Annotated in this window: 95 protein-coding genes, 1 riboswitch and 2 other annotated features (1 of these 98 running past the window's edge); of the genes, 60 read left to right on the forward strand and 35 right to left on the reverse strand. The window is 60.0% G+C overall.

The window, feature by feature from the left end; all coding sequences use genetic code 11:
* The 20 genes from lspA to lepA all read left to right on the forward strand — a co-directional run.
* A protein-coding gene (gene lspA, locus JQM68_RS03500) for a signal peptidase II (protein ID WP_235221531.1) crosses the window boundary here: on the forward strand, positions 1 to 334 show its 3' portion. 167 nt of this gene lie to the left of the window's left edge; the window shows 334 of its 501 coding nt (coding positions 168-501); the start codon falls outside the window, past its left edge; the stop codon is at positions 332 to 334.
* The gene (locus JQM68_RS03505) at positions 306 to 1,223 is read left to right on the forward strand and encodes an RluA family pseudouridine synthase (RefSeq protein WP_235221532.1); all 918 of its coding nucleotides are present in this window, start codon (positions 306 to 308) and stop codon (positions 1,221 to 1,223) included. The genes lspA and JQM68_RS03505 overlap by 29 nt, the downstream gene beginning before the upstream one ends.
* Positions 1,220 to 1,915: a coiled-coil domain-containing protein gene (locus JQM68_RS03510; RefSeq protein WP_235221533.1), complete on the forward strand. Its 696-nt coding sequence runs from the start codon at positions 1,220 to 1,222 to the stop codon at positions 1,913 to 1,915. The genes JQM68_RS03505 and JQM68_RS03510 overlap by 4 nt, the downstream gene beginning before the upstream one ends.
* A 260-nt stretch (positions 1,916 to 2,175) precedes the next feature.
* Positions 2,176 to 2,397, forward strand: a complete 222-nt coding sequence (locus tag JQM68_RS03515; protein WP_235221534.1) for an HPr family phosphocarrier protein — start codon at positions 2,176 to 2,178, stop codon at positions 2,395 to 2,397.
* A gap of 129 nt (positions 2,398 to 2,526) precedes the next feature.
* A complete protein-coding gene (miaB, locus tag JQM68_RS03520) occupies positions 2,527 to 3,939 on the forward strand; it encodes a tRNA (N6-isopentenyl adenosine(37)-C2)-methylthiotransferase MiaB (protein ID WP_235221535.1) in 1,413 nt (470 codons plus the stop codon).
* A gap of 28 nt (positions 3,940 to 3,967) precedes the next feature.
* Complete coding sequence (locus JQM68_RS03525; protein ID WP_235221536.1) at positions 3,968 to 4,795, forward strand: MBL fold metallo-hydrolase; 828 nt, start codon at positions 3,968 to 3,970, stop codon at positions 4,793 to 4,795.
* A 20-nt stretch (positions 4,796 to 4,815) separates the two neighbouring features.
* Entirely contained in the window at positions 4,816 to 7,419 is a 2,604-nt protein-coding gene (gene mutS, locus JQM68_RS03530) for a DNA mismatch repair protein MutS (protein ID WP_235221537.1), read from the forward strand.
* A 40-nt stretch (positions 7,420 to 7,459) separates the two neighbouring features.
* Entirely contained in the window at positions 7,460 to 8,167 is a 708-nt protein-coding gene (locus JQM68_RS03535) for a CPBP family intramembrane glutamic endopeptidase (protein ID WP_235221538.1), read from the forward strand.
* A gap of 31 nt (positions 8,168 to 8,198) precedes the next feature.
* The gene (locus JQM68_RS03540; RefSeq protein ID WP_235221539.1) at positions 8,199 to 9,113 is read left to right on the forward strand and encodes an AEC family transporter; all 915 of its coding nucleotides are present in this window, start codon (positions 8,199 to 8,201) and stop codon (positions 9,111 to 9,113) included.
* A gap of 28 nt (positions 9,114 to 9,141) precedes the next feature.
* A complete protein-coding gene (mutL, locus tag JQM68_RS03545) occupies positions 9,142 to 11,133 on the forward strand; it encodes a DNA mismatch repair endonuclease MutL (RefSeq protein WP_235221540.1) in 1,992 nt (663 codons plus the stop codon).
* A gap of 23 nt (positions 11,134 to 11,156) precedes the next feature.
* A complete protein-coding gene (locus JQM68_RS03550; RefSeq protein WP_235221541.1) occupies positions 11,157 to 11,750 on the forward strand; it encodes an NAD(P)H-dependent oxidoreductase in 594 nt (197 codons plus the stop codon).
* Between the two features lie 28 nt (positions 11,751 to 11,778).
* The gene (miaA, locus tag JQM68_RS03555) at positions 11,779 to 12,723 is read left to right on the forward strand and encodes a tRNA (adenosine(37)-N6)-dimethylallyltransferase MiaA (protein WP_235221542.1); all 945 of its coding nucleotides are present in this window, start codon (positions 11,779 to 11,781) and stop codon (positions 12,721 to 12,723) included.
* A 62-nt stretch (positions 12,724 to 12,785) separates the two neighbouring features.
* A complete protein-coding gene (gene hfq, locus JQM68_RS03560; protein ID WP_235221543.1) occupies positions 12,786 to 13,016 on the forward strand; it encodes an RNA chaperone Hfq in 231 nt (76 codons plus the stop codon).
* A gap of 51 nt (positions 13,017 to 13,067) precedes the next feature.
* Positions 13,068 to 14,357, forward strand: coding sequence for an HlyD family efflux transporter periplasmic adaptor subunit (locus tag JQM68_RS03565; RefSeq protein WP_235221544.1), 1,290 nt, complete (start codon positions 13,068 to 13,070; stop codon positions 14,355 to 14,357).
* Positions 14,358 to 14,389: 32 nt separating this feature from the next.
* Positions 14,390 to 15,082, forward strand: coding sequence for a YggS family pyridoxal phosphate-dependent enzyme (locus JQM68_RS03570; protein WP_235221545.1), 693 nt, complete (start codon positions 14,390 to 14,392; stop codon positions 15,080 to 15,082).
* A 29-nt stretch (positions 15,083 to 15,111) separates the two neighbouring features.
* Positions 15,112 to 15,552, forward strand: coding sequence for a cell division protein SepF (locus tag JQM68_RS03575; RefSeq protein WP_235221546.1), 441 nt, complete (start codon positions 15,112 to 15,114; stop codon positions 15,550 to 15,552).
* 32 nt (positions 15,553 to 15,584) lie between these two features.
* The gene (locus tag JQM68_RS03580) at positions 15,585 to 16,274 is read left to right on the forward strand and encodes a DivIVA domain-containing protein (RefSeq protein ID WP_235221547.1); all 690 of its coding nucleotides are present in this window, start codon (positions 15,585 to 15,587) and stop codon (positions 16,272 to 16,274) included.
* 46 nt (positions 16,275 to 16,320) lie between these two features.
* Entirely contained in the window at positions 16,321 to 17,196 is an 876-nt protein-coding gene (locus JQM68_RS03585; RefSeq protein WP_235221548.1) for an HAD family hydrolase, read from the forward strand.
* Positions 17,197 to 17,317: 121 nt separating this feature from the next.
* Positions 17,318 to 18,001: a helix-turn-helix domain-containing protein gene (locus JQM68_RS03590; protein ID WP_235221549.1), complete on the forward strand. Its 684-nt coding sequence runs from the start codon at positions 17,318 to 17,320 to the stop codon at positions 17,999 to 18,001.
* 27 nt (positions 18,002 to 18,028) lie between these two features.
* Positions 18,029 to 19,834, forward strand: coding sequence for a translation elongation factor 4 (gene lepA, locus JQM68_RS03595; RefSeq protein WP_235221550.1), 1,806 nt, complete (start codon positions 18,029 to 18,031; stop codon positions 19,832 to 19,834).
* 70 nt (positions 19,835 to 19,904) lie between these two features.
* On the opposite strand, the gene JQM68_RS03600 is transcribed toward lepA, so the two are convergent.
* Complete coding sequence (locus JQM68_RS03600; protein WP_235221551.1) at positions 19,905 to 20,117, reverse strand: hypothetical protein; 213 nt, start codon at positions 20,115 to 20,117, stop codon at positions 19,905 to 19,907.
* Positions 20,118 to 20,280: 163 nt separating this feature from the next.
* Between JQM68_RS03600 and JQM68_RS03605 the strand changes: the two genes are divergently transcribed.
* The 13 genes from JQM68_RS03605 to JQM68_RS03665 all read left to right on the forward strand — a co-directional run bounded on the left by JQM68_RS03605 (position 20,281) and on the right by JQM68_RS03665 (position 37,383).
* A complete protein-coding gene (locus tag JQM68_RS03605; RefSeq protein ID WP_235221552.1) occupies positions 20,281 to 20,718 on the forward strand; it encodes an Lrp/AsnC family transcriptional regulator in 438 nt (145 codons plus the stop codon).
* Between the two features lie 231 nt (positions 20,719 to 20,949).
* Positions 20,950 to 22,014 carry a carbamoyl phosphate synthase small subunit gene (locus tag JQM68_RS03610; RefSeq protein ID WP_235221553.1) on the forward strand — a complete coding sequence of 355 codons (1,065 nt, stop codon included), beginning with the start codon at positions 20,950 to 20,952 and terminating at the stop codon, positions 22,012 to 22,014.
* On the forward strand, positions 22,014 to 26,051 hold the full coding sequence (gene carB / locus JQM68_RS03615; RefSeq protein WP_235221554.1) for a carbamoyl-phosphate synthase large subunit: 4,038 nt from the start codon (positions 22,014 to 22,016) through the stop codon (positions 26,049 to 26,051). The genes JQM68_RS03610 and carB overlap by 1 nt, the downstream gene beginning before the upstream one ends.
* A gap of 61 nt (positions 26,052 to 26,112) precedes the next feature.
* The gene (locus JQM68_RS03620; protein WP_235221555.1) at positions 26,113 to 26,793 is read left to right on the forward strand and encodes a YoaK family protein; all 681 of its coding nucleotides are present in this window, start codon (positions 26,113 to 26,115) and stop codon (positions 26,791 to 26,793) included.
* Between the two features lie 233 nt (positions 26,794 to 27,026).
* Positions 27,027 to 27,584 carry an FUSC family protein gene (locus JQM68_RS03625; RefSeq protein WP_235221556.1) on the forward strand — a complete coding sequence of 186 codons (558 nt, stop codon included), beginning with the start codon at positions 27,027 to 27,029 and terminating at the stop codon, positions 27,582 to 27,584.
* 101 nt (positions 27,585 to 27,685) lie between these two features.
* Positions 27,686 to 27,942 (forward strand) — a binding site (T-box leader).
* A 70-nt stretch (positions 27,943 to 28,012) separates the two neighbouring features.
* Entirely contained in the window at positions 28,013 to 29,524 is a 1,512-nt protein-coding gene (locus tag JQM68_RS03630) for a 2-isopropylmalate synthase (RefSeq protein ID WP_235221557.1), read from the forward strand.
* A gap of 15 nt (positions 29,525 to 29,539) precedes the next feature.
* Entirely contained in the window at positions 29,540 to 30,808 is a 1,269-nt protein-coding gene (gene leuC, locus JQM68_RS03635) for a 3-isopropylmalate dehydratase large subunit (protein ID WP_235221558.1), read from the forward strand.
* The gene (gene leuD / locus JQM68_RS03640; RefSeq protein ID WP_235221559.1) at positions 30,805 to 31,296 is read left to right on the forward strand and encodes a 3-isopropylmalate dehydratase small subunit; all 492 of its coding nucleotides are present in this window, start codon (positions 30,805 to 30,807) and stop codon (positions 31,294 to 31,296) included. The genes leuC and leuD overlap by 4 nt, the downstream gene beginning before the upstream one ends.
* Before the next feature lie 2 nt (positions 31,297 to 31,298).
* On the forward strand, positions 31,299 to 32,369 hold the full coding sequence (gene leuB, locus JQM68_RS03645; RefSeq protein WP_235221560.1) for a 3-isopropylmalate dehydrogenase: 1,071 nt from the start codon (positions 31,299 to 31,301) through the stop codon (positions 32,367 to 32,369).
* A 68-nt stretch (positions 32,370 to 32,437) separates the two neighbouring features.
* Positions 32,438 to 32,685 (forward strand) — a binding site (T-box leader).
* Positions 32,686 to 32,807: 122 nt separating this feature from the next.
* Positions 32,808 to 33,827: a ketol-acid reductoisomerase gene (gene ilvC / locus JQM68_RS03650; protein WP_235221561.1), complete on the forward strand. Its 1,020-nt coding sequence runs from the start codon at positions 32,808 to 32,810 to the stop codon at positions 33,825 to 33,827.
* A gap of 73 nt (positions 33,828 to 33,900) precedes the next feature.
* The gene (ilvD, locus tag JQM68_RS03655) at positions 33,901 to 35,559 is read left to right on the forward strand and encodes a dihydroxy-acid dehydratase (RefSeq protein ID WP_235221562.1); all 1,659 of its coding nucleotides are present in this window, start codon (positions 33,901 to 33,903) and stop codon (positions 35,557 to 35,559) included.
* Complete coding sequence (locus tag JQM68_RS03660) at positions 35,559 to 36,764, forward strand: ATP-binding protein (RefSeq protein ID WP_235221563.1); 1,206 nt, start codon at positions 35,559 to 35,561, stop codon at positions 36,762 to 36,764. The genes ilvD and JQM68_RS03660 overlap by 1 nt, the downstream gene beginning before the upstream one ends.
* Before the next feature lie 25 nt (positions 36,765 to 36,789).
* Positions 36,790 to 37,383, forward strand: a complete 594-nt coding sequence (locus JQM68_RS03665; protein ID WP_235221564.1) for a LysE family transporter — start codon at positions 36,790 to 36,792, stop codon at positions 37,381 to 37,383.
* Positions 37,384 to 37,446: 63 nt separating this feature from the next.
* On the opposite strand, the gene JQM68_RS03670 is transcribed toward JQM68_RS03665, so the two are convergent.
* Genes JQM68_RS03670 through JQM68_RS03695 form a run of 6 tightly spaced genes read right to left on the reverse strand, consistent with a single transcriptional unit; the run spans position 37,447 to position 42,555 of the window.
* Positions 37,447 to 38,565, reverse strand: coding sequence for a Coenzyme F420 hydrogenase/dehydrogenase, beta subunit C-terminal domain (locus JQM68_RS03670; RefSeq protein WP_235221565.1), 1,119 nt, complete (start codon positions 38,563 to 38,565; stop codon positions 37,447 to 37,449).
* Between the two features lie 12 nt (positions 38,566 to 38,577).
* Positions 38,578 to 38,829: a hypothetical protein gene (locus JQM68_RS03675; RefSeq protein ID WP_235221566.1), complete on the reverse strand. Its 252-nt coding sequence runs from the start codon at positions 38,827 to 38,829 to the stop codon at positions 38,578 to 38,580.
* A gap of 4 nt (positions 38,830 to 38,833) precedes the next feature.
* On the reverse strand, positions 38,834 to 39,457 hold the full coding sequence (locus tag JQM68_RS03680) for an indolepyruvate oxidoreductase subunit beta (protein WP_235221567.1): 624 nt from the start codon (positions 39,455 to 39,457) through the stop codon (positions 38,834 to 38,836).
* Positions 39,454 to 41,337 (reverse strand): thiamine pyrophosphate-dependent enzyme, encoded by a 1,884-nt coding sequence (locus tag JQM68_RS03685; protein ID WP_235221568.1) that lies wholly within the window; start codon positions 41,335 to 41,337, stop codon positions 39,454 to 39,456. Before JQM68_RS03685 ends, JQM68_RS03680 begins: the two co-directional genes overlap by 4 nt.
* Before the next feature lie 8 nt (positions 41,338 to 41,345).
* Entirely contained in the window at positions 41,346 to 41,816 is a 471-nt protein-coding gene (locus tag JQM68_RS03690; RefSeq protein ID WP_235221569.1) for a hypothetical protein, read from the reverse strand.
* Entirely contained in the window at positions 41,809 to 42,555 is a 747-nt protein-coding gene (locus JQM68_RS03695) for a sporulation initiation factor Spo0A C-terminal domain-containing protein (RefSeq protein ID WP_235221570.1), read from the reverse strand. The genes JQM68_RS03690 and JQM68_RS03695 overlap by 8 nt, the downstream gene beginning before the upstream one ends.
* A 255-nt stretch (positions 42,556 to 42,810) precedes the next feature.
* On the opposite strand from JQM68_RS03695, the gene JQM68_RS03700 reads away from it, so the two are divergent.
* Positions 42,811 to 43,968 carry a helix-turn-helix domain-containing protein gene (locus JQM68_RS03700; RefSeq protein ID WP_235221571.1) on the forward strand — a complete coding sequence of 386 codons (1,158 nt, stop codon included), beginning with the start codon at positions 42,811 to 42,813 and terminating at the stop codon, positions 43,966 to 43,968.
* 112 nt (positions 43,969 to 44,080) lie between these two features.
* On the opposite strand, the gene ppdK is transcribed toward JQM68_RS03700, so the two are convergent.
* Positions 44,081 to 46,708 (reverse strand): pyruvate, phosphate dikinase, encoded by a 2,628-nt coding sequence (gene ppdK, locus JQM68_RS03705; protein ID WP_235221572.1) that lies wholly within the window; start codon positions 46,706 to 46,708, stop codon positions 44,081 to 44,083.
* Positions 46,709 to 47,043: 335 nt separating this feature from the next.
* On the reverse strand, positions 47,044 to 48,387 hold the full coding sequence (locus JQM68_RS03710) for a sodium-dependent transporter (RefSeq protein ID WP_235221573.1): 1,344 nt from the start codon (positions 48,385 to 48,387) through the stop codon (positions 47,044 to 47,046).
* A gap of 249 nt (positions 48,388 to 48,636) precedes the next feature.
* Between JQM68_RS03710 and JQM68_RS03715 the strand changes: the two genes are divergently transcribed.
* The 7 genes from JQM68_RS03715 to JQM68_RS03745 all read left to right on the forward strand — a co-directional run bounded on the left by JQM68_RS03715 (position 48,637) and on the right by JQM68_RS03745 (position 54,258).
* Positions 48,637 to 49,491 (forward strand): DNA polymerase III subunit delta', encoded by an 855-nt coding sequence (locus JQM68_RS03715; RefSeq protein WP_235221574.1) that lies wholly within the window; start codon positions 48,637 to 48,639, stop codon positions 49,489 to 49,491.
* 5 nt (positions 49,492 to 49,496) lie between these two features.
* On the forward strand, positions 49,497 to 50,744 hold the full coding sequence (locus JQM68_RS03720; protein WP_328283714.1) for a stage 0 sporulation family protein: 1,248 nt from the start codon (positions 49,497 to 49,499) through the stop codon (positions 50,742 to 50,744).
* A 62-nt stretch (positions 50,745 to 50,806) separates the two neighbouring features.
* Positions 50,807 to 51,655 carry an HAD-IIB family hydrolase gene (locus tag JQM68_RS03725; RefSeq protein WP_235221576.1) on the forward strand — a complete coding sequence of 283 codons (849 nt, stop codon included), beginning with the start codon at positions 50,807 to 50,809 and terminating at the stop codon, positions 51,653 to 51,655.
* A gap of 191 nt (positions 51,656 to 51,846) precedes the next feature.
* Positions 51,847 to 52,239, forward strand: coding sequence for a GntR family transcriptional regulator (locus tag JQM68_RS03730; protein WP_235221577.1), 393 nt, complete (start codon positions 51,847 to 51,849; stop codon positions 52,237 to 52,239).
* Positions 52,220 to 52,915, forward strand: a complete 696-nt coding sequence (locus JQM68_RS03735; RefSeq protein ID WP_235221578.1) for an ABC transporter ATP-binding protein — start codon at positions 52,220 to 52,222, stop codon at positions 52,913 to 52,915. The genes JQM68_RS03730 and JQM68_RS03735 overlap by 20 nt, the downstream gene beginning before the upstream one ends.
* Positions 52,909 to 53,721: a hypothetical protein gene (locus JQM68_RS03740; protein WP_235221579.1), complete on the forward strand. Its 813-nt coding sequence runs from the start codon at positions 52,909 to 52,911 to the stop codon at positions 53,719 to 53,721. Before JQM68_RS03735 ends, JQM68_RS03740 begins: the two co-directional genes overlap by 7 nt.
* A gap of 66 nt (positions 53,722 to 53,787) precedes the next feature.
* Positions 53,788 to 54,258: a COG2426 family protein gene (locus JQM68_RS03745; RefSeq protein WP_235221580.1), complete on the forward strand. Its 471-nt coding sequence runs from the start codon at positions 53,788 to 53,790 to the stop codon at positions 54,256 to 54,258.
* Positions 54,259 to 54,294: 36 nt separating this feature from the next.
* Here JQM68_RS03745 and JQM68_RS03750 read toward each other — a convergent pair whose 3' ends face one another.
* Positions 54,295 to 54,510 (reverse strand): hypothetical protein, encoded by a 216-nt coding sequence (locus tag JQM68_RS03750; protein WP_235221581.1) that lies wholly within the window; start codon positions 54,508 to 54,510, stop codon positions 54,295 to 54,297.
* Positions 54,511 to 54,582: 72 nt separating this feature from the next.
* Here JQM68_RS03750 and JQM68_RS03755 point away from each other — a divergent pair, with 72 nt between their 5' ends.
* Positions 54,583 to 54,825 (forward strand): helix-turn-helix domain-containing protein, encoded by a 243-nt coding sequence (locus tag JQM68_RS03755; protein WP_268821404.1) that lies wholly within the window; start codon positions 54,583 to 54,585, stop codon positions 54,823 to 54,825.
* Between the two features lie 31 nt (positions 54,826 to 54,856).
* On the opposite strand, the gene JQM68_RS03760 is transcribed toward JQM68_RS03755, so the two are convergent.
* Positions 54,857 to 56,128, reverse strand: a complete 1,272-nt coding sequence (locus JQM68_RS03760) for an amidohydrolase family protein (protein WP_235221583.1) — start codon at positions 56,126 to 56,128, stop codon at positions 54,857 to 54,859.
* A gap of 55 nt (positions 56,129 to 56,183) precedes the next feature.
* Positions 56,184 to 56,285: riboswitch (purine riboswitch) on the reverse strand.
* A gap of 254 nt (positions 56,286 to 56,539) precedes the next feature.
* On the opposite strand from JQM68_RS03760, the gene JQM68_RS03765 reads away from it, so the two are divergent.
* The 3 genes from JQM68_RS03765 to JQM68_RS03775 all read left to right on the forward strand — a co-directional run bounded on the left by JQM68_RS03765 (position 56,540) and on the right by JQM68_RS03775 (position 59,023).
* Complete coding sequence (locus JQM68_RS03765) at positions 56,540 to 57,718, forward strand: HD-GYP domain-containing protein (protein ID WP_235221584.1); 1,179 nt, start codon at positions 56,540 to 56,542, stop codon at positions 57,716 to 57,718.
* A gap of 31 nt (positions 57,719 to 57,749) precedes the next feature.
* On the forward strand, positions 57,750 to 58,151 hold the full coding sequence (locus tag JQM68_RS03770) for a hypothetical protein (protein ID WP_235221585.1): 402 nt from the start codon (positions 57,750 to 57,752) through the stop codon (positions 58,149 to 58,151).
* Between the two features lie 113 nt (positions 58,152 to 58,264).
* Complete coding sequence (locus tag JQM68_RS03775; protein WP_235221586.1) at positions 58,265 to 59,023, forward strand: ZIP family metal transporter; 759 nt, start codon at positions 58,265 to 58,267, stop codon at positions 59,021 to 59,023.
* Positions 59,024 to 59,063: 40 nt separating this feature from the next.
* Here the strand turns inward: JQM68_RS03775 and JQM68_RS03780 are convergent, their stop codons facing one another.
* From JQM68_RS03780 to JQM68_RS03795, 4 genes are all read right to left on the reverse strand, one after another.
* The gene (locus tag JQM68_RS03780; protein WP_235221587.1) at positions 59,064 to 59,747 is read right to left on the reverse strand and encodes a PHP domain-containing protein; all 684 of its coding nucleotides are present in this window, start codon (positions 59,745 to 59,747) and stop codon (positions 59,064 to 59,066) included.
* 315 nt (positions 59,748 to 60,062) lie between these two features.
* A complete protein-coding gene (locus JQM68_RS03785; protein ID WP_235221588.1) occupies positions 60,063 to 61,328 on the reverse strand; it encodes a competence/damage-inducible protein A in 1,266 nt (421 codons plus the stop codon).
* Positions 61,329 to 61,361: 33 nt separating this feature from the next.
* On the reverse strand, positions 61,362 to 62,543 hold the full coding sequence (gene thiI, locus JQM68_RS03790; RefSeq protein WP_235221589.1) for a tRNA uracil 4-sulfurtransferase ThiI: 1,182 nt from the start codon (positions 62,541 to 62,543) through the stop codon (positions 61,362 to 61,364).
* A 128-nt stretch (positions 62,544 to 62,671) separates the two neighbouring features.
* The gene (locus JQM68_RS03795) at positions 62,672 to 63,304 is read right to left on the reverse strand and encodes a flavodoxin family protein (RefSeq protein ID WP_235221590.1); all 633 of its coding nucleotides are present in this window, start codon (positions 63,302 to 63,304) and stop codon (positions 62,672 to 62,674) included.
* Between the two features lie 223 nt (positions 63,305 to 63,527).
* Here JQM68_RS03795 and JQM68_RS03800 point away from each other — a divergent pair, with 223 nt between their 5' ends.
* From JQM68_RS03800 to JQM68_RS03810, 3 genes are read left to right on the forward strand one after another with little or no spacing between them, the layout of a single operon-like run.
* Positions 63,528 to 64,013 carry an RNA polymerase sigma factor gene (locus JQM68_RS03800; RefSeq protein ID WP_235221591.1) on the forward strand — a complete coding sequence of 162 codons (486 nt, stop codon included), beginning with the start codon at positions 63,528 to 63,530 and terminating at the stop codon, positions 64,011 to 64,013.
* 19 nt (positions 64,014 to 64,032) lie between these two features.
* Positions 64,033 to 64,866, forward strand: coding sequence for an anti-sigma-V factor RsiV (rsiV, locus tag JQM68_RS03805; protein WP_235221592.1), 834 nt, complete (start codon positions 64,033 to 64,035; stop codon positions 64,864 to 64,866).
* A gap of 14 nt (positions 64,867 to 64,880) precedes the next feature.
* Positions 64,881 to 65,189, forward strand: a complete 309-nt coding sequence (locus tag JQM68_RS03810) for a hypothetical protein (RefSeq protein ID WP_235221593.1) — start codon at positions 64,881 to 64,883, stop codon at positions 65,187 to 65,189.
* 35 nt (positions 65,190 to 65,224) lie between these two features.
* Here JQM68_RS03810 and JQM68_RS03815 read toward each other — a convergent pair whose 3' ends face one another.
* A complete protein-coding gene (locus tag JQM68_RS03815) occupies positions 65,225 to 66,742 on the reverse strand; it encodes a YifB family Mg chelatase-like AAA ATPase (protein ID WP_235221594.1) in 1,518 nt (505 codons plus the stop codon).
* A gap of 308 nt (positions 66,743 to 67,050) precedes the next feature.
* Here JQM68_RS03815 and nifJ point away from each other — a divergent pair, with 308 nt between their 5' ends.
* The gene (gene nifJ / locus JQM68_RS03820; protein WP_235221595.1) at positions 67,051 to 70,587 is read left to right on the forward strand and encodes a pyruvate:ferredoxin (flavodoxin) oxidoreductase; all 3,537 of its coding nucleotides are present in this window, start codon (positions 67,051 to 67,053) and stop codon (positions 70,585 to 70,587) included.
* A 351-nt stretch (positions 70,588 to 70,938) separates the two neighbouring features.
* Positions 70,939 to 72,933 carry a sulfatase-like hydrolase/transferase gene (locus JQM68_RS13850; RefSeq protein WP_235221596.1) on the forward strand — a complete coding sequence of 665 codons (1,995 nt, stop codon included), beginning with the start codon at positions 70,939 to 70,941 and terminating at the stop codon, positions 72,931 to 72,933.
* 34 nt (positions 72,934 to 72,967) lie between these two features.
* Here JQM68_RS13850 and JQM68_RS03830 read toward each other — a convergent pair whose 3' ends face one another.
* The 5 genes from JQM68_RS03830 to JQM68_RS03850 are packed head-to-tail and all read right to left on the reverse strand — an operon-like array spanning position 72,968 to position 78,444.
* Entirely contained in the window at positions 72,968 to 73,702 is a 735-nt protein-coding gene (locus tag JQM68_RS03830; protein WP_235221597.1) for a type 1 glutamine amidotransferase, read from the reverse strand.
* A 3-nt stretch (positions 73,703 to 73,705) separates the two neighbouring features.
* Positions 73,706 to 75,028: a Mur ligase family protein gene (locus tag JQM68_RS03835; protein ID WP_235221598.1), complete on the reverse strand. Its 1,323-nt coding sequence runs from the start codon at positions 75,026 to 75,028 to the stop codon at positions 73,706 to 73,708.
* Positions 75,025 to 75,708 carry an alpha/beta fold hydrolase gene (locus tag JQM68_RS03840; RefSeq protein ID WP_235221599.1) on the reverse strand — a complete coding sequence of 228 codons (684 nt, stop codon included), beginning with the start codon at positions 75,706 to 75,708 and terminating at the stop codon, positions 75,025 to 75,027. The genes JQM68_RS03835 and JQM68_RS03840 overlap by 4 nt, the downstream gene beginning before the upstream one ends.
* Before the next feature lie 3 nt (positions 75,709 to 75,711).
* Complete coding sequence (gene mnmG / locus JQM68_RS03845; RefSeq protein WP_235221600.1) at positions 75,712 to 77,580, reverse strand: tRNA uridine-5-carboxymethylaminomethyl(34) synthesis enzyme MnmG; 1,869 nt, start codon at positions 77,578 to 77,580, stop codon at positions 75,712 to 75,714.
* A gap of 6 nt (positions 77,581 to 77,586) precedes the next feature.
* Positions 77,587 to 78,444, reverse strand: a complete 858-nt coding sequence (locus tag JQM68_RS03850; RefSeq protein WP_235221601.1) for a metallophosphoesterase — start codon at positions 78,442 to 78,444, stop codon at positions 77,587 to 77,589.
* 576 nt (positions 78,445 to 79,020) lie between these two features.
* Between JQM68_RS03850 and JQM68_RS03855 the strand changes: the two genes are divergently transcribed.
* The 4 genes from JQM68_RS03855 to JQM68_RS03870 all read left to right on the forward strand — a co-directional run bounded on the left by JQM68_RS03855 (position 79,021) and on the right by JQM68_RS03870 (position 84,003).
* Complete coding sequence (locus JQM68_RS03855; protein ID WP_235221602.1) at positions 79,021 to 79,674, forward strand: hypothetical protein; 654 nt, start codon at positions 79,021 to 79,023, stop codon at positions 79,672 to 79,674.
* Positions 79,675 to 79,975: 301 nt separating this feature from the next.
* Positions 79,976 to 82,063: a sodium-translocating pyrophosphatase gene (locus JQM68_RS03860; protein ID WP_235221603.1), complete on the forward strand. Its 2,088-nt coding sequence runs from the start codon at positions 79,976 to 79,978 to the stop codon at positions 82,061 to 82,063.
* Between the two features lie 230 nt (positions 82,064 to 82,293).
* Entirely contained in the window at positions 82,294 to 82,986 is a 693-nt protein-coding gene (locus tag JQM68_RS03865) for an iron-sulfur cluster assembly scaffold protein (protein WP_235221604.1), read from the forward strand.
* A gap of 18 nt (positions 82,987 to 83,004) precedes the next feature.
* Positions 83,005 to 84,003, forward strand: coding sequence for a GGGtGRT protein (locus JQM68_RS03870; RefSeq protein ID WP_235221605.1), 999 nt, complete (start codon positions 83,005 to 83,007; stop codon positions 84,001 to 84,003).
* A gap of 115 nt (positions 84,004 to 84,118) precedes the next feature.
* On the opposite strand, the gene JQM68_RS03875 is transcribed toward JQM68_RS03870, so the two are convergent.
* From JQM68_RS03875 to JQM68_RS03890, 4 genes are all read right to left on the reverse strand, one after another.
* Complete coding sequence (locus JQM68_RS03875; RefSeq protein ID WP_235221606.1) at positions 84,119 to 85,189, reverse strand: tyrosine-type recombinase/integrase; 1,071 nt, start codon at positions 85,187 to 85,189, stop codon at positions 84,119 to 84,121.
* A 200-nt stretch (positions 85,190 to 85,389) separates the two neighbouring features.
* Complete coding sequence (locus JQM68_RS03880; RefSeq protein ID WP_235221607.1) at positions 85,390 to 85,632, reverse strand: helix-turn-helix domain-containing protein; 243 nt, start codon at positions 85,630 to 85,632, stop codon at positions 85,390 to 85,392.
* A gap of 33 nt (positions 85,633 to 85,665) precedes the next feature.
* Positions 85,666 to 86,436 (reverse strand): MobA/MobL family protein, encoded by a 771-nt coding sequence (locus JQM68_RS03885; RefSeq protein WP_235221608.1) that lies wholly within the window; start codon positions 86,434 to 86,436, stop codon positions 85,666 to 85,668.
* Positions 86,437 to 88,242: a type IV secretory system conjugative DNA transfer family protein gene (locus JQM68_RS03890; protein ID WP_235221609.1), complete on the reverse strand. Its 1,806-nt coding sequence runs from the start codon at positions 88,240 to 88,242 to the stop codon at positions 86,437 to 86,439. It lies immediately after the preceding gene.
* A gap of 184 nt (positions 88,243 to 88,426) precedes the next feature.
* Here JQM68_RS03890 and JQM68_RS03895 point away from each other — a divergent pair, with 184 nt between their 5' ends.
* On the forward strand, positions 88,427 to 89,677 hold the full coding sequence (locus JQM68_RS03895) for a CGNR zinc finger domain-containing protein (RefSeq protein WP_235221610.1): 1,251 nt from the start codon (positions 88,427 to 88,429) through the stop codon (positions 89,675 to 89,677).
* A 169-nt stretch (positions 89,678 to 89,846) separates the two neighbouring features.
* On the opposite strand, the gene JQM68_RS03900 is transcribed toward JQM68_RS03895, so the two are convergent.
* The 8 genes from JQM68_RS03900 to JQM68_RS03935 all read right to left on the reverse strand — a co-directional run bounded on the left by JQM68_RS03900 (position 89,847) and on the right by JQM68_RS03935 (position 96,061).
* The gene (locus tag JQM68_RS03900; protein ID WP_235221611.1) at positions 89,847 to 90,611 is read right to left on the reverse strand and encodes a hypothetical protein; all 765 of its coding nucleotides are present in this window, start codon (positions 90,609 to 90,611) and stop codon (positions 89,847 to 89,849) included.
* A 15-nt stretch (positions 90,612 to 90,626) separates the two neighbouring features.
* Positions 90,627 to 91,571 (reverse strand): YqaJ viral recombinase family nuclease, encoded by a 945-nt coding sequence (locus tag JQM68_RS03905; protein WP_235221612.1) that lies wholly within the window; start codon positions 91,569 to 91,571, stop codon positions 90,627 to 90,629.
* Positions 91,572 to 91,608: 37 nt separating this feature from the next.
* Positions 91,609 to 92,544, reverse strand: coding sequence for a DUF932 domain-containing protein (locus JQM68_RS03910; protein WP_235221613.1), 936 nt, complete (start codon positions 92,542 to 92,544; stop codon positions 91,609 to 91,611).
* A 396-nt stretch (positions 92,545 to 92,940) separates the two neighbouring features.
* Entirely contained in the window at positions 92,941 to 93,231 is a 291-nt protein-coding gene (locus tag JQM68_RS03915) for a hypothetical protein (protein WP_235221614.1), read from the reverse strand.
* Entirely contained in the window at positions 93,221 to 93,601 is a 381-nt protein-coding gene (locus JQM68_RS03920; protein ID WP_235221615.1) for a DUF3846 domain-containing protein, read from the reverse strand. The genes JQM68_RS03915 and JQM68_RS03920 overlap by 11 nt, the downstream gene beginning before the upstream one ends.
* Before the next feature lie 4 nt (positions 93,602 to 93,605).
* Complete coding sequence (locus JQM68_RS03925) at positions 93,606 to 94,541, reverse strand: class II glutamine amidotransferase (RefSeq protein WP_235221616.1); 936 nt, start codon at positions 94,539 to 94,541, stop codon at positions 93,606 to 93,608.
* A 1-nt stretch (position 94,542) separates the two neighbouring features.
* The gene (locus JQM68_RS03930) at positions 94,543 to 95,658 is read right to left on the reverse strand and encodes an amidoligase family protein (protein WP_235221617.1); all 1,116 of its coding nucleotides are present in this window, start codon (positions 95,656 to 95,658) and stop codon (positions 94,543 to 94,545) included.
* Positions 95,659 to 95,758: 100 nt separating this feature from the next.
* Positions 95,759 to 96,061 (reverse strand): hypothetical protein, encoded by a 303-nt coding sequence (locus JQM68_RS03935; protein ID WP_235221618.1) that lies wholly within the window; start codon positions 96,059 to 96,061, stop codon positions 95,759 to 95,761.
* A 143-nt stretch (positions 96,062 to 96,204) separates the two neighbouring features.
* On the opposite strand from JQM68_RS03935, the gene JQM68_RS03940 reads away from it, so the two are divergent.
* On the forward strand, positions 96,205 to 97,077 hold the full coding sequence (locus JQM68_RS03940; protein WP_235221619.1) for a hypothetical protein: 873 nt from the start codon (positions 96,205 to 96,207) through the stop codon (positions 97,075 to 97,077).
* Between the two features lie 180 nt (positions 97,078 to 97,257).
* Here JQM68_RS03940 and JQM68_RS03945 read toward each other — a convergent pair whose 3' ends face one another.
* Positions 97,258 to 97,425: a helix-turn-helix domain-containing protein gene (locus tag JQM68_RS03945; RefSeq protein ID WP_328283713.1), complete on the reverse strand. Its 168-nt coding sequence runs from the start codon at positions 97,423 to 97,425 to the stop codon at positions 97,258 to 97,260.
* Positions 97,416 to 97,673: a hypothetical protein gene (locus tag JQM68_RS03950; RefSeq protein ID WP_235221621.1), complete on the reverse strand. Its 258-nt coding sequence runs from the start codon at positions 97,671 to 97,673 to the stop codon at positions 97,416 to 97,418. The genes JQM68_RS03945 and JQM68_RS03950 overlap by 10 nt, the downstream gene beginning before the upstream one ends.
* Positions 97,674 to 98,191: 518 nt before the next feature.
* Here JQM68_RS03950 and JQM68_RS03955 point away from each other — a divergent pair.
* The 4 genes from JQM68_RS03955 to JQM68_RS13920 all read left to right on the forward strand — a co-directional run bounded on the left by JQM68_RS03955 (position 98,192) and on the right by JQM68_RS13920 (position 101,317).
* The gene (locus tag JQM68_RS03955; RefSeq protein ID WP_235221622.1) at positions 98,192 to 99,040 is read left to right on the forward strand and encodes a tyrosine-type recombinase/integrase; all 849 of its coding nucleotides are present in this window, start codon (positions 98,192 to 98,194) and stop codon (positions 99,038 to 99,040) included.
* Between the two features lie 280 nt (positions 99,041 to 99,320).
* Complete coding sequence (locus JQM68_RS03960; protein WP_235221623.1) at positions 99,321 to 99,641, forward strand: hypothetical protein; 321 nt, start codon at positions 99,321 to 99,323, stop codon at positions 99,639 to 99,641.
* Positions 99,577 to 99,993 carry an ATP-binding protein gene (locus tag JQM68_RS03965; protein ID WP_235221624.1) on the forward strand — a complete coding sequence of 139 codons (417 nt, stop codon included), beginning with the start codon at positions 99,577 to 99,579 and terminating at the stop codon, positions 99,991 to 99,993. The genes JQM68_RS03960 and JQM68_RS03965 overlap by 65 nt, the downstream gene beginning before the upstream one ends.
* Before the next feature lie 238 nt (positions 99,994 to 100,231).
* Positions 100,232 to 101,317 (forward strand): hypothetical protein, encoded by a 1,086-nt coding sequence (locus tag JQM68_RS13920; RefSeq protein WP_412758449.1) that lies wholly within the window; start codon positions 100,232 to 100,234, stop codon positions 101,315 to 101,317.
* The last annotated feature ends 90 nt before the right edge of the window (positions 101,318 to 101,407 follow it).

Consider the following 101,407-nt stretch of genomic DNA (forward strand, 5'->3'; position numbering starts at 1 on the left):
TTCCGGGATGCGGTGGCTGCTGGTGGCCGTCACCTGCTGCATCGTGGCGGTAGTGGCCGCGGCGCTGGTGCGGCGCGTTGTGCGGCATCCCTTCGGCGTGGCCGCCGGGTTTCTCATCATCTCCGGCGGGCTGGGGAATATCATCGACCGGGTGCGGCTGGGCTATGTGGTGGATATGTTCGACTTCCAGTTCATCAATTACCCGGTGTTCAACATCGCCGACTGCTGCATTGTCTGCGGCTGCATCATGGGGGCCATCTACTACTTATGGCTCTATGAAAAATACGACAAAAAGGACAAGACCCATGGAGAAGCTGACGCTCCAACCGAATAAGGAGGACGCGGGCCGGCGGGTGGACGCCTGGCTGGCGGCGAATCTGGAGGACGTGACCCGCTCCGCCGCCCAGCGGCTGCTGGAGGAGGGCCGGGTGACCTGCGGCGGGAAGCCCCTGGCGAAGAACTACAAGCTGACAGGGTCGGAGACGCTGGAAGTCGCTCTGCCCGAGCCGGAGCCGGTGGACGTGACGCCTCAGGACATCCCACTGAACGTGGTGTACGAGGACGACGACGTCATCGTGGTGAACAAGCCCAAGGGGTTAGTCGTCCATCCGGCGCCCGGACACCCCGATGGGACGCTGGTGAATGCCCTGCTGTACCACTGCGGGGACAGCCTGTCCGGTGTCGGCGGAGAGCTGCGGCCCGGCATCGTCCACCGCATCGACCGGGACACCTCCGGGCTGATCATCGCGGCGAAGAACGATTTTGCCCACCAAAGATTGGCGGCGCAATTGCAGGACCACACCCTGGCTCGCATCTACCACTGCATCGTGGTGGGAAACCTGCGGGAGGACGCGGGGACTGTGGACGCGCCCATCGGGCGGCATCCCGTGGACCGGAAAAAGATGGCGGTTGCGGCGAACGGCCGCCCCGCCGTCACCCACTGGCGGGTGCTGGAGCGGTTCCAGGGCTTTTGCTACGTGGAGTGCCGCCTGGAGACCGGGCGGACCCACCAGATCCGGGTGCATATGGCCCATATCGGCCACCCCATTCTGGGAGACACGGTGTACGGGAACAAAAAGCCCGTGCCGGGGCTTCATGGCCAGTGCCTTCACGCCGTGGGGCTGCGGTTCCTCCATCCCCGGACAGGGGAGGCGGTGGAGCTGCACTGCGAACTGCCGGAGGAATTTCAGAACCAGCTTCGGAAACTGGAGGCGCGGAGATGAAGAGATGGGTCGTGACAGGCGCGGCTGCGCTGATGGCTCTATTTCTGACCGCCTGCGGCGGCACGGCGGAAGTGGACGCATTGCGGGCTGAGAACGCGTCCCTGACCGCCAAAAACCAGACCTTGCAGGAGGAGAACCGGCGGCTCACCCAGGCGCTGGCGGAGCAGGCCTCCGGGCAGACAGCGGAGGAAACGGATGAGAGCAGCGATGCCTCCCCGGAAGCGCACAATCCCATCGACGACTTTTTTGACAATGGGCGGTACTGGGACTGCGGCACCACCGCCGCCATGCGCACAGTGGCGGACGCTTATTCTAGAGCCTGGGAGACGGAACTGCGCACCTTGGCGGAGCAGCAGAAGGAAGCGCTTTTGTATCAGGAGGACAGGGACCTGGTGGACACTTTTGTGCGCGCTGTGGAGGATCAGGCGGACTGTATGCTGGACCTGAACGCCTTTTCCCTCGCTGACCTGGAGGCGGCGCCGGGAGAGGCACGGCTGGCTGCCGCCGGAACGCTTCTGGGGCCCGTTGCCGCCCAAAGCCGGGCGGAGGTGTACCGCAGCGGCTATTTCCGGCTGCTGTACGCCTGCGGCTGTCCGGAGGCTTTCTGCTTCGACCCGGAGGCTGCCGGCCGGGAGCTGGACGAGGAATTGGGCGAGGAGATCGTCCGGATACGGGGGGCCGCGGAAAGCTGATTTTCGGATACGGCACCATAAAGAACAAAGCAGGCCCCGCCGTTTTCGGCGGGGCTTTTGCATGGCAAAAGGGGGCAGGATTCAGAAAACGGGGAGCAGGATTCAGATAGAAAAATGTATATTGCACAAAAAGCAAACGATTACTTAACATAATTCTGAATAGTATTGCGATTGAAGTTCCGGAAATGGCCTGCTAAGATGATGCCGTCCGCCGGGAACAGCGGAAGCAAACTCTGCAAGACAAGAAGGAATGGATAACTATGACGAAAGTGATCGATATTAAGACCAAAGACCAGGCTGTGAAGATCAGCGAACTGGCCAGCGAGGCTCCCTATGAGGTCTGGCTGAGCACCGATACCGTAATGCTGGACGCCCGGTCCCTGCTGGGTATTCTGAGCTTGGTGGGCAGGCGTGCCTCCGTTGTGGCGGAGGATAATGTGAACCCCCGCAGCTTCAGCAAGCTGGTCGACAAAATGGTGTAAAAGACAATTTTCGAAAAGCGAAGTCCCGGCGGCTGCCACCGCCGGGACTTCGCTTTTCGTTCTTGTGCTTTTTCTGCTTTTATGCTATGATATTTCAGTTAAAGTATCTGCATTTCGGAGGAAAATAACTTGGAACGCAAGGAAGTATTGGTATCCCCGGCGGAGCTGGACCGCCAGCGGGAGTTTGAAAATAAAATCAAGGCCATGTTCGCCGCACGGGAGGCCCATCCCGTGGCCTGTGTGGACACCTTCGGCTGCCAGCAGAACGTGGCCGACGGCCAGAAGCTGATGGGGATGCTGGCCGCCTGCGGCTTCACCTTCACGGACAAGCCCGCCGAGGCCGACCTGGTCATCCTGAATACCTGCGCCGTCCGGGAGCACGCCGAGGACCGGGTGTTCGGCAACCTGGGCGCCCTGACCCATGCCAAAAAGGAAAACCCGGAGATGGTCATTGCCCTGTGCGGCTGCATGGCCCAGGAGCCCCGTGTTTCCCAGCGCATCAAAAAGTCTTATCCCCTGGTGAACCTGGTGTTCGGGCCCCATGCCCTCTGGAAGTTCCCGGAGCTTCTCTGGCAGGTCTACGAGAGCCGCAAGCGGGTGTTCTCCGTGGACGACGAGCACGGGACGATTGCCGAGGGCATCCCCGTGGTGCGGGAGAAGGGTGTGAAGGCCTGGGTCTCCATTATGTACGGCTGCAACAACTTCTGCTCCTACTGCATCGTGCCCTACGTCCGGGGCCGGGAGCGGAGCCGGGACCCTCAGTGTGTGCTGCAGGAAGTGCGGGAGCTGGTGGAGGCGGGGTACAAGGACATTACCCTGCTGGGCCAGAACGTCAACTCCTACGGCAACGACCTGAATCTGGGCTATGATTTCGCGGACCTGCTGGCGGACATTGACAAGATCCCGGGAGAATATCTCATCCGGTTCATGTCCAGCCACCCCAAGGACGCCACGAAGAAGCTGTTCGACACCATGGCCCGGTGTTCTCACGTCGCCAAGCAGCTCCACCTGCCCTTCCAGTCCGGCAATGACCGGGTGCTGAAGGAGATGAACCGGCGGTACACCCGGCAGCAGTATCTGGATTTGGTGAACTACGCCAAGAGCGTCATGCCGGGGTTGGTGCTGACCTCCGACGTCATCATCGGCTTCCCCGGTGAGACCGAGGCGGAGGCCATGGACACCGTGTCCCTGGTGCAGGAAGTGGGCTTTGACGCCCTGTTCACCTTTATTTACAGCCCCCGGCCCGGCACCAAGGCGGCGGAAATGCCGGACCCGGCCAGCCGGGAGGAGAAGCAGAAGTGGTTCGACAAGCTGCTGGAGGTGCAGAACGGCCAGTCCGCCGCCCTCCACGCGGCGTATGTGGGCAAGACTGTCCGGGTGCTGGTGGACGGCAGGAGCGACGACGAGCACTTCCCCCTGGCGTCCCGTACCGAGGGCAACCGGCTGGTGCGTCTCAAGGGGGACGAGAGCCTGATCGGGCGGTTCATCGACGTGAAGGTCACGGACAGCAACACCTGGGCGCTGTACGGCGAAGTGGTCTGAGGAAACGGCGGAACGGAGAGTGAATGCCTTGAAAATCGTTACTCTGCTGGAAAATACCGCCTGTGACGCGGGGCTGTGCGCCGCCCACGGGCTGAGCCTGTACATCGAGACCCCCAAGCATAAGATTTTGTTCGACATGGGCCCGGACGGGCGGTTTATCGGGAACGCCCAAAAGCTGGGCGTGGACCTGAGCGCCGTGGACGTCGCGGTGCTGTCCCACGGACACTTTGACCACGGCGGCGGCCTGCGGGCCTTCAGCGAGGTCAACAGCCGGGCCGACATCCTCATCCACACCGACGCCTTCGGCAACTTTTACGCGGTGCGGCCCGGAAAAGAGCCGGCGTACATCGGCCTGGACCCCGAGCTGTGGGAGCTGGAGAGCCGGGTCATCCCCACGGCGGATTTTTTGAAGCTGGACGATGAGCTGACGCTGTTTTCCGACGAGCCGGAGGTATTTCCCGCCCTGGCCGCCAGCGCCAAGCTCCACGTGGAGACGCCGGAGGGCCTGCGGCCTGACCCCTTCACCCATGAGCAGAACCTGCTGGTGACGGCGTGGGGCAAGTCCGTGCTGTTCGCTGGCTGCGCCCACCGGGGCATCGTCAACATCCTGGCGGGAGCCAGAGAGCGGCTGGGCCGCCTGCCGGACGCCGTGTTCGGCGGCTTCCACTTCTTTGAGCTGGACCCGGCGGACCCGGAGAGCGCCAGGCTCATCGACGACACCGGCAAAGCCCTGCTGGATGGGGAGACGGTGTACTACACCGGACACTGCACCGGGGAGTACGCATATGAGCGGCTGCACGCCATCCTGGGGGACCGCCTGCGGCACATGAGCGGCGGCGGTATCGTGGAGATTTGAGAGAAAGACGGTGACACCACATGGCGGAATTGACCCCCATGATGAAGCAATACCTGGAGATCAAGCGGGACAACCCGGATTCCATCCTGTTTTTCCGGCTGGGCGACTTCTATGAGATGTTCGCCGACGACGCCAAGCTGGCCTCTAAGGAGCTGGACCTGACGCTGACCTCCCGGGATAAGGACCCCAAGAAGGCGCCGGAGGAGAAGGTGCCCATGTGCGGCATCCCCTACCACGCCAGCGAGTCTTACATCGCCCGGCTCATCGCCAAGGGTTACAAGGTGGCCATCTGCGAGCAGATGGAGGACCCCGCCACCGCCAAGGGGCTAGTGAAGCGGGACATCATCCGGGTGGTGACGCCGGGTACGGTCATCGACGCCGCGTGTCTCGACGACAAGGCCAGCAATTTCCTCTGCGGCATTTACATGGACTCCCGGTCTGCCGGTGTTGCCTTCTGCGACATCACCACCGGCAAGGCCCACCTGACGGCTTTTTCCGGCAAGGACCGGGTGGAGCACGTCATCAACGAGCTGGGGCGTTTTTCCCCGGCGGAGGCCATTCTGAACGACGGCGCCTACGCGGAAAGAGCCCTGGTGGAAGCCCTGCGGGACAAGTTCTCCTGCCGGGTGGAGAATGGCGGCGAGCGACGGTTCCTGCTGAACGAGGCGGAGAAGAATATTCGCAAACAGTTCGGGGAGGAGGCCCAGAAGCGCCTGCCCGCCGGGAATCCGGCGGCGGCCATGGCCCTGGGCGGACTGCTGAATTATTTATATGAGACGCAGAAGACTGACCTGAGCCACATCAACGACCTGGATTACTACGAGCAGGGCCGGTTCATGGAGCTGGACCTGACGGCACGGCGGAACCTGGAGCTGACGGAGACCCTCCGGGGCAAGGAGAAGAAGGGGAGCCTGCTGTGGGTGCTGGACAAGACCAAGACCCCCATGGGCGCCCGGTGCCTGCGCTCCTGGCTGGAGCGGCCTCTGCTGTCCGTCACCGCCATCTGCAAGCGTAATTCCGCGGTGGCGGCGCTGGTGGACAACACCATCGTCCGGGAGGAGCTCATCGCCGCCATGACGGGCCTGGGCGATATGGAGCGGCTCATCGGCCGCATCGTCTACGGCACGGCGGGCGGACGGGACATGGCGTCCCTCCGGGCGGCCATTGAAAAACTGCCTGCCGTCAAGGAACAGCTGGCATCGCTGAATGACCGCCGCCTGTCGGAGCTGACGGCGGAGCTGGATACCCTGGAGGACATCGGGGCGCGTATCGCGGATACCATCTGCGACGAGCCGCCGTTCTCCGTCCGGGAGGGCGGCTTCATCCGGGACGGCTTCAACGGGGAAGTGGACCGCCTGCGGCACATCCTGAAAGGCGGCAAGAGCGTCATCGCGGAGATGGAGGCCAAGGAGAAGGAGGCCACCGGCATCCGCACGCTGAAAATCGGCTACAACAAGGTGTTCGGGTACTACATCGAGGTGTCAAACTCCTTTAAGGACCAGGTGCCGGAGACCTACATCCGCAAGCAGACATTGGTGAACGGCGAGCGGTACATCACCCAGGAGCTGAAGGACCTGGAGCATGAGATCCTGACCGCCTCCGAGCGGGTAGTGGCCCTGGAATACGAGCTGTTCACGGCCCTGCGGGAGGAGATCTCCGCCGCCGCGCCCCGTATCCAGAAGACCGCCGCAGCTGTGGCGGAGGCCGACGCCTTGGCGTCCTTTGCTGCTGTGGCGGTGCGGAACAACTACTGCCGCCCCGACGTGGACGAGTCCGGGGTCATTGAGATCAACGAGGGGCGCCACCCGGTGGTGGAGCGGGTGCTGAAAGACAGCCTGTTCGTCCCCAACGACACGTTCATGGGGGAGAAGGAGGGCCGGGTGGCCATCATCACCGGCCCCAACATGGCGGGTAAATCCACCTACATGCGCCAGGTGGCGCTGATCGTGCTGATGGCCCAGATGGGGTCTTTTGTCCCGGCAAAATACGCCCACATCGGCGTGGTGGACCGCATCTTCACCCGCATCGGCGCGTCCGATGACCTCAGCGCCGGACAGTCTACTTTTATGGTGGAGATGACGGAGGTCTCCGACATCCTGCACCACGCCACGAAGAACTCCCTGCTGATTTTGGACGAGATCGGCCGGGGCACGTCCACATTCGACGGTATGTCCATTGCCCGGGCGGTACTGGAATACTGCGCCGACAAAAAGACCTTGGGCGCCAAGACGCTGTTCGCTACCCATTACCATGAGCTGACGGAGCTGGAGAACACATTGCCCGGCACGGTGAATTACTCCATCGCGGTGAAGGCCCGGGGGGAGGACATCATCTTCCTGCGGAAGATCGTCCCCGGCGGGGCCGACCGGAGTTACGGCATCGAAGTCGCAAAGCTGGCGGGACTGCCGGACAAGGTGGTCCAGCGGGCCAAGGCGGTGCTGGCGGAGCTGGAGGCGGAGAACGGCGTCCAGTATGTGGCGGCACGGAAAGAAGCGGACCAGGTGTCGCTGGACGCTATCGGCGAGGGCGAGGTGCTGGACGCGCTGCGCCGCTGTCAGCCGGACACGCTGACGCCCATCGAGGCGATGAGCCTTTTGTATGAGCTGAAGCAGAAGTTAAAGTAGGAGAACTGAGGCCGGAGTTCCGGCATACACAGGAGGTTCTATGGCAAAACGCAAATCGACAACTTACATGACTTACGGGGAGCAGATCGCGGGCGTGGTGTTTTTCGTCATCTACCTGCTGGTGCTGCCCTTCGTCACCACGCCTCTGTTCAACCTGGCGGAGCGGCTGCTGGACACGACCATTTCCGGTGCCATGCGGAACATCCTGTACTACTACATCCTGTTCGCGGTGACCCTCATCATTTTCCACGGCTTTCTCGCCCGGACCTCCCGGCGTCTGCTGGACAACCTGGGCCTTGCCTGCAAGTCGGCGGCGGTGGGACTGGTGGGGCTGTACGGCCTGAATGAGCTGGTGTACCGGCTCACCAACCTGATTTTTACCAACCGCACCAACCTCAACGATACCACGATTTCCGCCCAGATCGACGACGCGCCCCATATGACGCTGCTGATCGTCATTTTTCTGGCGCCCTTCGTGGAGGAGGTACTGTTCCGGGGGCTGGTGTTCGGAAACTTAAAGAGCAAGAGCCGGGCTTTGGCCTATGCGGTGAGCTGCCTGCTGTTCGCGCTGCTTCATGTATGGCAGTTTGCCGTGGTGAAGCAGGACGTCACCTACTTTTTGCTGATGATCCAATACCTGGTGCCTGGGCTGGTCCTGGCCTGGGCCTATGACCACAGCGGGACACTGTGGTCCTCCATTGCCCTGCATGCCGCGGCTAACGCCCTGAGCACGTGGGCGATGTTATAACATTCCAGAGAGATAAGAGAGCGGAAGTACAATGGGTTTTTTTGATGTGTTTCAGGAGATGCTGATCCTGCTGTTCGCTATGGCCCTGGGGTATCTGGCCAACCGGCTTGGGTACCTGGGAGGGGAGATCGACCAGAAGATCTGCAAGATCATTTTGAATATCACCATGCCGTGCATGATCGTGGCGGCGGTGGCCGACGGCGACACCCTCCCCGGCACGGCGGAGATCTTGGCCGTTTTGAAGGTGGCGGCGGTATTTTACGGGATGGAGATCCTGATCACTGTGATCTTTCCCCGGTTTCTGGGCGGCACCGACAAGCAGAAGGGCGTCTGGCGCTATACCCTGATGTTCCCCAACATGGCGTTTATCGGCTATCCCGTGTCGGTGTCCCTGTTCGGGCCGGAGGCGCTGTTTTACGCCGTCATTCTGGTGCTGCCCTTCAACCTGCTGTCCTACTCCCTGGGGCCCCTGATGCTGGCCGGGAAGGGCCGGTTCCGCTGGCGGCAGCTGACCTCGCCCTGTATCATCGCCGCGGTCATTGCCCTGGTGGTGGCCCTGAGCCACATCGGACTGCCCGCCATCCTGGGGGAATGCCTGGGCTTTGTGGGGGATGTGACAGTGCCTCTGTCCCTGCTGGTGGTGGGCTCCCTGTTGGCGGGCCTGCCGGCCAGACAAGTGTTCGCATCGCCCCGGCTGTGGGTGCTCTCGGCGGTGCGCCTGCTGGGGATGCCCACCCTGCTGTGGGTGATTTTAACCTGGATGCATGTGGAGCCGCCCATGGTGGCGGGGGTTGCCGTTGTGCTGATGGCCATGCCCACGGCGGTGAACGGCACCATGCTGAGCCTGGAATACGGCGGCGATACGGATTGTATGGCCCAGATCACGTTTTTGACGACCCTGGCGTCCATCATCACTATCCCGGTGGTGTCGGCGCTGCTGCTGTAAACGATTTGAATGCCCGGAGGTGGATGACATGCCTCATATTGAACAACTGGCACCCCATGTGGCGGACCTGATCGCTGCCGGTGAGGTGGTGGAGCGGCCGGCCAGCGTGGTGAAGGAGCTGGTGGAGAACGCCATCGACGCGGGTTCCTCCGCCGTGGTGGTGGAGATCCGGCGGGGCGGCATGGGGATGATCCGGGTGACGGACAACGGCTGCGGCATCGCCCCCGGCGAGCTGCCCACGGCCTTCCTGCGCCATGCCACCAGCAAGATGCGCACGGCGGACGACCTGGGGAAGATCGGGACCCTGGGCTTCCGGGGCGAGGCTCTGGCGGCCATCTCCGCCGTCAGCCGGGTGGACATTCTGACCCGGCGGAAGGGCGCGGACTGCGGCGCATCACTGCACCTGGAGGGCGGCGTGCCCGGTCAGGTGGAGGAGGCGGGCGCCCCGGAGGGCACCGCCATCACCGTCCGGGACCTGTTCTACAACACTCCTGCGAGATTGAAATTCATGCGGAAGGACAGCGCCGAGACCGCTGCCGTGGCGGGACTGATGCAGCATCTGGCGCTGAGCCATCCTGATGTGTCCTTTAAGTTCATCAAGGACGGCGCGGAGAGCCTCCACACCCCCGGCGACGGGAAGCTGGAGTCCGCCGTCTACGCCGCCCTGGGCCGGGATTTCGCCCGGGGACTGGTGAGCGTGGAGGGTCGGGGCGGCTACATCGCCGTCAGCGGCTTCGTCACCGCGCCGCTGATGGGCCGGGGCTCCCGGTCCATGCAGGTGTTCTTCGTCAACGGGCGGTTCATCAAGTCCCAGCTCCTGACGGCGGCCCTGGAGGAGGGCTACCGCAACCAGATCATGAAGGGGAAGTTCCCCGGCTGCGTGCTGAGCGTGACGCTGCCGGTGACGGCGGTGGACGTCAACGTCCATCCCGCCAAGACCCAGGTGAAATTCGCCCGGGAGCGGGAGGTGTTTGACGCGGTGTACCACACCGTGCTGGACTGCCTGGACGCCAAGGGCGCGCCTGCGGCGGCCAGCAAGCCCGTGGAGCGGGTGGTGAATCCCCGGCAGGACTTTTTCCAGTCCATGGACGCCAAAACTTACCGGGAACAGGGGGCAAAGAATACGGAAAAGGCGGCGGAAAAGCCTCCGGTGCGGCCCGCTGCCCCGGCCCGGCCTGCCTGGGATACGGAGTGGAAGTCCTCCGCCCGGGTGGCGGACAGCCAGCCCCAAAGACCCCTGAGCTTCCGGCCCTTGGAGAAGCCGGCGGGGGCGGCCTTTGGAAAGCCCCCGGCGTCGGTGGCGGAGCGGCGGGAGGCCCCGCCTGTCCGGGAAGCGCCGGTTGAAAAAGAAGCGCCTGCGAAGCCGGAGGCGCCGAAGCGCCCCTTCGTGCCCGCTATCCCGGCGGACCAACAAAAGCTGGATCTGCCGGGGCAGACCACCATTGAGCCGCCCAAGGAGGCCCCCTGGCGCATTGCCGGCGAGGTGCTGCATACCTATATTATTTGTGAGAGCGCCGATGGCTGCGTGTGGCTCATCGACAAGCACGCCGCCCATGAGCGCGTCAACTTCGACCGCCTGAAGGCCGCCAAGGAGCCGCCCATGCGTCAAACGCTGCTGCAGCCCATCGCGGCGGAGCTCTCCCGGGAGGATGGGGCGCTGCTGCTGGAGAATCTGGACCTGCTGGAGCAGTTCGGATTTGCCTGCGAGGATTTCGGCGACGGCGCCATTCTGGTGCGTGAGGTCCCGGCGGACATCGACGCCGGAGATGCCGTCTCCACCCTGGAGGAGTTCGCGGAAAACCTCCGCAGCGGCAAGAGTTTGGAGGAGAAGCGGGAAAACCTGCTGCACACCATGGCCTGCAAAGCCGCCATCAAGGGCGGCTGGACCAGCGACATTTCGGAGCTGAAAGTGCTGGTGGAAAAGGTCCAGAGCGGCGAGGTGCGCTACTGCCCCCACGGGCGGCCCGTGGCGGTGAAGCTCACCAAGTACGAATTGGAGAAAATGTTTAAGCGGGCATAATACCATGCAAGGGGGAACAGACTGTGAAGCTCTTGTTTGTGGACTGCTGTATCAGCCAGCGGGGAGAGAACTCCAGGACAAAAAAGCTGGCGGATACGTTTTTGGCGGCGTTCCGGGAAAAACACCCGGAGGCCGAAATTGAGACCGTCCTGCCGGAGACGCTGCTGGCGCTGAGGCCCTTTGACGCGGAAATGCTGAACGAGCGGGACGCCCTGGCCTCCGTGGGGGCCTGGGACGCGCCGGTGTTCAGCCTTGCCCGGCAGTTCCGGGGAGCGGACGGAATCGTGGTGGCGGCGCCCTTCTGGGATCTAAGCTTTCCGGCGGCGCTGCGGACGTATATTGAGTATATCTCCGCCAACGGCCTGACCTACCACTACGACGAAACCGGCTGCCACGGCGACTGTAAGGCCCGGCAGCTGGTGTACCTCACCTCCGGCGGCGACTTCGAGCGGGAGGACAGCGTGGGTGTGACCTATTGGCGGCAGCTGGCCGCCATGTTCGGCATCCCCCGGTTCGACTACGTGTTTGCCGGAGGGCTGGACGCCTGCCCGGATACGGCGGAGGAGACGCTGACGGCGTCCTGCGCTCTGGCCCGCAGTCTGGCGGCGGAATCCTGAGACAGCAGATTGGGAGAGGAGGGAGACCATGGCGCCGAAGATCGTCTGCGTCGTGGGGCCTACGGCCTGCGGCAAGACCACGCTGGGCGTGCTGCTCGCGAAAAAGTTCAACGGGGAAGTGGTCTCCGCCGATTCCATGCAAATTTACCGGGGTATGACCATCGGCACCGCCGCCCCGACGGAAAAAGAGATGGACGGCGTGCCCCACCACATGGTGGCGGTGGCCGACCCGTCGGAGCAGTGGTCCGCCGCCCGGTACGCCGAAACCGCCATCCCCATCATTGACGACATCCTGGCCCGGGGAAAGCTGCCCGTTCTGGTGGGCGGCACCGGGCTGTGGCTGGACGCGGTGGTGAAGGGCCACGGCTTTGCCGGGGGCCACGCCGGGGGCGAGGTGCGGAAAACGCTGCAGGAGCGGCTGGAGGCGGAGGGCATCGGGCCTCTGCTGGAGGAGCTGCGGCAGGTGGACCCGGAGGCGGCAAAACGGCTGCATCCGGCGGATGAAAAGCGCATCCTCCGGGCACTGGAGGTTTATCTGGAGACGGGCAAGACCATCACCGCCCACAACGCGGAGACGTGCGACCTGCCGCCCCGGTACGACGCCGTGTGGATCGGCCTGCGGTTCGCCGACCGGGAGGATATGAAGGCCCTCATCGACCGCCGGGTGGACAAGATGGCGGAGGAGGGCCTGGTGGAGGAGGTCCGGGCGCTGCTGGCAAGCGGCCTGCCCCGGGACGCCACATCCCTCCAGGCCATCGGCTACAAGGAGTTTTTGGGAGTGCTGGAGGGCGCCGCCACCGAGACGGAGGCCCTGGCGGAGGTGAAGCTCCGCTCCCGGCAGTACGCCAAGCGCCAGCTCACCTGGCTGCGGCGGAATCCGGCCATCCACTGGATCGAATGGGAAAAAGAACGGGATTTTGCGCGGGCCCTACAGGTTTCGACGGAAATCCTGACCGCCGAGGGCGTATCCTAGCCCTAAGGCGGACGAAACAGGAAACGATCGTCCGACCCACAAAGAAAAAAGGAGCGGACGATATGCAGAACAAAGCGAATTTACAGGACATCTTTCTTCTTCGGGCCAAGCGGGACAAGCTGCCGGTGACCATGTTCCTGATGAACGGCTTCCAGATGCGGGGCGTCATCACCGGGTTCGATGCCTTTGTGGTCATTCTGGACAGCGAGGGCCGGCAGCAGGTCATTTACAAGCACGCCATTTCCACCATCGCTCCGGTCCGGCCTGTGGATCTGAGGGAGGAAGAGACGTAATACGTGCGTCCGGAGCGCCGGGGGTACGTTACATAAGTGTGAGGCAATTCCATGAAAAACAACTCTCTCGGCATGAAAATACTGATGGCCGCCGTGACGCTGGGGCTTTTGGCCTACTTTGGACTCCAGGGCTACCTCTATTTCTCGGACCCGCTGACTACCACCCTGGCCTATACCTACCAGGTGGAGGAGAGCGTCAGCTTGTCCGGCTATGTGGTGCGGCAGGAGCAGGTGCTGGAGGATGACGGCGGCGGGCTGCTGCGGCTCCGGCGGGAAGAGGGCGAGCGGGTCAGCCGCGGCGGTGCCGTGGCGTCCGTCTATGCCGACCAGTCGTCTCTGGACCGCCAGGCGGAGATCAGCACTCTGGAAAGCCGTGTCGAGCAGCTCCAATACGCCCAGGACGCGGCGGGCAGCTCCGAGGTATCTATGAAGCTGGACGCCCAGATCCTGCAGAATATCCTGGAATACCGACGGTGCCTGACGGCGGACCGGATGGCCAAGGCCGAGACGTACGGCAGCCAGCTTCGGGCGCTGGTGCTGAAGCGGGACTACACCTATTCGGAAAACGAGGACCTCTCCGGCCAGATCGAAGCGCTTCAGGCCCAAATCAAGGAGCTGAAGACCCAGGCGGCGGGGTCCGTGCGCACCGTCACCGCGCCGGTCTCGGGGCTGTACTCCGCCGTGGTGGACGGCTATGAGACCGTCCTGACGCCGGAGAGCCTGTCGGACATGACGCCCTCCCAGCTCAGTGCCGTCCGGGCGGACAGCACGGTTTCCTCCGGTGTGGGGAAGCTGATTTTGGGAGATTCCTGGTACTATGCCGCCTCTATGTCCGCCGCGGACGCGGAGGAGCTGCAGGAGGCGTCGGACGCCCTGAAAAAGGCCGGAAAGAGCCTGACCCTGCGCTTTGCAAAGAGCGTGGAGCGGGACCTCCCGGTGACGGTCTCCCGCATCGGGCCGGAGGAAAACGGCCGGTGTGTGGTGGTGTTTGAGGGAAAGACCTGCCTCTCCCGGCTGACGCTGCTGCGCCAGCAGAGCGCCCAGGTGGTCTGGGACAGCACGGAGGGGATCCGGGTGCCCAAGGAGGCGCTGCGGATGGAAAAGGTCACGGTCAATTCCGAGGGCGAGCGGGTCACGGAGGAGGCCACCGGCGTGTACTGCGTGGTGGGCATGGAGGCCCGCTTCAAGCCGGTGGAGGTCGTGTACAACGGCAGCAGCTTTCTGCTGGTGCGCTCCGCTGCCCCGGAGGACCGGGAGAATCTGCGGCTGCGGCCGGGAGACGAAGTTATTATCACGGCAAACGGCCTGTACGACGGGAAAGTCGTCGGGCAGAAGGGCTAACGCCATATTATAGAAAAGGAAGGCAGAGAATCATGTCGATCGCGGAAAATATCGCACGGGTGCGGGAAGAAATGGCGGCCGCCGCCAGGGAAGCGGGCCGGGCGCCGGAGGAGATCACGTTGGTGGGCGCCAGCAAGATGAATGACGCCGCCGCCTGCCGGGAGGCCATCGCCGCCGGCATCGACGCCCTGGGGGAGAACCGGGTCCAGGAGATGACCCAGAAGCTCAGTGAGAACGCCTACGACGGCGCGCCGCTGCACTTTATCGGCCACCTCCAGCGGAACAAGGTGAAACAGGTGGTGGGCCATGTGTCCCTCATCCAGTCCGTGGGCTCTCTGGAGCTGCTGGACGAGATTGAAAAAGTGGCCGCCAACCGCGGCCTGGTACAGGACATCCTGCTGGAGGTCAACGTGGGCGGTGAGGAGGCCAAGAGCGGCTTCGCCCCCGCCGACACCGAGGCCGCGGCGGAGGCCGCCTTGTCCCGGAGCCATGTCCGGGTGCTGGGATTGATGACCATTCCGCCGGCGGACGCCGATCGGGATACCAATATGCGGTATTTTGAGGAAGTTCGGGCACTTTATGTTGACATCGATAGGAAATTGTTCCATAATGAACTCAAGTATCTCTCCATGGGCATGAGCGGCGATTTCGCGGACGCCATCCGCTGCGGCGCCAACATGGTCCGGGTGGGAACCGCGATTTTCGGAGCCCGCCACTACACTTGAGAAATAACACCTCAAGGAGGTTTTGAAACATGAGCCTGATCGATGAACTGAAAAAGCTGACCCATCCTTACGAGGACGAGGATGAAGAGTTCGAGGATTTTGAGGAGCCCGCCCGCAGCAGCCGGGACGCCTTTGAGGACCAGCGGGTGAAGGTGGAGGACCGCCGGAACAAGGTGGTCAACATCCACGCCACCACCCAGCTGAAAGTGGTGCTGGTGAAGCCCGAACGGTTTGAAAATGCCTCCGAGATCGCCGACCACCTGAAGGACAAGCGGACCGTGGTGCTGAACCTGGAGTCCACCAACAAGGACATCGCCCGCCGTCTGGTGGATTTCCTGTCCGGCGTGGCCTATGCCGGCGAGGGAAAGATCAAGAAGATCGCTGCCAACACCTATATCATCACGCCCTACCATGTGGACATCGAGGGCGACCTGATCGACGAGCTGGAAAACAACGGTCTCTACTTCTAATATAGAAAATACATACGGGGGGTAACAGTGCTATGCTGACACCGCAGGAAGTTTCCACCCATGCCTTTGCCAAGGCGGTCATGGGCGGCTATAATATGGCCATGGTCGATGAGTTTCTGGACGAGCTGACCGATGACTATACGGCCCTTTATAAAGAGAACGCGGCGCTGAAAGCCAAGCTGAAGGTGCTGGTGGAAAAGGTGGAGGAGTACCGTTCCACCGAGGACGCCATGCGGGCGACCCTGCTGACCGCCCAGAAGATGGCGGATTCCATCGTCCACGAGGCGGAGGCCAAGCGGGACGAGATCCTGGCCCAGGCGGAATCCGGCGCCCGGGAGAAGATCGAGGCCTACCGCCTGGAACTGGGCGAGGCGGAGGAGCGCCTGCGGCAGGGACAGATCGAGCTGTCCAGATTCATCGCCGCCAGCCGGGACATCTGCAATAAGGAGCTGAGCTTCCTGGAGCAGCTGCCCGAGCTGCCTGTGGCGGAGCCTGCCCCGGCGGCGAAGGCCGCTCCGGTGGAGGAGATCGAGGAGAAGGTCATGGCCGCCTTCAAGGAGCAGCCTGTGGAGGAGCCCGCCGCGGAGCCCGTTCAGGAGCCCGCCGTGCCGGAGGACCCGTATCCCGAGGGCGACCCCTTCGCCCGGACGGAGGATCTGGACGCCACCCGCCGCATCAATCTGGACGATTTGAAGTTTGGCCGGAATTATACCGGAGAATAACCAAAAAGCGGCTCTTTCGAGCCGCTTTTTTCCTGGGAGGAGCACTATGGACAAGCCCATCATTGCGTTTCTGTACGACTTTGACAAGACCCTCTGCACAACGGATATGGAGGACTACGCCTTTATCCCCAGCCTGGGCATGACGCCTAAGGAATTCTGGGCGCTGGCCAACGGCTTCGGCCACGCTAACCGGATGGACGGCATTCTGGCCTATATGTATACCATGATCCAGGAGTCGGAAAAGCGGCACCTGCCCTTTACCCGGGAGAGCCTGCGGGAGATGGGACGGGACATTGTGCTGTTTCCCGGCGTGGAGGGCTGGTTCCGCCGCATCAACGCCTTTGGTGAGGAACAGGGCGTCCAGGTGGAGCACTACGTCATTTCCTCCGGCCTGCGGGAGATCATCGAGGGTTCCGCCATCAGCGGCGAATTCAAGGAGATCTACGCCAGCGAGTTTTACTATGACGGGGAAGGACGGCCCGTGTGGCCCAAGCTGACGGTCAACTTCACTGCCAAGACCCAGTTCGTCTACCGCATCAACAAGGGCGTGCTGGACGTGTCCGATGACAAGACGCTGAACGACTCCATGCCCGACGACAGCAAGCGGGTGCCTTTCACCAACATGATCTACATTGGCGACGGTCTTTCCGATGTGCCCTGCATGAAAATGATGCGGGCCTACGGCGGCCAGGCCATCGCCGTGTATCAGGCGGCCAACCGCCTGGGCGTGGAGGACCTGCTGGCCAAGGGCCGGGTGGACTTCATCTTCCCGGCGGATTACAGCGAGGGCACCGCCCTGGACCTGACGGCCAGGAACATCATTCGCAAGATGGCCATTGTGGACCAATTGGGGGATGAAAACAGCCGCCAGCTGCGGAATATCGGCGGCGATGTGCTGCCGGATCAGGTGGGACTATTCTGAATGGAACTGCCGGGCAGCTGCCCGGCAGTTTGATTTTGATGACACAAGTTTCTTTACAATTCGTAGCATTTCTGCTAAACTATACCCTGCGTATTTAAAAAGAGGGAAAGGAACGAGGAAAATGGCTTCCACATCTGAATTTTCACGCACGCTGTCCCTGCTGCGGAAGGAGCGGGGCGTTTCCCAGCGGACCGCCGCCGGGGATCTGGGTATTTCCCAGGCGCTGCTGAGCCACTACGAAAACGGCGTCCGGGAGCCGGGCCTCGGCTTCGTGGTAAAGGCCTGCGACTATTACAACGTGTCCGCCGATTTTATTCTGGGCCGCACCCTGTCCCGGGAGGGCAGCATGCTGACCTCCGAGGAGGTATTGAACGCCGCCGAGCCGGGGAACATTCTCCAGGGCAGCGTGCTGGCGACCCTCCAGAGCAAGCTGCTGTCCGGCGCCATGGGCGTGCTGTTCGGGCTGCTGGGCAAGCTGGGAGATAAGCGGGCCATCAACGCCGCCGCCGACTACCTGGGCGGCGCGGTGTACCAGCTGTACCGCCACCTGTACCGCTCCGCCGGGGCCAATGAGAACTATTTTGCCCTGGACAGCGATGACTGCGCCATGGATGTGTCCGAAGCGGACCGGAAGCTGGCGGAGCTGCGCTATGTCCATGCCCTGCGGGACCAGGCGGAGCAGAAGGCGGAGTTCCCCGACCTGTCGCACGACGCCCTTGCCGCCGCCTATCCCGGCCGCTGCCAGAGCATGACCCAGGTTTTGAGTACCGCCGACGCCAGAATGAACGGTCTGGCGGAGCAGTGAGGACTTGTTTGCGGAGGTTATTGATCTATGACAAAGCAAGCCAATATTCGTAATTTCAGTATTATCGCCCATATTGACCACGGCAAATCCACGCTGGCGGACCGGCTGCTGGAGAAGTGCGAGGCGGTCTCCCAGCGGCAGATGGAGAGCCAGCTACTGGACAACATGGACCTGGAGCGGGAGCGTGGTATCACCATCAAGGCCCGGGCGGTCCGGCTGAACTACAAGGCCCAGGATGGGCAGGTCTACGAGCTGAACCTCATCGACACCCCGGGCCATGTGGACTTCAACTATGAGGTCTCCCGGTCTCTGGCGGCCTGCGAGGGCGCGGTGCTGGTGGTGGACGCCACCCAGGGCGTGGAGGCCCAGACATTGGCCAACACCTACCTCGCCATGGAGCACGACCTGGAGATTTTACCGGTGTTCAACAAGATCGACCTGCCCGCCGCCAACCCGGAGAAGGCCAAGCATGAGGTGGAGGACATCATCGGCCTGCCCGCCATGGACGCGCCGGAGATCTCCGCCAAAATGGGCATCAACATCGACGCCGTGCTGGAGGACATCGTACAGAACGTGCCCGCCCCCACCGGCGATGTGAACGCGCCCCTCAAGGCCCTGATCTTCGACAGCCAGTATGACAGCTACCGGGGCGTCATCGTCTACATGCGGCTGATGGAGGGCTCCATCCGCACCGGACAGACGGTAAAGCTGATGGCTACCGGCGCCGCGTACCAGGTGGTGGAGTGCGGCCACCTGCTGCCTCTGGGCCTGGAGCCCTGCGATGCGCTGGAGGCCGGCGAGGTGGGCTATTTCACCGCCTCCATCAAGAACGTGCAGGACACCCGGGTGGGCGATACCGTCACCGACGCCGCCAATCCCACCGCCGAGGCTCTGCCGGGTTACCGTCCCGTGCAGCCCATGGTCTACTGCGGCATCTACACCGAGGACGGCAGCAAGTATCCCGACCTGCGGGACGCTTTGGAGAAGCTGCGGCTGAACGACGCGTCTTTGAGCTTCGAGCCGGAGAGCTCCGTAGCCCTGGGCTTTGGCTTCCGCTGCGGCTTTTTGGGAATGCTCCACATGGAGGTCATCCAGGAGCGGCTGGAGCGGGAGTTTGACCTGGACCTTGTGACCACCCTGCCCTCCGTCATCTACAATGTCTACAAGACCGACGGCACCCTGGTCCGGGTGGACAACCCCCACAACTACCCCGACCCCGCGTCCATCGAGCACGCCGAGGAGCCCTACGTCAAGGTGTCCATCATCACGCCCAACGAGTACGTGGGCAACATCATGCCCCTGTGCCAGACCCGCCGGGGCGAGTTCAAGGATATGCAGTATCTGGACACGAATCTTGTGGAGCTCCACTACCAGATGCCCCTGAACGAGATCATCTACGACTTCTTTGATACCCTGAAGGCCAATACCAAGGGCTACGCCTCCCTGGACTATGAGCTGTCCGACTACCGGCCCAGCGAGCTGGTAAAGGTGGACCTCCTCTTAAACGGCGACAAGGTGGACGCCCTGAGCTTTATCGCCCACAAGGACAAGGCCTATCCCCGGGCGCGGAAGCTATGTGAGAAGCTGAAGGAGAACGTGCCCCGCCAGCTGTTCGAGGTACCCATCCAGGCGGCCATCGGCGGCCGGATCATTGCCCGGGAGACCATCAAGGCCATGCGCAAGGATGTGCTGGCCAAGTGCTACGGCGGCGATGTCACCCGGAAGAAAAAGCTGCTGGAAAAGCAGAAAGAGGGCAAAAAGAAAATGCGGTCCCTGGGCACGGTACAGGTGCCGACAGAGGCGTTTTTGGCGGTCCTCAAGCTGGACGAGTGAGTTTCCCGGAAAATATGGAAAAAGCGCAGGTCCCCGATTTCGGGGGCCTGCGCTTTTGGTGCGCGGGGATTTAACCCAGCTTTTCCAGCTCGGTCAGCGTATGGGTGCAGTAGCCGGAAGCGCCGATGAAGGTCAGGACCGTCAGCGCGCCGCTGAGATAGTACAGCGTGGTGCCCTTGACGGCGCTGAGGCCCTCCAGCATGGCGCCCACCATGATGACCAGCAGCAGACCGACAACGGCCCAGGCGCGGTGAATGATCTTTTTCTCCTTTTTCGTATCCATCGTGAATACCTCCTTGTTTTTTCTTAACATGATGCAGTATATCATCGATATACACAAAATTACATGCCTTAAATAAGGAGTTTTGCCCAAATAACTTGACGCTTTCAAGGAAATTCGCTAGAATACATTCCGAATTTTAAGAACACTTCAAGGGGGCATCCATATGGATACAACAGACCGCCGCATCCTGCGCGTGCTGCAGCAGGACGCACGGATCACCATGACGGCGCTGGCCGAGCAGATCTCCATGAGCGTACCGGCCGCGGCGGAACGGGTACACCGGCTGGAGGAGCAGCAGATCATCCGGGGCTACCACGCGGACATCAACGCCGCGGCTGCGGGGTATGAGATCGAGGCCGTGGTGCTGGCGACCGCCCATGCCGGCGCGGAGGAAAGCCTCTACCGGCTGATCGAGGACAGGCCGGAAGTGATGGCCGCCTGGGACCTGGCGGGGCGCACCGGCTTGCTGCTGCGGGTCATTTGTAAGGATATGGCATCCTTTGAAGCGCTGGTGGAGTCCTTTCAGCAGGCTGCCACGACAGAATCCTACTTTTGCCTGCACCAGCGCAAGGACACGCAGTTTCCGGTGGAGGATCTTTGAAAAAACAGGGCGGCGCACCGAGCCGCCCTGTTTTTTTGCCCTGCTGCGGGTCAAATGGCCCATATGGGGGCGGATAGGTCCACCTTTGCGAAAATGCACAAAAAGTAATACCTTTCCCGCGAGAAAGTCTACTTCCCGGCAGGCGGAGAATCATTGACGGCGGGCGGAAAAACTTGCATAATGACATAGAAATAAAAAATGGGAAATTTCGGGCAAAAGCAGGAGGAAAGTATGAAAAAGGGCTATTTAGTGCTCCAGGACGGCCAGGTTTTTGAGGGCGTCCGCTTCGGCGCAGACACCGCCGCCGTGGGCGAGCTAGTGTTCACCACCGGCATGTGCGGCTACATCGAGACCCTGACCGACCCCAGCTACGCGGGACAGATCGTCATGCAGACCTATCCCCTCATCGGCAACTACGGCATCATCCGGGAGGATTTCGAGGGCGCCTGCTGCGTGAAGGGCTATGTGGTCCGGGAGTGGTGCGAGGCGCCGTCCAACTTCCGCACCGACTGCGACCTGGACACCTATCTGAAAGAGCAGGGCGTGCCGGGGCTGTACGGCGTGGACACCCGCCAGCTCACCCGCATCATCCGGGAGCACGGCGTGATGAACGCGACGATTTGCGACGCAGTGCCCGCCGACCTGACGCCGGTGGAGACCTACGCCGTCACCGGCGTGGTGGAGGCCGTCACCTGCCGGGAGCCTGCTGTTTACCCGGCGGAGGGGGAGGAGAGATTCAAGGTCTCCCTTCTGGACTACGGCGCCAAGCGCAACATCGTCCGGGAGCTCCGGAAGCGGGGCTGCACCGTCACCGTCCTGCCTGCCACGACTTCCGCTGAGGAGATTCTGGAGGGGCACCCCGACGGCGTGATGCTGTCCAACGGCCCCGGTGACCCGGCGGAGAACATCTACCAGATCGAACAGATCAAAAAGCTGCTGGGGAAGGTCCCCATGTTCGGCATCTGCCTGGGCCACCAGCTGACGGCCCTAGCGGTAGGCGGAAAGACCTACAAGCTGAAATACGGTCACCGGGGCGTCAACCAGCCTGTCCGGGATATGAACGGCGTCCGCACCTATATCACCAGCCAGAACCACGGCTACGCCGTGGATTCCGACACGGTGAAGGTGGGTAAAATCAGCTTTGCCAACGCCAACGACGGCACCTGCGAGGGCATCGATTACCCCGATTTGAAAGCCTTTACCGTGCAGTTCCACCCGGAAGCCTGCACCGGCCCGAAAGATACGTCCTTCCTGTTTGACCGCTTTGTGGAACTGATGAAAGGTGGTGACCGGTAATGCCCCTCGATACTTCCATCAAGAAAGTCCTGGTCATCGGCTCCGGCCCCATTGTCATCGGCCAGGCCGCCGAGTTCGACTACGCCGGCGCCCAGGCCTGCCGCATTCTGAAAGAGGCCGGGGTCAACGTGGTGCTGTGCAACTCCAACCCCGCCACCATTATGACCGACCAGGCCATGGCGGACGAGATCTACCTGGAGCCCCTGACCACCGAGACCATCAAGCGCATCATTCTCAAGGAGCGGCCCGATTCCATCCTGGCGGGACTGGGCGGCCAGACCGGATTGACCCTGGCGATGCAGCTGGACAAGGAGGGCTTCCTCCAGGAACAGGGCGTCCGGCTGCTGGGCACCGACGCGAAGGTCATCTCCCGGGCCGAGGACCGGGAACTCTTTAAGGAAGCCATGGCGGAGATCGGCCAGCCGGTCATCGCCTCCGACATTGCCGAGACCGTGGAGGACGCCCTGGCGGTGGCCGACCGCATCGGCTACCCCGTCATCGTCCGGCCCGCCTTTACCCTGGGCGGCGCGGGCGGCGGCGCGGCAAACAACGCGAAAGAGCTGCGCATCATCGCCCAGACGGGCCTGGATGCCTCTCCCATCACCCAGGTGCTCATCGAAAAGGCCATTTTCGGCTGGAAGGAAATTGAGTTTGAGACCATGCGGGACGGCGTGGGCAACGTCATCGCCGTTTGCTCCATGGAGAACCTGGACCCCGTGGGCGTCCACACCGGCGACTCCATCGTGGTAGCCCCCACCCAGACTCTGGCGGACAAGGAGTTCCAGATGCTCCGCAAGGCGTCTCTGGACATCATCACCCACCTTGGTATCGTGGGCGGCTGCAACGTGCAGCTGGCATTGAACCCCGACAGCTTTGAGTACGCGGTCATCGAGGTCAACCCCCGTGTCAGCCGCTCCTCCGCCCTGGCCTCCAAAGCCACCGGCTATCCCATCGCCAAAATCACCACCAAAATCGCCCTGGGCTACACCCTGGACGAGATCAAAAACGACATCACCGGCAAGACCTGCGCCTGCTTCGAGCCCACCCTGGACTACATCGTGGTGAAGATGCCCAAGTGGCCCTTCGACAAGTTTGCCGACGCTTCCCGCAAGCTGGGCACCCAGATGAAGGCCACCGGCGAGGTCATGTCCATCGCCCCCAGCTTCGAGATGGCGCTGATGAAGGCCGTCCGGGGCGCCGAGGTGGGCCTGGACACTCTGAACCGCAAGGTGGACCCCGAGGACACCGCTCCTATCTGGGAACGGCTCCGCCGGGTGGACGACCACCGCATTTTCACGGTGTTCGAGGCGCTGAAGTCCGGCATTTCCATCGAGGAAATTTTCAGCATCACCAAAATCGACCGCTGGTTCCTGGCGAAGCTCAAGAAGATGGCGGAGTTCGAGCTGGCGCTGGAGAAGGACGGCCTCACCGCCGAGCACTACGAGACGGGAAAGAAGCTGGGCTATCCCGACAGCGCCCTGCTGCGGCTCTCCGGGGCGGAAGCGCTGCCCTGCGAGAGCAAGACCGCCGTCTACAAGATGGTGGATACCTGCGGCGCCGAGTTTGACGCCGAGACCCCCTATTTCTACTCCTCCTTTGACCAGTTCTGCGAGTCCCGTACCTTCCCCCGCAGCGGCAAGCCCGTCATCATGGTCCTCGGCTCCGGCCCCATCCGCATCGGCCAGGGCATTGAGTTCGACTACTCCTCCGTCCACTGCGTCTGGACGCTGAAAGAGCTGGGCTACGAGGTGGTCATTGTCAACAACAATCCGGAAACCGTCTCCACCGACTACGACACCGCCGACCGGCTGTATTTCGAGCCCCTGTACCCCGAGGACGTTATGCACATCATCGAGGTGGAGAAGCCTGTGGGCGTGGTGGTGGCCTTCGGCGGCCAGACGGCCATCAAGCTGACGAAATTCCTGGACGACCACGGCATCCGCATCATGGGCACCTCCGCCGAGTCTATCGACATGGCCGAGGACCGGGAGCGGTTCGACGAGCTGCTGGAGCGGTTCTCCATCAAGCGCCCCCGCGGCATGGGCATCACCGGCATGCAGGGGGCGCTGGACGCCGCCCATGAGCTGGGCTATCCCGTGCTGCTGCGGCCCAGCTACGTCATCGGCGGACAGAACATGGTCATCGCCCACAACGACGAGGACGTGCGGACCTATATGGAGGTCATCCTCTCCGGGAAAATCGAAAATCCCGTGCTGGTGGACCAGTACCTGATGGGCAAGGAGCTGGAGGTGGACGTCATCTCCGACGGCAAGGATGTCCTCATCCCCGGCGTCATGCAGCACATCGAGCGCACCGGCGTCCACTCCGGCGACTCTATCGCGGTCTATCCGCCCTACTCTATCGGCGACAAGATGCTGCGGACCATTATTGACTGCTCCGAGAAGCTGGCCCTGAGCCTGGGTACCAAGGGACTTATCAATATCCAGTATCTGATTTACCAGAACGACCTGTACGTCATCGAGGTCAATCCCCGGGCCAGCCGGACTGTGCCCTACATCTCCAAGGTGACGGGCGTGCCTATGGTGGACCTGGCGACGAGGGTCATGGTGGGCCAGCCGCTGGCCTCCCTGGGCTACGGCACCGGGCTCTACAAGCAGCCGCCCTATGTGGCCGTCAAGGTGCCTGTGTTCTCCTTCGAGAAGATCACCGACGCCAACGCCGCCCTGTCCCCTGAGATGAAGTCCACCGGCGAGGTGCTGGGCCTGGGCAAGGATATGCAGGAGGCGCTGTTCAAGGGCCTGGTCTCCGCCGGGTACAAGGTGGAGAAGAGCGAGCACGCCGGCGTGCTCATCTCCGTCAACCGCCGGGACCAGCCGGAGATCGTCAACATCGCCCGGAAGCTGGACGAGATGGGCTTTAAGCTGTACGCCACGGAGCGCACCGCCCAGGAAATTTCCCGCCTCGGCACCGATGTGGAGGTTGTGGGCAAGCTGGGCCAGGACAACCGGGTGTTCCAGCTATTGGAAGATGGAAAAATCGATTACGTCATCCTCACCGGCTCCACCGAGCCCAGCTATATCAAAGATTTCATCCATCTGAACCACCGCTGCGTCCAGTTGGGCATTCCGTGCCTCACTTCTCTGGACACTGCCAACGCTTTGACGGATATTCTAGCCTCCCGGTACAACCAGCACAACACGGAGCTCATCGACATCTGCCACCTGCGGACGGAGCGCCAGAAGCTGAAATTCGCCAAGATGGAGACCTGCGGCAACGACTATATCTTCCTGGAAAACTGGGACGGGGCCATCACCTGCCCCGAATCCCTGTGCGTGACCTTCTGCGACCGGCATCACGGCATCGGCGCCGACGGCATCGTGCTCATGGAGCGGTCGGAAAAGGCCGACGCGAAGATGCGGATGTTCAACGCCGACGGCAGCGAGGGCATGATGGCGGGCAACGCCCTGCGGTGCATGGGCAAGTACCTCTATGACAATGGCATCGTGAAAAAAGAGAAGCTGACCATTGAGACCGGCAAGGGCACCAAGACCGTGAAGCTCTACACCACCAGCGGCAAGGTGACTTCCGCCTGCGTGGATATGGGCTACGCCACCCTGGACACGGCGGCGCTGAAATTTGCCATCGCGGAACAGACGGTGGTGGACTATCCCGTGGTCATCGGCGGGCGGCCCTTCCGCATCACCTGCGTGGATATGGGCAACCCCCATTGTGTGGTGTTCTGCCCCCGGGTGGATGCCGTGGACATTGATTTCATCGGCCCCCGGTTCGAGCACGCGCCCCATTTCCCGGAGCGTATCAACACGGAGTTCATCCGGGTGGTGAACCCCAGCACCATCAAGATGCGGGTCTGGGAGCGGGGCAGCGGCGAGACCATGGCCTGCGGCACCGGCGCCTGCGCAGCGGTGGTGGCGGCTGTCGCCAACGGCCTGTGCGAAAAGGGCAAGGACGTCACCGTCCGGGCCAAGGGCGGCGACCTCATCGTCAACTACACCGACGAGCGGGTGACCCTCACCGGAGACGCGAAGCTGGTCTATACCGGCGAGGCGGAATACTGAGTCAACAGGGCCGTGGGCGTTTTGCCGCACGGCCCTGCTTTGCGGAAAAGAGGGAAGGACATTGCTTCAGGAAACGGAAAAACAGTTTCAAAAATCGGAGTCCTTTTTGGTGGGCGCTCTGCTGGCGGCGGCAGGCGGCCTGCTGGACGCCTACACCTATCTCAGCCGGGGCGGTGTGTTTGCCAACGCGGAGACGGGCAACATGGTGCTCTTCGGCATCTGCCTGATCCAGGGCCAGTGGCGGAGAGCCGCGGGGTATCTGCTTCCCATCCTGGCCTTCGCCCTGGGTGTTCTGGCGGCGGAGTTCATCCGGGAGCACCACCGCAGCGGCCCCAGGTATCACTGGCGGCACACCGTTCTGCTGGCCGAGATCGCCGTGCTGTGCGTCGTGGCGTTCCTGCCCCGGGGAGAGTGGGACCCGGCGGCAAATACCTTGGTGGCCTTTGTCTGCGCCCTGCAGGTGGAGACCTTCCGGAAGGTCCGGGGCAACCCCTTTGCCACCACCATGTGCACCGGAAACCTCCGCAGCGGCACGGAGGCCATTTACCACGCTCTTACCGGCGGAAAGAGGACAAGCGTGGAAAAGGGCTTGTGCTATTACGCCGTCATTGCCTGTTTTATCGCGGGCGCGGCCCTGGGAGCATGGCTGACCGGGCTGGCGCCCCAGCGGGCGGTGCTGGGCGCGGCGGGATTTCAGCTGGCGGCCTTTGGGCTGATGTGTCAAAAGGGCAGGCAGGCGTAAATTTGTTGGTTTCGGCTTGAAAATACGACGGCTTTTGTGCAATTTCCAAAACAAACTCCCTGCAAATTCTACGCAAAATTTGCAAAGAATTTGTGCAGCAGACTTCTCATCCTCCTTCAACTATGATAGAATTTTAACGGAATCTGAACTTGCATGGAAGAAACGGGGAGAGAAATCCCATGGGGACGAGCAAAGAGACAGAGCATAAAAAGTTCCAATGGCCGAGGATCGGGATGCGGAATATCAAGACCGCCACCGCTGCCGCCCTCTGTGCATTGGTCTATTATTTTTTTGACCGCAGCCCCGCTTTTGCCTGCATCGGCGCCATTTTCGGCATGGGCAGCGACTACGATATGAGCAAGCTCCACGGCGGCAACCGCTTTTTCGGCACGCTGGTGGGCGGCTTCATTGGCATGGCCCTGTTCGCCGTTTACGCGGAGCTGTTCCCTGACGGCAGCAACCGCTGGGTCCTGATCCCGCTGACCTTTGTGGGCGTGGTGATCCTGATCGTGGCCTGCCAGTATATCTGGGTGGGCGGCATCCAGCCCGGCGGCGTGGTGCTGTGCATCATCCTCTTTAACACACCCACGGACACGTATATCTCCTATGCTCTGAACCGCATTCTGGACACCGGCGTCGGTGTGATAGCCGCGCTGTTCGTCAACGCCATGCTGCCCGGCGGCTTTACGTTCCGGTTTATGCGCCGTTTCTATGCGTGGCTGGGCATTCAGAGTGATATTAGCCACACGGGACCGGAGGTTCCGCTCATCCACAGAAAGAACAAAAAATAAAACAGGCGGCAGAAAAGTTTTGTTGATTTTTCAAAAACTTGAAAATGCCGCCTTGACAAAAGGTGTGGGGGGCGAGTATAGTAGCCCCAACACCAATCATCCGAAATACGATGACGGGGAAAAAGTCTTGCCACAGACGCTTCAGAGAGTTGCCGGCCGCTGCGAGGCAATGCAGAGTGGAAAGATGTCACTGGCCCCTGAGTAGTTCCGCTGAGACGCATGTTTAGGCGGGAACGGGTTTCCTCACCGTTACCAAAGAGGCGGGATTCGTCCGGACGTGAGCCGGGCCGATGCCGAAAGCGGGCATTTTTTATGCCAATGAGAGTGGTACCGCGGAAGTTCAGCTTTCGTCTCTTCTTTGAAGAGACGAAAGCTTTTTTGTTTGTTTGGGATAATTTTTGCAGATAGAAAGCAGGAGGAATCAGACCATGAAGCATATCAAGATTTTTGACACCACCCTGAGAGACGGCGAGCAGTCCCCGGGCTGCAGCATGAACCTCTCTGAGAAGATCGAGATGGCGAAGCAGCTGGAAAAGCTGGGTGTGGACATCATTGAGGCCGGCTTTGCCATCGCCTCCCCCATGGACCACAAGAGCGTCCAGGCCATCGCCGGAGCGGTGACTGACTGCACCGTGGCGTCTCTGGCCCGCTGCACGAAGGGCGACATCGACGCCGCCTGGGACGCGGTGAAGGGCGCGAAGCACCCCCGCATCCATGTGTTCCTGGCCACCAGCGACATCCACATGAAATACAAGCTGCAGATGTCCCCGGAGGAGGTGCTCCGGCGCATCACCGATATGGTGGGCTACGCCAAGAGCTTCTGCGAGGACATCGAGTTCTCCGCCGAGGACGCCTCCCGCTCCGACTGGGCGTTCCTGGCCCAGTGCTACACCAATGCCGTAACCGCCGGCGCCACCACCCTGAACGTGCCTGACACCGTGGGCTATTCCACCCCCCAGGAGATGGCGGAGCTCATCACCTACCTGCGCCAGAACGTGGCCGGCATCGAGAACGTGGACATCTCCGTCCACTGCCATGACGATCTGGGCATGGCGGTGGCCAACTCCCTGGCCTGCATCAAGGCGGGCGCTACCCAGGTGGAGTGCACCGTCAACGGTATCGGCGAGCGGGCGGGCAACGCCAGCCTGGAGGAGATCGTGATGGCCCTCCACACCCGCCGGGATTTCTACGACGCCGAGACGGGCATCAATACGAAGCAGATCTACCGTTCCAGCAAGCTCCTCAGCAACATCACCGGCGTGCCCATCCCGCCCAGCAAGGCCGTCGTGGGCGCCAATGCCTTCGCCCATGAGTCCGGCATCCACCAGCACGGCGTCATCGCCAACGCCCAGACCTACGAGATCATGAACTCTACCGATGTGGGCATCCCCCAGAACACCATGGTGCTTGGCAAGCACTCCGGCAAGCACGCTCTGCGGGATAAGCTGGCCTCCATGGGCTATGAGCTCAGCGACCAGGAGCTGGAGAAGGTCTTTGCCCGGTTCAAGATCCTGGCGGACAAAAAGAAAAACATCACCACCGCCGACCTGGAGGCCCTGGTGCTCCACCGCCACAACGCCAGCTATGAGACCTGCCAGCTGGTGAGTCATGTGGTCAACGCCGGCGACGGCGTGCCCAACACCTCCTGCGTGAAGCTCAAGCGCGCCGGAGAGGAGATGGAGGAAGTGGCCATCGGCTCCGGCCCCCTGGACGCCTCCTTCAAGGCCATCAACCGGATGCTGGGACTGGACATCAAGCTGGACAGCTTCAGCCTGAACGCCGTCACCGACGGCGAGGACGCCATCGGCGAGGCCGTGGTGAAGATCGAAGCCCCCAACGGCCGCCGCTACACCGGCACCGGCCTTTCCACCGACATCATCGAGTCCTCCATCCGGGCCTACGTCAACGGCATCAACAAGATGATGGAAGCGACCGCTTAAAAGGAGAACAAAACAATGGGAATGACCATGACGCAGAAAATTCTGGCAAAGCACGCGGGCCTGGACAGCGTGCGGGCCGGACAGCTCATCCAGGCCAGACTGGACCTGGTGCTGGGCAACGACATCACCACTCCGGTTGCCATCAATGAGTTTGAAGCGGCGGGCTTCGACAAGGTGTTCGACAAGAGCCGCATCGCCCTGGTGATGGACCACTTCGCCCCCAACAAGGACATCAAGGCCGCCACCCAGTGCAGGCAGTGCCGCACCTTTGCACGGAAATTCGACATCGACCACTACTACGATGTGGGCACCATGGGCATCGAGCACGCCCTTCTGCCGGAGCAGGGATTGGTGGCTCCCGGCGAGGCCGTCATCGGCGCCGACTCCCACACCTGCACCTACGGCGCCCTGGGCGCCTTCTCCACCGGCGTAGGCTCTACGGACATGGGCGCTGCTATGGCGGCGGGGGAGACCTGGTTCAAGGTGCCCTCCGCCATCAAAGTGAACCTCACCGGGAAGCTCCGCCCCTATGTCTCCGGCAAGGACGTCATCCTGACCCTCATCGGCATGATCGGCGTGGACGGCGCCCGGTACCAGTCTTTGGAGTTCACCGGCCCCGGCGTGGCGGAATTGAGCATCTACGACCGGCTGACCATCTCCAACATGGCTATCGAGGCCGGCGCGAAAAACGGCATCTTCCCCGTGGACGATGTGACCCGGGCTTATGTGGCGGAGCGCGTTGACCGCCCCTGGACCGCTTATGAGGCGGACGAGGACGCGGAGTACGAGCGCACGGTGGAGATCGACCTTTCCCGGGTGGACTGCACCGTGGCTTACCCCCATCTGCCGGAAAACGCCCATCCCGCCCGGGAGGGCAAGGACATCGCCATCGACCAGATCGTCATCGGCTCCTGCACCAACGGCCAGCTGCCCGACATGGCCGCCGCCGCTGAAATTCTGAAGGGCCGCCGTCTGGCTCCCGGCGTCCGGGGCATCATCATCCCCGCTACCCAAAACGTTTACCGGGAGTGCATGCACCGGGGCTACACCGACATCTTCCTGGACGCGGGCTGCATCGTCTCCACCCCCACCTGCGGGCCGTGTCTCGGCGGCTACATGGGCATTCTGGCCGCCGGAGAGCGGTGCGTCTCTACCACCAACCGCAACTTCGTGGGACGGATGGGGCATGTGGACAGCGAGGTCTATCTGGCCTCTCCCGCTGTGGCGGCGGCATCCGGCATTATGGGCCATATCGCACATCCCGAGGAGGTCGTGAACAAATGAACGCACACGGAATCGTACATAAATACGGGGACCACGTCGATACCGACGTCATCATCCCCGCCCGGTATCTGGCTACCCAGGACGCCAGGGAGCTGGCCTCCCACTGCATGGAGGACATCGATAAGACCTTCATCACCAAGGTGAAGGACGGCGACATCATGGCGGCCGGGGCTAACTTCGGCTGCGGCTCCTCCCGGGAGCATGCCCCCATCGCCATCAAAGCCAGCGGCATCTCCTGCGTCATCGCCGCCAGCTTTGCCCGCATTTTCTACCGCAACGCCATCAACATCGGCCTGCCCATTCTGGAGTGTCCCGCCGCCAGCCGGGGCATCGAAAACGGCGACGAGGTGGAGGTCAACTTTGACACCGGCGTCATCACCAACGTGACCAAAAACGAGACCTACCAGGCGGAGCCCTTCCCGCCGTTTATCAAGGACATGATCGCCAAGGGCGGCCTGATGGCCTCCCTGAAGGCAAAGGAGGGCTGAGCGTGGAAAAGACCATTGCCATCATCAAGGGCGACGGCATCGGCCCGGAGATCGTGACCGAGGCCATGGGCGTGCTGGACGCCGTAGCTGCCAAGTTCGGCCACACCTTCACCTATGTAGACGCTCCCATGGGCGGCTGCGCCATCGACGCTTTCGGCGTGCCCCTGCCGGACTCCAGCCTGGAGACTTGCCTGAACGCCGACAGCGTGCTGCTGGGCGCCGTGGGCGGCCCCAAGTGGGACAGCCAGCCTTCCGCCAACCGCCCGGAGCGGGGCTTGCTGAAGCTCCGGGGCGCTATGAAACTGTACTCCAACGTCCGGCCCGCCCGGATGTTCTCCGACCTCTCCGCGTCCTGCCCCCTGCGGGCGGACATCGCGGCAAAAGGCATTGACTTCGTGGTGGTCCGGGAGCTGATCGGCGGCGTATACTTCGGCGAGCACTCCACCGCCGAGGTGGACGGCGAGCAGAAGGCCACCGACATCATGGCCTACGCCGAGCATGAGATCCGCCGGGTGGCACATGTGGCATTCCAGATGGCCCAAAAACGCCGCAGACGGGTGACCTCCATCGACAAGGCGAACGTACTGGACACCTCCCGGCTGTGGCGCAGGGTGGTCAGCGAGGTGGCGGAGGAGTACCCGGATGTGGAGCTGCTCCACATGTATGTGGACAACGCCGCCATGCAGATCGTCCGGGACCCCAGCCAGTTCGACGTCATCGTGACGGAAAACCTGTTCGGCGACATCCTCTCCGACGAGGCCAGCCAGATCACCGGCTCCATCGGCATGATCCCCTCCTCCAGCATGGGCGAGGGCACCCGGGGCCTTTACGAGCCCATCCACGGCTCCGCCCCGGACATCGCGGGCCAGAACAAGGCCAACCCCATCGGCACTATTTTGGCGGCGGCCATGATGCTGCGGTACAGCTTCGACATGGCGGCGGAGGCCGACACCATCGAGGCCGCCGTGGACCAGACGCTGAAGGCGGGCATCCGCTGTGGCGACATCATGCAGGCGGGCTGTACGCTGGTCGGCTGCCGGGAGATGGGCGCGGAGATCCGCAGTCGTATCTGACTGCTGATGTCTGACATCAGAAAAATTAAGCTTGACATTTGCAAACTTCTATGGCAGAATCACCCACAAGAAATATGATGAAGGGAACAAGTAATCCGCTTCGCTCCGCTTTCAGAGAATTGCCGGTCGGTGCAAGGCAATAAGCGTCGGAGGGGACGAAATCATCCCGGAGTAGCCTGCTGAGGGGAAACCGTTAGGCAGAGCCGGACGCACCCGTTACCGTGCAGGGCTTGTTGGAGCCTGCTGAGATGACGACGCGGCGACGCATCGTTAACAAGAGTGGTACCGTGAAGGTTTTAACGCCTTTGCCTCTTGATTTGCAGGAGGCAAAGGCGTTTTTGATTTTTCCGCTCTTTCGGCCGGAACCATCAACGCGATTCCCCTTCCATAAAAACAATAACAAACAAAAACACCAAAAAGAAAAAGGAGAACTCAATCATGGCTATCAAGAAGTATTACGATTCCGACTGCAATCTGGGAATGCTGGACGGCAAGACCGTCGCCGTCATCGGCTTTGGTTCTCAGGGCCACGCCCATTCCGAAAACCTGGCCGAGAGCGGCGTGAACGTTGTGGTCGGTCTGCGCAAGGGCTCCGCCCATTGGGAAAAGGCCGCCAAGTTCGCCGAGACCTGCCCCAATTTCCACGTGATGGAAGTGGAAGAAGCTGCCAAGGCCGGCGACATCGTTATGATGCTGGTGCCCGACGAGCTGTGCGCCGACATCTACAACAAGCAGGTGGCCCCCTACATGACCGAGGGCAAGACCCTGGCCTTCGCCCACGGCTTCAACATCCACTTCAAGACCATCGTGCCTCCCGCCAATGTGGACGTCATCATGATCGCTCCCAAGGGCCCCGGCCACACCGTCCGCAGCCAGTACCTGGAGGGCAAGGGCGTGCCCAGCCTGATCTGCGTGGAGCAGAACTTCACCGGCAAGGCCAAGGACGTGGCTTTGGCCTATGCCTCCGGCATCGGCGCCGGCCGTGCCGGTATCCTGGAGACCACCTTCAAGGAGGAGACCGAGACCGACCTGTTCGGCGAGCAGGCCGTGCTGTGCGGCGGCGTGTGCGAGCTGATCCACGCCGGTTTCGAGACTCTGGTGGAGGCTGGTTACGAGCCTGAGATGGCCTACTTCGAGACCTGCCATGAGATGAAGCTCATCATCGACCTCATCAACGAGGGCGGCTTCGCCAAGATGCGCTATTCCATCTCCAACACCGCCGAGTACGGCGACTACCGCACCGGCAAGCGCCTCATCACCGAGGACACCCGCAAGGAGATGAAGAACATCCTGCGGGAGATCCAGGACGGCACCTTTGCCTCTGAGTTCCTCACCGAGATGAACCCCAACGGCGGCCGCCGCACCCACTTCCTGGCCCAGCGCCGCATGGCTGCCGAGCACCCCATCGAGAAGGTGGGCGCCCAGCTCCGGGCCATGATGAGCTGGCTGAAGAAATAAACACAAAATCCGCGGTGCAGGCCGGGGCCCAAGGGCCTCCGGCCTGCCAGCGAATCGGAAAGAGGAGAACGCCATGCGCAGTGACAATGTGACAAAGGGCGCCGAGCGGGCGCCCAACCGCAGCCTGTTTTACGCCCTGGGCTACACGCCCGAGGATCTGGAAAAGCCCCTGATCGCCGTGGTCAGCGCCCACAGCGACATTGTTCCCGGCCACATGAACCTGGACAAGCTGACTCAGGCCGTGAAGAGCGGCATCGAGGCCGCCGGCGGCACGCCTTTCATGGTGCCCGCCATCGGCGTGTGCGACGGCATCGCCATGGGCCATGTGGGTATGAAATACTCCCTGGCCAGCCGGGAGCTGATCTGCGACAGCGTGGAGACCATGTTCCTGGCCCATCAGTTCGACGGTTGTGTGCTGGTGCCCAACTGCGATAAGATCGTGCCCGGCATGGTCATGGCCGCCGTCCGTATGAACGTGCCCGCCGTGGTCTGCTCCGGCGGACCCATGCTGGCGGGCAGCTACGATGGCCAGGAGGTGAGCCTCTCCAAGATGTTCGAGGCCGTGGGCTCCTACAAGGCGGGCATGATCTCCGAGGAAAAGCTGGAGGAGTGCACCCAGAACTGCTGCCCCTCCTGCGGCAGCTGCTCCGGCATGTACACCGCCAACAGCATGAACTGCCTGTGCGAGGCCATCGGCATCGGACTGCCCGGAAACGGCACCATCCCCGCCGCTTACAGCAAGCGCCTCCAGCTGGGCCGTCAGGCGGGCGCCGCTATCATGGAGATGGTCCGCCGGAATATCTGTGCCCGGGACATCATCAACGAGCGCAGCATCCGCAACGCCCTGACCTGCGACATGGCCCTGGGCTGCTCCACCAACACGGTGCTGCACCTGCTGGCTATCGCCCATGAGGCGGGTGTGCCCGTAGATTTGGCGCTGTTCAACGAAATTTCCGCCAAGACCCCCAACCTGTGCCATCTGGCTCCCGCCGGTCCCACCCACATGCCGGACCTGTACGCCGCCGGCGGCATCCCCGCCGTCCAGGCGGAGCTGGCGAAGCAGGGTTTGCTGGACCTGGACTGTATGACCGTCACCGGCAAGACCGTGGGCGAGAACATCCAGGGCGCCAAGAACCTCAACCACAACGCCATCCGGCCCATTGAGGACCCGTACAGCACCACCGGCGGCCTGCAGATCCTGTGGGGCAACCTGGCCCCCAACGGCTGCGTGGTCAAGCGCAGCGCCGTGGCCCCGGAGATGCAGACCCACACCGGCCCCGCCCGGGTGTTCAACAGCGAGGAGGAGGCCATCGCCGCCATCTACGCGGGGAAGATCGTCCCCGGCGACGTGGTGGTCATCCGCTACGAGGGCCCCAAGGGCGGCCCCGGCATGCGGGAGATGCTGAATCCCACCTCCGCCCTGGCGGGCATGGGCCTGGACAAGACCGTGGCCCTCATCACCGACGGCCGCTTCTCCGGCGCCAGCCGGGGCGCCTCCATCGGCCACGTCAGCCCCGAGGCGGCCTCCGGCGGGCCTATCGGTTTGGTGAAAGAGGGCGACCAGATCGCCATCGACATCCCCAACGCCTCCGTGACCCTGCTGGTCTCCGACGAGGAGCTGGCCGCCCGCCGGGCCGTTTATGTCCAGCCCGCGCCCAACATCACCACCGGCTGGCTCAGCCGCTACGCCCGCATGGTCACCAGCGCCGATGAAGGAGCTGTTCTGAAGTAATGAAGAGCCTGAATACCATTCGCCGCCGGCTGATCAGCCTGGTCATTTTCCGGGGCCTGCTGGACGATCCCGCTGTGCAGGCGCTCCGCCGCATGCTGGAAGCCCGCTGCAGCGGCACCGAGGATGACTTTGTGGAAGCTTGCGCCGCTTTTGAGTACGTGCTGTTCAGCAGAGGCTGTGACAACTGGACGGACTACCTGTATGAGATCGTCATGGAGAACGAGAACGTCTGCGTTCGCCAGCACGATCCGGAGACCCTGAACCCCCTGCTGAAGGCGCATATGGAGCATGAGCTGGAGTTTCTCAACGAGTTGTCCCGGCTGACACTGGAGGATTTTATCCACGGCGCCGAGTATCTGGACCCCGACGTGTACCACGAGAGCTGGAATATCTCCGCCCGGGACATCGCGGCGGACTATGCCGTCCGGCTCCGGGAGGTGGGCTCCAAGGGCTACGGCATCTTTGCCCGCTACCATATGTTCACCGTGGAGAACGGAGCGCTGGTGCCGGTGAAGCACCCGGACCCCCAGCAGCTGGAGGAGCTCCCCGGCTACGAGAAGGAGCGGGAGAAGGTCATCGCCAATACCCGCGCGCTGCTGGAGGGGAAGCCCGCCAACAACGTCCTGCTGTACGGCGACGCCGGCACCGGCAAGTCCAGCGCCATCAAAGCCATCGCCAACAACTTCGCGGACCAGGGCCTGCGGCTGGTGGAGGTCAAGAAGAACCAGCTCTACCAGATCCCCGACCTGATGGACGCCCTGGCCGCCAACCCCCTGAAGTTCATCCTGTTTATCGACGATCTGAGCTTCACCGCCAACGACGACAACTTCGCCGCCCTGAAGGCCATTCTGGAGGGCAGCGTGGGCGGCCGGGCCCACAACATCGCGGTGTACGCCACCAGCAACCGCCGCCACCTCATCAAGGAGACCCTGACGGACCGCTCCGGCGACGACATCCACGAGAGCGACACCCGCCAGGAGCTGATGAGCCTGTCCGCCCGCTTCGGCCTGACCATTACGTTTGCCAGCCCCGACCGGGACCGCTACCTGTATATCGTGCAGGAGCTTGCTAAGCAGTACGGCCTGGATATGGATGAACGGGAGCTGAACGTCCGCAGCGAGGCGTTTGCCATCCGCATGGGCGGCCGCAGCGCCCGGGTCGCCAAGCAGTTCATCGAGCTGTGCAAGGCCGGGGTGCAGGACTGACACATAGAAAGAGAAGGGACGCTTTATGACCGCAGCCGTTTTCTGGGAGCTGGCGCTCTCTGCCTGTGCCACGACTTTTACGCCGGGGCCGAACAACATCCTGCTGCTCAGCAGCACCAGTACCTTCGGCTTCCGCAAGTGCCGTCCGCTGATCCTCGGCATCTGGACGGGCTTGCTGACCGTCATGCTGATCTGCGGCTTCGGCTGCGCCGTTCTGGGCGAGCTGATCCCCCAGATCGTCCCGGTGGCAAAATACGTGGGTGCCGCCTATGTGCTCTATCTGGCGTACAAGACCCTCACCCGCAAGACCGGGGACGGGACGGCGGATACCTCCAGGCCCCTGACCTATGTGAACGGGTTTCTGCTCCAGTTTCTGAACATCAAAATTATGATGCTGGGCATTGCCTTCTATTCCAGCTTTATTCTGCCCTACGGCTTCCACGTGGGCTGCGTCCTGGCCTTTGCCGCCATTATGACGGCCTGCGCCGGAACGGGCAACCTCATCTGGGCCACCCTGGGCACGATCTTATTCCCGCTTTACAAGAAGTACGCGAAGGTCATCAACACCGTCATGGCGCTGCTGCTGGTGTGGTGCGCGTGGAAGATCGTCTCCGTGTAAAAAGACATCAAAAAACTCCCCGGTCCAAACGGACCGGGGAGTTTTTGCAGATAAATGGGATGCTTACAGCTCCTGGAACAGCTCCTTGCTGGGATTCAGATAGCCCAGGTCGTCCTCGTTTCCGGTCAGCCCACGCAGGTTCTTGAGACCCGTGCGCTTTTTGCCGAGAGAGGCGCCCTTCAGCTTGTCCAGGCCGGTTTCCGGGGGGTCCTTGAACTCCAGGATGCCCTTTTCCCGGGCCAGCTCCAGCAGCTTCATGCCCTTTTCGGAGCGGACGATGACCTGGTTCCAGCCCTTGTCCACGTCCCAGCCGTCGGCGCTGCGGGCGCCGCCCACGGAGAGGTCGGCGAACTCGGCGGTCATGTCGGTGCAGTAGCGGCAGCCGGACCGCACCAGCGGCGTCACCTCGTCCAGGTTGACGGATACGGTCTCGCCGTTCTCCCGCAGCTCCAGGGAGTGGTATTTGCTGGGGGGAATGTCCATGTGGGACACCTTCGCGGGGTCGGCGTGTTTGGCCGTCAGGTCCCGGATGCCCTCCCAGTCCAGGCCCCAGCCGCAGAAGAGGCCGAATACCATGCCGATGTTGTCGGCGTGGTTGTCGTTCTCCGTCAGGGGCTTGGACTTCATCTTATAGACCGCCAGGGTCTTGCAGGGCGTGCCCACCACGCCGATGCTGTGGTAGCGGTCTTCCCGCAGCGCTTTGTTCAGCACCGCCAGGGTGGGGGGCACCTGGAAGCTGCTGCCGGAGCAGGCGCGGACCTCCTCCGCGGTGGTGGCCAGGACGCCCTCGGGCTCCAGACCGCCCTGGGAGCGGGTCATGACCGCCGCGTCGATGAAGCCCTCTTTGATGGCCAGCTCCACCAGGGCGGTCATGGTTCCGCCGTGCTGGGCGCCGGCCCGGATGGCAGGGTCCGCGGCCCGGGTCAGGTACAGGCCCAGGAAGGGGCCGATCTCCGGCAGGATGGTATCCGCCGGGAAGAACTGCCTGCGCAGCGCGTCAAGGTCGGTGGGCATCCGGGGGCAAAAGCCCTGGCAGCGGCCGTCCTTCCGCTCGCAGTCAAAGTAGCAGAGGGTCCGGCCCTCCACGGAATCCCAATAGGGGCACATACCCTGGCAGGCACCGCAGCCGGTGCAGAGGCCCGGCTTGATGACCTGGGTATCCAATGCGATCGTACTTAACATCGTTCTACCTCCTCACACCATGATGACCGGAATGTCAAAGACCTTCAGCTCGATCTCGGACGCGGATTCCGGAATGTAGTCGCCCAGCTCATGGGCCATGCCGCACAGATGCTCCTGGTAGATGAAGCGGTAGCCTGGCTTCTGGGGCTTCACAAAGTCCTTTTCATACATCATGGGAGTCAGGTCGGAGAATTTCGTCTCCCGGGGCAGCTCCAGAGTCATCTGCCGGTCCATGGTGGGATGAAGGAGTTTTACAGTAATCATCGCTTTAGCCCTCCTTTTTGCTGACAGCCGCGCAGCCCTTGGCGAAGGCCTTCTGGTTCAGTTCCAGCACGGCGCCCTTGAAGCGCTGCTGCAGGATCTTCTCCAGGTCTTCCCGGCTCAGGGGAGCGTCGGGCAGCTGGGTGAAGGCGCCCAGCAGCGCGATATTGGCGGCACGGGAATCGCCTACTTCCATGGCGATGTCGGCCGCGGGAACGGGATAGGCCGCCGCGGACAGCTCTGCGATCTCCGCCTCCAGGGCCTCCTGGTCGGGATACTGCTGGATGCCCTGCAGCACGCCCAGGGGATACACCGGGCGGGGATCGTAGACGATCATGGTATTGGGGCCCGCATACTTCCGGGTCATGCGGAGGGTCTCCAGAGGCTCAAAGCCGATGATGATGTGGGCCTCGCCGGAGGGGATCAGCACGCTGAGCTCCTGATCCTCGGAGACGCGGACGTGGCTCATGACGGAGCCGCCCCGCTGGGAGGCACCGTAGGTCTCGCCGATGGCGACCCGGTAGCCCCGGTCGGTCATGGCGCTGCCCACGACCTCGGAAGCCAGCACGTTGCCCTGGCCGCCGATGCCGCAGATGACGATATTCAGGGGGTCGAATTTCAGCTTTTTCATGCTTCCTCACCGCCTTCTACCTTGATGGCGCCGCTGGGGCACAGCTTGGCGCAGACGCCGCAGCCCACGCAGGTCACGGGGTCGATGTAAGCCTTGTTGTTCTTGAAGTCCCAGGTGTTGCCGGGGCAGCCCCAGACACGGCTGCAGTACTTGTCGCAGCCGCAGCCCTCGCCCCAGCACACGTTCTGGTCCACGTACACGCGGACGGGACGTTTTTCCTTCTTGCTCATCAGCGTGGCGCAGGGCTGGCGCATGATCAGCACGTTCATGCCCGGCGCGTTCAGCAGGCGGCGGATGGTCTTCTCCGTCTCGACAACGTCAAAGGGATCGGCGACCTCGGCCTTGCAGCCGATGCCCTCCACGACCTTCTGGATGTCCATGGCGGGCACCTGGTCGCCCATGGCGGTGATGCCGGTGGCGGGGTGGGGCTGGAAGCCGGTCATAGCGGTGGCGGAGTTGTCCAGCACCATCAGCAGCATGTTGGCGTTGTGATAAGTGGCGTCCACAAGGCCGGGCATGATGGTGTGGAAGAAGGTGGAGTCGCCGCAGACGGTGACCACCTTCTGGTCCAGGCCGTAGTGGGTCAGCTGGCCCAGGGCCTCCGCCAGGTTGATGCCGGAGCCCATGCAGTTGCAGGCTTGGAAGGCATACTGGCCGGCGGCCTGGCCGGACATGATGTAGCAGCCGATGTCGCCGATGACGACGCCGGGGTGCTTCTCCTGCCGCAGCACCTTCTTCAGAATGTGGAAAGTGGCGCGGTGGGGGCAGCCGGCGCAGAAGGTCAGCTCCCGCTCGATCAGCGGCTCCTGAGAGGCGATCTTCTTCTCCGGCAGCTTGGCGCCAGTCAGGAGGGAGATGGCCTGGGCCACATTGTCGGGGTCCAGCTCGCCGATCTTCGGCAGCGCGCCGTCGCCGCGGCCGGAGAACACAATGCTCATCTGATGGCGGCCGGCGATGGCCTGCAGGTTGTGCTCCAGAACAGGGTCCACTTCCTCCAGGGTCAGTACCTTCTCCACACCCTGCAGATGGCGCACGATGGTCTCCTCCGGCAGGGGCCAGATGGTGGCCAGGCTCAGCATGCCGACGCGGTCGCCCACACCCAGACGGCGGATGGCCTCCTGACCGTACAGGCGGCCGGTGCCGCTGGCGACGATCAGCTCCTTGGGATGCTCGGGGCCGACATAGTGGTTGAAGGGGCAGTTTTCAGCTTCCTGCCGCAGCATATCCAGCTTTTCCAGCATGGCGCTGCGCAGATAGGACACGCACACCATGCGGTCCCACTCGCCCACCTGCTGCAGCTGGTGGGGCTTTTCCGGCAGCTCGCCCAGCACCACGTTGCCGCGGCCATGGCAGACACGGGTGGTCAGCCGCACGATGACGATCTGGTGCGTGCGCTCGGAGAGCTCGAAGGCGTAGGGAATGATGTCCTTGGTCTCCTGCATGCTGGTGGGCTCCAGCATGGGGACGTTGGCGGACATGGCCTGATAACGGGAGTCAAATTCATTGGTGCTGGAGTGCGCGCTGGGGTCGTCCGAGGTCACGACCACCATGCCGCCCTTCACGCCGTGCTGTGCGCCGCAATGAATGGCGTCCGACGCGAAGAGAAGGCCGTTCTGCTTCACGATGCAGATGGACCGCGCGTTGGCCAGAGAGGCGCCGATGCAGGCTTCCATGGCGCAGGTCTCGTTTGTGGACCACTCCGCGTAAAAGTTTCGTTCCTTCGCGACTTTACCCAGCATTCCCAGGACCTGGGAAGACGGAGAACCGGGATAGGAGGCCGCAAAATTGATGCCTGCTTCCAATGCGCCGCGTACGATGGCCTCGTTGCCCTGCATCAGGCAGACCTGGCCCGGGGCGTTGGCGGTCATTGTCCATTCCATTTCTTGAGTCACCCTCTTTTGTAAAATCCCGCTGAGTTTCCAACAGATCCGCTGATTGCGGCGGCGGGTATTGTTATCATTTTAGCACTTGCGGCGGGAATTACAAGATAAAAGCGGGACTTTAGAGGGACTTTAGAGGGAAAAGCGTCGAAAAATTGCAGATCCGGCGGAATTTCGCCGGCAGAGAAAAGGATCCCGGCCCCGCCGAAGCGGGGCCGGGATCCTTTTGCCGTGGATAGGTATCTGCTTTTTTGTGCCTGTATCGGCAATTTTTTCTTCTGAATGGCCGTTTTTTGCGGGAAAATGTAAGCGGTGCTGTCCTTGAGGTGGCGTCTTCTGTACTCCCCGGACGCATTTGAAATGACTGCCGGCTGCAGGTTCTCCAAGACAATATTTCGTTTTTTATTGACAATACGAAGATTTTTCGATAAATTTTTATTAGGAACTGGAATTAAATGGTTTTTTTGACCGTTATACACAATCCAAAAGCTCGGGGCGATCCTGCTGCAAATACAAAATATCAGCAACCGTTGCGATAAACTCGGAATTGGTCGGCTTGTCCATCTGAGGTTTGATGGTGTATCCGAAGTAATGCTGCAAAAAATCAATATTTCCCCGGTTCCAGGCAACTTCGATGGCGTTTCGCATCGCGCGCTCCACGCAGCTGGCCGTCGTGCCGTAAGATTTCGCAATATCCGGATACAGGATCTTTGTGACCCCGTCCATGACCGCCGGGTCTTTCGCAGCCATGATGATAGCTTTTCGGAGATATTGGTATCCCTTGAGGTGGGCAGGGACGCCCAGCTGACGCATCAGACCGGATATCCGCATCTCCAGCTCCGCGTCATGTCCGGCGGCTGAAGCCGGCTCCGGGAGGCTCCTGATATATGCGGAGAGGTTTGCGGTCTGCGCGGACATTTCGCCCCGGTTGGTCCATTCGGACAGGATCGGCACAATGAAGTACTCCTTCGCCTGAGAAAACGACAAAGCCGCAAGACCGCCCGCATTCTTCTGAATATAAGACAGCAGCGCCATGCTGTTTTTGACCGTCGGATTTATGACCAGCATATTCGGCTTTTTCTCCTGGATCAACCACACTGCTTTCTCGCCATCGCCGCTGGTTCCGAGAATCACAAAATCTCTGTTGAAACGAATGTACCCTGCCAGCGATTCGAAATTATTATTTGTATCGGCGATGACGATTTTTAGTGTACTCATGTCTGTGAGTCTCCTTTCCGTCTTGTTAAGTATACTGTAACAGAACTTCATTCTACGCGCATTACCTAAAAAAAGACAGATTCAGACAATGTTTTCCAACTAAAAGCGCCCCCGTGATATGCCAAAAATATTTTGCGGAGTCTGCGGAAAGGAAGGTGAAAATTATTCTACCACTGATTCGGTGGGATTTCTGCAAAATTTTTACATGTCCCGTCAAACAGCAATACCGTGAATCTTCAGAAAGGAGCAGCTTACTTGCTTTTTAACCACATCATTGAAGACGCAGACCGTTGCGGCAATTTACTCTCCAGCAGCAGAACCCGTGCTGAACTGAGCCGAAAGACGATGAGCATGGCTCTGGGCGTTTCGGAAAGTACGATCAAAGCATGGGAAAACGGCCAAGGCTCTCCAACCCTGTACGGGATCCTTGAGTGGTTCCGAACGGTGGGCGAAAGCCCATTTCGTCCGATGCTGGATTTTTTCTGGCCGGATGTATTTGCAGGGCTTACCGCAAAAAATACGGATGATGAGATTCGGGAAGCAGGCAGGTTTTATTTCGCAAAAGTAGCCGGGCCCAAAGAGATCCAGAAGCTCCATTACCTGATATTCGGAAAACATGGCTCAGAGTGGTCCGGATTATTGGATATGGCCTGTGCGCACATCCACACAAGCCTGAACAGCCGTTACCGGGTGGCGGAGATCATCCAGGTATCCTATGAGATGAGCGCGGCCAATGGGCTGGCGCTGAAGCCCCCTGAGATCGAGGCGAACCGCCCGCTGCTTTTGTCGGCGATCGCCGCCGCGAAGGAGGCGTCCGTTTTTTCCGCGAAAAACGGATATGCGATCTGCTTCAGCAATACGGACACCTCCGCGATGCTGGCAAGGGCCAGAATGGATTCCGGCGCCACACAGGAGGAACTGGCAAAGGCGCTTGGCAAGACCCAGCAGACCATTCAAAAATGGGAGACCAATTACAATCCGTCTTTTCTGGACGTGTGTACCTGGTTCCGTGTCTTGAACATGCCGGCATGGACTTATATCCACTGTATGCTGTATCCCGCGGAGCGGCTGACCTTTTTGGAGGGAGATGAGAAGCGCCGCCGGGAAGTGGTCGATCATCTCGCCTCGGCCGGCAGCGCCGAGCTGCGGAAACTGTTTTATCTGGTCGCCGGAACGCACGGTTCTAACTGGCTGGCTGTGCTGGAAATGATGTTTGAGCATATCTGCTCGCCGCTGGCACAGCGGGTCATCTCCGCGCGCTCCGTGCTCATCGGCTATCAGCTGGAAAAGGGAAACCGGCAGTTATTGGAAACCGACCATATCATGCCGGATATTGAGAACCTGAACCGCTGTATCGCGCTGGGAACGGAAGCGGCGAAAAAAGGCCTGCCGGCCTATAAAATGACAGTTTGAGGCCGGCTTGTGGGAATATCAATGAAAAAATGCAGCTGTTTTACCCAGGCAGCAAAAAAGGACGCTCTGCGGATAACCGCAGAGCGTCCTCTTTTCTGTGAACAGCGGGAAATTACATTTCCTTGATGGCAGCCTGAGCGGCGGCCAGACGGGCGATGGGCACGCGGAAGGGAGAGCAGGACACATAGTCCAGGCCGGTGCGGTGGCAGAACTCCACGGAGGAGGGGTCGCCGCCGTGCTCGCCGCAGATGCCCAGGTGCAGGTCGGGGTTGGTAGAGCGGCCCAGCTTGGCGGCCATAGCCACCAGCTTGCCAACGCCGGTCTGGTCCAGCTTGGCGAAGGGATCGTTCTCGTAGATCTTCTTGTCGTAGTAAGCGCCCAGGAACTTGCCGGCGTCGTCGCGGGAGAAGCCAAAGGTCATCTGGGTCAGGTCGTTGGTGCCGAAGGAGAAGAAGTCGGCCTCCTTGGCGACCTCGTCGGCGGTCAGAGCGGCACGGGGGATCTCGATCATGGTGCCGACCTTGTACTTCATGGAAGAACCGGCGGCCTTGATGATCTCGTCGGCGGTCTTGACCACCACGCTCTTGACGTACTTCAGCTCCTTGACCTCGCCCACCAGGGGGATCATGATCTCAGGGACCATATTCCAGTCGGGATGCTTGGCCTGGACAGCCAGCGCTGCCTTGATGACGGCGCGGGTCTGCATGGCGGCGATCTCGGGATAGGTGACGGCCAGACGGCAGCCGCGGTGACCCATCATGGGGTTGAACTCATGCAGGGAGGAGATGATGGCCTTGATGTCGGCAACGGACTTGCCCAGGTCCTCGGCCAGCAGCTCGATGTCGTGCTCCTCGGTGGGGACGAACTCATGCAGGGGGGGATCCAGGAAGCGGATGGTGACGGGGCAGCCCTCCATGGCCTCGTAGATGCCCTCAAAGTCGCCCTGCTGCATGGGCTCCAGAACAGCCAGCGCAGCCTCGCGCTGCTCAGCGGTGTCGGAGCAGATCATGCGGCGGATGGCGCGGATGCGGTCGCCCTCGAAGAACATGTGCTCGGTGCGGCACAGGCCGATGCCCTCGGCGCCGAACTTCCGGGCCTGGGCAGCGTCGTGGGGCGTGTCGGCGTTGGTGCGGACCTGCAGGCGGCGGTACTGGTCAGCCCAGCCCATGACCCGGCCGAATTCGCCGCCGATGGTAGCGTCGGTGGTGGGAACAGCGCCGTCATAGATGTCGCCGGTGGAGCCGTTCAGGGAGATCCAGTCGCCCTCGACATAGGTCTTGCCGGAGAGCTCAAACTTCTTGTTCTCCTCGTCCATCTTGATGTCGCCGCAGCCGGAGACGCAGCACTTGCCCATGCCGCGGGCTACGACGGCAGCGTGGGAGGTCATGCCGCCGCGGACGGTCAGGATGCCCTGGGCGGCCTTCATGCCCTCGATGTCCTCGGGAGAGGTCTCCAGACGGACCAGGACGACCTTCTCGCCGCGCTCGGCCCAAGCCTTGGCGTCCTCGGCGGAGAAGACGATCTTGCCGGAGGCGGCGCCCGGGGAGGCGCCCAGGGCCTTGCCGATGACGGCGGCCTTCTTCAGGGCCACGGCGTCAAACTGGGGATGCAGCAGGGTGTCCAGAGAGCGGGGCTCGATCATGGCCACAGCCTGCTTCTCGGTGATCATTCCCTCGTCCACCAGGTCGCAGGCGATCTTCAGAGCGGCGGCGGGGGTGCGCTTGCCGTTGCGGGTCTGCAGCATGTAGAGCTTGCCGTGCTCCACGGTGAACTCCATATCCTGCATGTCGTGATAGTGGTCTTCCAGGGTCTTGCAGACGCCCTCGAACTGGGCGAAGGCCTCGGGGAACTTCTCAGCCATCTCAGCGATGGGCATGGGAGTGCGGACGCCGGCCACGACGTCCTCGCCCTGGGCGTTGGTCAGGAACTCGCCGAACAGCTTCTTCTCGCCGGTGGCGGGGTTGCGGGTGAAAGCCACGCCGGTGCCGCAGTCGTCGCCCATGTTGCCGAAGGCCATGGACTGGACGTTGACGGCGGTGCCCCAGGAGTAGGGGATGTCGTTGTCGCGGCGGTACACGTTGGCGCGGGGGTTATCCCAGGAGCGGAACACGGCTTTGACGGCGCCCATCAGCTGCTCCTTGGGGTCGGAGGGGAAGTCGGTGCCGATTTTGGACTTGTACTCGGCCTTGAACTGGCCGGCCAGCTCCTTCAGGTCCTCGGCGGTCAGCTCCACGTCCTGGGTGACGCCCTTCTTCTCTTTCATCTCGTCGATGAGCTGCTCAAAGTACTTCTTGCCGACTTCCATAACGACGTCGGAGTACATCTGGATGAAACGGCGGTAGCAGTCCCAGGCCCAGCGGGGGTTGCCGGACTTCTTGGCCAGCACGTCCACCACGGTCTCGTTCAGCCCCAGGTTCAGGATGGTGTCCATCATGCCGGGCATGGAGGCCCGGGCGCCGGAGCGGACGGAGACCAGCAGGGGGTTCTCGGCGTCGCCGAACTTCTTGCCGGTGATGCCTTCCATCTTCTCGATGTATTCCATGATCTCGGCCACGATCTCGTCGTTGATCTTCTGGCCGTCCTCATAGTACTGGGTGCAGGCCTCGGTGGTGATGGTGAAGCCCTGGGGCACGGGCAGGCCGATGTTGGTCATCTCGGCCAGGTTGGCGCCCTTGCCGCCCAGGAGCTCGCGCATGTTGGCGTTGCCCTCGGTGAACAGGTAACAATACTTTTTGCTCATTTCGATTCCTCCGTATTTTTTGTCGCTGCCAAACGGCAGAAAAGCTATCAGAAATTTTGCGCAAACGATTGCTAAAAAAGAACCGTTAATATTATAATAGGCAGATTCTTGAAAAACAATGCATAAATACCATAATAAAGTCCTCAAAAAATGGAGCATTTTCACGAAACTATTGCGATTTTAACCAAAAAAATCAGAACTTTTTACGCAAACGTTTTCAAGGGACCCGTGAGGGTAAAAAGGGGGGAGGGACCGGCTCGATGACCGGTCTCTCCCCTGAAATGCGCGGTGTCCGCGCCATAGAGAAGGAGCCAAATACAGCATCCGAAGGGCGGTCAGCCGATGCCGCCGTTGACGGCGCCCAGGATGAACACGGCGGCGGTGAGCACGCAGAAGAGGTACTTGTACAGGGGATAATACCACTTGCCGATGCGGTGCTTCCGGCCCACGGAGACGGCGTCCTCCACCGCCTGCCTGCCCCAGACCCAGGCGAACATGATACCCGCCAGGGCAGCGCCCAGGGGACAGACGTAGATGGAGACGAAGTCCATCCAGGGAGAGACGATGCCCTGGATGCAGACGGAGACCACCACACCGATGAGGCCCACGATGGCAACTGATTTCAGGCGGCTGAGGTGCATGTGGTCCTGGAGGGCGGCGATGGGAGCCTCAAACAGGTTCACCAGGGAGGTGAGGCCCGCGAACAGCACCGCCACGAAGAACACGATCATCACGATCTGTCCGCCGGGCATGGATTTGAACAGGTAGGGCAGGGAGATGAACATGAGGCCCGGGCCGCTCTCGGAGAGGATGGCGCCGGTGGTGGCCATGGCGGGGATGATGACCAGGGCGGCCAGCATGGCGGCGCAGGTATCGAACACTGCCACGGTGACGGCGGAGCTGACGGTGTCCTCCTTGTCGGAGAGATAGGAGCCGTAGATGATAGTGCCGTTGCCCGCCAGCGACAGGGAGAAGAAGGACTGGCCCAGGGCGTAGACGTACATCATGGGGTCTTTAAAAGCCTCGGGACGGATGGTGAACATCCACTGGTAGCCCGCTCCCGCGCCGGGCTGGAAGGCTACATAAATGGCAAGGCCGATGAACATGATGTAAAACAGGGGGATCATCACCTTGTTGGCCTTTTCAATGCCGGCGGCGATGCCCAGGTTCATAATGGCGAAGTTCACCGCCAGGGCGATGATGAGCCACAGGTTGTTGCCGAAGGCGGAGGCCATCTGCCCGAAGGCCGCGCCGAACTCGCCGGGCTCCACGGGCGCCAGCACGGAGCCGGTGAAGCTGCCGAAGGTGTACTTGAAGATCCAGCCCACCACCACGGAGTAGCCGATGGCCAGCATCAGGGCGCCCAGCATGGGAATCGCGCCGATGACCTCCCCGGCGTGGCGCCTGCGCTCTCCCCGGGAGGCCATGGCCGTGCCGAAGGCGCCGATGGGACCGGAGCGGGCCGCCCGGCCGAAGCTCATCTCTCCGATGACCCCGGACAGGCCGATGAGAAGGTCGAAGACCAGGTAGACCAGCAGGAAGGAACCGCCGTAGGTCGCCATACGGTAGGGGAAGAGCCAGATATTGCCCATGCCCACGGCGGAGCCGATACAGGCAAGGACAAAGCCCAGTTTGCTGTTGAAACCGTCGCGTGTTTCCAGAGTCTCGTTTTTACCCATGGACCATGCACTCCTTTTTCAGATGGATTCAGCGGGGGCGGAAAAGCGGGCGTACCGCGTCCTGGCAGTATCAGAATACCTTTTGCGGCGCAAAATATTGCCTGAAAAAAGGCGAGAAACCGGCGGCTTCCCGTCAAGAAACCGTTAGAAAAATGGGAAGGCGCGTCCGGGAGGGGACTGTATTTTTCGTATTCCTTTTTGAAAAAAACTGTGGTAAAATCAAAAGAACTGCTGGAAGGGAGGCATACCATGGCTGTGCTGGAAGAGCTGAAAAAGGACCCGGCGGCGGCCCGCATCCGGGAGGCGGCCGGACGGGGGACCCTGTCCCACGCGCTGCTGTTCACCGGCGGCGGCGACAAAACGGGGCTTGCCCGCTACGCGGCGGCGGCCATGGAATGCATGGCGGCGCAGGGACAGCCCTGCGGCGTGTGCCCCGCCTGCCGGAAGGTGCTGGAGGACATCCACCCCGATGTCATCACCGTCCGGGACCCGGAGCACAAGAACATCGCCGTGGATGTGGTGCGCGCCATCCGGTCTGACGCCTACATCCGTCCCAACGAGGGACAGCGGAAGGTGTACATCTTCCCGGACTGCGCCCTGCTGACGGAGCAGGACCAGAATGTCCTTTTAAAGATCGTGGAGGAGGGTCCGCCCTACGCGGCGTTCCTGTTCTGCGCGGAAAACCCCAGCCAGGTGCTCCGGACGCTGCGCTCCCGCTGCGTGGAGATCAAGCTCCGGCCCGGCAGCGAAGAGGACGGGGAGCCGTCCGAGGCGGCGGAGGCGCTGTGCCGGGCCATCGGCAGCCGCCGGCGGGGCGCCGTGGCGGAGCTGGCGGTGCGGCTGGAGAAGAAAAAGCTGGACCGGGAGGCGCTCTCCGCCATGCTGGAGCGGAGCCGGGCGGCGTTCGCGGCGGCCCTCCTGCTGCTTTACGGTCAGGAGCCGGGGGAAATGGAAATCGCGCCATTTCTTGCGAAAAACTTGACAAAATCCCAAATCATGTCCACAATAGAACTATTACAGAAGTATCATGGGGAGTGCGCCTACAACGTCGGCCCCGGCCATGTGCTGGGCGCCCTCGCCGCTGAATTGGAGGGTATCCTTTGACGGAAGTGATCAGCGTCCGCTTTCGGGGCGGATGTAAAAACTATTATTTTGACCCCAAGGGCCTGCGGGTGAAAATGGGGGACCAGGTGGTGGTGGAGACCGCCCAGGGCCCCGAGTTCGCCACCTGCACCGAAGGGAACCACGATGTGGAGGACTCCGCCATCGTGAGCCCGCTGTGCGCCGTGCTGCGCATGGCCACCGAGAATGACCGCCGGGTGGTGGAGTACAACAAGAAAAAAGAGAGCGAGGCCTTTGACATCTGCGAGAAGAAGATCGCGGACCACGGCCTGGAGATGAAGCTGGTGAACGTCTCCGCCAGCTTCGACGGCAACAAGATCATCTTTTACTTTACCGCCGACGGGCGGGTGGACTTCCGGGAGCTGGTCCGGGACCTGGCCTCCGTGTTCCGGGCCCGCATCGAGCTGCGGCAGATCGGCGTCCGGGACGAGGCCAAAATGGTAGGCGGCCTGGGCATCTGCGGCCGGCCCTTCTGCTGTTCCCAGTTCCTGGACAGCTTCCTGCCGGTGTCTATCAAGATGGCAAAGACCCAGAACCTGAGCCTGAACCCCACCAAAATTTCCGGCACCTGCGGGCGGCTGATGTGCTGCCTGAAATACGAGCAGAACGCCTATGAGGACGCCGCCAAGCGGATGCCCAAGGTGGAGAGCTTCGTCCAGACTCCCGACGGCCCCGGCAATGTCAAGAGCGTGGATCTGCTGCGGGAGACCGTCAAGGTCAGCCTGGACAGCGCCCCGGAGCCGCTCAAGACGTACCGCGGCTGTGAGATCTGCATTCTCCGCAACGGCAAGGGCAGCCGGGAGGGCATCGAGATCCCCGAACGTCCCGCCCGGTATGTGGACGAGCATGAGGATGAAGCCTTTGAGATGACGCCGGTCCTCTCCACCCCGTTCTATATGGACCCCAAACTGGAGGAAGCGCCTGTCCGGGAGAAGATGAGCGAGGAGAGCGGCGACGGCAAGCCCCGCCGCCGGCACCGGGGCGGACGCCGGGGCCGCGGCAAGAGCGGCGCCGCCAAGAGCGGCGAGCAGCAGCCTGCCGAGCAGGAGAAGCAGGAGAAGCCCCGGCCGCCCAAGCAGCAGCCCAGGCAGCCCCAGCAGCCCAAGACGGAGAAAAAGGAGCCCGCCGAGGGCGGCGACGGCGGAGAGGCAAAACGCCGCCGCAGGCCCCATCACCGGGGCGGACGCCGCCGGAACAAGAGCGGCGAGGGCGGCAGCGCCCCCAAGACTGAATAAAGGAGAAAAGACCCGCCGTCCGCATTGCGGGCGGCGGGCGTTCTTTCGGAAAGGACGATACCATGGGAAGATTCGACGGTGTTTTGCTGGCAAGCGATTTTGATAATACTTTAATTTATACGGAAGATGCCCTGCGTTCCGACGAACCTGTGCCGCCGCTGTCCCGGGAGAACCGGGAGGCCCTGGAGTGGTTCATGGCGGAGGGCGGCCGGTTCGCCATCGCCACCGGGCGGGCGCTGGCGGCGCTTGTCAAGTATGTGGACCAGGTGCCCATGAATGCCCCCGGCGTGGTTTGCAACGGCGCGGCGCTGTACGATTTCGCCAGGGGCGAATACCTGGAGATGGCGATGCTGGACGGAGACGTCCGGGAGCGGGGCCAGGCGGTGCTGGAGAAATTTCCCTCGGCGGCGGTGGAGGCGTACCATATCGACAATGTCATCCACGCCGTCCACCCCAACGCCATCACCCGCCAGCATGAGCATCTGACGAAAGTGGCGGTGGAGGAAAGACCGTCTCTGCCGGAGGTGCCCCTGCCCCTGGGCAAGCTGCTGTTTGAGGACGACCATGCCGTTTTGGAGGAGATCAAGCGCTTTTTGACGGAACAGGGCTGGAGTGGGGACTATGAGCTGATCTTCTCCGGCCAGACCCTCCTGGAACTGACGGCCAGGGGCGCCAACAAGGGCGGTATGGTGCGCCGTCTGGCGGCCCGGCTGGGAATTCCCATGAAGCACGTCTACTGCGTGGGCGACGAGGCCAACGACATTCCCATGCTCACCGCGGCGGCGGAGGGCTTCGCCCCCGCCAACTGCGTCTCCCTCGTCCGGGACTGCGGGGCCACCATCGTGGCTGACGCCCGGGAGAGCGCGCTGGCGGATGTGGTCCGGCGGCTGGCGGAGAAATACCCCGGATGAAGCGCGGGCGCATGGCGGAAAACATTCGGCGAAAAACCGGCACAGGACCTGTGCCGGTTTTACTTTTGCGCGGCAGCCGGAGGAAACGGCGCCCCGGTTTGAAAGAAAATTTTGAAGATCCTCTTGACAAATGCGGAAGATGTGATATTGTATTACTTGCATAATACAACAACACACAACGGAGGCGTGACATGAAGTGGCAGTTTTCCAATGATGCTCCCATCTACACCCAGCTGATCGAGCAGATCAAGGTGGGCATTGTGGTGGGCGCGTTTCCGCCGGGAGAGCGGCTGCCATCGGTGCGGGACCTGGCGACGGAGGCCGGGGTCAATCCCAACACCATGCAGCGGGCTTTGGCGGAGCTGGAGCGGGACGGACTGGTGTTCAGCCAGCGGACCGCCGGCAGATTTGTGACGGAGGACAAGACGATGATCGAACAGGCAAAACGCGGGCTGGCCGAACGTCATATCAAAACGTTCCTGGAGGCCATGATCCGGCTGGGCTACCGGCCGGAGGAGATCGTGTCCCTGCTGCGGCAGGAGACTGGTGAGGAGGGAAGCGCAAATGGCGGTTCTGGAATGTAAGGCACTGACGAAAAATTACGGGCATCTGGCGGCCCTGGACGGCGTGGACTTCGCCATTGAGCCGGGCCGCATTGTCGGCCTGCTGGGGCCCAACGGCAGCGGCAAGACCACCCTTATCAAATTGGCAAATGGCCTGCTGACGCCCACCAGCGGCGACATCCTGGTGTGTGGCATGGCGCCGGGAAAGGAGACCCACGCCCTCGTCAGCTACCTGCCGGAGCGGACCTCTATCCCCACCTGGATGACTACCACCCAGCTTCTGGACTTCTATCAGGATTTCTACGCCGATTTTCGCCGGGACGCGGCGGAGGAGATGCTGCAGCATCTGAATATCCAGCCCAGGCAGCACATCAAGCAGATGAGCAAGGGCACCCGGGAGAAGGTGCAGCTCATTATGGTCATGAGCCGGGCGGCGAAGCTGTACCTGCTGGATGAGCCCATCGGCGGCGTGGACCCCGCCACCCGGGACTACATCCTGTCCACCATCATCGGCAACTACAACCCCGAGGCGGCGGTGGTCATCTCCACCCACCTCATTTCCGATGTGGAAAAGGTGTTGGACGACGTCATCTTTATCAATCAGGGCCGCGTCATGCTCCAGTCCTCCGTGGACCAGATCCGGGAGGAGAAGGGCATGAGCGTTGACGAGCTGTTCCGGGAGGTGTTCAAATGCTGAGAAAGCTCTTAAAGCACGAATTTCGTGCCACGGGCCGCATCATGCTGCCGCTGTATCTGATTTTGCTGGCTACCGCCATCGGCGCCAATTTCTCCACCCGGGGCCTGCTGGAGACGGACCTGAAGGTGCTGGACCTTCTGGGCGGCCTGCTGGTCATGGCCTTTGCCGTCGCCATTATCGCTGTCTGCGTCATGAGCATGGTGGTGATGGTCCAGCGGTTCTATAAAAATCTGCTCCAGGATGAGGGCTATGTGATGATGACTCTGCCTGTCTCCGTCCACCAGCAGGTGTGGAGCAAGCTCATCGTCTCCGCCGTCTGGTTCGCCCTGACCATCGTCATGGTGTGCCTGGCCGGATTGATCATGGCCTTTGACATCGACATTCTGGAGGGCATCGGTGAGGTTTTCCACGAGATTTTCCAGCATGTCACCGCCTACTACGCTCTGAACGGCACCGCCATCGCGGCGGAGTTCCTGGTGGTGTGCTTCCTGGGCTGCTGCGCCATGTGCCTGCATTTCTACACCGCCCTGGCCATCGGCCACAGCTTTTCCGGCCACAAGATGGCCTGGTCCGTGGCCTGGTACTTCATTATCCAGTTCGCGGTGCAGTTCGTGGGCGGTATGCTGGTCACCCTGCTGGATGAATCCTGGCTCCACCACCTGCTGCTGGGCTGGACGGACAACATCTCCGGCATGGCTGCTGTACATTTCGGGATGTGCGTACTCATCGTGGGTGAGCTGGTCTACGCCGCAATTTTCTATTTCTTAACAACTTATTTCTTGAAGCGCCGCCTGAACCTGGAGTAAACTGTCCATAACGCCGCTGCGGTCTCCGGGGCTGCCGGAGGCCGTGGCCCACGTTTGGAGGAACGTATGCCTTTTCTGGAAACTGTATTTGGAAAACTGCTGATGACCTTCGGCACCGCCATGGTGCCGGTCATCGAGCTGCGGGGCGCCATCCCCGTGGGCATCGCCGCCGGGCTGCCGCCCGCAGTGGCCTGCGTGACGGCCATTCTGGGGAATCTGCTCCCCGTGCCGTTTATCATGCTGCTGGTGCGCCGGGTCTTCAACTGGCTGCGGGATACCCGCTTTTTCGGGCCGAAGATCGTCTGGCTGGAGCGGCGGGCCCACCTGAAGGGCCGCATCGTGCGGAAGTACCGTCTGGCGGGGCTGTTCGTCCTGGTGGCCATCCCCCTGCCGGGCACCGGGGCCTGGACCGGGGCGCTGGTGGCGTCGCTGCTGGACATCCGCCTGCGGAACGCCCTGCCCGCCATTTTGCTGGGGCTGCTGGCCGCCGGAGCCATCACCACGGCGGTGACGCTGGGGGTCATCCGGTTGTTTTGAAATGAGAGATCCGCCGAAATTCGGCGGATTTTCTTTTTATCCAAAGTCATGCCTGCCGCCGCAGGAGAGGCCCATGTCCTCCAGCAGAGACACGATGGCCTCGATGCGGTGAAAGCATTCCGGGTCGTCCAGCGTATCGTCGGCGAGAATTTTCTGGATATTCCGCAGAGCGCGGCTGGCGGCGTCGGAGCTTAAACAGCGGTAAAAATCCTGTTCGTCCTGTATAAAATCACCTCGCCCCAAGCGTACCATATTTCCCTAAAATACGCAAGCGCGTATACGCGGTATCGTAAAAACAGATACCATAACCGTGAGGTGATGGGAATGGGCGTTAAGGATGCTGTTGCGGCGCGCTTTGCGTCGATTTGCCGTCAGCGCGGGATGAAATATAACGAACTGGCAGTCAGGGCCGGTGTGACGCCCTCCACGGTGTACAGCATGATGGACGCCCGCCGCCGGGACGTTTCTATTACTACCATCAAAATGCTCTGTGACGGATTGGAGATCTCTCTGGCGGAATTTTTCTCCGGCGGGGAATTTACAGAGCTGGAGCAGGAGATCAAATAAAAAGAGAGCCTTTCGGCTCTCTTTTTTGCGCTTATTCGGCGGTATAGACCTTTCTCCCCGCGCTCCAGACCGCCCGGACGGCGCCGCTCTGCCGCAGGTACACGCACCGCTCCAGCCGCTCCGCCGGGGTCAGGGGATGGGGCTGAGGCAGGGTGTCGTCCGCCAGAACAATGGCGTGGAGAGGGTTACCGGGGGCAAAGCCGGGCTGTTCTCCGAAATACGCCGCGCCCGCGGAGGTGCCTAAGTACCAGCCCTCGGGCACGGTGAGGAAATCGGTTTCCCAGTTGTCCAGCACCCGGCGGGCCTTGGACGCCCGGATGGCGGAGGCCACCACGTCGAACATGTCCAGATGGTCGCCGCCGGCGATGTCGCTGCCCAGGGCCACTTTCAACCCCTCGTTCAGCATCACCCGCACCGGCGCCACGCCGGAGCAGATGTTTTGGTTGGAGTCGGCGCAGTGGACCACGGTGACGCCCGCGTCTTTCATTGCTTTCCGCTCCCGTGCGTCGGACCAGACGCAGTGGGCCATGACGGTGCGTTCGTTCCAAAGGCCGTATTTGGCATAAGTCTCCCAATACTGCCGGCAGTCGGGGTGGAGCTGGCGCACCCACTCCATCTCCGCGCCGTTTTCCGACAGGTGGGACTGGACGGGGAGGTCCCGCTCCGCCGCCAGCTTCCCCAGGAACGCCATCAGCTCATCGGTGCAGGAGGGGGTGAACCGGGGGGTCAGCATGGGCTTGATGTGGGCAAAATCCCCGCACTCGTCCAGCCAGCGCAGGGTCTCCCGCATGGATTCCTCGGTGGTCTCCTCCAGCACGCCGGGGGCGGCGTTGCGGTCCATGTTCACCTTGCCCACATAGCCTGTGACGCCCGCCTTTTCCAGCTCGTCCATCAAAATCAACGTGGCGTCGGTGTGGAGGGAGGAGAACATGCATACCCGGGTGGTGCCGCGGGACACCAGCTCATGGGCCAGCTTATGGTAGATTTCCCGGGCATAGTCCGGGTCCGCGAACCGGGCCTCCGTGGGGAAGGCGTAGGCGTTCAGCCAGTCCAGCAGGGGCAGGTCCATGCCCATGCCCAGCATGGGATACTGGGGGGCGTGAAGGTGCAGGTCCGCGAAGGACTGCAAAATCAGGGCGCCGCCGAAGTCCTCCACGTCCGCCCCCGCGTACTGCTCCGGCAGGGTGGGGAACATCCCCGTGATGACGCCGTTTTCCGCCACCAGATACCCGTTTTCCGTGGCGTCCAGCTTGCCCGGAGACGGGGCGGAAATGATCGTGCCTTTCAGAATTGTGACAGCCATACAAACACCTCACTTGTGAAATTTCGGCACAAAAAAGGAGCGCCTGACCGGATAGCCCTACCCGACAGACACTCATAGCAGAGCCTTTCGGCGGCCCCGTAGAAACTTTCGCGCCATTGCACAGCGAAATTATATGAGTCCTTTTGCATTGTATGCCGTTATCTATAAAATAGCACGGAATGGGAGAAAAAGCAAGACGGGTTTCCTGTTGCCGCGGCGCCGCTTTGCGTTCCGGCATATTGGTATCAGTGTACCAAAAAATGTTCCGTTCACCGGCCATTTCTGCTTAAATATCCGAATTTTTTAACTTTTATTGCAAAGACGTCCAAATATTGTTATGATGAAATCGGAATTTGGAAGGTTTACGGCGGAGGCGAAAAGCCGGAACGCTTTTGGCAAAGGGGGCACACCATGGATTTTACCGACGTCCTGATCCGGGATTTCAATGCGGACGCAGACCGCCGCATGGCGTTTATCTGCCGGGTGATGATGGCGCTGATGGCGGTCGTGATCGTGCTGAATCTGGTGGGAGTCTTCAAGATCGGCGCCATACTGTATCCGGCGGTCCTCTTCGGGATGGCGGTGATGTTCATCCCCACGATCCTGTATGACATCCTGCATATCAACAGCAAGCCGGCCCGGTACTGCACGCTGACCATGATGGTGCTGATGTCAGGCGTTTTGTATGCCATCCTGTCCTACCATGTCATCATCATGCTGGCCTTTCCGGTGACGGTGTCCTGCCTGTACTGCGACCGCTCCAGCGTCCTTTATACCACGGTGCTCTCCCTGCCGGTCATGGTCGTCAGCCATCTCATCGCCTTTGCGCTCAAGGTCGTGCCGGATGAGCCGCTGGTCACGCTCCGGGGCGTGCTGCTATACGGCGTGCTGCCCCGCGCCATCGAGCTGATCGCCATCTCCGTGATCTGCCTCAGCGTCACCAATAAGCTGCAGCGGCTGATCCGCAATCTGATCCGCAACAACAACGAGCTCTACGACGAGCAGCAGACCCTGGTCAACGCGTTGGCCGAGATGGTGGAGTCCCGGAGCCGCGAGACGGGCCACCATGTCAAGCGGGTAGCCGCGTATACCCGGGTCCTGTGCGAGGCGCTGGGCCTCTCGCGGGAGGAGAGCTGGAAGGTCAGCGTCGCCAGTATGCTCCACGATGTGGGAAAGCTGGAGGTGCCCAAGGACATCCTGCAGAAGCCCGCGCGCCTGACTGCCGGGGAATTCGAGCAGATCAAGCTTCATGCGGGCTATGGCTACGAGCTGCTGAAAAACTCTCCCGGAGAGATCATGCAGATTGCCTCCGTCATCGCCCAGCAGCACCACGAATGGTATGACGGAAGCGGCTATCCGCTGGGACTGAAGGGCGATCAGATCGACCGCTTTGCCGCCTGCGTATCCATCGCGGATGTGTTCGACGCTTTGGTCAGCAGCCGGTGCTACAAGGAGCCGTGGCCGCCGGAGAAGGCCAGAAGTGAAATTTTGTCCCTGGCCGGCCGCCAGTTTGATCCCGCGCTCACCGCGCTGTTCGACCGGCACTTTGATGACTTCCTCGCTGTTTTGCGGCGCTATCCGGACGAGTGACCGGGCATTTGCGGGAAAGAAGGACGGAGAGATGAAGATTTACAATAAGAGCCAGTTTGTGCGGGGGCTGATGGGCATTGGATTGGGTGTGGCGTATCTGATTCGCGGCATCACGGACCGGGATGGGTTCCAAATTATGATGTTTGTGCTGTGGGGGGTCTTGGGAATCATTACCATCTGCTTCTCCACAGACGAGGACCTGGCCGCGCAAGCCCGGGAAAACGATGAAAAGATTCGCCGTGCCGCTCAAAAGCGGTTCGGGAAGTGGGCATGGCCTGTGCGGTTGTTCGGCGCGGGTCTGGCGGCTGCCGGGATCGTACTGATCCTGTTCCGCGTCTCGCCCCCGGTCTGCCTGCTGCTGATTTTTGGGGGAATGGGTTATACGCTGGCGGTGGAACACTGGCTGAAAGGACGGGCTGAAAACGTTATTTGACCGGGCGGCGGGAGCCGCCCGGTTTTTCCATGCCTGCACCCCCGGCGCGAGCGGCGCTTATACTGGCATACGGGCGGGCTTCCGCCTGAATCCAGATAAAGGCGTTGATGCGTATGCTGCAATCTCTCGGCTGGGCCGCCCTGGGCACCGGGTTCACCTTCCTGATGACCACTCTGGGCGCCGCCATGGTATTTTTCTTCTCGGGAGAGCCCCGGCCCCGGTTCCAGAAGGCCATGCTGGGCTTTGCCGCCGGGGTGATGACGGCGGCGTCGGTGTGGAGCTTACTCCTGCCCGCCATCGACCAGGCGGTGGAGGAGGGGCGCTTCCCCGGCTGGCTGCCCGCCGCGGCGGGGATGCTGCTGGGGGTGGTGTTCCTGGCGGCGCTGGACAGCGTCCTGCCCCGGCTCCGCCGGAAGCCCCTGGAGGGCGCCTGGCGGCAGAATGCCCTGCTGATGACCGCCATCACCTTACATAACGTGCCGGAGGGCATGGCCGTGGGCCTGGCCTTCGCTCTGGCGGCAAGCGGCGAAAACCTGGCGGGGGCGGCGGCTCTGGCCATGGGTATCGGCATCCAGAATTTCCCCGAGGGCGCGGCCATCGCCCTCCCCCTGCGGCAGGAGGGGAAGTCCCGGAGCCGGGCGTTTTTGGGCGGGATGCTCTCCGGCGTGGTGGAGCCGCTGTTCGGCGTGCTGGTGGTGCTGATGGCCGCCTGGGCGCGGCCCCTGATGCCCTGGCTTCTCAGCTTCGCGGCGGGGGCCATGCTGTACGTGGTGGTGGAGGAGCTGGTGCCCCAGGCCCACAGCCGGGCGGGGACCTGCGGCTTCGTGGGGGGCTTTCTCATTATGATGGTGCTGGACGTGGCGCTGGGCTGAAAAAATTTCCCGCCGGAGGTATCCGGCGGGAAAAGGGTCGTTATTCTGCGGCGGGAGGCTCAATGAGGGTGTAGTTCCCAGAGCGGATGAGAGCCGCCAGCTCAAAGGTGTCGGCGGGCAGGGTGTCGGACAGGATGCCGCTGCGGGCGATGTCCGGCGTCTGGTGGCAGTCGGAGCCGGCCAGCTGGATGAGGCCGAACTGCTCGGCATACTCCTTGGCCCGGTCATTGTGGCTGTCGTGCCGGGGATGGGCGTTGATGACCTCCACGCCGTCCAGATAGCAGGCGATGGCGGGGGTACACTTCTTCCGGTAGGGATGGGCCTGGATCAGCAGGGCGCCGTCCTCCCGGGCCAGCTTGGAGAACTCCACCACGCTCATTTTCAGGTTCCGGGGCATGTCCCGCAGCAGCTCGTCGTGCCAGCCGAAGAGCAGGTAGTCGTTTTCGCACTCGTCAAAGCGCAGCTCCGCACCCTTGTAGACCCGGATGCCCAGCTCGCCGCAGGCATCCTCCATCCGGTGGAAGCCGTCCAGGAACTTCTCCAGCAGGCCGTCGGAGGAGCTCAGGTCCAGGTTCAGGTATTTCACCGTGTCCCGGTTGTAGTGGTCGGTGACGGCAATGGCGTCGTAGCCGGCCTCCTTGTAGGCCTTCGCCAGGACGGGGGCGGTCAGGTGGCCGCACTTGCTGACGTGGGTGGTGTGGAGATGGGTCTCGATCTTGTACATGACAAACACACTTCTTTCTATATCCAAGTAAAAGCGCAAACGTTTTCGATATAGGAATACACGAAAAAATCCCGCCTGTCAAGAGGACAGACGGGATTTTTTCCATCAGGCTGTCGGTTACAGCGGAAACTTTGCGCGACGGGAAGGAAGATAGTTACGAAAGAAACCCAGGAGGGGTGTCTTTCGTTTTCAATCATAAGTTTATCTGAACTTTTCAAGTTCAGATAAACTTGCAGCAGCTTGTCGAAAAGACTTTTTCGACAAGCTGACACGAAAAAATCCCGCCTGTCAAGAGGAAAGGCGGGATTTTTTCGCTTATCGTGAGAGTTCAATGGGCAGGCCCGACAGATACCGCCGCACCACGTCCAGCGCGTGGTTGCTGGCCAGGTCCTGGATGCGGTCCCGGCGGCGCTTGCCCAGGTCCAGGGGGCGGCAGAAGGTGCCGTCCGGAGTGGCAAGGCCGATGTACACGATGCCTACGGCCACGCCCCGCTCATCGGGGTCGGGGCCTGCCACGCCGGTGACGGACACGGCGATGTCGGCCCCCGTGACGCGGCGGGCGCCCTCCGCCATGGCCCGGGCGGTCTCCTCGGACACGGCGCCGTGGGCTTCCAGGATGTCCGCGGGCACGCCCAGCACGTCCGCTTTGACGGAGGTCCAGTAGCTGACCACGCCGCCCCGGTATACGGCGGAGACGCCGGGCAGGGCGGTCATCCGCTCCGCCACCCGGCCGCCGGTGCAGCTCTCGGCGGTGGCGAAGGTCAGGCCCTTCTCCTTCAAAAGCCGGAAGCAGACGTCCTCCAGGCTGGCGACATCCACGCCGTAGACGTAATCCCCCAGAAAATCGGTGACGTCTTTGACCACCGGGGACAGCATGGCTTCCGCGGCCTCCACGCTCTCCGCCTTGGCGGTGGCCCGGAGCCGGACCTCGCTGGGCTTGGCGTAGGTGGCCAGGGAGGGGTTCTCCATGCGGCTCATTTTCTCCCGCATCAGCTCTTCCATGGGGCTCTCGCCCAGGCCGAAGGTCATAATGTCGTGGGAGACGATGACCTCGCTGGAAAGGCCCCGGAGATAGGGGATCACGTGACCTTTCAGCATGGTCAGCATCTCGAAGGGCGGGCCGGGGAGCATCAGAACGTGGACACCGTCCGCCTCGAACGCGCAGCCGGGGGCGGTGCCCACGGGATTGTCGAACACGGTGCAGCCCTCCGGCAGCTCCGCCTGCTGGAGGTTGTTGGAGGGCATCTTCATGTGGACGTTTTTCTCGAAAAAGACTTTCAGGCCGTCGAGGATGTCCTGGTGCAGCACCAGGGGCTTACCGAAGGATTCGCAGATGGTCTGCTTGGTCAGATCGTCGTAGGTGGGGCCCAGGCCGCCGGTGGTGATGATGATGTCGGCCCGGCGGCGGGCAACGTCCAGGGCCTCCTTCAGGCGCTGGGGGTTGTCGCCCACGACGGTGTGCCAGAAGACGTTGACGCCCACGGCGGAGAGGGCCTGGGAGATGTCCTGGGCGTTGGTGTTGACGATGTTGCCGAGGAGCAGCTCGGTGCCCACGGCGATGATTTCGGCGGTATGTGACATCAGAATTCCTTCTTTGCTCAGAAATCAGAGGGGTCAGGGCTTGACCCGCACCCAGCTCTCGCCTGCCAGGGCCTTGGCCACCAGACCGTCCACATCCAGGGCGGCCTCCGCCTTCCGCACATCCTCCAGATTGGGACGGGTGCAGGGGTGGCGGGGGGTGAACACGGTGCAGCAGTCCTCGTAGGGGAGGATGGAGGTCTCGTAGGTGCCGATCTCCCGGGCGATGCGGATGATCTCCACCTTATCCATGCCGATGAGGGGCCGCAGGACGGGCATGGTGGTCACGTCCTCGGTGACGCCCAGGGCCATCATGGTCTGGCTGGCCACCTGGCCCAGGGATTCGCCGGTGATGAGGGCCTTGGCCCCGGCCTTTTTCGCCACGGCCTCGGCCAGCCGCATCATAAAGCGGCGCATGATGAGGGTGAAGTACTCCTCCGGGCAGTTCTTCCGAATTTCCTCCTGGATCTCCGTGAAGGGCACGATGTGGACGATCATCCGGCCGCAGTAGGCTGTCAGCAGATGGGCCAGCTCCAGCACCTTATCCTGGGCCTGCTGGGAGGTGTAGGGGGGAGAGACGAAGTGGACCATCTCCAGCTCCACGCCCCGGCGGGCCATCATCCAGGAGGACACGGGGGAGTCCAGGCCGCCGGACAGCAGGGAGACGGCATGGCCGCCCATGCCCACCGGCAGGCCGCCGGCACCGGGCAGGGCGGGAGCGTGGACGTAGGCGTATTTCTCCCGAATCTCCACATAGACCGTCAGGTCGGGGTTGTGGACATCCACCGCCACATCGGGGAAGAGCTCCGCCAGATCGCCGCCCACGGCCTGGCTGATCTGGATGGAGTTCATGGGATAGCTCTTGTCTGCCCGCTTGCTCTCCACCTTGAAGCTTTTCGCGGCGGCGAACTCGTCCGCCAGGTAGGTTTTGGCTGTCTCCACGATGGCCTCCATGGTCTTTGCGCAGGGGACGGCCCGGGCCACGGAGACGATGCCGAACACCTGGCGGCAGGCGGCGTAGGCCGCCTCCATGTCGCAGTTGTCGGTGGTGGGCTCTACGTAGATGGTGCTCTGCCGGATATAGACCTGGAAGCTGCCGCAGCTCTTCAGCCGCCGCCGGACGTTGTTGACCAGCTTATCCTCAAAGGCGTGCCGGTTCAGGCCCTTCAGGACCACCTCGCCCAGCTTCAGCAGGAACATTTCGTTGTTGTTGATCATGGATATTTCCTCCGCTTGCTCATACTGTTCCACATTATATCCCATTTTTCCCCGGAGGAAAAGCCTGATTTTGCGGCTTTCACGGATAAAAACGATCACGGCTCCCGTTTCGGGAGCCGTGAGGCCTTTCAGCGGATGAAGTTGGTCATGGGCCGCTGTCCGATGGCGGGAGGCGGCAGGGTCTCCCTGGTGGCGTTCAGCACCTTTACCATCCAGGCCATGTCCCGGCCCAGGCGCTTAGCGACTTCCATGCCCTCCTCGTCGGAGAGGACCTCGCCGGGCTCGGCGCCGTGGGCGATGCCCCAGTAGTCGGAGGTCACCAGCACCATCTCCATGCAGTCCATGGCGGCCATGAGCTGGTGGTACGTCTCACTGCCGCCGGAGCGCCGCAGGGTGCACAGGGCGCCGCCCACCTTGTGGTGGAGCTGGTTCACGCCGCAGCCGGCGGAGAGCATCAGCCGGTCAACGACGCACTTCATGCTGCCGGACATGCCGCTGTGGTATACCGGGGAGGCCAGCAGGATGCCGTCGGCCTCGATACAGGCGGCGATGATGTCGTTGACGCCGTCGTCGTTCCGCACGCAGCGGAGGCTGCCGGTATCCAGACAGTTGTAGCAGGCCATGCAGGGATGGACGTTGGCGCCGGGCTGGAATACCTGGAATTCCACGCCGGCGGCCTCCACCTCCTGGCGGACGGCGTCCAGCAGCAGGGCGGTGTTGCCGTTTTTACGGGGGCTGCCGTTGATGGCGACGATTTTCATAAGGGGAGACCTCCTTTTCTGTATTGAAGATATTATACAGGAATGGGGAAACGTTGACAATACATCCCCGCCCGTATATCATGCTGTTTTCGGATAGAAAAAAGATTTTCCCCGCTACCTGTCACCTTTTCCCCGGGAAACACATCTTACTATATGACCGGTCATTCGGGAGCGGCGCCGCCGCTGCCCGATTTTATCACCAGAAAGGAGCTGCTCCGAACATATGACGCAAGCTGTTTTGGACAAAGAATCGTTCTGTGCGCAGGTCATCGGCTGCCAGGAGACGATGTTCCGCACCGCCAGGGCTATTCTGCGGAATGACCAGGACGCCGAGGACGCGGTGCAGGAGGCCATCTGCGCCGCCTTTGCCCGCCGGGATTCCCTGCGGGACGCCGAAAAATTCAAGCCCTGGATGCTGCGCATCCTGGCCAACAAGTGCTACGACGCCTGCCGCAGGCGGCGGAATACATCGGACCTGGACGCGGCCGGGGAAGTCCCGGCGCCGGAGACCGACCAGGCGGAACGGCTGTCCCTATGGCAGGCGGTGCTTTCCCTGAACGATGATCTGCGGGCGCCTGTGACGCTGTTTTACTACGATGGGCTGTCCATCCGGGAGATCAGCCGCGTGCTGGGTATCAGCGAGGCGGCGGTCAAGACCCGCCTGTCCCGGGGTCGGGCGCGGCTGCGTCAGCTACTGGACGAGAAATGACGAGAAATGAGGTGCGACAATGGATCGATTTGACGAAATGCTGAGAGAGCGGGCCAAAAGTGAGCCCTTCCCTCTGCCGGAGGGTTACGCCGGACGGGTGTTTGCCGCCTGCGCCGCTCTGGAGGAGACAAAAAAGCATTCTTACCGCTGGACGGCCTGGGCCGCGGCGGTCCTGGCATTGTTTATCGCGGTGCCCAACGTGTCCCCCGCGGCGGCGGCAGCCATGGCGGATATTCCGGTGCTGGGCGCCGTCGTGCGGGTGGTGACCTTCCGGAACTACACGTACGACGACGGCTGGCACAGCGCCGACGTCTCCGTGCCGGAGCTGGCGGGCAGCGACGCCGCCCAGGAGGTCAGCGACCAGGTACGGGCGTACACGGACCGGCTCATCGCACGGTTCGAGGAGACCTGCGAAAAGGAGCTGGGGAAAGAGGGCTATCTCGGCCTGGATGTGAGCAGTACGGTGGTGACGGACAGCGATACCTGGTTCACCCTCCGGGTGGACGCGGTGGAGACCCAGGCCAGCGGGTATCAGTTCAGCCGCTTCTACCACATCGACAAGACCACCGACCGGGTGGTGACGCTGGAGGACCTGTTCCGGGAGGATGCGGACTATGTGGGCGTCTTGTCGGATGAGGTGCGTCGGCAGATGGAGGAGCGGATGGCGGAGAACACGGAAGCTTCTTACTTCCCGGAGGAGTTCACCGCCATCGGTCCGGAGCAGAATTTCTATTTCAACACGGACGGAGACCTGGTGCTGGTGTTTGACGAGTACACCATCGCTCCCGGTTCTATGGGGATGCCGGAGTTCACCATCCCGTCGGATGTGTATGAGACATTATTAAAAAAGTAAGAAAGAGAGAACAGATGAAACGAATCTTTGCGTGTCTGCTGGCGGCTGCGCTGCTGCTGGCCTGCGCCGGGTGCGGCGCGAAAAAGTCCGGGGAGAGCGGGGAGGAAAAAACGCTGACCGGCACCCTGGATGAGGTGAAGGACTTCATGTTCGTAGTCACCGACGACAACGGCGACAGCTATGCCCTGACCTTTGAGGGCGGCGCGCCGGAGGGACTGGCGGAGCAGGAGGTGGGCGACCGGGTGACGGTGACGTACACCGGGGAACTGTCCGTGGTGGACGCCTTCACCGGACAGGTACTTTCTGTGAAAGCGGCGGAATAAAACCGAAGGCCCGGGGCAAAGCCCCGGGCCTCGTTTTATCCTTTTAAAATGTCGGTGTTGCGGTACTGGATGGCCTCCGCCAGATGCTGGGGGCCGATGCCCGCGTCGCCGTCCAGGTCCGCGATGGTCCGGGCCACCCGGAGGATGCGGTCGTGGGACCGGGCCGTCAGGCCCATGTGTTCAAAGGCGGTCTTCATCAGGGCGTCACAGGCCGCGTCCAGCGGACAGAAGGCGGCGATCTGCGCGGGGGTCATGTGGGCGTTGCAGACGGTGTCCGACCCGGCGAAGCGGGCGGACTGGATGACCCGGGCACCGTCCACCCGCTTTTTCACGTCGGCGGAGGACTCCGGCGTTTCCCTGCGGCGCATGGCCTCGTATTCCACCGAGGGGACGTTCACATGGAGGTCGATGCGGTCCAGCAGGGGGCCGGAAATTTTCTCCACATACTTCTCAACTTCCCTGTCGGAGCAGGTACATTTCCCGGAGGGGTGGCCCCGCCATCCGCAGCGGCAGGGGTTCATGGCGCACACCAGCTGGAACCGGGCGGGCAGGTGCAGCGTGCCCCCGGCCCGGGCCACGGTGACTTCGCCGTCCTCCAGGGGCTGGCGCATGGCCTCCAGCACATCCCGGCGGAACTCCGGCAGCTCGTCCAGAAACAGCACGCCGTTGTGAGCCAGGGACATCTCCCCCGGCCGCATGGCGGGGCCGCCGCCCGCCAGGGCTGCTGCGGAGGCGGTGTGGTGGGGGCTGCGGAAGGGACGGCGGGTCAGCAGTGGGTGCCTGGGGTCCGCCAGCCCCGCCACGGACCAGATGCCGGAGACGGCCAGCGCCTCGCTCCGGGTCATGTCGGGGAGAATGGAGGGCAGCCGCTTTGCCAGCATGGACTTGCCCGCGCCGGGAGAGCCGATGAGCAGCAGGTTGTGGCCCCCCGCGGCGGCAATCTCCAGCGCCCGCTTCACGTTTTCCTGCCCCATGACATCCCGCAGGTCCGGGAGGGGACCGTCTTCCTCTCCCGGTTCCCAGGCCGGGGCGGGGGAGAGGGGCCGTTCCCCCTTCAGGTGGGCCACCAGGGCGTTGACGTCCGGGACGCCGTAGACCGTCAGGCCGCCCGACAGGGTGGCCTCGGCGGCGTTTTCGGCGGGGACGAACAGCTGGCGGATGCCCGCCTCCTTCGCGGCCATGGCCATGGGTAGCACGCCGGTGACGCCCCGCAGGGCGCCGGTCAGGGACAGCTCGCCGAGAAAGGCGGCGTCAGGCGGCAGCTTCGGCAGGTCACCGTTTGCCGCCAGGATGCCGACGAAGATGGGCAGGTCGTAGACCGTGCCCGCTTTTTTCTGCCCGGCGGGGGCCAGGTTCACCGTGATGCGGCTGACGGGGAACTTGGCGCCGCAGTTTTTCACCGCCGCCCGGACCCGCTCCCGGGCCTCCCGCACGGCGGCGTCCGGCAGGCCCACCACGTCGAAGGCGGGGAGGCCGCCGGAGAGAAAGCACTCCGCGCTGACCTCGTAGCCGGAGATACCGCTGAGGCCCAGAGAACGCACCGTCACTACCATTTTTTCATGCCTCCCGCATATCGTGATACCGGCGGACAGGCCGCCGGATGTTGAACTCCAGGGAAAATATACCACATACAGGGGCAAAAAGAAAGCATTACCGGGAAAATGCCGAAAATCAAGAAACACTTTTGTCCCTTCCGCAGAAAAGAGGAAATTTTGTGCAAAAAATAACAAAGTACCCGTTTACAGCCGGAAAGGGAAGTGATATAATATCACCGCATGAAAATTTGGGGGAGAGAGCCCGAGTTTCGTGTTTTGGTAAGCTTGCTGCCGCGGGGCAGCGAATTTATAGGAGGTAAGAGTTTATGGCAAGAAAGTTCAAGTCCATGGACGGTAACAACGCAGCCGCATATGTCAGCTACGCGTTTACCGAAGTGGCGGGTATCTATCCGATCACCCCGTCCTCTCCCATGGCAGACTTGGTCGACCAGTGGTCTGCCGCTGGTCAGAAGAACATCTTCGGCACCACCGTCAAGGTGTGCGAAATGCAGTCTGAGGCAGGTGCTTCCGGTACCGTTCACGGCTCCCTGGCCGCCGGCGCGCTGACCACCACCTACACCGCCTCTCAGGGCCTGCTGCTGATGATCCCCAACATGTACAAGATCGCCGGCGAGCTGCTGCCCTGCGTGTTCCATGTTTCCGCCCGTACCGTTTCCACCCACGCCCTGAACATCTTCGGCGATCACTCCGACGTCATGGCCTGCCGTCAGACCGGCTTCGCCATGCTGTGCGAGAACGATCCCCAGGAGATCATGGACCTGGCTCCCGTGGCTCATCTGGCCGCTATCGAGGGCCGCGTTCCCTTCATCAACTTCTTCGATGGTTTCCGTACCTCTCACGAGATCCAGAAGGTCGCCGTGTGGGATTACGAGGACCTGAAGGAGATGTGCGACATGGACGCTGTCGAGGCGTTCCGCAAGCACGCCCTGAATCCTGAGCGCCCCAACATGCGCGGCTCTCACGAGAACGGCGATATCTTCTTCCAGCACCGCGAGGCCTGCAACCCCTACTACGAGGCTCTGCCCGCCGTGGTCGAGAAGTACATGGACAAGATCAATGCCAAGCTGGGCACTGATTACAAGCTGTTCAACTACTATGGCGCTCCCGACGCCGAGCGCGTCATCATCGCCATGGGCTCCATCTGCAACGTCGCTGAGGAGGTCATCGACTACATGACCGCTCAGGGCGAGAAGGTCGGCCTGGTGAAGGTCCACCTGTATCGTCCCTTCAAGGCGGACAAGCTGATCGAGGCCATCCCCGCCACCTGCAAGTCCATCGCCGTGCTGGACCGCACCAAGGAGCCCGGCTCCCTGGGCGAGCCCCTGTACATGGATGTTGTCACCGCTCTGGCCAACGCCGGCAAGCACGACATCAAGGTCATCGGCGGCCGTTACGGTCTGGGCTCCAAGGATACGCCTCCCCGCAGCGTGTTCGCTGTCTTTGAGGAGCTCACCAAGGCCGAGCCCAAGCGTCAGTTCACCATCGGCATCGTGGACGACGTCACCAACCTCTCCCTGGAAGAGAAGCCCGCTCCCCTGGTCGCTCCTGCCGGCACCATCGCCTGCAAGTTCTGGGGTCTGGGCGGCGACGGCACCGTCGGCGCCAACAAGAACTCCATCAAGATCATCGGCGACCATACCGACAAGTATGTTCAGGCTTACTTCCAGTATGACTCCAAGAAGACCGGCGGCGTGACCATCAGCCACCTGCGCTTCGGTGACAAGCCCATCAAGTCTTCTTACTACATCAATAAGGCCGACTTCGTGGCCTGCCACGTGCCCGCCTACATCACCAAGGGCTTCCCCATCGTCCGCGACGTGAAGCCCGGCGGCGTGTTCCTGATCAACTGCCAGTGGGATGACGCTGAACTGGCTGAGAAGCTGGACGCCGCTTCCAAGCGCTACATCGCCCAGAACAACATCCAGGTCTACACCATCAACGCCATCGACCTGGCCAAGGAGATCGGCATGGGCAAGCGCACCAACACCATCCTGCAGTCCGCCTTCTTCTCCCTGGCGAAGGTCATGCCCGAGTCTGAGGCCATCCAGTACATGAAGGACGCCGCCACCCATTCTTACCTGAAGAAGGGCCAGGACGTCGTCGACATGAACCACAAGGCCATCGACGCCGGCGCCACCGCCTACAAGAAGTTCGAGGTTCCCGCCGACTGGGCTGACGCGAAGGATGTGGCCGAGGATGTGAAGCTGGCTGGCAAGCCCGAGCTGGTGGAGCAGGTCAAGACCATCCTGAACCCCGTTGGCAAGATGGACGGCGACAGCCTGCCCGTCTCCGCTTTCGTCAAGCACGTGGACGGCCAGTTCGAGCTGGGCGCCGCCGCTTACGAGAAGCGCGGCGTGGCCGTGTCTGTTCCCACCTGGGATTCCACCAAGTGCATCCAGTGCAACAACTGCGCTTATGTCTGCCCCCACGCCACCATCCGTCCCTACGCTCTGACTGAGGCCGAGGCCGCTGCTGCCCCCGCCGCCGCTAAGATCGTGGACGTCAAGGCCGGCAAGGGCAAGGGTGTTTACAAGTACACCATGGCCGTGTCTCCTCTGGACTGCATGGGCTGCGGCGTCTGCGTGGGTGTCTGCCCCGTGAACGCGCTGACCATGGTCGCCCAGGAGCAGGAGGCCGCCCAGCAAGATGTGTTCAACTACTGCGTGGCCGAGGTCGCCGAGAAGAAGGATATGCAGGATGACACCGTCAAGGGCAGCCAGTTCAAGCAGCCCATGCTGGAGTTCTCCGGCTCCTGCGCCGGCTGCGCCGAGACCAGCTATGCCCGCCTGATCACCCAGCTGTTCGGCGATCATATGTACATCTCCAACGCCACCGGCTGCTCCTCCATCTGGGGCGGTCCCGCCGCTACCTCTCCCTACTGCACCAACAAGGCCGGCCACGGCCCCGCTTGGTCCAACTCCCTGTTCGAGGATAACGCCGAGCACGGCCTGGGCATGTTCCTGGGTCAGCAGGCCATCCGCAACAGCCTGATCGACAAGCTGACCGCGCTGGAGGCTGACGACGCCACCCACGCTGAGGCCAAGGCTGCTATCCAGGCCTTCCTGGACACCAAGGACGACGGCGCCGCCAACGGCCCCGCTACCGAGGCTCTGATCGCTGTCCTGGAGAAGGGCGCCGCCGCTGGCTGCCCCACCTGCAAGGAAGTTCTGGCCAACAAGGAGTATCTGCGCAAGAAGTCCATGTGGATCTTCGGCGGCGACGGCTGGGCTTACGACATCGGCTTCGGCGGCGTGGATCACGTCCTGGCTTCCGGCAACGATGTGAACATCTTCGTCTTCGATACCGAGGTCTACTCCAACACCGGCGGACAGGCTTCCAAGGCCTCCAACATCGGCCAGGTCGCTCAGTTCGCGGCTGCCGGTAAGGAGATCAAGAAGAAGTCCCTGGCTGAGATCGCCATGAGCTACGGCTACATCTATGTGGCTCAGGTCGCCATGGGCGCCAACCCCGCTCAGACCCTGAAGGCCATCAAGGAGGCCGAGGCTTATCATGGTCCTTCCCTGATCATCGGCTACGCTCCCTGCGAGATGCACAGCATCAAGGGCGGCATGATGAACTGCCAGAAGGAAATGAAGAAGGCCGTCGAGTGCGGTTACTGGAACCTGTTCCGGTTCAACCCCGCTGCCGAGGGCGCCAAGTTCACTCTGGATTCCAAGGAGCCCGCTGGCGGCTATCAGGAGTTCCTGATGAACGAGGCCCGTTACAGCCGTCTGACCCGCGAGTTCCCCGCCCGCGCCGACGTCCTGTTCGAGCGCAGCGAGAAGAGCGCCATGGAGCGGTACGAGCACCTGCTCAAGCTGAAGACCATGTACGAGGGCTGATCCTGAAGTTCATACCCCCAAAGGCCACGGGAGAGATCCCGTGGCCTTCAGCTTGTCGAAAAACTTCTGTTTGGAGAAAAAGCGTTTCGTTTCGCAGGGGGAGTACGAGGGGGCGGGAGTCCCCTCGTATTGAATTGAATGTCTGCAAAAAGCCCATTGGACTTTTTCGACAGCCTGCAGGCCACGGGAGAGATCCCGTGGCCTTTTTTGCATATGATAAGAATGCGGTGAGACCGGCGGTTTCAAAATCTACAAAAATATTGGGGATTTCCCCGGAAGAATCTGTGAAAACACGACTGGACACCACGGATGGAAGGACTATAATCAGGGATTTGAAAGAAGGAGATCCTTGTGAAACGTTCAGAAAAAGCCCCGGATACCGGGGCCCGGCGGGAATTCCGCGTCTTCCTGTATTTCGTCCTCCTCGCCCTTGCGGTGACGTTGATCGTGGAGGCTTTCAACCATAAAGCCTTCACCGACGGCCCGGCTTCGCTGCTGCGGTATCTGACCCGCTCGCCCATGGCTTTTTTGACCAATGCCGCCATTTTGCTGACGGCGCTGGCTCCGGCCATGTTTTTGCGGCGCCGGGTGTTCTGGTGCGGCGTGGTGTCCATTCTCTGGCTGGCGGGAGGTGCCGCCAACGGTTTTATCCTCATCAACCGCATGACGCCTTTCACCGTGGCGGACCTGACGGTATTCAACACCGGCCTGGATACCCTGCCCAATTACCTCTCCAAGCCGTACCTTATTCTGCTGGGAGCGGGCGTGGCGCTGGCGGCCGTGGGCCTGGGGGTGTTGTTCTGGAAAGGCCCCCGGAACCGCCGGAGCGGACGCCGGAGGCTGCTGGCGGGCCTGGCGGCGGTGCTGGTCTCCGCCGGTGCCCTGGCCGGAAGCTGGGCCCTGGCCTTTCAGCTGGACCAGCTCTCCACCGTTTTTTCCAACCTGGCCTTTGCCTATGAGGATTACGGTTTCTCCTACTGCTTCTTCCAAACCTGGCTGAACCGGGGCATCCGGCGGCCCGCCGGGTACGACGCGGGAGAATTCGCCCGCATTCGGGAACTCATCGCAAAGGACGCCCGGGAGGCGGAGCCCCAGGAAGATGTGAATGTGGTCATGGTCCAGCTGGAGTCCTTTATCGACCCCAAGGAGATTCAGGGGCTGGTGATGTCCACGGACCCGGTGCCCAACTGGACGGCGCTGAAGGAGAACTGCTCCAGCGGCTATCTCACCATGCCGGTAGTGGGCGCGGGCACCGCCAACAGCGAATGCGAGGTGCTGACCGGCATGAGCACCCGCCTGTTCGGGCCCGGAGAGTATCCCTACCGGACCTGCCTGATGGATAAAACGGTGGAGAGCGTGGCCTATGACTTGAAGGAACACGGGTATGCCGCCCACGCCATTCACAACCACCGGGCGGCCTTTTACAGCCGGAACCGGGTCTATGCCGATCTGGGCTTTGACGATTTCACCGGGCTGGAATATATGCCCAAGGTGTCCGTGACCATGAAAAACTGGGCCAAGGACAGGGTGCTGACCTCCCAAATCGAAAAGGCGCTGGATACCACACCGGACGGACCGGACCTGGTGTTTACCGTGACCGTCCAGAGCCACGGGAAGTATCCCAGGGAGCGGGTTTTGGAAGACCCGGCGGTGCGGGTCTTGACCTGCCCTGACGAAGAATACCGGTACGCCCTGGAATACTATGTGGACCAGGTGCGGCAGGTGGACCAGTTCATCGGAGAGCTGACGGAGATGCTCTCCCGGCGGCAGGAGCGGACGCTTCTGGTGCTCTACGGCGACCATCTGCCGGCCCTGGGCTTACAGGGCAAGGATATGGCCTCCGGCAGCCTCTACAAGACGGAGTACGTCATCTGGGACAACTTCGGCCTCAAGCAGGAGGACGAAGACCTGTATGCCTACCAGCTCTCCGCCGCCGCTTTGGGGCGCATCGGCGTCACCGACGGCGTGATGAACGCCTTCCACCAGTCCTGCCGGGAGGAGCCCTCCTACCGGAGAGATTTGAAGCTGCTGCAATACGACGTGCTGTACGGGAAAAACTACCTGTACGGCGGGCAAACGCCCTATCAGCCCACGGAGCTGCAGATGGGTATGGAGCCCATCACCATCACCGGGCTGTGGGAGAAGGACGGCGCCTGGTATGCGGCGGGTGAGAATTTCAGCCCCTATTGCCAGGTGGTCCGGGACGGCAAACGGCTGGAGACGGAATACCTCTCGCCTTACCTGCTGCGCCTGACAGAGGACCCGGAGACCACGGATGCCGGGGAACTGGGCATCCAGGTGGTGGATCAGCACAACGAGGTCCTCAGCGAGACGGGAACAGAATAAAAAAGAAGGACTGCGGCCGCAGTCCTTCTTTTCCTTATTTTCCCTCGCTGCGAAGCTTCAACTGCTCCGCTGTGATGGCCCAGCCATCCTCGGCCCAGTGGTCCGTGGGGCGCTCCGCCGGGAGGGATTCCCCCCGGCGGCGGTAGATGGCGTCCACCACCGCGTCCAGCATCCGGGGGTTTTTCACCAGCAGGGGGCCGGTGAGCTGGCTGGCGAACACGTTGTTCCGGTGGAAGCCCTCAGGGGTCTTTTCTCCCTCGTTGCCGAAGCCCAGGGACAGTTCCGTCAGCAGCGGCGTCTCCACGCCGGAAATGACGGAGCACTTGTTCATAAAGCCCACCACGGCCTCGGGATACAGGTCCGTATGGCCGTAGACGTCCTCCACGAACCGCTTGGTACCCTGAGCGGCGGTAAAGTCCGCCAGGCCGATGCCGTCGTAGACCTTGCCGTCCGCGCCGGTGATGGTTTTACCCAGCAGCTCCATGGCGGTGCCCGCGAAGAGCATGGCCACGCCGCTTCCGGCAAGGGCTTTCACGGCCTCGCCGTACCGGGCAAAATCCTCCAGGGCGGCTTTCTGGGCGTGCTCCGTGCCGGCGCCCATGTAGAGGAAGTCGGCATCGGATAAATCGACTTCCTGACCGGGGAGGACGGGCGTCACTGTAACAGTGTTACCCATCTGCTCCAGACGGCGTTTCAGCACGGACACGTTGGCGTAGCTCCCGTACAGGCTCATCAGGTCGGGATAGAAATGCAGAATTTTGATGTCCATGGCTCAGCCCTCCTTTTCCACATGGGCCAGCAGCTTATCCCGGTCGGAGAAGCAGGTGACCACGTACAGGTCCTCGCTGCCCTCCGCCTTCAGCTCCGCGGCAGCGGCGGCGATGTCCGGCTGGACGGTCCAGTTGGTCATGCCGGTGAAGCTGAACCGCTCCGCCAGGTCGTTGCAGTACCGGCCGGAGAGCACTACATGCTTTACATGGGGCTTGTCCAGCTGGTCAAAGTCGATGTCCCACAACCAGCTGGTCTCGCTGGTAAAATATTTCCGGGAGACGGCGTCCACAATGATGAGCACCGCGCAGTCGGCCTTGGTGGAGGCTACGTACCGAAGGTTCGTGTCGTAGGCGATGGAGTTTTCGTGCTTGCTGGTCAGCAGCGTGCCGTGGTGCCGGCCCAGGGTGAACTTCTGCATCCGGCCGTTTTTCAGGATGTAGTTGTTGATGACGCCCCGGGCGGTCTCCGCGCCCACGCCGCATTCCCGGCAGGCGGCGTAGGCCGCCAGAATGTTGTAGACGTTGTAAATGCTGCGGAAGGCCAGATGGATGTCCACCGCACCGTCAATGGTCAGCGTGCCGTTTTCCAGGTCTACCGCCGTGGCGGTGTAATCGGTAACGGGCTTGGCGTGGCCGCAGTTCGGGCAGCGGTAGGCGCCGATGTGGTTGTAGTGGACGTAGTCGTAGGTCATGGGGGCGTGGCAGATAGGGCAGTAGGCGCCGTCGTGATAGATACCGGAGGGGGCGGGCAGGTCAATGGAGCAGTGATCCAGGCCGAACCACTTGACCTTGTCGTGGCCTTGGGCGAAGCAGGAGGACAGGGGGTCGTCAGCGTTCAAAATCAGCTCCGTTTCCGGGTGGATGGCGGGCAGGATGGCGTCGTAGACCCACTCCGGATGGCCGTTGCGGGTGAGCTGGTCCCGGTAGAGGTTGGTGATGACGAACTCCGTGGGGTGGAAGAATTGGAAGCTGAACTTGGCGTACCGCTCGTCACTCTCCAGCAGCAGCACGTCGGCCTTGACCTTCCCGCCGAAGGTGGCGTGGGTCAGCACCAGGGTGGTGACGCCCTCGATTTGGTTGGAACCCTCCTCGTTGTAGACCACATTTTTTCCATCTGCCCGGAGGATGGCGGCGATCATCTCCACCGTGGAGGTCTTGCCGTTGGAGCCGGTGACAGCGATGACGTGGGGCGGCAGCTGCACCCGGCGCAGGATGTCCGGGCAGATTTTTAAGGCAAATTTGCCGGGCATGGAGCTGCCCTTGCCCACCAGCTTGCCGACAAAGCGGCCCAGCTTGCAGACCAGAATGGCGAGAAACATTCTCATGTGGATTCCTCCTCCAGAAATTGCCGCACCGCCCGGTCAAAGGCGGCGGGCGCTTTGTTTGCGATAAAATGGTCCCCCGGTATCAGCACCAGCCGGGCGTTGGGGATGCGGTTGGCGATGAGACGGGTGTGGTTCTCCCGAATCATATCCCTTGTGCCCGCGATGACCAGCACTGGCATGGAGAGTTTCCCCAACTCCGCCGGGTCAATATGGGGCTCATTGACCATGAGGCCCAGCAGCTCCGCGCGGGCTTTTGCCTTGGGACTTTTGGACAGGGACGCAAAATGGTAGCCCAGAACGATGGGCAGCTGTACCAGCGGCTTTACGCCCTTCGGGTCCAGGTTGGCGCCGTTCAGAATGAGGCGGCGCACCCGGTCCGGGTGCCGGAGGGCAAAGATCAGGGCGATGTTGCCGCCGTCGCTGAAGCCCAGAATGTCCGCCCGCGGGAGCCCCTGCCAGTCCATGAACGCCAGCAGGTCGTCGGCGAACTGGGAGATGGTAAAGGGGGCACCGCCCCGGGGAGACTGGCCGTGCCCCCGGGTGTCGATGGCGTAAACGGTAAAATCACGGGAAAATTCTTCGACTTGGTGGACGAAATAGGTGCCGTCCTCCCCGTTTCCGTGGAGAAGCAGCAGCGGCGGGCCGCTGCCCGTTTTCGTATAAAACAGCTCAATGTCCATATCTTACCGCCGCTCCAGCCAGATCATCAGGGCGGCCACGTCCGCCGGGGACACGCCGCTGATGCGGCTGGCCTGTCCCAGGTCCAGGGGGCGGATGGCCGCCAGCTTTTCACGGGCCTCCAGCCGCAGGCCCTGGATGCCGCTGTAATCCAGGTCGGCGGGCAGCTTGTGGCGCTCCATCTTGCGGAAATCCTCCACCTGCTTCTGCTGGCGCTGGATGTAGCCCTCGTATTTCACGCTGATCTCCACCTGCTCTCCCACGTCCGCCGGAAGGTCCGGGCGGGTGGGGTCGAAGGAGGCCAACTCGTCATAGTGGAGCTGGGGGCGGCGGAGGAGGGCGATGAGGGAACAGCCGTCGGTGACGTCCGCCGTGCCCTTTTCCGCCAGAAATGCGGACAGGGCGGGGGAGGGGGCGGCTCCGGTGTGGGTCAGGCGGCGTATCTCCCGCTCCACAGCCGCGTATTTTTCCTCCACGGCCCGGAGACGTTCTTCGGAAACAAGGCCGATCTCATAGCCCCGCTTCGTCAGCCGCTGGTCGGCGTTGTCCTGCCGGAGCAGGAGCCGGTACTCGCTGCGGGAGGTCATAATGCGGTAGGGCTCATTGGTGCCCTTGGTCACCAGGTCGTCGATGAGGGTGCCGATGTAGCTCTCCGACCGGGAGAGGATGAAATCACTTTCACCCCGGAGCTTCCGGGCGGCGTTGACGCCGGCCACAAAGCCCTGGACGGCGGCCTCCTCGTAGCCGGAGGAGCCGTTGAACTGGCCCGCGCCGTAGAGACCCGGCACGGATTTGACCTCCAGGGTGGCGTTCAGGGCCAGAGGGTCGATGCAGTCGTATTCGATGGCGTAGGCGGGCCGGGTCATCACGGCGTGGCGCAGCCCCGGCACACTGTGGAGCATTTGGAGCTGGACTTCCTCCGGCATGGAGGAGGAGAAGCCCTGGATGTACAGCTCCTCCGTGTTCAGCCCCATGGGCTCCACAAAGAGCTGGTGGCGGAGCTTGTCCGGAAACCGGACGATCTTCGTTTCAAAGGAGGGGCAGTACCGGGGGCCGATGCCCTCAATGAGGCCGGAGTACATGGGCGCCCGGTCCAGGTTCTCCTGGACGATGCGCTTGGTTTCCTCCGTGGTCCAGGTCAGCCAGCAGACAGCCCGGTTTTCGGGCTGGTGGTCCGTGGAATAGGAAAAGGGCACGGGAAGGGTGTCTCCCGGCTGGAGCTCCATTTCGTCAAAATCCACCGTCCGGGCATTGACCCGGGGCGGCGTGCCGGTCTTGAAGCGGCGCAGGGGCAGGCCCAGCTTCAGGAGGGAGTCCGTCAGCCGGACGGCGGCGTGCATCCCGTCGGGGCCGGATTCCTCCACGCACTCGCCGATGATGGTGCGGCCCGCCAGGTACGTGCCGGTGGCCAGAATGACGGCTTTCACATCAAATACCGCCCCGGTGGCGAGAACGACGGCGGAAACGGCGCCGTTTTCCGTGCGGACCTCCACCACCTCGCCCTGGCGGACGGTCAGGTGCTCCTGCCGCTCCAGGGTGTGCTTCATCCGCTCCTGGTATTTCCGGCGGTCGGCCTGGGCCCGGAGGGACCAGACGGCGGGGCCTTTGCCCTTATTCAGCAGGCGGTACTGAATGCAGCACTCGTCGGCGGCCTTTGCCATCTCACCGCCCAGGGCGTCCAGCTCCCGGACCAGATGGCCCTTGCCGGTGCCGCCGATGGCGGGGTTGCAGGGCATGTTGCCCACGGCGTCCAGGTTGATCGTGAACACCACCGTCTCCAGCCCCAGCCGGGCGGCGGCCAGCGCCGCCTCAATGCCCGCGTGTCCGGCGCCGATGACGGCAATATCAAATTGTCCGGCGTGAAATTCGGTCATAATCGTTTATCCTTTGTGAAGAGTTACCGCCGCTACTTCCGGGCGGTTGAACAGGCGGAAGGTGGGACCGGAATTGCCCAGGCCACGGGTGACGAACAGGCAGGAGCCGTTTTCCTCGTACAGCCCCGCCGTGTAGGAAGGGAAAAAGGTGCGGTCGGTGGACAGCAGACCGTCGGTGAAGGGCAGGCGGATGATACCGCCGTGGCCGTGGCCGGAGACCACGAGATCGGCCCCCAGCAGGCTGTACTGCGGGGCAAACAGGTTGTTCCGATGGGCCAGCAGGACCCAGAAGGGGTCGCCATAGGCGGCGTACACCTCGGCGGCGACTTCCTCCGGCGTTTTCTGGTCGGCGTAGCCGTTGGGGTCGTCGATGCCCGCAAGAACAATCACATCCCCGTTACGTTCCAGAGTCGTGAACTGGTTGGAGAGGACGGTGACGCCATGGGCTGTCAGCAGTTCTTTCAGCTCCGGCACGCCGCCGACGGCCCATTCGTGGTTGCCGGTGACGTAATAGGTGGGCGCGATGGCGGAGAGGCCGTCAGCCACCTGGACGGCATAGTCCGCCGGGACCTCCCGGTAGGCGTCCAGCAGGTCGCCCACCAGGAAAATATAGTCCGGGGCGGTTTTTTGAACGGCTTGCAAAAGACGCTCATTGTTCTCACCGAAAGATGTGGAGTGCAGGTCTCCCAGCACCACGATCCGGCAGCCGTCGAAGCCCTCCGGCAAGCCGGCAAAGACCGGGTCAAAGTATGCGGTTTGCAGCGCGGTGTTGCTCCATCGCAGGAACAGGGCGGTCAGGACCACAATGATCAGCAGAGCCAGAAGCCGGCGCAGTGGCCGCCGCTTTCGCGGATGTTTTGCCATATATGCGGCCCCCTCCGCCGCTTTATCAAGCCGCTTTCCGTTGGCGGAAAGCGGCAAAATCTCATAAAATCCATATTTTCTGCTATTATAACATAGTAGTATGGCCGTTGCGAGAGAAAAAATATACAAAGAGCGGACATCTTTTCCCGAAAAATGAAAGGCTTCCCGGCAATTTGCCCACGGAAAAGAAAAAATCGTTGGGATTTACAAAAAGTTAACAATAAATTTGTGGAAAACATCAGGTAAGCTCTTGCGGAGCGTCGGAAATCAAGCTATAATATCAACAGAAAACCGAAAAAGGAGGTGTGAAAATGACAACTGAGACCCCGCGCAAGGATGTAGACGATCTGGTCTTCATGGACGATGAATGGACCCGCAGCGAGCGGTAAAAAAGAGCAGGACCACGCCGATGGGCGTGGGCTTTTCTTTTTTTCCGAAAAAGCAAAAAAGTGGAAAAATACCGTGGAAATTTCCGGCCTGATATGGTATTTTAAGAATAGATAGTGGACTTTTGGGATGCGGGGCCCGGGAAGTGTGTGCGCGGGCGGCCGCCCCTGAAAGAGGAGAGAGAACGTGATGAAGAGAAAGATTTGGCTGCCGCTGGTTCTGGTGCTGCTGCTGGCCGGCTGCGGCGGAGCGGAGAGCCGGGAGACGGAGGAGGCGCCGCCGCCGCGGGAAAGCGCGGCAGAGGTTGTCCCGGCCGCCGCTGTGACGCCGGAGCCGGAGACGATGGAGGCTTCCCAGGTGGAATCCACCGCCCGGGTGCCCACGGAGGAGGAGATCCAGGCGGATTATGACCGGGCTGTCCGGGTATACAGCTGGTTCGACCTGACGCCGCTGAAGGACAGCGGGGAGACGGTGACAGTGGACGGCACGGAGTACCGCCGTGTCAGCGAGCCGGGATTCGGCAGCATGGAGGAGCTGCGGCTGAATCTGCGGGGCGTATTTTGCGAAGAACTGACGGAGCGGCTGCTGTCCGGCGAAAGCAGCCGTATCCAATACCGGGAGATCGACGGGGCGCTGTATGTGACCGGCGAGGCCCGGGAACGGGAAGACGGCAAGGGGGCCGTGACGGTGGAGGTGGAGCAGACTTCGGAGACCGCCTTTTCCGTAAACGTGACGGTGGACCTGCTGGACCAGGATGTCGTCACCGGCATGGAGTGCTGGGCGTTTCCTTACGTGCTGGAGAACGGACGGTGGGGCTTTTCGGAGTTCCGCCTGGTGTACTGAGGGGTACGCAAAAAACACGCAAAAAGTTTAAAAAATCCACGAAAAATTTACGATCACCCTGAACATTGACTGTTCAGGGTGATTTTTTTGAAACGCGCCCTCAAAATTTGCGCTATAAAAACTCGAATTTTGCGAAAAACTTTACGCAAAAAAAGATGATTTGCACGGAAGCACTTGTCAATCTTTGGATAAAACGTAAAAATTACAACGTTTGCGTAATAAACTGCGAAAAACTTACTTGAAAAAACGTTCACGTGTGTTAGAATAATGGAGCACTATAAAACAGCAAGGAGTGGAAACAATGGAAAACCTGTTTTGGATCGGTTTTGTCGGAGCACTGGTTGCCGGATTGTTTGCAGTGATGCAGGCAAAGAAGGTCATGAGCTACTCCGAGGGCACCGAAAGAATGCAAAAGATCGCGGCCAACATCCGCGCCGGCGCAAACGCCTATTTGAAGCAGCAGTACACCACCGTGTTCAAGGTGTTTGTCGTGGTGTTCATCGCGCTTCTGGTCATGGCCTTCGCCACCGGCGGCACGATGCTGTCCAAGTTCACCCCCTTCGCCTTTGTCACCGGCGGCGTGTTCTCCATGCTGGCCGGCTTCATCGGCATGAAGATCGCCACCAACTCCAATGCCCGTACCGCGCAGGCCGCTTCCGAGAGCCTGAACAAGGGCCTGCGGGTGGCTTTCTCCTCCGGTTCCGTCATGGGCTTCACCGTGGTCGGCCTGGGTATGCTGGACATCACCATGTGGTTCTTCATCCTGCGCTATGCCTGCGGCATTGACGACCCCAGCGCCATCGGCAACATCATGGTCATGAACGGCATGGGCGCTTCCTTCATGGCGCTGTTTGCCCGTGTGGGCGGCGGCATCTACACCAAGGCCGCTGACGTGGGCGCTGACCTGGTGGGCAAGGTCGAGGCCGGCATCCCCGAGGATGACCCCCGCAACCCCGCCACCATTGCCGATAACGTGGGCGACAACGTGGGCGACGTGGCCGGCATGGGCGCCGACCTGTATGAGTCCTATGTCGGCTCCATTCTGGCTACCTTCGCGCTGGGCGCTGTGGCCGGATACGGCTTCCGCGGCATGCTGCTGCCTCTGGCGCTGGCCGTGTGCGGCATCCTCTGCTCCATCCTGGGCTCCTTCCTGGTGAAGACCAAGGAGGACGCCACCCAGGAGTCCCTGCTGAAGAGCCTGCGGACCGGTACTTATACCGCCGCTATCCTGGCCGCTATCCTGGCTGCCCCCCTGACCTGGGTCATCCTGGGCAACATGGGCGTGTATGTGGCTATCCTGTGCGGACTGATCGGCGGCTGCGCCATCGGCTACTTCACCGAGTACTACACCTCTGATACCTACAAGCCCACCCAGGAGCTGGCTGCCGCTTCCGAGACTGGCTCTGCCACCATCATCATCGGCGGCATCTCCCTGGGTCTGAAGTCCACCATGACCTCCATCCTGATCGTGGCCGTGGCTGTTATCATCAGCTTCTTCGCCGCCGGCGGCGGCACTGCCTTCGGTATGGGCCTGTACGGTATCGGCATCGCCGGCGTCGGCATGCTGTCCACCCTGGGCATCACCCTGGCCACCGACGCTTACGGCCCCGTGGCCGACAACGCCGGTGGCATCGCCGAGATGAGCGGCCTGCCCGAAGAGGTCCGGAACCGCACCGACGCGCTGGACTCCCTGGGCAACACCACCGCCGCCACCGGCAAGGGCTTCGCCATCGGCTCCGCCTCTCTGACCGCCCTGGCTCTGCTGGTCAGCTATGTTGACATCGTGCAGAGCAAGACCCCCGAGACCCTGGACCTGTCCCTGACGAATCCTCTGGTGCTGGTGGGCCTGTTCATCGGCGCCATGCTGACCTTCGTGTTCTCTGCCTTCACCATGAGCGCGGTGCAGAAGGCCGCCCAGTCCATCGTCGTAGAAGTCCGCCGTCAGTTCCGTGAGATCAAGGGCATCATGGAATACAAGGCCGACCCCGACTACGCCTCCTGCGTGGCGCTGTGCACCAAGGGCGCCCTGCATGAGATGGTGGCTCCCGCTCTGCTGGCCATCATCGTCCCCATCCTCACCGGCCTGATCCTGGGCCCTGTGGGTGTTGTGGGATTGCTGGGCGGCGTGTCCGTCACCGGCTTCGCCATGGCCGTGTTCATGTCCAACGCCGGCGGCGCCTGGGATAACGCCAAGAAGTATATCGAGGGCGGACACCACGGCGGCAAGGGTTCCGAGCAGCACAAGGCGGCTGTCGTGGGCGACACCGTGGGCGATCCCTTCAAGGATACCTCCGGCCCCTCTTTGAACATCCTCATCAAGCTGTGCTCCACCGTTTCCATCGTCTTCTCCGGCCTGATCCTGGCCTTCAACCTGATGAACCTGCTGTAAGTACCACCTGACAGCGTTCACCACATACGAAAACCACCCTCCGTTTCCCGGCGGAGGGTGGTTTTTGCGTAAAAAGGCCAAAAACTGGAGGCTGTAAAAATTCTATGCAAACGAATCCCTTTGCTTGACAAGGTAATCGTTTACCGATATAATGTTGAACGGAAAACCATCAGAAGCCGCTAAAATTGGCGGTTTTCGGGAAAATACATACAGGAAAGGAACGCACGAACATGATCTACTCTACCGAAGTGCAGAATATGTGCCCCGTTGCCAAGGGTGCGTACCATGGTCCTGCTCCCATCCCCGAAGAGGGCAAATGGGTCCAGGCCAAGGAAATCAAGGACATCTCCGGCCTGACTCACGGCATCGGCTGGTGTGCTCCCCAGCAGGGCGCCTGCAAGCTGACCCTGAACGTGAAGGACGGCGTCATCGAGGAGGCCCTGGTGGAGACTATCGGCTGCTCCGGCATGACCCACTCCGCAGCCATGGCCTCTGAGATCCTCATTGGCAAGACCATTCTGGAGGCGCTGAACACCGACCTGGTGTGCGACGCCATCAACACCGCCATGCGGGAGCTGTTCCTGCAGATCGTCTACGGCCGTACCCAGACCGCGTTCTCCGAGGGCGGCCTGCCCATCGGCGGCGCCATGGAGGACCTGGGCAAGGGCCTGCGCTCTCAGGTCGGCACCATGTACGCCACCAAGGTCAAGGGCCCCCGCTACATGGAGATGGCCGAGGGCTACTGCACCCGCATTGCCCTGAACAAGGACGACGAGATCATCGGCTATGAGTTCGTCAACCTGGGCAAGATGATGGACGCCATCAAGAAGGGCGTGGACGCCAATGAAGCGCTGGAGAAGGCCAAGGGCCACTACGGTCAGTGGGACGCCGCTGCCAAGTACATCGACCCCCGTCAGGAATAAGAGAAGGAGGAATTGACAATGGCTCTGTTTGAAAGCTACGAGAGAAGAATCGACAAAATCAATTCCGTCCTGGCGCAGTACGGAATTTCCAGCATTGAGGAGTGCCGCGACATCTGCAAGGCCGCCGGCTTCGACCCCTATGAGATCGTCAAGGGCGTGCAGCCCATCTGCTTTGAGAACGCCTGCTGGGCGTACTGCATGGGCGCCGCCATCGCGCTGAAGAAGAATGTCAAGACCGCTGCCGAGGCTGCGGAGGCCATCGGCGAGGGCCTGCAGGCCTTCTGCATCCCCGGCTCCGTCGCCGAGGACCGCAAGGTGGGCCTGGGCCACGGCAACCTGGGCGCCATGCTGCTGCGTGACGAGACCAAGTGCTTCGCATTCCTGGCCGGCCACGAGTCCTTCGCCGCCGCCGAGGGCGCCATCGGCATCGTCCGCAACGCAAACAAGGCCCGTAAGGAGCCCCTGCGGGTCATCCTGAACGGCCTGGGCAAGGACGCCGCCCAAATCATCAGCCGCATCAACGGCTTTACATACGTCCAGACCCAGTTTGACTACTACACCGGCGAGCTGAACATCGTCCGGGAGGTCAAGTACTCCGACGGTGAGCGCTCCGCCGTCCGCTGCTACGGCGCTGACGACGTCCGCGAGGGCGTGGCCATCATGCACCATGAGGGCGTGGATGTGTCCATTACTGGCAACTCCACCAACCCCACCCGGTTCCAGCACCCCGTTGCCGGCACCTACAAGAAGGAGTGCATCGAGCAGGGCAAGAAGTACTTCTCCGTCGCCTCCGGCGGCGGCACCGGCCGGACCCTGCATCCCGACAACATGGCCGCCGGCCCTGCCAGCTACGGCATGACCGACACCATGGGCCGGATGCACTCCGACGCCCAGTTTGCCGGCTCCTCCTCCGTGCCCGCCCACGTGGAAATGATGGGCTTTTTGGGCATGGGCAACAACCCCATGGTGGGCGCTACCGTCGCCGTGGCCGTGGCTGTTGCGGAGAGCCAGAAGTAAGAAAAAACGGCTGAAAAGCTGCTTTTTCGGAACTTTTATCTGCATATTGAAAATGCCCGCTTCACTGCGAAGCGGGCATTTTTCCTGTTTTGTCAACATTTTGCCAACCAAATTTTCAAAGTGTGTCCAAAAGCTTTGCACCTTCCTCAGACATTTTATCAGTGAGATGCTGGTAGATGTTCATGGTGACCTGGATGTTTTTATGTCCCAGGCGGTGCTGCACATACTTGGGAGAGGCGCCCAGTTCCGCAAGCATGGTGGCGTGGGTGTGGCGCAGGGAGTGGTAGTCGAATTTCTCAAACCCCAGCTCCCGCGTTGCGACCCAACTGACATACTGCATGTTCCGGCTGTTGATATAGGAGCCGTCCGGCCGGACCATCACCAAATGCACTTCCTCTCCCTGCCCGGCTGTGTTGAGATGGCCCGCTTCATCCCGGTACTGGCGGATGTAAAGGTCGCCGTAGAAATCGCGGGCTTCCTCCTGGCGGGCCTTCTCCCGCTCCAGTGCCGCCACGACATCGGAGGAGAGCTCAATGGTGCGGTTGCTGTTGTACTTGGGGAGGGTGAAATACCAATACGCCGGGGCGCCGGTCTCCTTGTTCTTTTCCTGCCAGAGGATCTGCTGCCGGACGGTTACCTTTTTGTTTTCAAGGTCGATACTGGACCAGTCCAGCGCGAAGGCTTCCGAGATGCGGAGACCACACTTGTAGCCAAGCAGGAGAGGTAGATAGGAACTGCTGCCTTCCGGAAACCGAGCGAAGATCTTTGCCATCTGCTGGGGCGTCAGATAGACATGGGGAGCGCTCCGGGACTTCACAGCTGGCGTCGCACGGGTGGAGGGAAGCTCGATATATTCGGCGGGGCTGTACGGAATGTACTTCAGCGGCTGGACCGCATAGGAAAGACTGCCCGTCAAAATGCCCTTCAAAACGGCCAGCGTATTCCGGCTGTACCCCTGATTGAACTTGTCGTTGATCAGCTTTTGCAGGGCCTCCGGGGACAGAGCCGCCAGTCGGTACTTCCCAATGGCGGGCTTGATGTGGAGTTGAATTTTCTTTTCGTAGTTGCTGATGGTGCTGGGCTTACAGTTGTTCAGACAGTATTCCCGCATCCAGAGGTCCAGATAATCCGACACACTGATCTCGCTGGGCGTGAACACGGAGCCGGAGCGGTTGTACTCATTCATGGCCTTTGCCCCGGCAGCGGACGCTTCGCCTTTGGTGCGGAAACCGCTCTTGCTGATGGTTTGGCGTTTGTCGTTTATCCGTGCTCCTTCAAAACTGTATTCCCAATGCGTACCTCGTTTTCTGAGCCTTAGTTCACTCATTGTAAAGAGCCTCCTTTTGGGAGATGGGCAGGTGCCAATTCAGCACCTGCCCACTGTATTTATCCAGCTGCAAGCGCCTTGATATTCAGCGGATCGCTGAGATCACAGCCCTCATACCGCTGGAGGAATGCGTCCAGGGCTTCCTTGCGGACACGAATGGAGCCAAGCTTCAGAGCAGGCAGCAATCCCAAGTTAATCAGACGATAGATCAACGCCGGATTCGTATGGAGCATTCTACTGACTTCTTTTACGGTGTAGACCGGATTATCAGAAATAGCAGCATTGATTTTTTCAGTGGACATAGAAGATCCTCCTTATGTTTCTTATTCATTAAATTAGCGTGTAATATCGATCTCACGAGCTTCCATCTGACAGAATTGCCGTTGACGGGCTTCATTGCGAGCTTGTATCTCACGCTTTTTGTTTCCGTTTGCGGTACGCTCACCGTTCTTCTCTCGCTGCCAATCGATTCTACTGAGATGGATGGTCGGCTCCCAATCGTGTTTGCCTTGCATTTCCAGACTCTCATGGCTCACACGGATCGGCAACCCGTTTCGTGCATATGCCCGATTTTGCACTTGCTCCCATTGCTCACGCCAAATCTCCATATTTTCAGATCGGTCGAGTTCCCGGTCTTTCTTTGGGCAAAAACCTTCCTCGTTTACGGCTCGGGTTGAAACGATCATGTGAACATGTGGATTGTTTCTTGCCGGGTCGGTTTGATTGATTCCAGCGTGGATAGCTGCGACTGCACACAGGCCACGACTTAGGAAATTTGCATGGATGTATTCTGATACGATTCGGATATTCGCCAGCTTAGATAGTTCATTGGGAAGGGAACATATGAACTCCCGGGCAGTACGGGCGTCTTTTCGCTTTTCCGCCCGCTCAATTTCGGTACAGAGCGGTTGCAGATTTTGAAATTCCGGCGGTGCATGTTCCGGCAGAAATATTCCGCAGAACAAGACATCATCTCTGTGCCGATAATAAGTCTCATTATAATAGCTATCATACAACCGCTGACCGCTGATGTAATTTGCGCGCCTTGTAACAGACTGCCCTTTGCCTCTGCTGATGACATTGACTTCCAAATGATAATTTGCCATTTAGAACACCTCCTTGTTTGTGGCCGGCTCTCTCTGTCCACTTACACATTGGACGGTTTGCGCGGCAAAAGCCTGTTCAATCTTTCCTGTGAAAACTGGGTCGGCGGCCAGTGCAGCCAGGAACTGCTCCAGTGGCCGAAAGCGGCTTTCAGTCTCAGCCTTTGACTCAGCAGGAACGATATTCAAGAGTTCGGGGAAAGCTGTTATAACGAGTTCACCAACAATGAACTTACGCAGCTTATCCTCATGCTCTTTGCGGTTGAGTTCATTCTTAGCAGCCAGATACTGCGCTTTCTTATTGCGCGCAATCTTCTCGATAGCATTCTTTGTCCTTTCTTCTACCATTAACATCTTCACGCCTTTCTTGTTGAATGAAATTTTAGGATGATCATCCAGATTTGTATCAAGATTTTGGGATGGCTGCCTCTTTTCCAAGCGGCTGACCCCGCAGGGAGAGATGAGCAAGACATCCGTCAAGGTTGACAATTCATGTGGAAAAACTCTGGGTTCACGACCGATTGACCGCTGTGTACTGTAACCGGTCTTTTCCCCGGATTCATCCAGATTTCGACTGACGCTCTCCAGCAACACCGAAGTAGACCCGATGAGCCGACTTAAAATTTCCTGTGTTTCAGCATCGTTAGCACGGAGGATTGCTTGGTACTGACAATTATCGAAGATGGTTTTCCGCTCGTTTGTGCCATAGAGCATGTCCAACTGTGCGAGGCTCTGCACGACCAGACAGATGTTTACATTTTTGCTGCGGAGCGTTGGAAGCGTATTTGCAAACAGCTCCAACTTTCCGAACCGTGGAAATTCATCCATCAGCACCAGGGTCTGCACATTGTTCTGCCCCTCTGCGCTGTATCGCTCCGGCCTGCACTCCAAGTAGCGGATCAGCTGTGTATACATGAGGTTGACAGCACCGCCCCACTGGTCTATTCTGTTCTGTGGGATTCTCAGAAAAACATTTACCTGATCCAAGTGCCTCCAGTTAAAGCACGCTGCGCCTTCTCGTTCACCGCGGAAGGCATGACTGATATATGGATCAGCTGCGAAGGGATGAAGCTTGTCCCGAAGTTCTCGGTCAATGCAAGCTAATGTTTCAGGTTTCATCTTTGCAAACATCCCCAGAAGAGGTATTATCAAATCTGAACCAGTATCACTTGATTTCATCTCCTTGAAAAATACGTAGAGGTCATTACGGAGCAACGCACAAATACTTTCACTGAAGCTCAAGCCAAGTTTGAAGTAGTAAATCAATCCGACGGTGAGTATGGACTGTTCTGCTTCAATCCAAAACGGCTGTGGATCGTTAGGCGCTTTGGGTATCATTGCAAGTACAATATCCTTGATATTACTGTATAAGTTCGTCATATCATCCTGCAACAACCACCAGAAAGGGTCATAGCTTAGACCGTCTGGCTGTGTTGGATCGAAAATGATGTACGGCCGCATCTCCTTTCCACTTTTCAAGGCACGCTGGTACACCTCAGTGTAATACGCTGAAAGTTCCCCCTTGATGTCCGTCGCGCAGATGGCGCCGCGCCATGTCTCCAGAGTCGGTTTCACGATTCCGGAGCTTTTGCCGCTGCCGTTTCCGCCTATGACAAGAATGTTTCCGTCCGCGCCTTGCGGCATACCGACGTAAGAACCGTATCCTCTCCGGTCAGCATCTCCAAAGAAGAAACCGGGAGCGTCTGCATCAAGACAAAGCTGATGCGGAGTGCAGAATCCTCTGTTCAAATCTACACGATCAGGGAAGTGTTTATAGATTTTCTTGCCGTTACTGCCTTTCTGACTCATAGCTACACCTCAATTAGGAAATACTTGCCTCGATAGGATTGCCACCGCAATGTGGTCAACGCGTATTGAGGATGGTTTTATTGTAACAGCAAAATAGTCACATGAATATTGGACGTTTCATGTGACATTATTTCGATGCTTTATTAAGATCAGTTCGTAAAATTTTTAGACGGGATGAGATAGGATGATTTTTCATAAGTGGTTTTACGTGGATAATTATGTCGGGACATATGAAATTGGATATTCTCCCGTACTCAATAAAGAGATTATCGTATCAAAGGAAAATGTGGATTCAAGTTCAGAAAATAGATTAAAGAGGAAACGTATCTTTGAAAATGATGCTAAAAATTCCGAGCAGATATATACAAAATTTTCAAACATCTCGATTGAAAGTGAAGACTCAATTTTAGCTTACTGCAATAAATATGGACTGCCTTATTCGTCACAGATTATTGAAGAAAAGATGTTGTGGGCAGATCCGGACGACACCTTTGACAATAACACAGATGCAGATGGCGTAAATGTATCTGAGTTGAGCATTGAACAGTTGAAAAAGAAAGATATTATGACCTTAAAGGGCTTTTGCAATTCTGTGATTTTAGTTAGAAATTTGCTCCGATTACAGAGTTTAACAGACGCAAAAGAGTTAGATAGTTCTCAATATATGGACTTGCTTTCGCTGCTTGTGTTTTTCTTGTTCTTCAGCCATGAAAATGATTTTTGCTATGACCCTTACGAAGATAACATTCCAAAGTCGCAACTTTTACGGTTTCAGTATGCATTTCAATTATTTGTACGTAAGAATCCCCTTGCTCGTTATGCTACTACAGCAGAACAAGTAGGTCTATTTCTTTACCATTGCCAATTTACAAAAGAACGCGGAGCAGAGGCTGCAGAATCCAGGCATTTTTGGTCATTAGTAAATTCAAAATCAGTAGAAAATGTGTTGAATCTATTTTCGTTTTTGATTGGCACATTAGATGGGGATGGTAAGGAAAATTTATTTTCCTATTGCTCATATGGAAATGTTAAATTTGAAGAAGATGTGCTTGGCGAACTCAATCAGGAACGCCAAGAGGAAATATGCTGTGTAGGAAAAGAAGTTCTATGTGACGTTATTAACGATGGACTTAGTGCTATAACACCAGTACTCAAATTGGATGGACAATCTCTCCACGGAGATTGGGAGTTGAATTTTCAAATGGCTGGTATTTTCATGGAAATCTATATGGAAACTACAAACCAATTTCTCGTTCGACAGTGTGCCGATCCAACATGTGGAAATTTTTTCTCCGTCTCAAGGAACCGCCCCAATAAAATGTATTGTTGCGAAGCATGCGCTCATCGTGTTGCTAAACGCAAAGAGCGAGAGCGGAAGAAACTGCAAGCAGAACAACTCAAAGTGAAAAAGCAGCCCATCAAAGTGCAAAAATAAGTGTTGCGATAAATATGTATTTGCACACTTTGGGGGGATGATTTTTCACTGCGAGTTGTTTTGAATGGTAAGTATATCTATTTTTTCGTTTATATACATGAAGCATTTTTAATCGATTTATGCTCCCGATGTCGCTACTAACAATCAGCGACATCGGGAGCATGATGGTTCAGCTCATCTCTGGCAGAACCTCTTCTGCGGTCACGAGCTCCATGAACTGCTGGGCGTATGCCTTGGCGCTGGCGGCTTCTTCCGGGGACAGCCTGACGACTGCCTCGAAGTGGTAAAGGGCGTAGGGCTTTCCTGTCTTATTGGTGGCCTTCTCCAGCGTGATGCGTGTGACCACGCTGTTAATAGGTGTCAACGTCCCCACCAGCCGCGCCATGTACTTGAGAAACCGGGGCTTGCTGGTGACCGGGATGCGTACCAGCAGCGGCAGAATGTTATCGGGACGTAGCAGGAACAGCAGTACCGACTCCTTACACGCCTTGGCGTTGGTATCACCGTCCTTGGAACCGTAATCATTAAAGGGACAATGTGCGCAGGATTTCCCGTCGCTGGAAATGATGCTGTTCTGGCTCACGCAGGTAGGCGGCGTACCCTCAACGGGGTCAGAGGTATCCCAATATGCCCGCGGCATGGTGTAGTCCACGATAATGCCTGTCAATTCCTTTTCTGGTTCTTCTCCGGACAGTCCTGGTACAGAAAAGACCGTTGCACCGCCAGAGGGCGATTTTACGATGTCAAAGAGTTGGAAGGGCAGCGGCTGATTTTTCAGGTTCTCCTGAATGATAGATAAAGAGTTGGAACGGAACGCTATGTAATCGGATTTCACCGGAGGCAGATCGATAGAAGCATCGGGAATCATTTCCATGGGTGTTTCCAGTTCCCTAACCTTATCCCCCAGACGGTTTTTTAGTTTCGTGGTATCCATGTAGACAGACCTCCTTTAAACTGCCGCATTGATGGTGAAGCGGCGGTATGATACCTGATTGGTGTATTTCTTGCACAGTGCTGGATGCTCTACTTTCAGCTTCTTGCTGTCCAGTCGTTCCTGCGATAACTGCTTCCATGTAATTACACGGTTGCCGGAGATGCCAATCTCATGCTCTCCCAGCATCTGCTTCAACAAATTCTCAGCGGTCTGTTTTTTCTCCTGTACTACCGCTAAGTTTTCACACGCAGCGTCATACTGCTGCAGCAAATCGGCGGCGGAATCTGGCAGGGCAATTTGCGATTGCGGCACACTGCGGGGAAACTGCTCCGCAAGAAACCGTGCCGATGCGTCGGAGCCATCCAAGGGCGGCGGAGTACGATTCTCTACATGGCTCCAGAAATCAGATTCCAACTGAATCAGCATGGCGATCAGTTCTTCATCCCGCTCCACAAATCTCCATTTAAAGGTGTTGCCGCCAATCAGAACGGCAATGTACGTACCGCGATACCCGGTAACTGCCATGTAATGCTGGATTTGCATCTGGTACTCGTCCGGGATGCTGTTCTCCCATTCCCCGGCTTTGTAAGCTGAGGCGGTTTTCGCCTCAAAGATACAGGTTCCCAACTCCGGGTGCTCACAGATCCCATCCAGATTGGCAAGCATGAATGGGTACTCTTCGCTTTGCAGAAGCTGCATCGCATGGGTGACTTCGATTCCCGTCCGTTTTGTAAACTCCGCTCTTACCAATGCTTCCAGCTGTGTTCCCCAGTAGGCGGCTTCTCCAGCTTCCTTTGCGGGGAGCTGATCTGTTTTCTCCATCCACAATTCCACAGGGGACTTATAACGGTTGATACCGCAGACTACGGAAGCATCTGAGCCGCCGATCCCCTTCTTCCGCTGCTCCAGCCATTCGGCATAGGGCATATTTTCTGTGGATGCTACGATCTTTGCTGACATAAAATGACCTCGTTTCTACTCTGATTTCCGGCGTGTATTACGCTGCTGCCAGCGCCATTTTATACGCCTTGTCGATGATAGGATTACCCTCCGCGGTACGCAGAAACAGGTTTTCGCGGTAGTTCTTGGTCCTGCGGATTGGAGACGCATGCGTGGCAAAATCGCTGACAGCGTTGATGAACCGATATCCGTTCCTGCCAACATGGGAGAGATCCGGTGCATCCCAGTACCGCTGCTTCAAATCCTCCAGCAGCCGCAGATTGTTCTTTTTCTGCATTTCGTTCATGTCCTCGGACACCGGAAAGAACTCCTGCATCATTTCCAGAACCTTGCGGTCAGAAAGCTTAATTTGGAAAAGTTCATCAATTCCGCGTCCCAGCTCTGCCATGTACGTTTCTGCCAGCAGCAGGGTGTCTCTGGCTTCGTAGACGCGGTTCATGACATTCTCCGTGTGTTTGGCTGCCCAGATGCGCTTGGCGGTATTCAACGCCAGATTCAGCGTATTTTGGCAGACGACCCGGATGGGCGTCATGGCAACCTTGATGCCGGAGCTGCCGTCATGGGAGTTCATTACAACCATATACGGCGTGATCTCATCCCCGGCAATAATGTAGCGCTGGGGCATCCGGGCCAGCATCCAAACCTTTCTTCCGCCCTGCAAGGAGCCTGCGGTCTCGTAGGTAACACCTTCGCCTAACAGGTCATCAGTGAACTGAAAGGCATCCTTGTTCTGCACGACCTTATAGCGGTCAGACACGATACCGAGGGCGGCTTGGTCGGCGCTGCGGGTGTTGACCTTATAGCCGGGAATCGGGGTGCCATCCTCCGAGTAAACATCTTGCTGCTCAACTGTCCAATCCAAACCGGCAGCGATCAGAGCGTCGGCAGATGCAGGAGCTTCCCTGATCTCCGTTCTCAAACCGTGCCACGGCTTCTCTCTTACATAAAACATGGTTTCCACATTAGCTGACATTGAGTTTTCCTCCATTTTGATTTTAATTGTGATAGTTGATGGTTTCGCTCACGTAATAGGGCTGTGAAATATCGGCAGTTCCCAATCGGTTGTCCAGCGGAAGTAGTTGATTTTGCGCAAAGGTATCGATATAAAAAGCTGTGCGGGTTTGCACTGGCCCTGAAATAGCGGAGGCTCTCGGAGGTGTAGGTATCCTGCAACGGCGGCGCAAAGTGCGTACGCCGGTTTGAAAGTGCACACTGACCGCACCACATGGTGCATGGTGGCCGTGAAGGCCGGTGCACGGCCACCATGCAGAAGTTTCACTCAATAATAGGGAGAGCCGCAGTATCATTGCTCGCTGTGATTTTAGTTACCTTAGGAAACTCTTTTGGGCTCCTATCCTCGGTGCTTTTTTCAGGCACTATTTTGCAACGCCCCCACTTTTTCGCCGCCCCCGGTAAGCTCCATGACCATACCAAGCGACATTCTGGCCCCTTCACAAAACGCCCGGAACAGGCGCCGCCGGTCCGCCTCTGCCTCCTTTTCCCGCAGGACCTCCCACAGCTGCTTTGTATGTGTATCCAGCTCCGCACAGATTCGCCCTGACAACTCCGAGATCTCGCCCGTCAGCTTTGCGTCAGAGCCATCCACCCGGCACACTTTTTCGTAAATGCTGCCCTCTCCGAAGAACACTTCATTCAGCATCCATCATTGCCTCCCGCAAACAGAAAATATTGCCATTGATTCGGATAAACCGCTCCGAGTAGCGGAACCGCTCCTGAAAATGCAAGACCTGTTCTTTCGTCAGCGATGTAAAGCGTTCGCTGTCAGCCGGAGCGCCGCAGAGCAGGAACGTCCCGTCAATGACATCATAGGGGATATTCTCCATGTACAGCGCCCGATTGGGCGTCATCCCCAGCAGTTTTCCCTCGTCATTGCAAACCAGTGCCACAGGCTCTTCAAACGGATAAACAGCCTGGATCGTCCCGCCCACCACCGCCTGCATGTCCGCCAGTGACGTCCCAATCTCCCACTCATAGGGAGCCTTCCCCGGCTCCACGATCAAAACACGCATCTTCTTACAACTCCCCGCAATACAAAAACTCCTCCAGTTCCTCGGCGGAAAACCCCATCGCCGCCAATCGGTCGATGGCCTCCGGCGTATAGCCAAACGAGGAGGCAACGGCCTTGATCTCCTCCATATAGGAATCCGCTGTATCTGTTGCTTCTTCTGAATCCCACTGTCCGCCATAGGGATAGCCCCACATCCGGTCATAGCGGCTGAACATCAGGTTGGAATCGTCAAACCGGCTCCAGGCGGTTTTCCCCGCGCAGTCGATCTGCAGAATTTTACCGCAGTCAACTCTGATTTGGTGTGCCCGTTTATCAGACAGGTGCAGCCGGGACAGCACACTCCGCATGATCTCTTCCGTGGAAGTATAGAGGTACAGCCCCAATGTTGGAAAATGATACAGGCACAGGGGGTTGTCTCCTTTCACGAAATAGAGGTCGTCTTTTCCGTCCAGTACCGTAAATGTAAAAGAGCCCTCGAGCTGTTCCGCCATGTACCGCAGGCTGGCAAAGTCGAGGACGTTTTTCCGTTCGATGAGCTGTACGCCGATGTAGCTGTCCGTCTCAATTTTTACCTCGGGCAGGGCCAGAGTGCGGCGGAGGGAGCGGTCATTGTAAAGCACTCCGTTGTGGGCCAGGGCAAAGGGCTCATTTCCCGCTTTTCCGAAAAAGGGATGGTTATTGTAGTTCCTTTTGGCGCTGCCCTGAGTGGTCATACGGGTATGGCCCATGATGGTCCAGGCATCCGCCGGGACCCGGAACCGCATCCGGTGGCCGGGAATCGGCCGCTTATAGACGCGGAGCTTCCCTCCGAAATTGTAGGCAATTCCGGTGGCGTCCGTTCCCCGTGTCTCACAGGCCGCTGCCAGGACGGAAAGGATTTTGTTCTTCTGCTTCACGGACAGGCCGTGGCGGTAGTCGATCAGTCCAAACAGGCAGCACATCTCACAGTTCCTCCTCCACCGCGACAGGCTCATTCACATACAGCCGCCGTTCTTTCAAATACTGCACCAGCTCCGGGTACTGCTGACAGCCGGAGACAAAGGTGGTCCAGGACATTGTTTTCAGCTCATCATCAGACAAATAAAGAGCCACATCGCAGACCCGGTCAACGAGCTGCAATGTGGCGATCAGCGTATTGTATTTGAGGGTCCCCCGGAACATCCGGAACTCGATGGTGTCGGCGTTGGTCAGGTTCACGCAGGTATAGCGCCCGCCGTGGCCCCCTTTCTTGGCGTGTTCCAGAATTTCCTGCGGCTGCTCCTTGTACCCGTACCGGGCAGCCCAGTGCTCCAGCTGACGCTGCGTCCGGCGGCTGAATTTCAGCAGCTCCTCCCAGTTTTTCTCGAAGAAGTAGAGGATACGGGCGATAACAGCATCCTGGGCCTCCTCCGTGTCACCAAAGGCGTTTCGGTTCACATGGACATGGAGGCCGCAGGTCCCAGCCTGGTGGCTGGTGTAGCCCAGGGAGACCGCTTTCTGGAGAATGCCTGCCCAGGGCATTTCTTTCATGTGATAGTCCAGCGTCATAGGGTGGGTCACCAGCTCAAAGCCGTCGTCCAGGGAACCGTCATGCTTGCAGTAGAGCTTTTCCGGGCCGCTGCCGTTGGCAATCCCCATGATTTGCCGCGCGCTGTCATCATCCTCTCCGGCTCCGTCGATCTCCAGCTCTACGCCAAAATATCGGGAGCCATTGCCGCGAAACAGCGGCTCCGGCTTGTAATAATAGTCCTCAATCATTTTATTCCGACGTGCATGGGTATGGCAGTCATAGCAGAGTGGAGCATCTTCATCGTCATCTTCATAGTAGGCATCATCCAGATGGATGATGCGCCCGCAGCGTTCGCAGCTGGTGTAGTGCCGGTCATAGCAGGACTGGCAGAGGGGTGTATGGCTGTCTCCAACATTGTCCTCCCGGTAGATGCGCTCTCCGCAGTGGGCGCAGGTCACGGTCTCCTCATCGGCGCAGGATGCGCAGAGTTCATCATCATCCACCAGAACGCGTTCGCTCAGCGGATGGGCCTGCCCACAGCGGCAGCAGGTAAAGGTCTCAGCTCTCATGTCATTTCCTCCATGTATAGAAATTGGCCTCGGGGAATTACCCCGAGGCCTTCAAATCTATAATATATACCCCGATGCAGGAGGAAACCGGATCATGCGGTTAATACGCCCCCGCGATGCCGCCCAAGGCATCCAGATCCTTATCATTGTTCAAATAGAATCTGACAATTATCCAATAGTCCGCCTCGCTGTCGATCCCAAATTGATTTTCCGCATAGGCCGAAATATCGTCAAGGGAGTACCCAGCCTCATTTTTCTCATACCACAGGAACGATTCGTCGCTGGCTTGGGAATTGAAGCAGAGCAGGATCAGCTCCTGTGCGAACTCCGGCAGGCAGAAAAAGTCAACATCATACCATCCTCTGGAAAGTCCGTTGATGGTATTATCGACGCCGTTCACCATACGGCCGCCTCCAGCAGAGCCCCACAGCTTATGCTGCATCCCGGCTGAAACTGTCAGCGAGCATTCTCCAGACCGCCCAAAACAAATATGACAGCCTGCGGACAACGGGAACTCCGCAATTCAAGGAGTGGATCAAGACGCTGATGGAGAAGAATCCGATGCAACTGGTGATAACCGGAGACAAATTCCGCGGGGTGATCGATGAATTCGAAAACGGCAATACACCGGAGATCGCCCAGGCCAAGAAGCGGCTGAAAAGTCAGCACTATTATACACTGCACCGCAGCGAAGCGGAGCTGAAGGAGATGGGTATTCCGAAAACGATCGGTGAGCCGATCTTCCGCTCTTTTGAATCGTTCCAGCGCCTGGAGGCAGCCCAAACGCTGCTGACCCCCGAGCAGTACCGCCAGATGCTTCTGGATCTGGGCGCGGGGGCGGATATGCACAACGGGGAATGGGAGAAAACTATTCAGGAAAAAGTCGTAGACGCGCAGGGAAAGACCGAAGTGGTTGTTAAAAAAGTAATGTCCCCCGGCACCCCGGAAGAAGAGCTGCGCCCCGTCCTGGAGCAGAACGCCCGGGGACTGGAGACGTACAAAATGGTGGTTCGCGCACAGATGGACATGATCACCCGCAAATATGGCAATATGCTGGAGAAAATCCCCATTCGGGAGCTCATAACCCATTATGTAGAACTCGCCAGAGATTTTTCCGATGCACAGGTAGCGCTGAGTATGGCAGCCGGGCACCCGGACTTTCTGGATCCGTCAAAGCCGGAGGATCAACTGCTGCGAAAGCGGATCGAGTATTACTGCAGGGTCGGCAAATTTGCTCTGGACCAACTCAACTTCCTGTATATGGGGATGGTTAAAACGGACGAAGAACTGGCCGAAACCATGTCCAGCGGATGCTTTGGCGATGAGTCCTGTCAGCAGAGCAAGGACTATTTGCTGGAAAACGACCCTGCTTTCCAGCACCAGCTGGACTGGGACCAGAGGGTGCTGCCCCCGGCATAATTCCGCCAGAACAGACGCGCAGGACGATACGAAACCGCAAAGAACTGACGCGGTGGGACGAACTGTCCCACCGCGTTTTTGCAGAGTTTGGCTTCCACACATCTACACGAAGCACCATTTCTGAAAGATGGGAAAACGAATGGCAGCGTGACTTTCCAATAGCCAGAATACTCGATTTTATTACGCTTCCCCCGTAAATTCTGCCAGACTTGCCAGTGAGATCCTATACTCTCGGCCAATCATCATACCTTTCAGCTGACCGGAGCGGATCAGCCTTCTCACTTGGGTACGGCTGACTCTCAGATATTGCGCAACTTCTTTGACCGTTAACAGCTCTGTCATCCCCATGGATCGCTCCGCTTTCTGTCACGGTATCCCGTGCTCTCCCCCGTCGCCTTCTGCTCCTTGTAAATATGGTTGTGCAGCTTGCGTACCAGTATCTTCCGGAAGCCCCAGTTGCCATACTGGTCCTCCTGCGGCTCAATTTCATACTGAATGCTGTATCGCCGCAGTTCCTGCTTGTCCAGTTCAAACAGGCGGCACACCTCCTCGATGGTATAGAATTCCTTCATGTTGTTGTAGTCGATATACTTCATGACCGATCACATCCTTTAGAGCATTTTAGGAGCATATGCATTGGCGGCAAATGTCTGGCTGCAGTGTATGCTCCCTTATACTCATGTTACTTATCGTTCGCTCAAAAGCGCTCATTTCAGCGTGTTTTTGAACCATATTTGATGCATATCAGATCTTCAATGGTGGCGGAAAGGCTTTTCCGGTCACTTGCCTTTCGCAACAGATGCAGCATCCGCTCCCTTGTCCTTTTACTCCGAAGGCCATCGACCGATTGGCGGCCATGGGCTTTACCGCGGAGGAACTGGAGGAATTACTATACTGCGGGGAGTTGTGAACCGATAGGCAAAAAAACTCCTCATGCGAGTGAAACAGATGCAAACAGGGAGAGGCTTTCCGCCCCTCCCTGTTTGCAATATATCGCGGTAATTTCCGTTGGTTAAAAGAGCAGAATTTGAAAATACTGATAGAGGTGGTCCTTCTGGGCTTTTTCATGTGCTGTTGGTAAAATGTAGGCACTGATTTGGAGGAGGTTTTTGCCATGAGAAAGAGGCTGGAAATCACAGAGCAGGAAATCAAAAAGTTCGAGGCGTATCTGCGCCGGGACGAGCGGGAACCCGCCACTATCGAGGCCTATCTGCGCTCCCTGCGGAAATTCGCGGTCTGGGCAGATGGCCGCAGTATCACCAAGGAGCTGGCGGCGGAATGGAAGGCGGAGCTGACGCAGAACGGCTACCGCCCCGTGAGCGTAAACGCTATGCTGGCCGCCATCAATAAGTTTTTTTCCTGCATGGGCCGGGAGGACTGCAAGGTCCGGTATCTGAAGCTCCAGCGCCGGATGTTCCGCCGGGCGGAACGGGACTTGACAAAGGAAGAATACCAACGGCTGGTGGAGGCGGCGCAGGCCAAGGGGAATGTGCGCTTGCAGCTTTTGCTGGAGACCATCTGCGCCACCGGCATCCGGGTGAGCGAGGTGAAGTATATCACCGTGGAAGCCGCCCAGACCGGCGCGGCGGAGATCGCCCTCAAGGGAAAGATCCGTACGATTTTGCTGCCCAACCGGCTGTGCAGAAAGCTGCTGCGGTACGCCAAAAAGCAAAACATCACCTCCGGCAAGATCTTTCTCACCAGAGGCGGTATGGGGCTGTCCCGGAAGTATATCTGGGCTGAAATGAAAAAGCTGTGCACGGCGGCGAAGGTGGAGCGGACAAAGGTGTTCCCGCATAACCTGCGCAGCCTGTTCGCCCGGGCGTTCTATAACGTCTGCCATGACGTTGTACGCCTGGCGGACGTGCTGGGCCACAGCAGCATCGAAACCACCAGAATTTACCTGCTTTCCACGGGAAAAGAATACGCCCGCCAGCTGGACAGGCTAGGCCTCGTCCAGTAGTGGGCATAATTATTGTTACGAACAGCTATTTGAAAAGTAGCGCAAATATAACCATATTATCTAATGTAGGATAGCACTTTAACCGCGAAATAGCAAGTGTTTTACGGTAATTGGTGCATGAAGAAAAGGCCGATTCCACCAATTGTTGGGTCAGCCTGTTTTGACATGCAATTGAAACGCTCTGCGCAGCAAGCACAGGGCGTTCTTTTTTGCACTTTTTTCAACTTATTGGCTGATTAGAGACAAAACAATAATTTTGTCACATAAATGGAGCTGAGACATGGGACGCCTGCGGACTGAGACAATCAAAATCGACCCGGCCCTCCTGCACCGGACACCGGCCAGCGCGGAGCTGACGCCTGCCATTCTGGCGGATTACAGCGCCCGGATGCGGGCACAGCGCCGTCGGGAGGACAGCATGCGCAGCTGCGAAAAGGTCCTGCGCCAGTTTTACGATTTTCTGCCGGAGAGCAAGACTGTGACCAAGGACACTCTGCAAAGATGGCGGGAGCAGCTTTTGGCTGAGAACTACTGGCATGACGAGCAGTGGGAAGACCTATCTCTGCAATGCCCTTTGTGTCTCTGCCATCCAGCAGTTTAAAACCGTTCGCTATATCCGCGCCAACATCCTGATGCTGGAACTGGAACAGGCTCGCCTGCAGACAACCTATCTCGATTATGTTTCATCTCTTGCCAAGCTGGACTTGCTGGCGATTGATGACTTCGGCCTTATGGACCTCGACTTGGATAAATGCCGTGACCTTTTTGAAGTAATTGATGGACGCGATGGCAGGAAGTCCACCATTATCGTTTCACAGTTCCCGATCCACACATGGTTTGATCTGTTCCAGGAGCACACCTATGCTGATGCCTGCCTTGCACGCATCACGGACAAGCGCCACAGCTACCGTCTGGAGATGAATGGCATTAGCATGAGAGACGCAGTCAAGTAAGCTTCCTTGGGTGGCTTTCTCAGGAGACCAGCGGCCTCAACTCTGTGAGGAATTGCGACCGCTGGTCGCTCAGAACGGATGGGCGGCGCTTCACGCCGTTTGGAATGGAACGGCTACGCCGTTTGCATTGGAATGAGCGCACCGTTCCTCCGGAACGGGCGCGCCGTTTGACTGGAATTCGCATACCTCTGGCGTTAATTATGTTGCCAAAAGAATCTTACCTACGAAGTCAGTGGTTTTGACGGTTCTTCCAACAAATCATAGTGGAAATGATGTGTGGATATTTGATGATGCAAATAAGAATTCACTATTTGAAGAGTGCAAAAATGGAGTAAAGGATGGGATCTGGGAATATCGCGATGCATCAGAGCATGGGTATGCAGGGAATATGATTGTTTCCTATAGCGACAATAAAGGGGCAATAATCAGATTCTCTGCTAAATTAGAGCAAAATGCATATATAACGTTTTGGAAAAATTCCAACAGCGCTGTAATTATGATTGAGGCAGACGGAGAAAAGCAGACTGCTGATCTCTACAGTGATGTAGAGGGAGGAGAAATGCTGAGAATCTATCCGTTTGCTAAGAGTATGTTGCCGGTGATAGTACGTGGCGGTATATATTGCTTGCTAGTAGCAATGCTTTTCACTGCTCTTTTTGCGCTTGAACAGGAGGCATTAGAACCGCGAAGAAGCAAGTTATTAGGCTACGCATGGAAGAAGTGGATGATCTTTCCAATATGGGGAGTGCTCTATTTTATTGCTGTAGTGGAGTATAAGAGAGGCATTCCGAACTTCTTGGAATTTGGAGATCAACTGTACTATTGGAATGTATCATTGCTTGATACAAATGGAAAATGGAATCCTGCATGGTTATCTGAAAATGTTATCGCATTTAGAGGTTATCTCTGCCAGTTGCTTCCTACAATTTCAAAATTAATAGGGAATGCAACAGGAATTGATCCGGTGCATATATATTTTCTGTTTACGTCGTTTGCAATCTCATGGCTTACTGCCTATGTATTACCCATGCTGTATACGGAACTCACGAAGAAGTCTGCACATGCTGAGCTTTACCAGCTATACAAAAGGCGGGCTCCGAGCGGCAACCTTTGGCGGTTTTGCTATTTCGGGTTTAAGTTTTTTGGTGGCAATTTTTTATTTAATTCAGAAACTCCTTCACTGGGACAAGTTCTTAGCGGGCAATGCACCGATTTTGATTGGTGTGTTTTTCTTGGGCGGACTGCAATTATTCTTTACAGGTCTTCTGGGAGAGTACATCATGAGCATGAATACTCGTGTAATCCACCGCCCGCTTGTGATTGAGGAAGAACGACTACCGTTTGGAGCAGGAATTTAACCGGGAGGGATTGAAACTGTCCCGGCAGACAATGGCCAACTGGATGCTGAACACCT

Origin of the sequence: Oscillibacter valericigenes, assembly GCF_021531435.1 — a bacterium.
GTDB classification, from domain to species: Bacteria; Bacillota; Clostridia; order Oscillospirales; family Oscillospiraceae; genus Oscillibacter; species Oscillibacter valericigenes_B.

What these genes read in the sequence shown, in the direction of transcription:
- JQM68_RS03710 (WP_235221573.1), bottom strand. Translation starts at nt 48,387, where the DNA reads ATGGGTAAAAACGAGACTCTGGAAACACGCGACGGTTTCAACAGCAAA.
- JQM68_RS03895 (WP_235221610.1), top strand. Translation starts at nt 88,427, where the DNA reads ATGATTTTTCATAAGTGGTTTTACGTGGATAATTATGTCGGGACATAT.
- JQM68_RS03855 (WP_235221602.1), top strand. Translation starts at nt 79,021, where the DNA reads ATGAAGAGAAAGATTTGGCTGCCGCTGGTTCTGGTGCTGCTGCTGGCC.
- hfq (WP_235221543.1), top strand. Translation starts at nt 12,786, where the DNA reads ATGCAGAACAAAGCGAATTTACAGGACATCTTTCTTCTTCGGGCCAAG.
- JQM68_RS03725 (WP_235221576.1), top strand. Translation starts at nt 50,807, where the DNA reads ATGGGAAGATTCGACGGTGTTTTGCTGGCAAGCGATTTTGATAATACT.
- carB (WP_235221554.1), top strand. Translation starts at nt 22,014, where the DNA reads ATGCCCCTCGATACTTCCATCAAGAAAGTCCTGGTCATCGGCTCCGGC.
- JQM68_RS03850 (WP_235221601.1), bottom strand. Translation starts at nt 78,444, where the DNA reads ATGGCAAAACATCCGCGAAAGCGGCGGCCACTGCGCCGGCTTCTGGCT.
- JQM68_RS03750 (WP_235221581.1), bottom strand. Translation starts at nt 54,510, where the DNA reads ATGGTACGCTTGGGGCGAGGTGATTTTATACAGGACGAACAGGATTTT.
- nifJ (WP_235221595.1), top strand. Translation starts at nt 67,051, where the DNA reads ATGGCAAGAAAGTTCAAGTCCATGGACGGTAACAACGCAGCCGCATAT.
- JQM68_RS03515 (WP_235221534.1), top strand. Translation starts at nt 2,176, where the DNA reads ATGACGAAAGTGATCGATATTAAGACCAAAGACCAGGCTGTGAAGATC.
- mutS (WP_235221537.1), top strand. Translation starts at nt 4,816, where the DNA reads ATGGCGGAATTGACCCCCATGATGAAGCAATACCTGGAGATCAAGCGG.
- JQM68_RS03590 (WP_235221549.1), top strand. Translation starts at nt 17,318, where the DNA reads ATGGCTTCCACATCTGAATTTTCACGCACGCTGTCCCTGCTGCGGAAG.
- JQM68_RS03695 (WP_235221570.1), bottom strand. Translation starts at nt 42,555, where the DNA reads ATGAGTACACTAAAAATCGTCATCGCCGATACAAATAATAATTTCGAA.
- JQM68_RS03730 (WP_235221577.1), top strand. Translation starts at nt 51,847, where the DNA reads ATGAAGTGGCAGTTTTCCAATGATGCTCCCATCTACACCCAGCTGATC.
- JQM68_RS03745 (WP_235221580.1), top strand. Translation starts at nt 53,788, where the DNA reads ATGCCTTTTCTGGAAACTGTATTTGGAAAACTGCTGATGACCTTCGGC.
- JQM68_RS03915 (WP_235221614.1), bottom strand. Translation starts at nt 93,231, where the DNA reads ATGCTGAATGAAGTGTTCTTCGGAGAGGGCAGCATTTACGAAAAAGTG.
- lepA (WP_235221550.1), top strand. Translation starts at nt 18,029, where the DNA reads ATGACAAAGCAAGCCAATATTCGTAATTTCAGTATTATCGCCCATATT.
- rsiV (WP_235221592.1), top strand. Translation starts at nt 64,033, where the DNA reads ATGGATCGATTTGACGAAATGCTGAGAGAGCGGGCCAAAAGTGAGCCC.
- JQM68_RS03535 (WP_235221538.1), top strand. Translation starts at nt 7,460, where the DNA reads ATGGCAAAACGCAAATCGACAACTTACATGACTTACGGGGAGCAGATC.
- ilvD (WP_235221562.1), top strand. Translation starts at nt 33,901, where the DNA reads ATGCGCAGTGACAATGTGACAAAGGGCGCCGAGCGGGCGCCCAACCGC.
- JQM68_RS03935 (WP_235221618.1), bottom strand. Translation starts at nt 96,061, where the DNA reads ATGGTGAACGGCGTCGATAATACCATCAACGGACTTTCCAGAGGATGG.
- JQM68_RS03575 (WP_235221546.1), top strand. Translation starts at nt 15,112, where the DNA reads ATGAGCCTGATCGATGAACTGAAAAAGCTGACCCATCCTTACGAGGAC.
- JQM68_RS03675 (WP_235221566.1), bottom strand. Translation starts at nt 38,829, where the DNA reads ATGATTACTGTAAAACTCCTTCATCCCACCATGGACCGGCAGATGACT.
- JQM68_RS03795 (WP_235221590.1), bottom strand. Translation starts at nt 63,304, where the DNA reads ATGAAAATCGTCGCCATCAACGGCAGCCCCCGTAAAAACGGCAACACC.
- JQM68_RS03740 (WP_235221579.1), top strand. Translation starts at nt 52,909, where the DNA reads ATGCTGAGAAAGCTCTTAAAGCACGAATTTCGTGCCACGGGCCGCATC.
- JQM68_RS03605 (WP_235221552.1), top strand. Translation starts at nt 20,281, where the DNA reads ATGGATACAACAGACCGCCGCATCCTGCGCGTGCTGCAGCAGGACGCA.
- JQM68_RS03565 (WP_235221544.1), top strand. Translation starts at nt 13,068, where the DNA reads ATGAAAAACAACTCTCTCGGCATGAAAATACTGATGGCCGCCGTGACG.
- JQM68_RS03810 (WP_235221593.1), top strand. Translation starts at nt 64,881, where the DNA reads ATGAAACGAATCTTTGCGTGTCTGCTGGCGGCTGCGCTGCTGCTGGCC.
- JQM68_RS03630 (WP_235221557.1), top strand. Translation starts at nt 28,013, where the DNA reads ATGAAGCATATCAAGATTTTTGACACCACCCTGAGAGACGGCGAGCAG.
- JQM68_RS03510 (WP_235221533.1), top strand. Translation starts at nt 1,220, where the DNA reads ATGAAGAGATGGGTCGTGACAGGCGCGGCTGCGCTGATGGCTCTATTT.
- JQM68_RS03835 (WP_235221598.1), bottom strand. Translation starts at nt 75,028, where the DNA reads ATGAGAATGTTTCTCGCCATTCTGGTCTGCAAGCTGGGCCGCTTTGTC.
- JQM68_RS03755 (WP_268821404.1), top strand. Translation starts at nt 54,583, where the DNA reads ATGGGCGTTAAGGATGCTGTTGCGGCGCGCTTTGCGTCGATTTGCCGT.
- JQM68_RS03955 (WP_235221622.1), top strand. Translation starts at nt 98,192, where the DNA reads ATGAGAAAGAGGCTGGAAATCACAGAGCAGGAAATCAAAAAGTTCGAG.
- JQM68_RS03945 (WP_328283713.1), bottom strand. Translation starts at nt 97,425, where the DNA reads ATGGGGATGACAGAGCTGTTAACGGTCAAAGAAGTTGCGCAATATCTG.
- mutL (WP_235221540.1), top strand. Translation starts at nt 9,142, where the DNA reads ATGCCTCATATTGAACAACTGGCACCCCATGTGGCGGACCTGATCGCT.
- JQM68_RS03885 (WP_235221608.1), bottom strand. Translation starts at nt 86,436, where the DNA reads ATGGCAAATTATCATTTGGAAGTCAATGTCATCAGCAGAGGCAAAGGG.
- miaA (WP_235221542.1), top strand. Translation starts at nt 11,779, where the DNA reads ATGGCGCCGAAGATCGTCTGCGTCGTGGGGCCTACGGCCTGCGGCAAG.
- JQM68_RS03665 (WP_235221564.1), top strand. Translation starts at nt 36,790, where the DNA reads ATGACCGCAGCCGTTTTCTGGGAGCTGGCGCTCTCTGCCTGTGCCACG.
- JQM68_RS03880 (WP_235221607.1), bottom strand. Translation starts at nt 85,632, where the DNA reads ATGTCCACTGAAAAAATCAATGCTGCTATTTCTGATAATCCGGTCTAC.
- JQM68_RS03925 (WP_235221616.1), bottom strand. Translation starts at nt 94,541, where the DNA reads ATGTGCTGCCTGTTTGGACTGATCGACTACCGCCACGGCCTGTCCGTG.
- JQM68_RS03890 (WP_235221609.1), bottom strand. Translation starts at nt 88,242, where the DNA reads ATGAGTCAGAAAGGCAGTAACGGCAAGAAAATCTATAAACACTTCCCT.
- JQM68_RS03865 (WP_235221604.1), top strand. Translation starts at nt 82,294, where the DNA reads ATGATCTACTCTACCGAAGTGCAGAATATGTGCCCCGTTGCCAAGGGT.
- mnmG (WP_235221600.1), bottom strand. Translation starts at nt 77,580, where the DNA reads ATGACCGAATTTCACGCCGGACAATTTGATATTGCCGTCATCGGCGCC.
- JQM68_RS03770 (WP_235221585.1), top strand. Translation starts at nt 57,750, where the DNA reads ATGAAGATTTACAATAAGAGCCAGTTTGTGCGGGGGCTGATGGGCATT.
- JQM68_RS03815 (WP_235221594.1), bottom strand. Translation starts at nt 66,742, where the DNA reads ATGGTAGTGACGGTGCGTTCTCTGGGCCTCAGCGGTATCTCCGGCTAC.
- JQM68_RS03540 (WP_235221539.1), top strand. Translation starts at nt 8,199, where the DNA reads ATGGGTTTTTTTGATGTGTTTCAGGAGATGCTGATCCTGCTGTTCGCT.
- JQM68_RS03785 (WP_235221588.1), bottom strand. Translation starts at nt 61,328, where the DNA reads ATGTCACATACCGCCGAAATCATCGCCGTGGGCACCGAGCTGCTCCTC.
- JQM68_RS03775 (WP_235221586.1), top strand. Translation starts at nt 58,265, where the DNA reads ATGCTGCAATCTCTCGGCTGGGCCGCCCTGGGCACCGGGTTCACCTTC.
- JQM68_RS03800 (WP_235221591.1), top strand. Translation starts at nt 63,528, where the DNA reads ATGACGCAAGCTGTTTTGGACAAAGAATCGTTCTGTGCGCAGGTCATC.
- JQM68_RS03910 (WP_235221613.1), bottom strand. Translation starts at nt 92,544, where the DNA reads ATGTCAGCTAATGTGGAAACCATGTTTTATGTAAGAGAGAAGCCGTGG.
- JQM68_RS03625 (WP_235221556.1), top strand. Translation starts at nt 27,027, where the DNA reads ATGCGGAATATCAAGACCGCCACCGCTGCCGCCCTCTGTGCATTGGTC.
- JQM68_RS03580 (WP_235221547.1), top strand. Translation starts at nt 15,585, where the DNA reads ATGCTGACACCGCAGGAAGTTTCCACCCATGCCTTTGCCAAGGCGGTC.
- leuC (WP_235221558.1), top strand. Translation starts at nt 29,540, where the DNA reads ATGGGAATGACCATGACGCAGAAAATTCTGGCAAAGCACGCGGGCCTG.
- JQM68_RS03585 (WP_235221548.1), top strand. Translation starts at nt 16,321, where the DNA reads ATGGACAAGCCCATCATTGCGTTTCTGTACGACTTTGACAAGACCCTC.
- JQM68_RS03610 (WP_235221553.1), top strand. Translation starts at nt 20,950, where the DNA reads ATGAAAAAGGGCTATTTAGTGCTCCAGGACGGCCAGGTTTTTGAGGGC.
- leuD (WP_235221559.1), top strand. Translation starts at nt 30,805, where the DNA reads ATGAACGCACACGGAATCGTACATAAATACGGGGACCACGTCGATACC.
- JQM68_RS03840 (WP_235221599.1), bottom strand. Translation starts at nt 75,708, where the DNA reads ATGGACATTGAGCTGTTTTATACGAAAACGGGCAGCGGCCCGCCGCTG.
- JQM68_RS03715 (WP_235221574.1), top strand. Translation starts at nt 48,637, where the DNA reads ATGGCTGTGCTGGAAGAGCTGAAAAAGGACCCGGCGGCGGCCCGCATC.
- ppdK (WP_235221572.1), bottom strand. Translation starts at nt 46,708, where the DNA reads ATGAGCAAAAAGTATTGTTACCTGTTCACCGAGGGCAACGCCAACATG.
- JQM68_RS03735 (WP_235221578.1), top strand. Translation starts at nt 52,220, where the DNA reads ATGGCGGTTCTGGAATGTAAGGCACTGACGAAAAATTACGGGCATCTG.
- JQM68_RS03905 (WP_235221612.1), bottom strand. Translation starts at nt 91,571, where the DNA reads ATGTCAGCAAAGATCGTAGCATCCACAGAAAATATGCCCTATGCCGAA.
- JQM68_RS03965 (WP_235221624.1), top strand. Translation starts at nt 99,577, where the DNA reads ATGACGAGCAGTGGGAAGACCTATCTCTGCAATGCCCTTTGTGTCTCT.
- JQM68_RS03600 (WP_235221551.1), bottom strand. Translation starts at nt 20,117, where the DNA reads ATGGATACGAAAAAGGAGAAAAAGATCATTCACCGCGCCTGGGCCGTT.
- JQM68_RS03875 (WP_235221606.1), bottom strand. Translation starts at nt 85,189, where the DNA reads ATGAATGAGTACAACCGCTCCGGCTCCGTGTTCACGCCCAGCGAGATC.
- JQM68_RS03930 (WP_235221617.1), bottom strand. Translation starts at nt 95,658, where the DNA reads ATGAGAGCTGAGACCTTTACCTGCTGCCGCTGTGGGCAGGCCCATCCG.
- JQM68_RS03830 (WP_235221597.1), bottom strand. Translation starts at nt 73,702, where the DNA reads ATGGACATCAAAATTCTGCATTTCTATCCCGACCTGATGAGCCTGTAC.
- JQM68_RS03860 (WP_235221603.1), top strand. Translation starts at nt 79,976, where the DNA reads ATGGAAAACCTGTTTTGGATCGGTTTTGTCGGAGCACTGGTTGCCGGA.
- JQM68_RS03660 (WP_235221563.1), top strand. Translation starts at nt 35,559, where the DNA reads ATGAAGAGCCTGAATACCATTCGCCGCCGGCTGATCAGCCTGGTCATT.
- JQM68_RS03760 (WP_235221583.1), bottom strand. Translation starts at nt 56,128, where the DNA reads ATGGCTGTCACAATTCTGAAAGGCACGATCATTTCCGCCCCGTCTCCG.
- JQM68_RS03900 (WP_235221611.1), bottom strand. Translation starts at nt 90,611, where the DNA reads ATGGATACCACGAAACTAAAAAACCGTCTGGGGGATAAGGTTAGGGAA.
- JQM68_RS03960 (WP_235221623.1), top strand. Translation starts at nt 99,321, where the DNA reads ATGGGACGCCTGCGGACTGAGACAATCAAAATCGACCCGGCCCTCCTG.
- JQM68_RS03680 (WP_235221567.1), bottom strand. Translation starts at nt 39,457, where the DNA reads ATGAAAAAGCTGAAATTCGACCCCCTGAATATCGTCATCTGCGGCATC.
- JQM68_RS03780 (WP_235221587.1), bottom strand. Translation starts at nt 59,747, where the DNA reads ATGTACAAGATCGAGACCCATCTCCACACCACCCACGTCAGCAAGTGC.
- ilvC (WP_235221561.1), top strand. Translation starts at nt 32,808, where the DNA reads ATGGCTATCAAGAAGTATTACGATTCCGACTGCAATCTGGGAATGCTG.
- JQM68_RS03950 (WP_235221621.1), bottom strand. Translation starts at nt 97,673, where the DNA reads ATGAAGTATATCGACTACAACAACATGAAGGAATTCTATACCATCGAG.
- JQM68_RS03765 (WP_235221584.1), top strand. Translation starts at nt 56,540, where the DNA reads ATGGATTTTACCGACGTCCTGATCCGGGATTTCAATGCGGACGCAGAC.
- JQM68_RS03685 (WP_235221568.1), bottom strand. Translation starts at nt 41,337, where the DNA reads ATGGAATGGACAATGACCGCCAACGCCCCGGGCCAGGTCTGCCTGATG.
- JQM68_RS03940 (WP_235221619.1), top strand. Translation starts at nt 96,205, where the DNA reads ATGGAGAAGAATCCGATGCAACTGGTGATAACCGGAGACAAATTCCGC.
- JQM68_RS03570 (WP_235221545.1), top strand. Translation starts at nt 14,390, where the DNA reads ATGTCGATCGCGGAAAATATCGCACGGGTGCGGGAAGAAATGGCGGCC.
- thiI (WP_235221589.1), bottom strand. Translation starts at nt 62,543, where the DNA reads ATGATCAACAACAACGAAATGTTCCTGCTGAAGCTGGGCGAGGTGGTC.
- JQM68_RS03920 (WP_235221615.1), bottom strand. Translation starts at nt 93,601, where the DNA reads ATGCGTGTTTTGATCGTGGAGCCGGGGAAGGCTCCCTATGAGTGGGAG.
- JQM68_RS03670 (WP_235221565.1), bottom strand. Translation starts at nt 38,565, where the DNA reads ATGTTAAGTACGATCGCATTGGATACCCAGGTCATCAAGCCGGGCCTC.
- JQM68_RS03505 (WP_235221532.1), top strand. Translation starts at nt 306, where the DNA reads ATGGAGAAGCTGACGCTCCAACCGAATAAGGAGGACGCGGGCCGGCGG.
- JQM68_RS03870 (WP_235221605.1), top strand. Translation starts at nt 83,005, where the DNA reads ATGGCTCTGTTTGAAAGCTACGAGAGAAGAATCGACAAAATCAATTCC.